This is a genomic window from Actinosynnema sp. NPDC004786, assembly GCF_053601135.1.
On record NZ_JBSGBG010000038.1, the window covers coordinates 1 to 98,483 of the forward strand.

Below are 98,483 nucleotides of genomic sequence, written 5' to 3' on the forward strand. Positions count from 1 at the left end.
TGGAGTGTAGTCCTCCGCTGCCCCCACCCCTGGGGGCGGCCGCCCCCCCGCCCCGCCGCCGCCCGGTCTTCCAACCGCAAGGGGGGTGACGCGGATGAGCTGGCAGGCCGTGCAGTGGGCGCTTGATCGTGCGCCCATGCTGCGCACCGGTGCGGGGAAGTTGGACGCGACCGCCCGGTTCGTTCTCGTCGCCCTGGCCGAGCGCGCCGACGGCGGCAGCAGGGCTTTCCCGTCGCTGGCCGCTCTCCGGTACGTGACCGGGCTGGACATGAAGACCGTGCAGCGGGCGCTGTCCCGGCTCGCCGTGGGCGGGCTCATCACGGCGGTCGGCAAGCGCGGTGACGGGGTCACGGAGTGGGTGTTGCACACCGACCGGATCCGACCGGCGAGCGACCGCGAGGAGATCGACGCGGAGGTCCAGGCGCACCGGGAGCGCGACCGGACGCGCAAGCGCAAGCCGTCAGGTTCCGGGGCGTTGCGTCCGGAGCCGGGCGCGGATTCCGGGGCGTTGCGTCCGGAGGTCCGGGGCGTTGCGTCCGGAAGCGGGGAAACTTCCGGGGCGTTGAATCCGGATTCCGGGGCGCTAAGTCCGGAATTCCGGGACGCAGAGCCCGCAAGAACCGACCAGGGAACCGACCAGGAACCGACCAACGCGCGCACGCGCGCGAGGGCCGGCGACGACGCGACGACGGGGTTGCTCCCCGGCCTGCTCGTGTCCGTGCCCGACCCCGCCAAGCCGGCCCCGGACTTCGAGGCCGAGTTCGCGCAGTGGTGGAACGTCTGGCCGGAGAAGCGTGGCCGACGTGCCGACGCCTACCGCGCGTACGTCAAGGCGCGACGCGGCCAACGGGCCCGCACGGGCGACCCGGCCCGCACACCGGTCAGCGCCGAGCTGCTGCTCGACGCCGCCCGCCGCTTCGCCGCCGAGATGCGCCGCACCCGCCGGCCCGTGGACAAGATCCCGCACGGCTCGACGTGGCTCAACGGCGACGGCTGGGAGAGCTACCAGGACATCCCCCGGCCACGCGTCGTGAACGGCCCGACCTTCGAGGGATGGTGACCATGCCGCCCGACCCGATCCACCCGAACAACCCGATCCCCGACAGCGACGGCCTGCACCGGCTGTGGATGTGGAACGGCCACGAGATCGACCTCGACCCGCGGCTCGACGACGGCCGCCACCCGCTCCCCGTCCGGGCCGCCGTGCTCGCGCACCGCGACGCCGACCCGGACGACCCCGACGACCTCGACGCCGCCGCGCTGCTGGTGTGGACGGTCGAGGAGCACCCGCCGTGGTCCGGAGGCTGCACCACCTGCGGCACGTCCACGGCGTGCGACGCCCAGCGCGCCGGCCGCGACGTCGCCCTCGAGTTCCTCCTCCGCAAGTCGACCGCCGTCCTGACGCGGTCCCAGGCCAACGCCGACCGCTTCGACCAGAAACGAGCCACCACGTGACCGACGACCACCTCCACCGCGACGCCGTGTCGGAGCGGCAGATCCTCGCGATGGCCATGACCGCCGACCGGGCGACCGCCGAGCGGTTCCTCCGACTGCCCAGCGCCGTGTTCGCGTCCGAACGCCACCGGGTCGTCGCCGGCGCGATCACCCGGGTGATGACCGAGTCGCCCGGCCCGATCGACGTGCACCGCGTCGCCCGCCTGGTCGCCGAACGCACCAGCAGCGCGGACGCCGCCGACCACGCCGTGCGGTTCGTGCACGACCTGCACCTCAACGCGCCGCCGCTGTCCTCGTGGGACTACTACCTCGACGAGGTGCTCAAGGCGATGCACATCCGCGACCTGGTCGCCGCCGGGCACCGCCTGGTCCAGCTCGGCGAGAACGCCGGCAGGGGCGCGGCGCTCGACGAGGTCGCCCTCAAGGCCCGGGAGGCGGTCGACGCCATCGCCGACCGATCCGGACTCGGCGTCTCCGGCCCCCCGATCAGCCTGCAAGAGCTGCTGGACCAGGAGGACGAGCCCCACAACTGGCTTGTCCCCGGCCTGCTCGAGCACCTCGACCGGCTCATGCTGACCGGGTTCGAGGGCACCGGGAAGTCCTACCTGCTCGCCCAGCTCGCCTTGTGCATCGCCGCCGGCGTGCACCCGTTCTCCGGCGCGCTGATCAACCCCGCCGGCCACCGCGTGCTGGTGCTGGACTGCGAGAACTCGAAGCCGCAGATCCGCCGCCGCTACCGCAAGACCGCCGCGGTGGTCAACCGCATCCGCGAGGAGCACGGCGTCCGACCCGCCGACTGGTCCACCATGATCCGGCTCGAGATCAACCCCGACGGGATCGACCTCGGCGACGCCCGCACCCGGTCCCGCATCGAGGACGCCATCGCGGCCACCGCCCCGGACCTCATCCTCGGCGGCCCGCTCTACAAGATGCACCGCGCCAACCTCAACGAGGAGACCGCGGCCCGCGACCTGGTCGGCGTGCTCGACGACTGGCGCGGCCGGTACGGCACCGCGCTCATCCTCGAGGCGCACTCCGGGTACGCGGGGGAGCAGCAGGGCGGCCGGAAGCTCCGCCCGACCGGCAGTTCGCTGTTCCTGCGCTGGCCGGAGTTCGGGTTCGGCATCAAGCCCTTCGCCGACGACACCGACGGCAGCACCCCCGAGCAGCACCCGTCCACGGTGCAGCTCTCGGCGTGGCGCGGTGCGCGCGACGTCCGCGACTGGCCCGGCCTGCTGTCCCACTCCGACCACGAACTGCCGTGGACCCCGTCCGATCCGCTGTACCGCAATCGGCACGGCATGGGCGAGTTCCGCAAGACCCTGTCCCCCGACGCCTACGAGGTGCGCTGACGTGGCCTGCATCTGCCGAGGAAAGTGGATCAACACGATGTGCGACGAGCACGGAGTCGGCAGCTCCGCCGACGACCCGGTAACCGCGTCCGAGCAGCGCGACATCGACAACGCGTGGGGAGAGCCCCGGTGACCGACATCATCGACCTGATCGACGCCGCGATCGGCTGCGGCCACTGCGGCGGCGACCTCGGCGACTCCCCGTCCTTCGACTTCTGCTCCGACGAGTGCCAGACCACCTGGCACGCGCAGCGCGCCGACGTGCCCGAGGCCATGCCCGAGCCCGACGACCTGCCCGAGCACGTCTTCAACCTCGTCGAGCTGCACAGCACGGAGACGTGCGTCGACTGCACCGAAGGCCGCTGGTGTCCGGATCGGCCCACCGAACGGAGGGCGGTCGACCTGCGCGACGCGGTGCGCGTCACCTGGCCCGACCACCGGGTGCAGCTCGCCCCGGTCGAGGTCGCCCCGTTCGCCCTCGGCGGGCTCGACGTGCCGATGCCGCTGGCGCACTTCCTGGTGGAGCAGGACGGCACGGTGCGCGCCCACGGCATCCGCGACGTCCGGATCAACCTGCCGGCGTTCCTGCGCCACGTCACGAACGGCCGCGTCGTCGGAGTGGACCCGTCCGGCGACGTGATCACCCGGTCGTGGCTCGACGAGGCCAGCGCGTTCACCCGCCGCCTGGTCGACGCGTTCCGCGCCGCTGGCGAGGCCGCTGCTGCGTTCGCCCCGCTCGCCGACGCCCTGCGCTGCGACGACCCGCCGACCGACCCGCGCGCACGCGCCCTGTGGCAGCGCCAGCGGCGTAACACCGGCCCCCGACCCTCCCACCAGCGCGCACCGCGCACGATCAACCCGAGGCGGACCCGATGACCGAGCCCATCGTCGCTGTGCGGCCCGCGCGCGGCCGGATCGTCCACCTGCACCAGGCCGACTACCAGCCCGGCGAGAAGACCCGCCCCAAGCCGGCCGACGTCGCGATGTGCGGTGCCGCGATCTGGCCCAACGGCGTCCCGCCGCGCGAGTTCGTCAAGACGCCGCTCGCCGACGCGCTCAAGTGGACCAGCCTCGAGCCCAACCCGCTCGACCCGCGTCCCACGTGGACGTGGTGCCGGCCCTGCGTCGGCCACGCGGTCACCTCGAGCGGCATGGTCCGCGCCGCGCTCCTGGCCGTCGTCCGCGCCGCAGAGGAGGCCGACCGTGGCTGACCAGACCAACGGGCCCGCGTCGCCCAGCTCCGACACCGAGGCGCTGATCGAGAACGTCTTGAACGACCTGGCCGACCGCGAGCACACCGCCCTGTGCAACTGCGACCTCTACCCGAACCGGTGCCGGATGGCCGGGAACTACACCCGCAAGCGGCTGCTCGCCACACCCGGCTACGTGCGGACCCGCGAGGCACTGGCCGCCGCGCTGGACACCCGAAGCGGCACGATCGCCGACGACACGCAGCTCCCGCCCCGCCTGTTCCGCCTGCACCGCGATCAGGACGTGTCCGGCGTGTCCGGCACCGGCTACGTCGCCGACGGCGTGCTGTGGCCCGACGGCTCGGCCACCGTCCACTGGCGCGGCGAGTGGCGCACCGACGCGTCGCACCCGGCCGGGATGCCCAGCGTGCGGGCCGTGCACGGGCACGGCGGCGCAACCCGGATCGTGTGGGCCGACGCCGCACCCACCGCGACGCCGGACCCCCACGAAGTCGATGTCACCGTGCACGACGCCGACGACGCGCAGGCGTGGTGCAACACGTGTGGCCGCCACCAGGTCGGCACGCCGACGGAGGTCAACGCGTGGGCGACCGTCCACCTCGGCCGCCGGCGGCAGGTTCCGGCCTCGGACGAGGAGGGGCGTTGATCTTCTGCATGCTCCCGGGCTGCACCAACCCGGAGCCCACCGTCGGCAACTCGGACGTGTGCGACCGCTGCCGCGAGCGGCTGCACGACCGGCTGCGCTGGATCGAGTTCTTCGTCGCCAACCTCACCCCGGTCAAGGCGGTCCGGCCGGGCATGGTCGCGACCGCGGCCGGGTTCGAGTCGGCGTCGCCCGCGTTCGACGACGCCATCGTGATGCTCGACCCCCGCTCGTCGGCCGTCGGCGTCGGCCGGTCCCTCACCGGGCCCGACGACGACGAGCACCCGCCGCTGTCCGCGCCCGCCGTGCTGGGCGGCTGGGCGCGGCAGGTGTGGGAGGCCCGCACGCCGCGCAGTCTGCGGCACCTCATCCCGCCGCCCCGCAACGTCGGCCACGCGGTCTCCACGCTGCTGGCCGCGCTGGGGTGGATCTGCGAGCAGCGCTGGGTGGGCGACTTCGCCGAGGAGATCGGCGACCTGTACCGGCAGCTCGCCGCCGCCACCGGCGAGACCCCGCCGCGGCCGGTCGCCACCTGCATCCGCCGCGAGGGCGACCCGCCCGGCGACGGCGGGCTCGACGACCGGCCGGTGTGCGGCGGCGGCATCGTGGCCCGCCAGCACACCGCCGAGGACGCCGAGGGCCCCGTCATGGTCGGTGCCCGCTGCCTGTCGTGCGGCGCGTCCTACACTGGGTTTGACCTGCTGCGACTCGGACGGAGGATGCGCGTGGCCGAAGCCGGACCGCCCGCCCCGGGCGAGCTGCTGCCCTGGTACGAGCGCGGCCCCGACGGCGTGCCCACCGGCCGGCAGTGGGCCGACGAGAAGACCGCCCGCGACCGGGTCGGCGACGGTTGCACCGTGCACCGCGACGTCTACGCCGCCGACGGCGGCAGCACCTCGTTCGGCGTCACCCGGCACACCCGACCCGCCGCGTCCGGCCCCGCCGACCCCTGGCGGCCCGCGACCCTTCGGGAGGGCCGGTGATCGTCCGCCGCGTCCGGATCACGGCCGCCGAGCGACTGCCGAGCGGCCGTGTCTCGGCCGACGAACTGCTGTTGCTGCTGCACGCCGAGGCCGACCGCACCGGTGACGAGCGGCTGCGCGTCCAACCCGGCACCCTGCGCCAGTGGAAGCGCCGGCGCGGTTGGACCGGGCCCGGCTACGACCCCGCCGTGGTGGTCGACTACGTGACCGGCCGCGGCGACCGTGGCCAGCACCGCGCCCCGGAGTTGACGCTGATCAACTGACGTGTCACGATTCGCGCGCGGAGCTATGCCCAAAAGCCCCTCGAACCCTCCCGGTTCGGGGGGCTTTGTGCTGTCCGGACCAGGGAGGCCACGTGCTGATCGAACACCCGCACTTCGTCCACCCGGACGATGTCGACGCCGCCGGCACGCTGCGCGGGCCGCTCGCCGACCCGGAGGCCGCCGCCCACCCCGACTACGTCGCCGAGGCCCGCGCGTGGCTCGAGCACTACCTCATCGGCGAGTACCACCGCCTGGTCGACGAGGACAACCGCGACCGCCGCGAGCGCTACGCCGAGCTGCGCGCCCAGGGCGTCCCCGACGCCGCCGCCCGCGCGCAGCTCCCGCCCCGCTGGCTCGACCGCGGAGAGCCCGTCGTCCGCGAGCTGGACGAGCCCTACACCACCGCCGACGGCGTCACGTGGCAGCTCCCTTACCGCCACGTCGACGGAGTCGTCTACGAGGTCGGATGGATCGGCACCCTCGAGGTGCACCCCAACCCCGCCGTCACACTGGAGTCGCCGTGAGCACCGCCCGCCTGCCCGTGTCCGTCCGCGTCGGCACCGGCACCGAGACCGTCGTCGGCAGCGTCCGCGCCGAGCCCGTCGAGGCGCTGCCCGAGTCGGGCCCGGTCCCGGTCCGCATCGCCGGCGGCGCGCTGGCGGTCGCCGAGCTGCTCGAGCAGGTGGCCACCGAGCTGCGCCGGCGGCACGCCGAGCAGACGACCGGCCACGCCGGTGCCACCGTGCTGCTCGCCGCCAACCGGAACGACGCCCGCCGCTACCGCCGCGCGCACCCCGACCGCTGGACCGACATCCACATCGTCGAGCCGAACCTCGCTTCGCGGCTGCGGGGGACGCGCGTGCACAGCGTCGCCGTCACCGAGCACGCCGCCACCGCCACCCGGCTCGCCGGGCCGCTCGAGGAGGCGCTCGAGGTGCTCACCTACTGCATGGAGTTCACGCCCGGCTCGATCGGCGGTGTGACCTACCTGCGCGACGTCGGCGACGGCGGCCGTGCGTGAGCGCGCCCAGGTCCGTCCCGACGGCGACCGCTGGACCGCGACCCTGCCGCGGTTCGGGTTCGGCCCGCCGGCGCGGCGGACGTTCGACAGCCAGCACGAGGCGTGCACGTGGGCACGGCGATGCCTCGACCGCGGCACCGGCGCGCTGGCCATGGTCGACGCCGAGCGTCTGCCCGCCCTGGCCGACGGCGTCGCCGAGGTTCCGGTGTGGACGCCGCTCCGCCGTGCGGTGTGGACGTGACCGGGCGGTGGGCGGGCAGCACCGGCCGCGACGACCTGCCGGCCGACTGGTCCGCGCGCAGGGACGCGGTGCGCCGCCGCGCCGGTGGCCGGTGCGAACGTCGAGGCCGTACCGGCACCCGGTGCCGCCGCGCCGGTAGCGAGTGCGACCACATCCGGCCCCGCTGGCTCGGCGGCAGCCACGAGCTGGACAACCTGCAATGGCTGTGCCCGCCCTGCCACGCCCGCAAGACCACCGCCGAGGCCGCGCAGGCACGCGCCGCGATCCGCGCCCGGCGGTTCCGCACACCCGAGCCCCACCCGGGCCGCATCACCAAGGAGTGACGACCATGTCGTACCAGGTCCGACTGCTGCGCCGGATGGGACAGAACCCGGCGGGCAGCGTCCGTCTCTACAGCGACAGCGAGGCCGCGTGGCTGGTCGGCAACGGCTTCGGCGAGTACTTCGGCGGCAGCCAGACCGCGCCCGCCGCCGAGCCGGAGGTCGACCAGGCCCCGCCGGCCGACCCGCACGACGAGCAGCGGCAGCCCGCCCCGAGCCTGGCCGACCTGAAGGCGGAGGCGGAGCGGCTCGGCCTGCCGACCTACGGCACCAAGGCCCAGCTCGCCGACCGCATCGACCAGCACAAGGCCACGCTCGAGCAGGGCGACGACGAGCCCGACGACAGCGAGGACGACCTCGACGACGAGGACGACGACTGATGGGCGGGCTCACGCGGCTCCTGATCGGCGACGCCAAGACGGCCGACGCCGCCCGCGAGGCGGCCGAGCGTCTGCTCGCCGGGCACGTCGCCACCTTCGAGCCGGACCCGCCCGGCTACCACGTGCTGACCGGGCCGCGGCTCGACCTCGACGAGCTGATCGACCGCATGGCCGCCGAGCGCACCGACTCGGCACGGTGTCTGTGGTTCAACCAGATCCCGCCGAAGATTTTCGACGGAGGGGCTTGACAAATCGCCGGGGTGGGGGGTGACCCCCCTTTCGGTCGGGAAGGCCACCGGACGTCATACCGGATGCACGCGCTCCCAGGTTTTGAAGCCCCGCTCTGACCTGCGAAGACGCTCCGTTTGCGCAGGTCAGAGCACTCGTCCCGTGATCTTCGGCGTCGGACGGACGCCACTCCGGTCCACTGTGGACGCTCGTCAAAACGCCGTGAACTGCGGTTTTGACCGCGTTTTGAGCCGATCCGCGAGCGGATCCGTACCCGAAGGGGGTGGACCGTGGGCGCACGAGGTCCGATCGGCAAGCGCTCGGAGGCACGAGCCGGGCACCGCACCAAGGCAGAGCAGGCCGAGACGGAGCAGGTCGTCGTAGAGAACGCCGGACCGGTCGAGATGCCCGCCCCCATGGCGGGCTGGCACCGGATCGCCAAGGACTGGTACCTGTCCCTGCACACCAGCGGCCAGGGCCGGTTCATGGAGCCGTCCGACTGGCAGGCCGCGACGTTCGTCGCCGAGTACATGACGAAGCTGCTCGCCGACGAGAAGTTCAACGCCCGCGGCTTCGCCTCGATCTGGTCGGCGATGAACGACCTGCTGACCACCGAGGGTGCGCGCCGGCGCGTGAAGCTGGAGATCAACCGCCGCACGCCGGGTGAGGCGCACCCGGACGTGCCGAACCTCGATGACTACCGCGACCTCGGCTGAGCCGTCGTCGTCGCTGGTCATCACCCCCCACCACATCGGGCCCACCTGGGAACGCGACCCGGACACGGGCCGGTTCGTGCTGCCCGAGTACACCCTCGGGTGGCAGTCGATCGCCTGGTGTCGGACGCACCTCAAGCACGGCGACGGGCGGCCGTGGACGTTCACCCGGGAACAGGCCCGGTGGTGGTTGTGGTGGTGGGCGGTCGACGAGCACGGCCGGTTCCTGTTCACGCAGGGCGTGCTGCAACGGCTCAAGGGCTGGGGCAAAGACCCGGTCGGGTCGGTGCTGGCCGCCGTCGAACTGGTCGGCCCGTCCCGGCCGGACCTGAACGGGCGGCCGTTCCGCGACCCGCACGGCCGTGAGCACCCCGCCGCGAAGCCGCACCCCGAAGCGTGGGTGCAGGTCGCGGCCGTCACCAAGCGGCAGACGAAGAACACGCTGAGGCTGTTCCCGCAGTTGTTCACCAAGGCCACGATCGCCAAGTACGGCCTCGAGATCCACCAGGGGCAGGTCACCGCGAACGGCGGTGCCCAGCTCCTCGAGGCCGTGACGTCCAATCCGGACGCGCTCGAGGGCGCGCGGTGCACGTTCCCGCTGAAGAACGAGACGCACCGCTGGCGGGAGGCCAACCGCGGGCACGACATGGCCGAGGTGATCGACAACAACTCGACCAAGAGCGCCGACGGCAGCTCGAGGCCGCTGTCGATCACCAACGCCTACGACCCCGCCGAGGACTCCGTCGCCCAGCGGGAGCGGGAGGCGTACGAGGAGATCGCCGCCGGGCAGTCGCGGGCCACCGGGTTCATGTACGACAGCCTCGAGGCACCGCCGGACGCGCCGCTGACCGCCGAGGCCGCGCCCGCGGTGCTCGAGGCGGTGCGCGGGGACGCGGTGTGGCTGCCGATTCCCCGCATGGTCAACCGGATCATGATGGGCACCGTTGCGCCGAGCAGGGCGCGGCGGTTCTGGTACAACCAGATCGAGACCGCCGAGGACGCCTGGGCGGACTGGAAGGACTGGGAACTCTGCCGCGCGCCGGCCGGCGTCGAGCTGCTGCCCGGCGACGAGATCGCGCTGTTCCTGGACTGCTCCAAGAGCAACGACGCCACCGCGCTGGTGGGCTGCCGCATCTCGGACGGCCTGGTCGTGGTGTTCGGCATGTGGAAGCGCCCGCCGGGCCGCCGGGGGTTCGGGTGGCTCGCGCCGCGGGGCGCGGTCGAGGCCCGCGTCGACTCGGTGTTCGAGGACTACACCGTGGTGGGGTTCTTCGCCGACCCGAGCCACACCCTCGACGACGAGACGCAAGACCGGTACTGGGACAACACCCTGGACCGGCTGCACCGCCGCTACCAGGCCCGGCTGAAGGTGTGGGCGAACCGCGGCGGCAGCGGTGGCGGTGGTCAGGCGCACTCGGTGATGTGGGACATGACCAGCCCGGCCCGCGTCGAGCAGTTCACCGACGCGGCGATGCTCACGGCCGAGGAGATCGAGCAGCACGAGGTGCTGCACGACGGTGACGCGCGGCTGCGCCTGCACGTGCGCAACGCCCGCCGCTACCCGAACAAGTACGGCGTCTCGATGTGGAAGGGCGCGAAGGACGGTCCGAAGAAGATCGACCTCGCCGTGGCGATGGTCGGCGCGCGGATGGTCCGGCGGCTCTACCTCAACCGCAAGCCGGGCACGAACGACACCGAGGGCGGCCGGATCTGGGGCCACCGCTGAGCCTGGGAAGGGGGTGCCGCGCCCGTGGTCATGAAGCCGGACGAAGTCACGGAGCTGGTCGTCAAGGAGCTGCACCCGTTGTGGCGCAAGGAACAAGAGCGCGTGCAGCGCATCGAGAAGTGGCACGACGGGAACAACGAGGACATCGTCATCCCGCGTGACGCCACCCGGGAGCACCGGGAGCTGCGCGAGATCGCCAAGTCGCCCTGGTTGCGCCTGGTCGTCAACAGCGTCGTGCAGGGCCTCATCGTGGACTCGTACCGGTCCCCGTTGCACCCGCCGGGCCCGGCCGGCGAGGTGCTCGAGGGGCCCTGGTACACGTGGCGCGCAAACCGCATGCCGGTCCGGCAGATCGCGCTGCACCGGGCCGCGGTCGCGTTCTCGCACGCCTACACGCTGACGCTGCCCGGCATTCTGCGTGAGCGCAACGTCGCGTCGATCAAGGCGTTGTCGCCCCGTCGGATGGTGGCCGTGTACGGCGACCCGGGCAACGACGAGTGGCCCATGTTCGCGCTCGACGTCGACAAGCAGCCCGGCGGCAAGCAGGCGTTGCAGGTGGTCGACGAAGAGGCCGTGTACTTCCTGTCCTGCAACGCCGACGGCGACAAGGTCGAGTACATCGAGCACCGCGAGCACGACATCGGCGTGTGCCCGGTGGTGCGCTACGCCGCGCAGCTCGACACCGAGGGCAACGCCACCGGCGAGGTGACGCCCTACATCGGCAACGCCCGCCGCATCGACAAGTCCACGTACGACCGTCTGCTGACGCAGCACTGGAATTCGTGGAAGGTCAGGACCGCCACCGGCATGGCCAAGCCGGAGACGGAGGCGGAGGCGAACAAGGCCGCCTTGTTGCTGCGGCAGGGTGATCTGCTGGCCAGCACCGACCCGAACACCCGGTTCGGCACGCTGGACGAGACGAACCTCGAGCCGCTCATCGCCGCCGAGCGGGCCGACGTCGAAACGCTCGCGGCGGTGTCGCAGACCCCGTCCCACGAGCTGACCGGCCAACTGGTCAACCTGTCGGCCGAGGCACTGGCCGCGGCCCGGTCCGGGCTGCGTGCCAAGACCTACGAGTACAAGGTCGCGTTCGGCGAATCGCACGTGCAGACGTTGCGCCTGGCCGCCCTGGTCGAGGGCAACCTCGAGGACGCCGACGACGTGATGGCCCGGGTGACGTGGCAGGACACCGAGGTGCGGTCGCTGGCCCAGGCCGCCGACGCGCTCGGGAAGATCGCGACGATGCTGAAGGTGCCCGTTCAGGCGCTCTGGCGGATGATCCCCGGCGTCGAGCAGAGCGACACCGACGAGTGGGCCAAGATGGTCAAGGCGACCCCGCTCGAGCAGGTCCGCGAGGAACTCGAGCGGCAGGCCGGCGCGGGCGAGGTGTAGCGGGTGCCCACCACCGACCGAGGCCGGCAACTGCTCGCCGCACAGCGCGCCGCCCAGCTCGCGTTGCGGGCCCGGCTGCTGGCCGAACTGCTCGACCTGTGGGCGCTGCTGGACCCGGTGCGGCTCGACGACACCACGCAGCCGTGGCTGCGCAGCACCACGGACACCGTGCTCCGCTACCGCAACCGCTCGGCCCGATCCGCGGTCGACTTCTACGCCGAGCTGCGCTCCGCCGAGCTTCCCGCGGCCGAGATCGGCACCGCGGTGGTGCCCGAGGTGCCTGAGATCGACCCGCCGACGGTCGCCCGGGTGCAGGCGTCGCTGGTCACGCAGGGCCCGATAGAGGTCCGCGCGCGGCTGGTCGTCGGAGAGGATCCGCAAGACGCCGCCGAGGCCGCGCTCACCGCCGTGCAGGGCGCGGCGGCAAGGCACGCGCTCAACGGCGGCCGACAGGCGCTCGTGGCCGCCGGCGAGCGCGACGAGCGGGCCAAGAAGTACGCGCGCGTCACGACGTCGGCCGACCCGTGTTGGTTCTGCCGGATGCTCGCCGCGCGCGGGTTCGTCTACCCGACCGAGGACGCCGCGGGCGCACGCAAGAACCGCCGGTTCGACGGTGACGGGCTCTACAAGTTCCACGACTGGTGCGCGTGCGGCGTCGAGCCCGTGTTCGTCGAGGACGCCCCGCCCAGCCCGGCCGCGCAGGCGAACGCGGACCTGTGGGACCGCGCCACCAAGGGGCTCGGCGGCGAGCGTGCCCGTGCCGCGTTCCGACGGGCGGTCGAGGGCCGCTCCCTGCCGGACGACCCGATCAACCTCGGGTAGGTCCGGTCCCTTGTTCTCCCCGCCCCGGAGGCGGGGTTCAGCCGGGTCTGACCCGGCACCTGCAACCCACGACGCCCCCGGAGGGCTCATGTCCAGCACCATCCTGCCCGTTCACCCGACGCTGCTCGACCCGCGCACCGGTGAGCCCTTGGAGGCCATCGGCGTGATCAACGGGCGGGTCATCTGGCCGCAGATGGGTGGCGCGCCCGACGACGACGAGGACCAGGACGACGACCAGGACGACGACGGCGACGAGGACCAGGAGCCCGACGACGCCGACGACGACCAGGACGACGACCAGGACGACAAGCCGCGGGGCAAGCGGGCACTGCGCAAGAAGAACAGCGAGAACCGCAACCTGCGCCGGCGGCTGACCCAGGCCGAAGAGGACGCGCAGAAGTGGCGCGACTACCAGGCGTCGCAGAAGACCGACCAGGAGAAGCAGGCCGACCGGCTCACGGAAGCCGAGACGCGGCTCGGGAAGGTCGAGAACGAGAACGTGCGCCTGCGCATCGCCCTGAGCAAGGGGCTGACGCTCAAGCAGGCCATGCGCCTGGTGGGCGACACCGAAGAGGAGTTGGAGGCCGACGCCGACGACTTCCTCGCCGAGCTGGGCGAGAAGCCCGGCCGGACCGACAAGACCGACAAGGTGAAGACCCGCCCGCGCACCGCGCTGAAGGGCGGCGCGCGTCCGGACGAGGAGCCGGACGAGACCGACCCCCGCAAGCTCGCCGCGAAGGTGACGCGCCGCGGCGGTCGGGGGTTCTGACCCTTCCACCGCACGGCCACGGGCCGCCCGCGGTTCCCTAGATCCACAGGAGGTAGTCCGTGGCCATCACGGTGCAGAAGGCAACCAAGATCGCGCGCACGGCGCTGGGCCTGCTCGAGCGGGAGATCATCGCCACCACGCTGGTGTGGCGCGACGCCGGCGGCGACTTCGCCGGCGCGCAGGGCGACACGATCACGCTGCGCGTCCCGGCCCGCGCCAAGGCCCGCAAGCGGCAGATGCGCATGGCGCGGCCCACCGACGGGTCCGGCATCGTCCAGATGGACTCGCTGGCCGAGACGAAGGTCGACGTCACCCTCGACACGGTCGTCTACCACGCCGCGCCGGTGACCGACGAGGAGCTGACGCTCGACGTCAGCGACTTCGGCGGGCAGGTGCTGCACCCGCAGATGCGGGGCGTGGCCGAGGGCGTCGAGGAGGAGCTGATCGCGGAGATGGTCGGCGCGACCTACGCGACCACGCTCGTGCTGGACACCACCACGCCGCGCAAGACCCTGAACGCGGCGCGCAAGGCGCTGGACAACGCCAAGGTGCCCGGCACCGACCGGTACGTGCTGATGGGCAGCGACGTCGAGGAGATTTTCCTCAACGACGAGAAGCTCGCCCAGGTGGACACCTCCGGGTGGTCGGAGACGCTGCGCGAGGCGGTCATCGGCCGCCTGAGCGGGTTCACCCTGTTCAAGTCGGTCGCGCTGCCGGCCGACGTCGCGATCGTGTTCCACCGCACCGCGTTCGTGCTCAACATGCAGGCACCGAAGGTGCCCCAGGGCGCGACCGCCGGCAGCTCGCAGACGTTCGAAGGCATGTCCCTGCGCTGGATCCTCGACTACGACTTCGAGAACGCCCAGGACCGCAGCATGGTCGACGTGTTCGTGGGCACCAACGCGGTGGTCGACGGCGACCCGACCAACGAGGTGCAGACGCTCACGCTCACCGGCGGCCCGACCGGCGGCACGTGGACGGCGACGTACGCCGGCCAGACCACCGCGGGCATCGCGCACAACGCGAGCACCGCGGCGGTGCGGTCGGCGCTCGAGGCGCTGTCGACGATCGGCACCGGCAACGTGACCGTCACCGGCACGCCCGGCGCGTGGGTCGTGGAGTTCACCGGCGCGCTCGGCGGCGCGAACCTCACCCAGATGACGGCCTCCGGTGCCGGCCTGACCGGCGGCACGTCGCCCGCGGTGACCGTCGCCACCACCCAGGCCGGTGGCGTGGTGACGTTCGTCCGCGCCGTCAAGATCACGCTCCCCTGATCGGGGGTCTGGTCGTGACGCTGCCCGCGCTGGCGACCGTGGCGGCACTGGAGAAGCGGATCGGGGTCGAGGTCGGCACCCTCGACGGTGTCGACCTCGCCCGCGCCGAGACCGACCTCGAGGACGCGTCGAACCTGGTACGCGCCGAGACGGGAAACGACTGGGTCGACGACGACGGCAACCCCGCCGCCCCGGCCCCGCTCGTCACGGTCGTGCTCCGGGCCGCGCGCCGCTGCTACCGCAATCCCGACGAGTACAGCTCCGAAACCGAGGACGGCTACACCTGGCGGCGCGACGGCGAGGCGGTCAGCCCGTACCTCACCGAGTCCGAGGTCCGGGTGTGCGAGCGGTACGCCGGTCCGGCGTCCGGCCTGCACACCATCGCCACCACCCGACGCACACCACGGCGGCACGACGTGATCCTCCTGCCCACCACCCCGGCAGGCGACCCGTTCGCCGCGTACGACCCGGACGACGTGGGGTGGTGATCGGGTGAGCCTTCTCGACCAGTCCAACGCGCGGGTCGTGCTGCACCGCCAGGTGCTCACCACCGACACCGACGGGGATCCCCGGTGGGTGCCCGAGGAGGTCGGCACGCCGCTGGACGTGATGCTCTGGCCGGTGGACACCGCCACCGCGGTGACGCTGTCCCGGGAGTCGGGCGAGGTGTACCGGGTGCGGCCGGCGCGCGGTCAGCCGGTCCCGGTCGGCCCGTGGGCCACCGTGGACTGGGACGGCCGCACGTGGGACGTCCACGGCGAGTCCACGCGCCACCAGCGCGGGCGCGCGACCAGGCGCGTGACGTTCCTCATCACGCCGCGCACCAAGCGGCCCGGCGACGGAGGGGGGTGAGCCGGTGGCACAGGTCTACCGCAACGCCGCCGACCTCATCGCCCACCTCGACGGCGTGACGGCCGCGGTCGTGGAGCTGGGCGCTGGCCCGGTGCTGCGCCGCGCCCGCGCGCTGCTGACCGAGCACACCACCACCGGTCCCGGCGAGCACCACGAGGTGCAGCTCCGGCTGGGCGAGCAAACCGACGCCTACGTCGAGCTGGTGGGACCGGCGCCGGTGGCGCTCGAGTACGGGCACGTCACCAAGAACGGCAAGACGGTCGACGGGCTGCACATCCTCAAGCGCGCCCTCGGCGAGTAGGAGGCCGTCGTGCCCGTGATCCCACGGGCGCAGCCGGTCGTGCTCGGCCTGCTGCGCGCCGCCCACCCCGGGGTGACCATCCACCAGACGCTGGACCCCGACGCGCTGAACAAGACCCCGTACGTGCACGTCCGGTTCGGGGAGCGGCAGATCGAGCACACGCGGCTGCGGCTGGTCGTCCCGATCACCGTGACCGTGATGGTGCGCGGTGACGTCGCCGCCGCCGACGACCTGTCGGCCGGCATCTACCTGACGCTGCACACCGCGGCCGGGCTCAAGACCCCGATCGGCGACCCGCCCGCCTACCTCGGCCCATTCGAGGTGCGGGCGTGGCCCGCCGACTCACCCATCCCCGGTCAGCCCTCCGGCATCACCCGCCAGGAGGCGACCTACCTCGTGGGCATCCGACCGGCGTCGGTCACGCCCTGACCATCCACAGCGGAGGGAAATCATGGCGGAAAACGACGCCGCCGTTAAGGATCTCGGCAACGCGTACATCTACCTCGGTCCGGTCGGCGCAGCCGATCCGACGGTCGCGGAGATCAACGCGTTCAGCTCGACCACGTTCGGCGCGGAGAAGCAGACCATCACCGTCACCGGCGGCCCGACCGGCGGCGACTTCACGCTCACCGCGCAGGGCGGCACCACCGGCGACATCCCGTGGAACGCGACCGCCGCGCAGATCATGACCGCGCTGGTGGCGCTGCCGAACATCGACGCCTCCGACGTCATCGTGACCGGCGGCCCGCTGCCCGGCAGCCCGGTCGTGGTGACGTGGACCGGCCGGTACCAGGGGCAGGCGCAGACGCTCATCACGGTGGACGACTCCGGCCTGACCGGCGGCACCACGCCGGAGATCACCGTCGCCAAGACGACGCTCGCCAACGGCATGCTCCCCGCCGGCCACACCAGCCTCGACAACGACTTCTCGCCGATCTACGAGGGCGGGGAGCGCACCGTCCGCGGCTCCCGGCAGAACGCGTCCCTCAAGGAGCAGGTGGCCGCGATCGTCGAGGGCGTCGAAATCTCGCTCATCCAGGTGGACGAGGACACCCTCACGATGTTCTACGGCGGCGGCAGCGTCCCGGAGGCCGGGAAGTTCAAGCTGCCGACGACCTCCACGCCGATCGAACGGTCGTTCCTCATCGTGTACCTGGCCACCGACGGCACGCCCGTCGCCAGGTACTACCCCAAGGTCAGCATCGGCCGCACGGGCAGCATCCGCGACGCCAAGGGCGGCTGGATGGAGTTCCCGATCCGGGTCACCTTCCTGGAGTTGGCCGGTCGTGAGCCCGCGTTCTACGGCGCGCAGATCGAGGACGACACCCCCTGACCGGGGAGAGCGTCCACACCAGACCCGGGAGCCGGTGCCTCGCAGGCGCACCGGCTCCCGGCCCGCGTCCCGGCCTGCGGCGAGTAGAGGAACGAGCCTGCGATGAGCAAGAACGAAGCCCTGTCGGCCGAGGTCGCCGACTCCATGCCCGACGGCGCGCCGGAGCTGCGCCCACTGGTCGCCCTGTCCCGCCAGGACCGCGCGAAGGTGCTGCGCACGATGGCGACCGTGCTGCCCAAGCTCGAGGCGCTCGGCGGCGACGCCGCGCCGGACGAGGACGATCCGGCGATGCCGGCGCGCAACGCGGGCAAGGCCGCGTGGACGGAGTACGCGCGAGACCTCGGCCTGTTGGTCCGGTCCGACGCCACGCGCCGGCAGATTCAGGAAGCCGTGGACGAGCACCGCGCCGCGCAGCGACCGCCGCTGACCACCGCGCAGCGGCTCGAGCAGCAGGCCGTGCTGGTCGAGCTGGCGGCCGACCTCGAGCCGCTGGTGACCACGCTCGCGGTCGACGAGGACGCCGCCCGCACGTGGTGCGAGTCGGCGCACGACGTCGAGGTCATCGCCGTGGTGCTGGCCTACCAGCGGGGTGCGCAGCCGGGGGAAGCCAAGCGCTCGTCGAGCTGATCGACCGGCACGGCCACGAGGTCGAGCGGGAGCTACAGGAGATGGGGCTCGACCTCCGGGACGTCTACCGGCCCGGAGGCGGCCCTACCCGGCTCACCCCGCGGCGCGTGCTGGCGCTCGTCGAGCACCCCCGAGAGGGCGGCCCGCTGTGGGCCGCCAAAGCCGCCGAGCCTCCGCCGCTCGACGCGACCCCGGCCGAGATGGGGCACCACGGCTGGACGCTCGACCGCCACTTTCTCGCGGCCATCGTGGACCTGTTGCAGGCCGCCAACTTCCAGCGCGGAGGCGGCAAGGGGTCCGCGCCCAAGCCCGTCCCGCGACCGGCCGCGCCCAAGCAGCGGGTGTCGGGTCGTGACTACTTGCGCGCCGGCCGGCCGAAGGCGAGGCGCGTGGCAGGGGGGTAGCCGTGACCGCTCCCGGTGGTGTCGAGGTCTCCCGCGCGTTCGTGAAGTTCTTGCCCGACACGAGCGAGATCCCCGCCAAGCTGAAGGCCGCGCTCGAGAAGATCGAGCAGCGGACGCACGTCGAGCTGCCGGTCACCCTCGCACAGTCCGGCCTGGTCGCCGACGCGCGCCGACTGGCGAAGCTCGCCGAGGAGTCCGCCAAGGTCCAGCTCTCCACCGTGCTGGACGGCCGGAGCCTCGCGCAGCAGGTCAAGGCCGCGACCGCGACCGCGACCGCCGGCAAGGCGGCCGAGGTCACCGCCAAGGTCACCGTCGACCCGCTTGACGGTGCGTTCCAATCCAAGGTCCGGGGCGAGCTGCGCAAGCTCGCGGCCACGCTGGAGCTGCACGTCCCGGCCGGGGTGCAGGGCGAGGTGCTGCGCCGGCAGGTGTCCGCGCAGATCAAGGCCGTCGAGCGCGGGCTCGCGCTCGAGGTGCCCACCCGGCCGGCCGACGCCGCCGAGTACCGCCGCCGGCTCACCGACCAACTCCGGCTGGTCGAGCGCACCGTGTCGGCCACCGTGCCGGCCGAGGTGGACCTCGAGGTGCCCGCCGGCGAGCAGGCCGAGGTCGTCGCGAAGGTCACCGCCACCAAGCGCCTGCTCGAGCGGTCGCCGATCCGGATCCCGCTGGACGTCGACACGTCGTCGCTGCGCACGGTCGCCGCCCAGATCACGTCTCTGGGCGGGACGCTGTCCGGGCTCGGCGTCGGCGCGGTCACCGGTCAGGCCGCCGCTGGCGGGCTGCTGGCGCTGGCGTCGGCGGTGGCGCAGTCCGCCGCCGCGCTGGCGCTGATCCCGGCCGTCGGTGCCGCCGGTGTCGCGGTGGTCGGGACGCTCACCCTCGGCCTGCACGGGCTGTCCGACGCGCTCACCGCCGACGACCCCAAGAAGTACGCCGAGGCGCTCAAGCAGATCAGCCCCGAGGCGCGCGAGCTGGTGCAGGTGCTACGCGACCTGGCACCGGAGGCACGGCGGCTGCGCGACGCGGTGCAGGACCGGCTGCTCGAGGATCTCGCCGACGACGCCGAGGATCTCGCCCAGGTCTACCTGCCGCTGGTGCGGCGCGGCCTGGTCGACATCGCCGGGCAGTTGCGCGCCGGTGCCCGCGAGCTGACGTCGTTCGCCCGCGAGGCGGAGACGCTGCGCGTGCTGCGCTCCACACTGGACGACTCCGCCCGCGCCGGCGGCCTGCTGAACGAGGCGCTGCGCCCGGCGGCGCGCGGCGTGCGCGACCTGGTCGACGTCGGCCGCACGTTCCTGCCCGGTCTGGCGGCAGAGGTGGCGGTGCTGGCCGAGCGCTGGTCGATCATGCTCGAGCGGACGGCCGACGACGGCCGGCTGCGCGAGTGGATCTCCCAGGCGCTCGACAACATCGGCGACCTGGCCGGGATCGTCGGCAACGTCGGCCGCACGTTCGGTGCCGCGTTCCGGGCCGCCGGTGCGGACGGCAGGCAGTTGCTCGACGTGGTGCGCGACATCACCGGGCAGCTCGCCGACTTCGCCGGCAGCGCCCGCGGCCAAGACGCGCTGGGTACGTTCCTCGTCTCGGCGGCCGACCTGGCGGAGGCGCTGCTTCCGCTGCTGCGGTCGGTGGTGTCGGTCGTCGGGACCGATCTCGCTCCGCTGCTGTCCCGCGTCGGCGTCACGCTCGTGCCCGCCCTGGTCACGGCGGTGGACGCGATCGGGGCCGGGCTCGACCGGGCCGCGCCCGGGATCGCGGCGTTCGCTCTCGGCGTCGCCGGGCTGATCACCGGCCTGGTCGACAGCGGCGCGATCGACGCCGTCGGCGACCTGGCCGCCGTGCTCGGTGCCGAGCTGGGCGACGCGCTCACCCTGCTGGGCCCGAAGCTCGGCGACCTGGTCGCCGCGCTCGCCGGGGAGCTGGCCGAGGCGCTGCCCGACCTGGTGCCCGCGGCGCTCGACCTGGCGCTCGCGTTGGGCGACCTGCTGATCGCGGCGACGCCGCTGATCGGCGTCGTCGCCGACCTGGTCGGCACGGTCGGCCTGCCCACCCTGCAGCGTGTCGCCGAGCGGCTCACGCCGATCGTGGGCAACCTGACCGACGAGCTGTCCGACGGTCGCATGGCCGACGCGTTCGGCGAGATCGCGGACGCGGCGGCCGAGTGGGTCGACGAGGTCGCGCCGCTCACCGCCGAGCTGGTGGAGCTGGGACAGGAGATCGTGCGCGGTCTGCTGCCGCACCTGCCGGACCTCATCCGGTCCAGCGCGGACCTGGCCGAGACGATGCAGCCGTTGGCGACGGTCGCGGCGGCGGTGGCGGGATCGGTCGCGGACATCTCCGAGGCCACCGATGACCTGGTCGACTCGGTGCCCGGTTTCCGTGCTGCGCTCGGCAGCGGTGGCCTGTTCGGGACGTTGACGTCGTTCACGACACCGATCGGGCCGCTGAAGGGGATCTACGAGTCGGTGGCGGGTCTCACCCGGATCATGCAGGGTGAGTGGCCCGACGCCGAAAGATCCTTTGTGGACGGTCTCGGCCGGATCGGTGAGGGCTCCCGACTGACGTTCGAGGAGCTGGGCACGCGCGGCACCGAAGCGCTCACCAACCTCCTCGGGATCTTCGAGGAGAAAGCCCCGCTGCTCTCCGACATCTTCCTCGACCACCTGCTGACCATGCAGGACGGTCAACGCAGCATCTTCGCCCAGATGCTCGCCGACCTGACCGACCACTGGGGCCGGATGGACGCCGCGATCGCCGAACGCACGTTCGGCATCTCGGACAAGGTCAACGCGGCGTGGCAGCGCGTCGCGGACGCCACCCGCCGGCAGTGGGAGGAGACCGAGCGCCGCGTCGCCGAGGGCATCAACGACGTCACGGCGGAGACCTCGACCCTGCCGGGCCGGGTGCGGGACAGCCTCGGCGCGATCGAGGCCACCCTCTACCCGTCCGGGGCCCGGCTCATGGCGGGGTTCATCGCGGGCATGAAGTCGCAGGAGTTCGCGGCTCGGCGCGCCGCGATCGCCGTGATGGAGATCGTGAGCGGCGCGTTCCCGTCGAGCCCCGCGAAGTGGGGCCCGTTCTCGGGTCGCGGCTGGACGCCGTACCGGGGCGCGGCCCTGGTCGAGGGGTTCGCCGCGGGCATGACGGCGTCGATCGGCAGCACCGTGCGCGCGGCCGAGCTGGTCGCCACCTCGGTGGCCGACCAGCTGCCCACCGGCTCCGGCTACACCGGCGCGGCCGTCCGTGGCGGTGCGCAGGTCGAGGTGCGGGTCGACGCCCGCGGCACCGATCCGGAGCGGGTCGCCGCGATCGTGCCGAACCGCATCCTGTCCGCGCTCGACCGGTGAGAGGTGGTGGCCGTGTGGGATGACCGCCGCTGGTACGTCGACAACCTCGTGTTCAACCTCGGTGAGGACGAGGACGGGTGTGGGTGGGCGGTTGACGACGAGTCCGGCTGGTCCGACTCGCCGCTCGACGCCGACCGGCCGCGCGTGATCGGCCTGGGCGGGTGGGTGTCCGCGCCCACCCGCCAAGCCCGGCTGCGTGCCGAGAAGAAGCTCAGCGCGTTGTGCCTGGACCCCTACAACCCCAACCGGTTGTGGGAGTTGCGGTGCACCGAGGAGACCGGCGACCTGACCGCGATGGTGCGCCGCGCCGACAAGCCGCTCGTGGTGATGGACCAGGGCGGCTACGGCCTCCGGTTCCGGCTGCTGTTCGAGGCACCCGACCCGCGGCTGTACGGCCCGCCGACCACCGGGGTGGTGTCGCCGCCGATGTCCAGCGGCGGGCTCGACTGGGTGACCGGCCTGGACTGGGCGGCCGGGCTGAACTGGGGCACGGTCGTGTCGTCCGGCTCGATCCTGCTGTCGAACCCGGGCTACGCCGACGCGCCCGTGCGGTTCATCCTCAGCGGCAGCACGGTGCCGGGGGAAGACCTCGTCAACCCCCGCATCACCGCGCCGGAGATCGACGGCCTGCTCGTGTACGCCGACACCCTCACCACCGGCCAGACGGTGGAAATCGACACCAACCCGCGCAAGCGCACCGTGCTCCTCGGCGGCACCGCCGACCGCCGCGCCCGCGCAGCCGGTAGCAGGTGGTTCACCGTGCCGGCGCAAACCGACCTGCTCGTCTCGTGGTCGGCCGACCAGATGCCGCCCACCTCGACCCTGACCGCCATCTGGTCGACCACCCAGTGGTGACCGTCCACAAAGGAGGTATTAGCTGATGGGCGTTGACCAGACCTTCGAGGACACCTGGACCCTGCCCGGCAACAACGGCATCGACGGCCGGTACCACGACGGCGCGTTCCTCGCGATGGCGTCCGGGTCGGTGAACCCGCTGGGCGCGTACCGGGACGGCGTGCTGCCCTCGGCCTACAGCGTGGACTACCTCGACCTGAAGGTCATCCCCGACTCGCCGACACCGGGCATGGCGGTGCGCTGCTACCTCGGCCAGTCGGTGATTACCCGGTCCGGCCAAGGCCCGTACGTCTCGACGCTGCGCTCCACGGGGCGCGTGGACCTCGACGCGTCCAGCACCACCAACCCCAGGCGTGACCTGATCGTCGTGCAGGTGCTCGACGCGTCCATCGGCGACGCCGACACCCGCACCCGGCTGTGGCGCATCACCGGCACCCCGTCCGGCACGCCGACCCTGCCCACCGTGCCGCTCGGCGCGATCCCGACCGCCGAGGTGGCCGTCGCAGCCAACGCGACGTCCATCACCAACGCCAACATCACCGACCTCAGGCGTGCGGCTGGCATCCGGGGCGCGGTGCGGCTCATGCTGCCCGGTGACTCCCACTCCGACGCCGGGATCTACCCCGGTGACTCCCGCTACTGCCGCACCCACCAGCAGGTCGAGGTGTGGAAGGCGGACGGCGTGTGGCACGGCACGGTGCCGCTGGTCTACACCGTGTCGCCCGCGCACGCGGCACTGCCGGTGCCCTCGACGTTCGCCACGCTGGCCATTCCGGACCCCGGTTGGCCGTACAAGCTCGTCGTCAACGGGAAAATCCAGCTCAACGACATCGGAGCGAGCGGCAACGCGGGCTACGTCAAGGTCCGCACCGGCACCGCCCTCACCGGTCCGACCGTCGGCGCGGCCTGGGCGGGCAAGGGGACAAGCAGCGTCGCCAACACGAACCCGTTCGTGGCCTTCCACGCGGCCGATCCCGCCGGCACCGCACGCACCGGCGCGACCAACGTGTACGGCTCGCTGGAGACCCCGACGTCGGGCAACGTCGGTGTGTTCGCTTCTGCGGCCAACGAATTCACGACGATGACGGCGACCGTCATACCGGTGTGAGGTGGTGACGATGACCTCCGCCCTGGCCACCGACGCCGACACCACCTCGTCATCCGACCCCGCACCACCGCTGTGGGAGCTGCTGATCGCCGACACCCGGACCGGCGCGGTGGTGCGGGAGCTGCCCGTCGCGCCCGGCACGGTGCCGGTGTGGAGCCGCGGCATCAACGCGCGCGGTCGGCTGCTCGCCGAGGTGCCCGTCTACACCGACATGATCGGCCGAGCCGAGCTGCGCGAGCTGCTGTCGGCCGGCGACCGGTACTCGCTGGCGTGGTGCGCGGGCACGTGGGTGGCGCAGGCCGGGCCCATCCGCACGATCACGCCCCACCGGGCGGAGCGGCTCATCGAGTCGACCGTGACGGTGGACTGCGGCGGCATCTGGACCCTGATCGACACGCGCCCCGTCGCACCTGCCGGCACCACCTCGTGGACCGCCGAGGCCGCCGACACGACGCTCGGCCCGTGGTCCTGGCGCACGATCGTCAAGAGGTTGCTCGAGCAGATGGAGACGTGGGCCGACGCCGGCCTGCCGCTGGTGTACGAGCCGGACGTCGCGGGCACCCACACCATCACCTACCGGGGCTACGACCTCGGCATGGTGGGGGAGCGGGTCCACGAGATCACCCAGCGCCAGGACGGGTGCGACGTGGAGATGCGCCCGCGGCTCTCGTCCGACCGCACGACGCTGGAGTGGGTCGTCGTCACCGGCGACCCCTACCTCGGCCAGTCCGGCAGCCCGCACGTGTGGGTCTCCGGAGCAGACCTCGACTCGGTCGCGCCGACAACGGACTTCGCCGCCTCGGCCACCGACTGGCTCGTGCCCGGTCAGGGTGTGGAGCGGGGCCGGATCATCGGCGCGGCCAGCACCACCGCCCTGACCGCCGCCGGCGCACCGCGCAAGTGGAGGATCGCCGCCCAGCACGGCTCGACGTCCGAGCTGGACACGCTCAACGACTACGCCACCGCCTACGCCGAGGCGTACGGCGCGCCCCTGGAGAACTGGACCGCCGTTGTGTCCACTGTGGGCGGTCCGGTGCTGTCCACGTTCGACCCCGGCGACGACGCGTTGTTCATGGTGTCCGGTGAGCCGTGGATCCCGGACGGGGACTACCGCCGCCGCATCATCGATATCGGCAACGGTCCCACCCGCGACCAAGTCGCCCTCACCCTCGCACCCGTCCCCGGCCGATTCTAGGAGTCGCCATGCCGCCCGAGGGGCGCATCTCGGACCTTGCCGACGTGCTGAACCGGAAGTTCCAAGAGGTGAAAGAGCAGATCCGGAAGACGCTGTTCGGCGCAGTGATCAGCCGTGGCGGTTTGCTGATCAAAGACGGTGGCGAGTTGATCGTCGAGACCGAGACCGGCGTCGTCCAGTTCTACTTGGGCGAGGTAGTCGCCCAGACCACCGGCGAAGTCCTACGCGGACTGGTCATGCGACGCGGCGACGGAACGGTGATCCTCAACACGCGGGTGTCGCTCGTGGAGACCGGCAAGCACGTGTTGGCGTGGCTGGACCAGGCGCAAAACGTGCTGATCTCCGACAACGTCGGGTCACCAAGCGGACTCGCCCGGCCCTACCTGGCGACGCCCGCGGCGCGCGCGAAATTCACGTCGTGGGAGTCGACGACGTCGGCAGCGTATGAGGAGCTGTGGCACATCCGGCACTTCCGGCAGCACCCGAAGGTAAGGGGCCGCATCTACACCACCACGGACGCGGCCGGCACCACCGGTGATTGGCGCATCCGGGTCGCCGACACCGGCGAAATCCTCGCCACCGGCCTGGTGTCCTTCGCGCAGGGGCCAACGAACTGGGGGCCGGTGGTGCTGATCGGGAACCACCTCAGCGACATCACGTTGATCATCGAAGCCCGGCGCACCGCCGGGACCGGCTCGGTGCGCATCGAACACACCTACACCGCCGGAGTGGAGTAATGGACGTTCCCCCGCGTGCCCCCGAACCCCCCGAGCAGCTACCTCCGCTGTCGCCAGGTGAGCCCGGCTACACCCCGGAGCGGGCCACATGGACCCAGGTGGAGCCGGACGGCACCCTGACCCCTTTGGACGACCGAGGACAGCCGATCAGCAGCCCGGACCCGACCCAGGCATGCACGTAGGCTCCCCGCGGTCCTGGTTGCCCGTCGTCGGCGGCGCGCCGGGAGGCGGCGTCGCCGTGTCGGTCGGCTGCGGCGGAACCGTGGTGGGCTCGGCGGCCGGCTGCACCGGCTGCTGCGCGGGCGGCTGCTGCGGCTGCACCGGCTGCTGCGCCTCCGTGGTCGCCGGCAGCACCACCACCGTGGTGGTCGACGTGATGACGCTCGACGGCGGCGCGCTCGTCGTGGACTCGATGACGAGCTGCTCGCCCGCATCCGCCGGTGCCGGGTCGCTCCCCGCCGCGACCGCCACCGTGACGCCGACGCCGGCCAGCAGCACCGCGACACCGCCCGCGGTCGCGAGAGCCGCCTTCCGCTGAATCACTGCAACCAACCCCCTCTTCGGCGACCGCCCTGTGCGGTCGTGACACCTACCTATCGCTGTACGACGCGCGGCGCTACCCCCGCGTTGGCCCAGCTCACCCGAGTGGCCGAGCAACTGTCCACTCCCTGTCCCGTTTCGACCCCACTGGAGGTGATGGGTGGAGCACGTGGCCGCGCTGCTCGACTCCGTCGGCGGCCTGGTGCTCGCCGTCACCGGGCTGCTCGCCGTGATCTCCGGGTGGCGACGCACCCAGCGCCGCGAGCGGCCCGCCGCCGCCCAGGCCGGCGCAGAGCGCGTCGCCAAGGCCCTGGCCGAGGCCGCCGCCGACGGCGAGCTGACGCCCGACGAGATCGCCGAAGCACTCAAGCAGATCAACGACCCGCAGGGAGGTGAGCAGGGTTGACCGCCGACGACCGTGTGACCGCCGCCCTGCACCAAGCCGCCGTCGAGGCGCGCGACGACCGAGGCCACCGCTGGATGTGGGCGGGGGTGCTGGCCGCGCTGGTCGGCGTGCTGTGGCTGGGCTGGTCCGGCCTGGACCAGGCCGCCGAGATCGGCGCACTCGACCGGCAGCAGCGCGCCGCCGCCGAGGCCGCGCAGCAGCTCGCCGACCAGGTCCGCGCGATGGGCGGCACGCCCACGGTGCAGCCGCCCACTCCGGGCGAGCGAGGCGAACCGGGCCCGCCCGGGCCACCCGGCGGGCCCGGCCGCGACGGTAAGGACGGCGTCGCCGGGACGTCACCGCCGTGTCTGGCCGAGCCCGGCCAGTGCCGCGGCGCGGACGGCACCGGCGTGCCGGGCCCACCCGGACCGCCCGGCGCGAACGGCGTGGACGGGCAGCCCGGCCGGGACGGCGCGCCCGGCCAGGACGGGGCCGACGGCCGACCGCCCGCGGGCTGGACGTGGATCGACGGCGACGGCCGCACCCAGTCCTGCACCCGCGACCCGGGCAGCCCGGACACCGCGCCCACCTACACGTGCACGGCCGCGCCGCCACCCGACGGCCCGCCGGGCACGACCACCCGCCTACTGCCTCTCGGGAGGTGACCATGCAGTACATCCGCGATCTGCCGGAGGACACCGGGCAGGACGTGATCGACCAGGTGATCGAGCACGTGCGCGCCGAGCTGTCCGCCCGCGCGGACTCCGACGACGACCCGACCACCCGGGCCGAGGACGTGGTGGTGCGCGTCGAGCGCCAGGACGGCCGCGTGCTCGTCGTCGGCGAGCTGGACGCCGCACCGGACGCGCCCTACCTGGCCGACGGCTACGACCCCTACGACGGGGTGCCCGACGCGCTGCGGGCCCTGGCGGTCGACGACGAGCCGGGAGGTGAGCCGCGGTGAACGCCGTCGAGCTGATCCTGAGGTTCGTCGCGGTCTTCAGGCGGTTCGGCGTGCCGGTGACGTTCGAGCCGGGCTGGGAGGCGCGCGGCAACGGCCAGAGCGCCGCCTACGTCGGCGGCCTGGTGCACCACACCGTCACCCCGGTCAGCGACGTGCGGCCGCAGAGCCTCGTCACCGGCCGGCCCGACCTGTCCGGACCGCTGTGCAACCTCGCCGGCCTCGGGTCCGGCGGCATCCACGTGGTCGCCGCGCACCCCGCCAACCACGCCGGCGCGTCCGGCGGGCCCAGCATGGGACCGCTGCCCGTCACCCGGGCGTTCAACCGCCTGGTCGTCGGGCTGGAGATCGTCTACCCGGGCACCTCGCCCATGACGGACGCCCAGTACCGCACCGCGCAGGTGTTCGCCTTGGCGTGCCACGAAATCTTCGGCGACGTCGAACGCTGCCGAGCCCACTTCGAGACGTCGATCGAAGGAAAGATCGACATCGCGTACGCCGCGAACCCCACCCGCTCCTACGACATGAACCAGTTCCGGCGCGGCGCGCTGGTGCTGCACCAGGAGGACGACATGGCGCTCACCCCGGACGACACGAACCTGCTGCTCTACCGCACCCCCATGTGGGCGGGCATGAACCTCGCGTCGGTGCTGCTGGCGATCGACACCAACGCGGGTCAGGCGCACGTGCTGCTGGCCGCGATGCAGAAGCAGCTGGCCGCGCTCATCGCCGCCGTCCAGGCCGCCACCAACGACCCGGACATCACCGTCGAGCAGCTCGACCGCGTGGTCGACGCTGCGGTGCAGCGGCACACGCCGACCGCCGAGCAGGTCGCGGCGGCCCAGCTCCCGCACATCCAAGCCGCCGTGCGGGACGTGCTCGGCGAGGACAACGCCGACCAGGCCGACCAGATCGTCGATCGCATCTTCGAGCAGGTGGCCCGCCGGCTGGCCGCCACCACCAACCAGGAGGGCTGACCAGATGACCAACCCCGAGACGACCCCCACCCCGGACCGGCACCCGCTGGCCCGCGTCGCCCGCGCCGTCGGCACCGTGCGGGCGGTCATCGCCGCCGTGCTCGCCGTCCCCGCCGTCGTGGCGCTGGTGGGCGCGGACCTGCCGGCCGCGCTCGACGGCGTGCTCGGCGCGCTGCTGGCGCTGCTGGCGGCGGCCGGCCCGCTGTGGACCGCGATCAGCGTCCGCCGGCGCGGCGAGCAGCTGGTGACCCCGGTCGCCGACCCGCGCGACGACCAGGGCCGTTCGCTGGTGCCGGCCGCGCCGGGACCGGACGGCACGTACGGCATCACCACCGCGCGCTGAACACGACGAAGCCCCCGCACCGCCCTTCGGGGTGGTGCGGGGGCTTCGTCGTGCGGTTACCAGGGGTGCACGTCGTGGATGGTGGTCACGGCGGCCATCAGCGGTCCACTGCAATCCCGGCCTGGACCAGCCAGGCCCGGAAGTCCCGCTCGGTCATCAACTCGGGAAGCGGGACGTGGTCGTCGTTGCTCATCAGCCCCATCTGGCGGGCTAGCTCGCCCGGTAGGGCCGCGGGCGGCACGCCGAGCTGGATGGCCCACTCGCGCGGAGACCTCTGCTCCTCGGTCACCCTGCCTCCTTCTGCCCTGACTTGCGGTGCGGAGCTTTTCCTCGTGCTGTGGTCAGCCGCCCGAGCAGTTGCCGCACCGCTGCGTGTCGCTGGCCCACCCGGACCCGTGACACACGTCGCAATCCGCCTCGGCCGGCTCAACCATCAGTCCTCCCACTTCGGAGCGGGCAGGCCCTCCGACTCGGCCGCCCGGTCGACGTTGGTCCGGTAGTCGGCGATGTGCTGCGGCGTGATGGTCTCGCCCTCCGGGGCGACGTCGTCGATTCCGGCGCGCGTCCCGACCGTCGGGTGGTTCGCGATCGACGGGTCCGCCGGGTCGTGCTTCCGCTTCGCCATGGTGGTCTCCTCTGCGGCTTGGATCTTGTAGGGGCAGATGCAGTTCGGCCAGACCGTGTGCGGGCACATCGCGCACCGGGCCGTCGAGCGCGCGAGCATGGTCGTCATCGGCGGTTCCTCAGGAACCGTCGTCGGTGGTCGCGTCCCGTTCGGTCACTGCTGGTTCTCCTGGTTCTGCTCGGTGTCGTCGTCGGTGTCGGCCGCCGGGTCAACGTGGATGTCCCCGTCGCCCGTGTCGCCCGTCACGCCTCGTCGCAGCGGCATGGTGGGTGTCCGATCTCCTGGTCGGGTAGGGGTGCCGTGCCCGCTCTCCTTGGGGGAGGCGAGAGCGGGCACGGCCGGCGCGCACGGATGGGTGGTCGTCGTGCGCGCCACCGGGCCACGTGGGCGGGCCCGGATGCTTAGCTGCGCCGCCGGGTCACCGCCTCCTGGAGCCGGCGGATGGCGCTGCTGGCGTAGTTGACGCGGTGGTGGTCGTCGTCGGCGGAGGTGACGCAGATGGCCGCGTGCTCCACGGCGGCCATCTCGCGGGCGGTCAGGTAGACGGTGACCGCGTGGACCACCTCGGCCGGCGCGGGCGGTGCAGACGGCGCGGGCCGGTCAGGCCGAGTCGGGAGCGTCATCGCGGCACCGCGTGACGCGGCCCGGTGGTGGTGCCGGCCGGGGGACGACCGGCACCACCACCGTTCGACACCGCGGCGCGGTCCGGGCGCGCGTCGCGGTGGAGCTGGTCGGCGCGCCCGGCGTAGCCCTCACGCGTGGCCAGGTGCACGAAGTAGATGACGGCGGCGGCGATCACGAGGATGCCGACGACGTACAGGCCGAACTGCTGTTCGAAGGTCATGGCGAAGTCCCTTCCTGGACTGCTGGGAAGGAGCGGCCCGGCCGACCCGGCGGGGAACAGCCGGGCCGACCGGGTTGTGGCCGATCGGGTGCGATGCGGCGTCACCCACCCGCACCGGCGCGGTCGGCGACGCTGGAGGCCGGTCGCGCCGTGGTCCTCGACCACTGCGGCCCTTCCCAGAACCGCCCGCTGAAGGTATCGCTAAGGCTTTAGCGACGGCTATAGCCTGATCGGGGGAGTGGCCTGCACCGGCAGGGGCGACAGACTGTGCGTGCCCACGATCGGGAGGAACCTGCTGTGAACGCGACGACTCCGTCCGCGCTGCGATGGCTGATCGGCGTCGAGCTGCGCCACCACCGAGAGGCCGCACGACGGCCGATGACCGCCGCCGCGGCTCTGCTCAACTGCGCCGAGAGCAAGATCAGCCACATGGAGTCGGGGCGCTACCGGCAGTCGCCCGAGGACATCGCCCGGCTGATGCGGTTCTACGAGGCCGACCAGCACGCCGCTGACCGGCTGGTGGCGCTGGCGGCGCAGGACGACGAATCGACGTGGTGGGCACCGTTCGCCGATGTCGTGCCGGACTGGTTGAGCACGTTCGTCGGGCTGGAGAGGTTGGCCGACGAGGAGTTCACCTACGAGCCGCTGGTCCTGCCCGGCCTGCTCCAGACCGAGGAGTACGCCGCGGCGATCACGGCGGCGTCGCGCCGGGTACGACCGGACCACGCGGCGCGCCTGGTGGAGTTCCGGCTGGCGCGGCAAGGCCGGCTCGACGCCGACGCCGCCCGGCCGCTCGTGCTCACCGCCGTGGTCGAGGAGACCGCGCTCCGCCGCCCGATCGGCTCGCCCGCCGTGCGGCGCGCCCAGCTCGAACACCTGCTGGCGCTCGCCGATCAGCCGAACATCCGCTTGCACGTGGTGCCGCAGACGGTCGCCGTGCACGCTGCGCTCGCTGGCCGATTCACGTTGTTGATGTTCTCCGGCGTGCGGCCGATCGGCTTCGTGGAGCTGTCCGACGGCGGCGTTTACCGGCAGAAACCCGCCGAGGTCAGCGCCTATACCATGACGGCAGAGAGCCTGGTAAGTGACGCGCTGGACCGGCGCGCCACGCGCTCGCTGATCACGTCACTGGTCGGCGAGCTGAGCTGACGCGGAGATGCCATGACGACCGAACGACGACGCTGGCGCAAGGCCAGCGCGAGCAGCGACAACGGCCAATGCGTCGAGGTGGCCCACACCGGCGACGCGGTGCGCGACTCGAAGAACGCAACCGGCCCGGTGCTGGAGGTGCCGCGGGCATCCCTCGGCGCGCTCCTGGCCGCCGTGAAGGACGGCCGGCTCGGCTGAGCTGACGACGAAGAGCCCCCGGCGCACACTTCGCGCCGGGGGCTCTTTCGTAGGTACGCGTCCCATATCCGTCCCATGCCTGTTGGCATGGTAACGGCGTTATGATGCCGATTCTATAAACACCGCAAGGTCTTTTGACTGCCGGACCCGGCTGGGCTCGTGCACGTACATCATGTGGCCCGCGGGGTAGTACGCGGCTTCGATGTTGGCGTGCAGCTCCTCCGGGATCTGGAGGTGCGCGACCACGTGCTCGGCCGCGTAGTACGGCGTCGCGCCGTCCAGGTAGCCGTACGCGATGTGCACCTTCAGGTGCGGGTTGGCGCGCATCGCCGACGCCAGCTTGTTCGCCACCGTCACGTGCGCGCCCTCGAACTCCTTGTACGACCAGGGCCGCACGTTCGTGGTCAGGATCTCGTACGGCAGGTCGTTCTCGTACCCCAGCTCGGCCCGCACGTAGTGGTTCAGCGCCGCGGTGTACGGGCCGATGATGGCCGCGTACGACGGGTCCTCGCTGAAGTGCTCGCGCCCGTGGTCGACGTCCGGGCCGGTGAACCGCGAGTCCAGCCGGCCCACCACCCTGCGCCGCGCGCGCAGCAGCTCGGTGAAGAACCGCACGTGCTCGACCCGCAGGTTCACCCGGTCCACGTAGTCCTCGCCGAGCCCGGTCAGGCCGGCCAGCCGCGTCACCGCCGCCGCCCGCTCCTCGGCGGACAGCCGGTTGCCGCGCGCCAGCGCCCACGGGTAGTCGCGGGACGCGAAGTCCTCCGCGTCGGCCAGCACGTCCTCCAGCGACCGCTCGCCGTGCAGCCCGTGGTAGTGCGCGATGGCCGCGTAGGTCGGCAGGAACAGCGTGTGCGGCAGGTCGTTGCCCTCGGTGAAGTCGATCGTGGCGAAGTCCAGCACGGACGAGATCAGCATCAGCCCGTTGAGGTACATGCCGTAGCGGGTCTGGAGGTAGTCGGCGAGGCCCGCCGCGCGCGTGGTCCCGTACGACTCGCCGGCCAGGAACTTCGGCGACATCCACCGCCCGTTGCGCGAGGTCCACAGCCGGATCACCTCGCCGACCGACTCCAGGTCGCCCTGGAACCCGTGGTACTGGCCGGGCTTCTCGCCCTTCACCGCGCGCGAGTAGCCGGTCGACACCGGGTCGATGAACACCAGGTCGCTGTGCGCGAGCAGTGTCTCGGCGTTGTCCACCAGGTCGTAGGGCGGCGGCGCGAGGTCGCCGACGTCGCCGGACACGACCCGGCGCGGTCCGAGCAGGCCCAGGTGCAGCCACACGCTGGACGAGCCGGGGCCGCCGTTGAACGCGAACGTCACCGGCCGCTTCGCCGGGTCCGCGCCGTCCAGCGTGTACGCGGTGACGAAGACCTCGGCCTTCGGCAGGTGCCCGTCGAACTTGCCCTCGGTCAGCACCTCCTGGCGCAGCACCACCCGACCGGCGGTCGTGGTGTAGTTCAGCTTGCGCCGCTTGACGGTGATGCTGTGCTGGGTGGTGACGAGGTCGTCGGACGGGAGGTCCCGCTCCTCGCCCTTGGCGGCCTGCTCGTCGCCGTTGTCCTTGTCGGTCATGGTCGAACTCTACGATCGGAGTCGCCGTCAGTGCTCCCGCTTTCCGCTCTTGACGAACGGGTCACCCGGTGCCGGGCCTGCCCGCGGCTCGTGGCGTGGCGCGAGGAGGTGGCGCGGGTCAAGCGGGCGGCGTTCCGGGACCAGGAGTACTGGGGGCGTCCGGTGCCCGGGTTCGGGCCGGCCGACGCGTCGCTCGCGATCATCGGGTTGGCGCCGGCCGCGCACGGCGCGAACCGCACCGGCCGCATGTTCACCGGCGACCGGTCGGGCGACTTCCTGTACGAGGCGATGCACGCCGTCGGCCTGGCGACCCGGCCGACCGCCACGCACGTCGGCGACGGCCTGGAGCTGATCGGCACCCGCATCACCGCGCCGGTGAAGTGCGCGCCGCCGGAGAACAAGCCGACCCCCGAGGAGCGCGACAACTGCCGGCCGTGGCTGATCCGGGAGCTGGAGCTGCTGCGGCCGACGTTGCGGGCGGTGCTCGTGCTCGGCGCGTTCGGCTGGCAGGCGGCGCTGCCGGTGCTGGCCTCGTGCTGGCAGGTGCCCCGCCCGCGGCCGGTCTTCGGCCACGGCGCGCGCGTGGAGCTGCCCGCGCAGGACGGCGGCCCGCCGCTGCACCTGTTCGGCTGCTACCACGTGAGCCAGCAGAACACGTTCACCGGCAAGCTGACGCAGCCGATGGTGCGGGAGGTGCTGACCGCGGCCGGCGTGGCGGCGGGGATCCTGTAGCCCGCCGCCGTGCAGGTCGCCGCGCGGCCGGGTCGGCGCGTTCTGCGCGAATCGCCCGCGCCGCGCGGGTGTCGCGGGCATGCTGGGGCCATGAAGCCCCGCCTCGCCCTCGCCCTCGCGGTGGGGTCGGCGCTCGTGCTGATCGCGCTCGCGGCCCGCGGGACGTCGCCGGTGCGGTACGCGGACCGGCCGCCGGGCGACGTGGAGGAGACCACGACCACGCCCGCGTCCACGCCGCCGGCGGACACCGACGTCGAGGGGTCGGCGGCGGCCGGGTCGCTGCTGGTCTTCCTGATCGTCTTCATCGCGGTCGCGGTGGTCGCGGTGATCTGGCTGCTGGTGTCGCTGGGCGCGTTCCGGTTCCGGCGGCGGCGCGGGGTGGGGGTGGCGGTCGACGCGCCGGACCTGCCCGAGGAGCACGCCCAGCCGCCGCCGATCCTGGTCCGGCGGGCGGCGGAGGCGCTGGAGGAGCTGCGCGGCAACGTCGCCGGCCCGCCGGGGGACGCGGTGATCGCGGCGTGGCTGAGCCTGGAGCGGGCGGCGGAGGACAGCGGCGTGCCGCGGCAGGGGCACCAGACCGCGACCGAGTTCACCGGTGACCTGCTGCGGCGCTACCGGGTGGACGAGACGGCGGCCGGCACGTTGCGGAGCGCCTACCAGCGGGCCCGGTTCGGCACGGCCGAGGTGACGGCGGACGACGCCCGTGCGGCCACCGAGGCGTTGGCACACATCGTGCGGGACCTGCGGTGAGCGGCGGGGTCGCGGGTCCCGGCCACGCCGGCGTCGGGGGAGGTGGGCGATGAGTTCCCTGGTCGGCGGCATGGGGCGTGCGGTGGCGTTGGCCCTCGCCGTCGCGGCGGTGACGGCGTTCGTGCTGTCCCGCGTCGGCGCGCCGTGGCTGTGGGCCGTGCTGCTCGCGCTGCCCGTCGGCGCGCTGGCCCTGCTCGTCTCACGCCTGCCGCGCGCCACCGACATCACCTGGGCGCCGCAGCCGGCGCAGCTCTCCACCGCCACGTCCGCCCAGGCGAGCACCCTCGCCGGGCGGCTGGCGGAAGCGGCCGTCGACCGGGACCGCTTCGTCAACCGGGTGCAGCCCCGGCTGCGCCGGCTCGCGGAGGCGCGGCTGCGCCAGTTGCACGGCATCCACGACATCGAGGACGACCGGGCCAGGGCCGTGCTCGGCGACGAACTGCACCGCCTGCTCACCGACCCGCGGGCGCCGCTGCCCGAGCCGCACCGGCTCGCCGACCTGTTGGAGAAGCTGTGACCCCACCGGACACCGACCGACCGGGCGTCGGGACGATCGCCGCCGAGGCCGAGGCGGTGCTGGCCGCCGTCGGCACCGTGGTCGTGGGCCGTGAGCGGTCGCTGCGGCTGGCGCTGGCGGCCATCCTCGCGGGCGGCCACGTGCTGCTGGAGGACGTGCCGGGCCTGGGCAAGACGCTGATGGCCCGGTCGCTGGCGCAGGCGCTGCGGCTGGACTTCAAGCGGCTCCAGTGCACCCCCGACCTGCTGCCCGCCGACGTCACCGGCTCGTTCCTCTACAACCCGGGCGACCGGGAGTTCACCTTCCGGGAAGGCCCCCTCTTCACCGGCCTGCTGCTGGCCGACGAGATCAACCGCACGCCGCCGAAGACGCAGTCCGCCCTGCTGGAGGCCATGCAGGAGCGGCAGGTCACGGTCGAGGGCCGCACCTTCCCGCTGCCCACCCCGTTCCACGTGCTGGCGACCGCCAACCCGGTCGAGTACGAGGGCACCTACCCGCTGCCGGAGGCGCAGCTCGACCGGTTCCTGCTGAGGCTGGACATCGGCTACCCGCCGCCCGCCGAGGAGGTCGAGGTGCTGCGCCGCAGGCTCGCCCGGCAGCGCGAGGAGACCGAGGTCGAGCCCGTGCTGGACGCGGCCCGCCTGCGGCGGTTGCAGCAGGGCGTGGAGCAGGTGGCGGTGGACGACGACGTGCTGCGCTACTGCGTGGACCTGGCGGCCGCGACGCGGGCCCACGGCGCGGTCGAGGTGGGCGCGTCACCGCGCGGCGCGCAGGCGTTGGTGCTGGTGGGGCGGGCCCTGGCGGTGCTGGACGGGCGGGACTTCGTGCTGCCGGAGGACGTGAAGGAGTGCGCCGTGCCGGCCCTGGCGCACCGGCTCACGCTGCGCCCCGAGACGTGGACCTCCGGCGTGACCGGCGTGGAGGTCGTGACCGAGCTGCTGGGCCGCGTGGCCGGCCCGGCGAGCGCGCGGTCGTGAGCCGGGCGGACCGGCTGCGCGAGGCGTTCGGCGGCGGGCGCGGCGCGCACTGGCACCCCACGGACGCGCTGGTGCGCGGCCTCGCGCTGGGCGTCGGCATGGTGGTGCTCGGCGGGCTGCTGCACGAGGTGGAGCTGGTCCTGTTCGGCGCGCCGTTGCTGCTCTCGACGCTGTGGGCGCTGGTCGGGCCGGTGGGCGGCACGCCGCGGGTGCGGGTGCGCGGGCTGCCCCGCACCGGCGAGGTGGGCGCGGCCAAGTCCGTGGTGGAGGTCGAGCCGGGGCCGGGCGCGGAGGTGATGGCGATCCGGCTGCCCGGCGTCGGCGCGGGCATCGGCCCGGTGCACCTGGTCGCCGGGACGGCGCGCGAGATCGAGGTCGTGCTGCGGCGCGACGCCTGGGGCGAGGGCGTCGACCTGCGGCCGGACCACCTGGTCGCGGGACCGGACGCCCTGTTCGTGCACGGCCCCGTCACCGCGCCCGAACGCGGCCGGGTGATCCTGCCGCCGGTGGAGGCGCTGCCCGCGGGGCTGCTGCCCGCCCGCGCCGCCGGCCTGGTCGGCGCGCACCGGTCGCGGCGGCCGGGCGACTCGGTGGAGCTGCGCGACATCCGGGCGTTCCAGCCGGGCGACCGGCTGCGGCGGGTGGACTGGCGGGTGTCGCTGCGGGCCAGTGCGATGGCGGGCGCGGCGGAGGGCACGAACCTGCACGTCCGCGAGCACCACGCGGAGGCGGACGCGGACGTCGTGCTGGCGCTGGACACCCGCCAGGACGTGGGCGCGGAGCTGGGCGACTGGTCGGTGCCGGTCCGCGCGGCGGCGGGCCGGGCGGTCGGGCGTTCGCTGGGCGAGTGGTCGCTGGCGGCGCGGGGGACGACCGTGCGGCCGGGCGGCAGCCTGGACCGGGCCGTGCGGGCGGCGGCGTCGCTGGCGGCGGGGTACCTGCGGCAGGGCGACCGGGTGAGCCTGGTGGACCTCGGGCGGCCGCAGCTGGGCGCGCGGGCGGGGGTCGGGCGGCGGCAGCTGCTGCGGCTGCGCAACCAGCTCGTGGTGTGCGCGCGGTCGGCCGGGTGGGCGCAGCGGCCCGTGCTGCGGCCCGAGCAGGTGCCGCACGGCGCGCTGGTGGTCGTGCTGTCGCCGTTCCTGGACGCCGAGGTGGTGGAGCTGGCCGTGCACGCCGCGCGGCGGGGCAACCTCGTGCTGGCGGTGGACGTGCTGCCGGAGCCGTTGCGGGCGGACCGGGACACGCCGTGGGGCGAGAGCGCGATGAAGGTGATCCGGCTGGAGCACGAGGTGCGGGTGGAGGCGATGCGGCAGCACGGCGTGGCCGTGGTGCGGTGGGGCGCGCCGATCGCGGGCGTGCTGCGGGGCGCGCGGGCCGGCCGGAGGCTCGGCCGGTGACGCGAACGCGGAGTTCACGGGTCCCCGGCGTTCGACACACGGGACGCGAACGGAGGACTCACGCGAGAGTCGTACGTCCAGGTCCCGTGTGTCGAACGTCCGGGACCCACGGGTTCGACGTCCGGGAGGGGGGACCGGGGTGACGGAGGAGCTGGGGGCCGGGTTGCCCGGGTGGGCGCTGCGGGCGGCGATCGGCGTCGTGGCGGGCGCGGTGGCGCTGGTGCTGGCGCTCAACGGGGTCGAGTGGCCCGCCCTCGCGCTGTACGGGGGGCTGGCGCTGACGGCGGCGGCGATCCCGGCGTCGGCGGCGACCGCGTTGGTCATCGCGTACCCGGCGGCGGCGATGGTGTTCGTCGGCGACGGGCCGTCGTGGCCGGGGGTGCTCGCGCTGGTCGTGCTGCTGCACCTGGTGCACGTTTTGTCCGCTTATGCCGCCCTTCTCCCGATCGGGTCACGCATTCACCTGAATGCGCTAAAGGCACCCGCGAAGAGGTTCGGCGCCGTTCAACTCTCCGTGCTCGCCTTCGCCGGCGTGGTCCTCCTGTTGCCGGGCGGCCGAACGGACGAAGCGGTCGAGGTCGTGGGCCTCGCCTGCGCCGTCGCGGTGGTCGTCGGCACGGTCCTGCTGATGCGCCGGAAAGGCTGAGGAACGGCCCTCCGACCCTCAGCCGAACCTGAGCTTCTGGATCGTTCCTCTCAGCACGTTCACCGGCACGCGCAGGTCAGCGGCAGCGTGTCCGCAATCACCCGGCGACCGTCGTCACAACGGGGCCGCTCGATGCGCCGGAAAGGCGCACGCGGTGCAACCATGTGTGTATGGCTGCTGTGAAGTCGCAACCCACACGGATCGTGATCGTCGGCGGTGGGTACGTCGGCATGTACACCGCGCTGGGATTGCAGAAGAAGCTGCGTTCCGGCGAGGCGTCCGTGACGGTGATCGACCCCCAGCCGCACATGACCTACCAGCCGTTCCTCCCCGAGGCGGCGGCCGGCTCCATCGAGCCGCGCCACGTCGTCGTGCCCCTGCGCAAGGTCCTCAAGCGCTGCCACGTCGTCACCGGCCGCGCGACCCGCATCGAGCACGCGCGCAAGACCGTCACGGTCGAGCTGGCCGACGGCCACGTCGCGGAGTACGAGTACGACGTCCTGGTCTCGGCCCTCGGCGCCATCTCGCGCACGCTGCCCATCCCGGGCCTGCCCGAGGTCGGCATCGGCATGAAGACCATCGGCGAGGCCATCTACCTGCGCAACCACGTGCTGTCGCGGCTCGACCAGGCCGCCAGCACCAACGACCCGGAGCTGCGCAAGCGCCTGCTGAGCTTCGTGGTCATCGGCGGCGGGTTCGCGGGCATCGAGACGCTGGCCGAGCTGGAGGACATGGCGCGCTACGCGCTGCGCTACTACGAGGGCCTCAAGCAGTCCGACATGCACTGGGTGCTGGTCGAGGCCACCGGGCGGATCATGCCCGAGGTGAGCGCGCGGCTCGGCGTCTACACCGTCGAGCAGCTCGAGAAGCGCGGCATCAAGTGCTACCTCGACACGCGCGTCAAGAGCATGGAGGGCGGCCACGTCGTCCTGGACGACGGCACCGAGTTCGACTCGGACACCATCATCTGGACCGCGGGCATGAAGGCCAACCCGGTGCTGCGCAACACCGACCTGCCGCTGGACGAGCGCGGCCGGGTCCGCTGCACGGCCGCGATGCAGGTCGTGGGCCTGCCGGGGGTCTGGGCCGCGGGCGACTGCTCGGCCGTGCCGGACCTGTCGCGCACCGAGGAGGACCCGACGGCGACCTGCGTGCCCAACGCGCAGCACGCCATCCGCCAGTCGAAGCTGCTGGCCAAGAACATCGTGGCCACGCTGCGCGGCAAGCAGCCGCAGGACTACTTCCACAAGTACCTCGGCTCGGTCGCGGGCCTGGGCCTGTACAAGGGCGTCGCCGACGTGTTCGGCCTGCGGTTCAAGGGCGTCGTCGCCTGGTTCATGCACCGCAGCTACCACGTGATGTTCATGCCCACGGTCAACCGCAAGTTCCGGGTGTTCGTGGACTGGACGCAGGCGCTGTTCTCGGGCCGCGAGGTCGTCGCCCTGGGGCAGATCCACGAGCCGAAGGCGGAGTTCGACCGGGCCACCAAGAGCTGAGGGCGACCGGCTCCGCGCCCGCTGCGCTGTTCAGGCGCGGTGGGCGCAGAGCCGTTCGGAGTAACGCTCACACTTGAGCCCCCGTACGGGCTAACGCGCGGCCTGTCGCCTTGACATTGCGTAACGTGAACCCGAGAATACAGCTGGTGCATCGCCCTAATGTGTGATGCATCAGTGGGGAGAGAGGTGACCGCGATGTCTCTCGAGGAGCTGGCCGCACAGCTTCGCCGCGGTGAGATCGAGGATCGTGCGCTGGCGGAGTACTCCGCGGAGTACGCCACCGCCGAAAAGCGTTTTTGCAGCAAGAAAGACGACTGAGCATGACCGTCTCCGGGTGGGGGAACGAGACCGTTCCCCCACCCGAGGCCGCCAGACCGGTCACCCCGCCCCCGTTGTTGCTCCAGGGCCAGGACTACCTGTTCCGCTCCCAACCCAAGTGCCTGGACTTCCAGGAGCAGGTGCACCGCCTCGGCATGGTGGACGAGGGCGACGGCAGCCCCGTCCCGTGCGTGCTGGTGCTCGCCCGCGCCGCCGACATGGAGATGAACGAGCTCTCCATCGCGCTCGCCGAACGCGGCATCCGCATGGCCCGCATCGACGCCGACCGCTCGGTCGACCTGCCGCTGACCGTCTACACCGACCAGCCGCTGCTGGAGCTGGACCGCTGGCTGCTGCGCCCGCTGCTGGTGTGGCGCCGGCACTTCGAGCTGTCCGCCGTGCCCCTCGAACCCGGCACGCTGGCGGGCGCGTACGCCGTCGACCAGTGGGGCGCGGTCGCCGACTGGCTGTCCAGCCGCGGCGACTGGGCGCACGTCAACCCGAGCCGCAGCACCTCCCACCTCAACCGGCTGACCCAGCTCGCCGACGCCTCCGCGTTCGGCCTGGCCGTGCCGCGCACCACGGTCACCACCCGACCCGGCCGCACCCGGCCCGGCGGTGGCCGGTGCATCGTCAAGACCTCCGGCCGCCACCTGCTCGAACCGCGCCCCGGCATGCAGCACGGCCTGTTCCCGCGCCCGCTGGAGACCAGCCGGTCCGGTGACGTGCCCGAGTCCGCGCCGGTGATCGTGCAGGAGTACGTGCCCTCCGAGACCGAGCTGCGCGTCTTCGTCGTGGGCGAGCGGTGCCTGGCGTTCCAGGTCGACAAGCTCGACCCCGCCCAGCTGTGGGTCGATCCCGAGGCCGTCCGGGTCACGCCCGTGGACGTGCCCGCCGGGCTCACCGACCGCCTGCTCGCGCTGTCGCGGCACTGGCGGCTCCAGGTGGCCGCGTTCGACCTGCTGGTCTCCGGCGGCGACTACGTCTTCCTCGAGGTCAACGTGAACTGCGACTGGCGGTGGTTCGAGCACCGGGCCGGGGACGCGCCCGTGTCGGACGCGGTGCACGAGTGGGTGGCGACGCGCTTCAAGGAGCTGCTGGGTGCGGGCAAAGGTCGCTGAGCACGCGACGCTGTTCTACCAGGACGGCGCCGTGGTCTGGGACGACTACCTCCACCACCGGCAGTTCGCGATCAGCGAGACCGCGGAGCTGCTGTGCCGCAAGTTCACCCGGTTCACCGACGTGGACGAGCTGCTCGCCCCGCTGCCCGAGGCGGACCGGGCGGCGCTGCGCAAGGTGCTGGACGAGCTCGTGGTGGCCGGCGTGCTCATCGTGGAGGGCTCGCCGCAGCACGAGGAGGAACGCCGGCTGCTCGCCGCGTGGCGCGAGTGGGGCGCGTCGGCGCGGCACTTCCACTTCGCCAGCCGCACCCTCGCGGACGCGCCGTACCAGCGCGCCGAGGAGCACGACGCGGTGCTGGACGCGAAGCTCACCGCGGCGCCGCCGCCCGCGCCGTTCCGCAGCCTGGGCCGCACCGCGGTGCTGCTGCCGCCGCTCGCGGGCGGCTCGCCGAAGTGGGCGGAGGCGGGGCTGCTGGACGTGCTGCTGTCGCGTCGCACCACCCGTGAGTTCGGCCCCGGCGCGTTGTCGTTGACGCGCGTCGGCGAACTGCTCGCGGTGCTGGCCGGACCGTCGCCCGCGCGGCCGCGGATCGGGCGGTCGGGGACGGTGTTCAAGACCAGCCCGTCCGGCGGCGGGCGGCACCCGGTCGAGCTGTACGCCCACGTGCGGCGGGTCGAGGCCCTGGAGCCCGGCTGGTACCACTACGACGGGCTCGCGCACGCGCTGGAGCCCATCGGGGTGACGTGGGGGCCGGAGGAGATGACGGCCGCGGCCGGCGACCAGGAGTGGGTCGGGCAGGCGCCGTTGGTCCTCGCGTACACCGGTGTCCTCGAACGGACCAGATGGCGTTACGACACGTCACGTGCTTACCGCGTTGTGCAAATGGACGTAGGGCATCTGTCCCAAACGGCTTATCTGGTTGCTACGGCAATGGGTTTTGGTATCGGCTTCACCGCAGCATTGCGGGATCAGCTCCTGGAACAGGCGCTCGGCTGTGACGCTTATCACGAAGTTGTACTTGGTCTGAGCGCCTTGGGCCCATTACCCGAATGAGCGCAATAGCGGATCGCATTGAGCCGTGCGGGGGACTTCTTCTGAACCGGCCCCACGAACGCTGGGTAACGGCTTAGGCTCCCCGCTGCCCCCGTAGCCCAACCGGTAGAGGCAGGCTCCTTAAAAGAGTCACAGTACGGGTTCGAATCCCGTCGGGGGCACGTTCGGCGCCACATTGACTTCACCCATCTGCCGGGTGAACTCCGGGCGGCCCGTCGTGTCGTCACCTTCGGGAGTCATCCGATCGGACCCCGCGCGCCGCGTGCGCCCGATCGGATGACTTCCGCGTCGTTTCAGCGGTCGTGCCCGCGCACCCATTCCGACACGACCTGGTCCAACACGGCCAGCGGCAGCGGACCGCCGCCGAGGACCACGTCGTGGAAAGCGCGGATGTCGAAGCGCTCGCCCAGCGCCGCCTCGGCCGCCGCCCGGATCCGCCGCAGCTCCAGCCGGCCCACCATGTACGCCAGCGCCTGGCCCGGCGCGGCGATGTACCGGTCGACCTCGTTCTCGATCTCGACCAGGGCCAGCGGCGTGTTCTCCCGCAGGTACTCCACGGCCCGCGCGCGGCTCCACCCGTGCGCGTGGATCCCGGTGTCGACCACGAGCCGCCCGGCGCGCATCGAGTCCAGCGCCAGCATCCCGAGCCGCGCGACGTCGCCGGAGTACAGGCCCATCTCGTCGGCCAGCCGCTCGGTGTAGAGGCCCCAGCCCTCCAGGTACGCGGTGACGGGCGCGACGCGGCGGAGCAGCGGCAGGTCGGAGAGCTGCTGCGCGAGCGAGATCTGGAAGTGGTGCCCCGGCACGGCCTCGTGGAACGCGATGGCCTCGGCCTGGTACCGGAACCGCTCCTGCACCCGGTGCGTGTTCGCGTAGTACGTGCCGGGCCGCAGCCCGTCCGCCGACGGCGGCGAGTAGTAGGCGATCGGCGCGCCCGGCGCGTCGGCCGCGGGCACCGGCTCGACCCGGCAGCGCTGCCCGGGCACGCGGCCGAACCACCGCGGCGCGGCGTCCTCGGCCCTGGCCACGGCCTCGCGCGCGGCGTCGATCAGCTCGTCCTCGGTGCTCCAGCGCAGGTCGGGGTCGGTGCGCATGCGGTCCAGCACCTCGGCCACGTCGGAGGTGCCGAACACCCGCCGGCCCAGCTCGGCGTACTCGCGGGCCAGCTCGGCCACCACCTCCAGCCCGGTCCGGTGCAGCTCCTCGGGCGTGCGGTCGGTCGTCGTCTGGACCCGCGCGAGCGCCGCGTACATCGCGTCGCCGCCGGGCAGCCGGCCCAGCCCCGCCTCGTCGTCGGAGCGGCCCTCGATGCCCGCGACGACGTCCCGGTACGACGCGAACGCGGGCCGCACCACGTCGGCCAGCAGGCGGTCCCGCTCGGCCGTGAACGCCTCGCCGCCCGCCGGCCGGGCCAGCGGGTCCTCGTCGGCGGCCAGGTAGCGGTCCAGGTGCGCGACGGCGGCCTCCACGAGCCGCCGCACGGGCGTGCGGCCCGCCGCCGCGCCCGCGAGGTGCCGCTCGGCGACCCGGCGCAGGAACTCCGGGATCGCGGCGAGCCGGTCCAGGTAGGCGCGCTCGGCGTCCGGGCCGGAGAGCACGGTGATCGGCATGACGGTCAGCACCTCGCCCGCCGGGGCGAAGAACGAGTCGGTGATCGTGTACTCGACGCCGAGGGCGTCGACGCGGTCCGCGAACGCCTCGGCCTGCTGGACCACCACCGCGCGGGTCACCGGGTCGTCGTCGGCCGGCACGGCCCGCGCGCGCTCGGCGATGTCCACCGCCCGCGCCCGCGCGGCCTGCTCCGCCTCCGCCCGGTGGTCGGTGAGCAGGTGGTCGTAGCCCGGCACGCCGTAGACGGTCGCGCCCAGCGGCGACTCCGTGAACATCAGGTCGAGCAGTTCGTCGGCCAACTCCGCCGTCGTGCCCATGCGCACCCCCTGGTCGTCGTGGAACCAAGATGGTACTTAGGCTAAGAAACGATTTACACCCGGTCCAAATACGCGAGCACCGCGAGCACCCGCCGGTTGTCGTCCTCGGACAACGGCAGGTCCAACTTCCCGAAGATGTTCGCGATGTGTTTGCCGACGGCTTTCTCGGTGACGAACAGCCGCGCCGCGATGGCCCCGTTGGAACGGCCCTCCGCCATCAGCGACAGCACTTCCCGCTCGCGCGGCGTCAACGTGGTCAGCGGTCGGTCCCGCGCGCCGCGCGCGAGCAGTTGGGTGATGACCTCGGGGTCCATCGCGGTGCCGCCCGCGGCGACCCGGCGAATGGCGTCCACGAACTGCCGCACGTCCGATACCCGGTCCTTGAGCAGGTATCCGACCGCGCCGCCCCGGTCGGACAGCAGTTCGCGCGCGTAGAGCTGTTCCACGTACTGCGAGAGCACCAGCACCGGCAGGCCGGGCACCCGCTTGCGGGCCTCGATCGCGGCGCGCAGCCCCTCGTCGGTGAACGTCGGCGGCAGGCGCACGTCGACCACCGCCACGTCCGGGCGGTGGTCGACCAGGGCCTTCAGCAGGGCGGGACCGGAGTCGACCGCCTCCACCACGTCGAAGTCGTACGCCTCCAGCAGTCGGATCAGGCCGTCCCGGAGGAGGACGAGGTCTTCACCGAGGACAACTCGCACGGCAGCTCCATGGTCACGATGGTCGGCCCGCCCACCGGGCTCGCGATGCCGAGTGTGCCGTCGAACGCGGCCAGCCTGCGCTCGATCCCGCGCAGCCCGCCGCCGGGGGACGCCTCCGCGCCGCCCCGGCCGTTGTCCCCGATCATCAGCGACAGCCGGCCGCCCTCGTGCCGCACCCGCACCCACGCGTCGGTCGCGCCGCTGTGCTTGGCCACGTTCGTCAACGTCTCGGCCACCGCGAAGTAGGCGGCCGACTCGACCGGGGCCTCCGGCCGCCCGGCCAGCTCCAGGTCCACCTCCACCGGCAGCGGGTGCGCGAGCGCCAACGCGCGCAGCGCGCCGTCCAGCCCCCGGTCGGCGAGCACCGGCGGGTGGATGCCGCGCACCAGGTCCCGCAGCTCGGCCAACGCCTGGTTGGACGACTGGCGGGCCTCGGCCAGCAGCTCCTGCGCCGCCTTCGGGTCGCGGGCCAGCAGCTCCTCGGCCATGCCGAGGCTCAGCCCGAGCGCGACCAGCCTGGCCTGCGCGCCGTCGTGCAGGTCCCGTTCGATCCGGCGCAGCTCGGCGGCCTGCGCGTCCACCGTGTCGGCCCGCGAGTCGGCCAGCACCCGCACCCGGTCGGTCAGGGTGGCGGTGGCGCTGGGCGCGAGCAGCCACCGGGCGACCTTGGCGTGCGCCCTCGCGGCCCTCGGCGTGGCCCACCACGCGGCGGCCAGGTACAGCCCGCCCACCAGCGGCGCGAGCACGAAGCTGCCGGGCGTGTCGTGGTGGATCAGGTTGTACTCGACCACCCTGGCGTTGGCGAGCCACAGCAGCGGCACCACGAACCCGAACGCGCCGCCCAGCCACAACGCGGCCGGCGCCACGCCGAAGACCACCCCGGAGATCGCGTTGAGCGGCAGGAACGCGAGGTCCCGCCACGTCGCCGGGTCGGTGGCGACGGTGCGGACCCTGGTCATCGGGCCGCGGTTGGCGGGCCGCCGGTAGGGCGGCGGGATCTCCTGCTCCAGCACCCGGCCTGCCCAGCGCCGGAAGAAACCGGTGTAGCGCCGGGCCAGGGCGGTGACCAGCAGCAGGATCGGCACGCCGACCGTCACCAGGATGAGCGGGTAGCCGAGGAGCTGGAGCGGGACGAGCGGCAGCCCGAGCAGGCACAGCGGCGTGCGCGCCAGCCCCAGCGCGGCCTGCGTCAGCCGAACGCGCCCTCGGCGCACCAGGTCGTGGTCCGTCATGGGCTTGATTCTTCCGGCCGGCGGGCGGCGGGTCGGTGGGTTTAACCCCCCGAAACGGACGTCAGAGGTCGATCACCGTGCCGTCCGGGACGACCTCGACGCCCGCCGCGGCCACCTCCGCGTGCTCCGGCGACGCCGGGTCGAGCACCGGGTTGGTGTTGTTGAGGTGGGTGTAGATCCGCCTCGTCGCGGTGTGCCGCCGCAGCTGCGGCAGGCTGTGCGCGATCGGCACGTGGCCCATGGCGGCCTGCCCGCTCGGCTCGCCGGTCGCCGCGCCCATCTCAGACGGCGCGTGGAACGTGCCGTCCAGCAGCGCCACGTCCGCCTCCGCGACCAGCGCGTCGAACCCGTCGGGCCACGACGCCAGGCACGGCGCGTACAGCAGCACCCCGCCGGTGGCCGGGTCGCGGAACCGGTAGGCCACCACCCAGTGGCCCCCGACCGGCGGATCGCCCGCGTACCGGGGCCGCTTGCCGCTGACGCCGAACGCGGTGACCTCCAGCCCGCCGTCGAGCACCACTGGCCGGCCGTGCGCCACCGGCTGCCACGACCACTCGCCGTACCGGGCCAGGACGGCGCGGGTGGGTGCGAGCGCGTCCAGCACGGTCGCGGGCGCGTGGACCCGCAGGCCGGGCGCGCCGCGCAGCACGGCCAGGCCCAGGGTGTGGTCCAGCTCGGCGTCGGTGAACAGCACGCCGCGGATCGGCGTCTCGCGCGGCCCGGGACCGGGCGCGAGCGCGGGCGTGGCGGCGAGCTGCGCGCCGAGGTCGGGCGAGGTGTTGACGAGCCACCACCGCGCGCCGTCCCCGCTCACCGCCAGCGCGTCCTGCGTGCGCGCGGGCAACCGGCCCGCCCGCACCGCCGAACAGGGCCCGCACGCGCAGTTCCACTGCGGCACACCACCACCGGCCGCCGTCCCGAGCACGACCACCCTCACCGCACCGTCACCTTCGCCGCCGGATCGCCGACACGCCCCGCCACCGCTTCCCCGCCCGGCCGCCGCGCGCCCGAGCACCGCGCCCGCCACCCGCCGCGCGCCGCGTTCGTCACCGCACCGCCGTCCTCACCGCGTTCGTCACCGGACCACCGTCCGGGGCTCCACCAGGTCGGGCCGCGCCTCGGCCGGCGCGCCGGCCAGGATCAGGTCCACCACGCCCCGGTGCGGCGACAGCGTGCACACCGGGTCGGTGGCCGCCGCGTCGCCGGTCAGCTGGAACGCCTGGCAGCGGCAGCCGCCGAAGTCCAGCTCGCGGCGCGCGCAGGAACGGCACGGCTCGCGCATCCAGTCGAAGCCGCGGAACGCGGTGAACGCGGGCGAGGAGTGCCAGATGTCGGCCAGCGGCCGGTCCCGCACGTTCTCCACGCCCAACCCCTCGATCACCCCCGCCGCCGGGCACGGCAGCACGTCGCCGTTCGGGGCCACGGTCAGCTGCCGCGCGCCCCACCCGTGCATGCACGGCTTCGGGTGCGCCTCGTGGTGGTCCGCGATCACGTACACGATCTCCATCGCCGACCGGGCCTGCGCGGCGGCCACCACCTCGGCCGCCCGCGCGAGCTGGGCCCGCGTCGGCAGCAGCGCGGCCCGGTTGCGCAGCGCCCAGCCGTAGTACTGGGTGTTGGCCAGCTCCAGCCGGTCCGCGCCCATCCGCTCGGCGAGCGCGACGATCCCGTCCACGTGGTCGAGGTTGAGCCGGTGCAGCACCACGTTCACGGTCAGCGGCAGGCCCGCGTCCCGCACCGCGGCGGCGGCCCTGAGCTTGTGCCCGAACGCCCTGGCCCCGGCGATCAGGTCCGCGTTGTCCTCCCGGGCGTCCTGCACGGACAGCTGGACGTGGTCCAGGCCCCGCGCGACCAGGTCCGCGAGCCGGTCGGCGGTCAGCCCGAGCCCGCTGGTCACGAGGTTCACGTAGCAGCCGAGCCCGGACGCGTGCGCCACCAGCTCGGGCAGGTCCCGGCGCGCCAACGGCTCCCCGCCGGACAGGTGCACCTGGAGCACGCCCAGCGCGCGGGCCTCGTCGAACACCGCCTGCCACCGCGCGGTGTCCAGCTCGTCGCCGCGGCCGACCAGGCCGACGGGGTTCGAGCAGTACCCGCAGCGCAGCGGGCACCGGTGGGTCAGCTCGGCGAGCAGGCCGAACGGCGCGTCAGCCATCGACGTCCACCACCCGCCGCGCCGCCAGCCGCCCGACCAGCTCGGCCACGTCCTCGGCCCGCACCCCGTCGAACTCCTCGGCGAGCCGGCGGGCGATGCCCCCGACCGACGTCCGCCCGTCGCACAGCCCGACCACGGCCGCCGCCGTCTCGTTGAGCACCAGCACGCCTTCCGGGAACAGCACCACGTGGCTGTCCCGCGTCGGGTCGTAGGAGGTCTTCACGCCCCGGCGCAGGCGGGGCACCGCGTCCAAGCCCGTCATGAGCAGGTCCGTTCACGAGTAGTAGTCCACGGCGTCGAGCACCGCGCGCAGCACGTCGCACTTGAAGTCCAGGGCGGCGACCGCCGCCTCCTGCTGCTCGCGCGTGCGGCAGTGGCGCACCACGATGTCCACAGTGGACCGGCCTTCGTCGGCGACGACCCGCAGCCGGTCGGTGAAGTAGGCGAGGCCCTCCTCGGCGATCCACGGGTAGTGCTCGCGCATGTCGGCGACCCGGCGCGCCATCAGGCCGCGCGAGAACATCTCGGTCAGCCCGGACGCGACCGCCTCCACCCACGGCCGGGTGCGGGCGAAGGTCACGTAGGCGTCCACCGCGAACCGCGTGCCGGGCACCACGTGCCGCTCGTCCAGCACCTCCTCGCGGGTCAGGCCGACGGCCTCGGCCAGGCGCAGCCAGTTCTCCGCGCCCCCCTCGCCGGGCGCGCGGCCGTCGTGCCAGACGATCCGCTCCCGCCACACCCGCCGGACCTCGACGTCCGGGCAGTTGGCGAGGATCGCGGCGTCCTTGCGGGGTATCGCCCGCTGGTAGTACCAGCGGTTGGCGGCCCAGAGCCGCAGCTCGTCCTTGCCCAGCCGGCCCTCGTGCAGCCGGAGGTGGAACGGGTGGCGGTCCCAGTAGCGGGGGGCCAGGGCGCGCAGGCGCGCGGTGAACTCGGACGGGGACAACAACGTCACGGCGCCGGTCTCGGGCACGGTGGCAGACACCTCTCGGTCCGCGGGCGGCCGCGCGCCCGCCGGCCCCGGCCGACGGGCGCGCGGCGGGACGACTAGCCGCGAGCCGCGTAGGCGGTGACTTCCATCGGGGTCTCGACGTCCCGGAAATCGGGCTTGACCCAGGGGCGCTTCTCGGGCTCGGTGGTCATGCGCTACTCCTCGGATGTCGGTGCTTTCCGTGGGGCGGCGGTAACCCACCGTAGTGCCTCCGGCGGTCACCGCGCTAGTTGCGGGCGGCGGGCATGCGCCTCAACTGTTCCAGCACCACCGGATCCTGCAACTGCATCCACCGGATCACCTCGGTGTAGGTCGCGCACACCGTCTCCGGCTTGGCGCACACCTCGCCCAGGAAGCCCTCCACCGCGTTGCCGAACGCGCCGCCGGCCCACTCGTTGAAGTGGTTGCCGATCACCATCGGGGCTCGGTTGCCGTTGAACGCCGCCTGGTACACCGAGCGGTAGGTGTCCAGCACGATCCGGGTGTAGTCGCCGGACCGGTCCGGTTCGTCCTTCGCGCCGTTGAGCGCGTACCAGAGGTTGAAGTCCATCATCACGACCTGCTTGCCCAGCGCGGGCACGCGCACCTCCGGCATGGGGAACTCCCACAGCCCCTCGTGCACGAACGGCCACACCACGCCGAGGCTCACGTGGCTGGTGTCGTAGGCCATCCCGTGCCCGCGCATGGCCGGGAACGCCTGCGGCCAGTCGCCCTCCAGGCACGGCGTCCGCCCGCCGCGCACGGCCGCCGGGTCCAGCCTGAACCCCTGCTGCCGCGCCTGCTCCACGATGGCGAAGAACTGGTCGAGTTCCCGGTTCCACTGGTCGGTGGTCCAGGTGCCCACGTTCGGCTCGTCGCCGACGCAGAAGTGGCCGTTGTAGTGGGTGCCGATCTCGTGGCCCGCGTCGATGGCGGCGTTGAGGTACTCGATGCGCAGCGCCACGTCCGCCCGGCTGCCGCCGAACCCGATGGACGACGACCCGCGCGGGTGGCCGGGGCCGGTGTAGCGGGCGGCGTCCGCGTCGGGCACCAGGTACACGCCCGACAGAAGCCCCGTGACGTGCGCGTTCACCTGTTTCGCCAGCGGCATGATCCGGTCCCAGTGCGGCTTGGACGCCGCGCCGTCGAACGAGAACAGCACGAACTGCGGCGGCTTCTCGCCGGGGTGCATGCGCCGCATCCACGCGGGCGGCGAGGCCGCGGCGGGCACGGTCGGCGGGGCGGCGGTGGTCCCCGTGGGGCCCGTCGCGCGCGGCGCCATCGGCAGCGGCGCGGCCACGTCGCCCGCGTCGTGCCCCGGTCGGGGTTCGCGGGCCCCCAGCACCGCCAGCACCACGAGGGTGAGTGCCAGCGCGACGCCCGTGCTCAGCCAGCCCCATCGCTTCACGACAACAAGACGACCGGGCGTGTCCGGAGGTTGCCCCACCGTGACCGGACCACGGAGCGTGACGCGTCAGGCGACGGGCGTCGCGGTCACCACCTGGTTCTCCTCGTAGCCCGTCTCGCCGCCGACCCAGCGGCCGCCGCAGGTCACCAGCACCAGCCGCGGCTCGCCGCGCGGCCCGAACAGCTCGACCGCCCGGGCCGGCAGCGCGTCCTTGCGCACCGCCTCGACCCGGCTGACCTGGAACGCGAACGTCCGGCCCGCCGTGTCGGCCACGGTCACCCGCTGCCCGACCGCCATCCGCCACAGCTCGTCGAACGGGCCGGTCACGCCCTTCCAGTTGACGTGTCCGGCGAGCACCGTCGCGCCCTCGGCCGCGCCGAGGTCCACGCCCCACCACGTCGCCTCGCCCACGCCCTCCGGGATCGGCAGCGCGCCGTCGGCGGTGACCTCCGCCCGCACCAGCGTCGCCAGGCCGCCGCCGGGCAGCCGCACCGTGCCCGGCTGCTGCTTCGGCGGGTCGGCCGGCGGCGGGGGAGCGGCGGGGGTCTCGGTCGGCGGCGCGGCGGGCGGGTTCGCGCCGACCGGCATGCCCGCCAGGTCCACGCCGCGCCCGGAGCGCGCGCTGTCACCCAACGGGTGCGGCACCACGGCGTCGCCGGGGGTCGGCGCGCCCGTCGACACGACCTCGGGCGCGCGGGTGGCGACGAGCGCGGCGGAGGCGAGCAGGGCCGCCACCGCCGCGCCGGTCAACAATGCCTTCACGAGCGCGCGGTCGCCCGCCGCCGGACCACCAGGCCGAGCAGCGTCGCGCCGATCAGCACGATGCCGCCGAACCCGACGAGCGCGCCGGTCGACACCTCGGTCGTGTACGCCGCCCTGGCGACCACGCCGGAGCCCTCGGAGCCGGCGTGGATGGTGATCGGCACCACCGGCTTGTCCGGTTTGTTCTCCAGCGTCGGTTCCAGCACCTTGCCGGGCTCGACCGTCCCGCACGCCTTGGGCGGCGCGTTCGGGTCGAAGAACTCCTCGTAGCCCTTGATCGGCGCGACCTCGATCACGCAGATCTCCTGCGGCGTGCGCAGGTCGGGCACCTCCGCGGTGCCGTCCGCGCCGGTCTGGAGCACGAGCGGGGCGCCCTCGGGCCCGGTCAGGTCGGTGTCGTCCTGCCGCTTCGCGGGCGTCGAGCCGTCCGGGCCGGTGATCTTCAGCGTCACGCCGGCCAGCGGCTTGCGGGTCTCGGAGTCGACCTTGACCACCTTCACCACGCCCGGCGGGGTCTTCGCCGTGGTGGTCGCGTTGGCGGTCAGCTTCTTCTCGCCGCCGGTGGTGACGATCCGCTGCATGTCCCGGTCGGCCGGCACGTGGACCCGCGGCCGGTCGGCCGGGCTGTCCAGCCGCACGGTGACCGACGGGTTCGGCCCGGTCGGCACGACCTTCACCGACAGCGCCTTGCCGTCGGTCGGCGTGGCCAGCTCGCCGGACGCCCCGCCGCTCTCCAGGGTCGCGTCGGCCAGCTCCACCGTCACCGGCGCGCCGGCCACCTGGCCGCCGTCGGTCTTGGTGATGTCCACCACCCACTCGCCGGGCGTGCCGATGACCTGCGGCTCCTTCGGCGCGGTCACCTTGGCCGCCCACGGGCCGCGGTTGGCCTCGGCCTCGGCCCGCAGCCGGTCCACCGCCTGCTGCGCCTGGCCGAAGCGGGCCAGCTGCCGGTAGTGGAAGCCCTCGTCGTAGGCGATGTGCCGGAAGTCGCTGGCGGGGTCCAGCGAGATGCCGGCCGCCGGGTCCTCGTACGCCGTCCACGAGTGGAGCAGGTGGGCCAGCGCGGCCGACTCGTCAGGCGACTGGGTGTTCGCGTACCTCAACAGGAGGTACGAGATGTTGCCCGCGACGTCGTCGGGCAGCTTCGCGCCGCCCTTGGACAGCAGCTCGTCGCCCTCCTGGTACTCCACCTTGCTGTCCGGCGCGAGCAGCGAGTACTGCACGCACCACACCTGCCGGCCCCGCCAGATGTAGGAGCCGAGCCAGTCACCGCCCGCCGGTTTGCCGGCGTACCCCTGGGGGTCGGTCTCGTGCCCGAAACCCTGCTTGACCTCGGGCTGCGCGCCGGCCGCACCGGGCACGGCGAGCAGGGCCAGACCGGTCGCGAGCACCGCGCCCGCGAGTCGTCTCCACCTCATGATGTCCTGAACCCCTCGGGCGAGCCGGTGGGCTTCGCCGGTCGGTCGGAAACTGCCGGGCTGAGCGTTACGGGTTCGTGAGGAGTTCGACAAGCCACCAGCGGAGTGGATCGCGACTACGCTCCGCAGCGCGGGGTGTGGATCCGAGATCGACAGCCCGAGTAAAGTCGCTTTTACCCGACGGGAACCGATCGACTCGTGTGGTCGTTGAACCCCGTGACGGCGTCAGCACGCCACAGGAGGACGAGGTGCGTACCACCAGCAACCCCGCGTTCCGCAACCTGCCGACCGGCGGCGGTAGCGGTAACTACGCAGGATTCGGCCAGCCCTACGGCCAGCAGTACCCGCCGCAGCAGTACGGCGGCTACCAGGGCGCGCCGCCCACCACCGGCGAGCGCCCGATCACCATCGACGACGTGGTGACCAAGACCGCCACGACCCTCGGCGTCGCCCTGGTCACCGGGTTCGTCTCGGCGTGGCTCGTGCTGTCCGGGCAGATCGCGCCGTTCGCGCTCGTGGTCCCCGGCATGCTCGTCGGCCTGGTCCTCGCGCTGGTCATCATGTTCAAGCGCACGCCCAGCGGCCCGATGGTGCTCGCCTACTCGGCGGCGGAGGGTGTGTTCCTCGGCGCCTTCACCGGCGTCTTCGAGGCGATCTTCCCCGGCATCGCGTGGCAGGCGATCCTCGGCACGTTCGGCGTGTTCGGCGCGATGCTCGTGGTCTACAAGACCGGTGCGATCCGCGTCACCCCGCGCCTGACCAAGTGGATCATCGGCGCGACCGTCGGCGTGGTCGTGCTCATGCTCGCCAACCTGCTGCTCGGCCTGTTCGGCGTGAACATGGGCCTGCGCGACGGCGGCACGCTGGCGATCGTCTTCAGCCTCGTCGTGATCGGGATCGCGGCGTTCAGCTTCCTGCTGGACTTCGAGGCGGCCAACGAGATGATCCGCAGCGCGCTCCCGGCCAAGTACGCCTGGCTCGCCGCGTTCGGCCTGATGACCACCCTGGTCTGGCTGTACCTGGAGATCCTGCGCCTGCTGTCGTACTTCCAGAACGACTGACCCACCGCACACCGAAGGGCGTCCCGGCTCCCGGGGCGCCCTTCGCGCGTGTCCTACCTCCAGAACGCGCGTGTCCTACGCTCAGAACGCGCGTGTCCTACGTTCAGAACGCGTGAGTCCTACGTTCGGGACCCGAGAGTCCTACGTTCAGGACCCCTGAGTTCAACGCTCAGGACGTCGACGCGGCCGCGTCAGTCCCGCCACCGGTCGACCTCGCCCAGTTCCGACCCCACCTCGACCAGGCACGGCACGCACAGCGCCCCGTCCGGCGACCGCGTCACCAGCTCCGGCGGCACGGAGTGGGCGCACGCCGCCTCCAAGTACGCCTCCGACACCTGCTCCACGGCGAACGCGTGGCACAGCAGGTCGTACCCGCTGTGCCACCACACGTACGTCATCACGACCCCCGACCTCCTACTGAAGGGTAGGACGTCGGGTAACGGTATTCGTGACGTGGTTCAGCTCAACCGTTCGATGACCATCGCCATGCCCTGGCCGCCGCCGACGCACATGGTCTCCAGGCCGAACTGCTTGTCGTGGAACTGCAGCGAGTTGATCAACGTGGTGGTGATCCGCGCGCCGGTCATCCCGAACGGGTGACCCACGGCGATCGCGCCGCCGTTGACGTTGAGCCGGTCCAGGTCGATCCCCAGATCGCGGTACGACGGGATGACCTGCGCCGCGAACGCCTCGTTGATCTCCACCAGGTCGATGTCGGAGATCGACATCCCGGCCCGCGCGAGCGCCCGCCGCGACGCCTCGACCGGCCCGAGGCCCATGATCTCCGGCGACAGCCCGGACACGCCGGTCGACACGATCCGCGCCAGCGGCGTGATGCCCAGCTCCTTCGCCTTCACGTCGCTCATGACCACCAAGGCCGCCGCGCCGTCGTTCAGCGGGCAGCAGTTGCCCGCCGTGACCCGCCCGTCCGGCCGGAACACCGGCTTGAGCCCCGACACGCCCTCCATCGTCACGCCCGGCCGCGGCCCGTCGTCGGCGGACACGACGGTGCCGTCCGGCAGCGTCACGGGCGTGATCTCGCGCGCCCAGAAGCCGTTCGCGATGGCCTTCTCGGCGAGGTTCTGCGACCGCACGCCGAACTCGTCCATCTCCTGCCGCGTCACGCCCTTGGCCAGCGCCAGGTTCTCCGCGGTCTGGCCCATGGCGATGTAGATGTCGGGCAGCTGCCCGTTCTCCCGCGGGTCGACCCACTCCGACGTGCCGGACTCGGCCACGGCCGCCGTGCGGGCCTCGGCGTCGGCGAACACCGGGTTGTGGGTGCCCGGCCACGAGTCGGACGACCCGCGCGCGAAGCTCGACACCGTCTCCACGCCGGCGCTGATGAACACGTCGCCCTCGCCCGCCTTGATGGCGTGCAGCGCCATCCGGGTCGTCTGCACGCTCGACGCGCAGTACCGGGTCACCGTGGTGCCCGGCACGTTGTCGTACCCCGCGAGCACGGCCACCACGCGACCCATGTTGAAGCCCTGCTCGCCGCCGGGCAGGCCGCAGCCGAGCATGAGGTCGTCGATGTCGTTCGGGTCGAGCTGCGGTACCTTGGCCAGCGCGGCCCTGAGGACCTGCACGGTCAGGTCGTCGGCGCGGATGTCCTTCAGCGAGCCCTTGCCGGCGCGCCCGATGGGCGACCGGGCGGCGGAGACGATCACGGCCTCAGGCATTACGGAACTCCTTTGTTTCGCCGCAACGTGTGACGTGCAGCCTAGTTAACGCCCGTTCAGCGCGGCCACCACTCGTGACGAAGGACGCCGCACAGCGGGGCGAGCAGGATCGACGTCGCCGCCTCGTACCCGGTCGCGCTCGGGTGGAACCGGTCCCCGCTGAAGTAGTCGGCGTGCCGCGCCCGGAACTCGGCGGCCAGCAGGTCGCCCAGCGCGACCGCCACGCCGCCCGCCCGCTCCACCTCCACCCGCTGCGCCCGCGCCAGCCGCCGCGACCAGTCCCGCGCCACCGACCGCAGCGGCTCGGCGATCGGCCGCACCGTGCCCAGGTCCGGGCACGTGCCCACGACGACACCCACCCCGGCGTCCCGCAACCGCCGCACCTGCGCGCCCAGCAGCGCCGCCGACCCCGGGACCGACATCCGCGTGGTCACGTCGTTCGCCCCGACCACCACCAGCGCCACGTCCGGCGGGTCGGCCAGCACCCGGTCCACCTGCGCGACCAGGTCGCGCGTCGTCGACCCGGAGATCGCGTGCGTCTCCAGCCGCACCGGCACGCCGACCTCGTCCGACAGCCCGTTCGCCAGCACCACGCCCGGCAGCTGGGCCGGGTCGTCCACGCCCAGCCCGGCCGCCATCGAGTCGCCGAGCACCGCGAACCGCACCGGCGGCCCCTCGCCGGACCCGTGCACCCCGTCCGCCCGCAACGGCGGCGCGTCGGGCACCCCGATCACCGCCCGAGCCCGCCGCGACTGCTCGGTGAACAGCCCGTACGCCACCCCGGTCAACCCGCCCAACACCCCCGCGACCACCGCGAGGAGCCGGAACCCCCGCATCGCCGACCTCCCTCGTCCCACCCCATCGTCCACCGGGCCGGACGCCGCGCCACCGATATACGCTCAGCGCGTCCTCTCAAGAAGTGGAAGGTCCGTCGTGGAGTACGTCGAGAGCGTCGTAGACCTGGTCGGCAACACGCCGCTGGTGAAGCTCAACGCGGTGGCCGAGGGACTCCGGCCGCTGATCCTCGCCAAGGTCGAGTACCTCAACCCCGGCGGCAGCGTGAAGGACCGCATCGCGCTGCGCATGGTCGAGGCGGCCGAGCGCAGCGGCGAGCTGAAGCCCGGTGGCACCATCGTCGAGCCCACCTCGGGCAACACCGGCGTCGGCCTGGCGCTCGTGGCCCAGCGCAAGGGCTACAAGTGCGTCTTCGTCTGCCCGGACAAGGTCAGCGTGGACAAGCGCAACGTGCTCAAGGCGTACGGCGCGGAGGTCGTGGTGTGCCCGACCGCGGTCGCGCCCGAGCACCCGGACTCCTACTACAACGTCTCCGACCGCCTGGTGGCCGAGATCCCCGGCGCGTGGAAGCCGAACCAGTACGCCAACCCGGAGAACCCGGCCAGCCACTACCACGGCACGGGTCCGGAGGTGTGGCGGCAGACCGAGGGCCGGGTCACGCACTTCGTCGCGGGCGTCGGCACCGGCGGCACGATCTCCGGCACCGGCCGGTACCTCAAGGAGGTCTCCGAGGGCCGCGTGAAGATCATCGGCGCGGACCCGGAGGGCTCGGTCTACTCCGGCGGCACCGGCCGGCCGTACCTGGTCGAGGGCGTCGGCGAGGACTTCTGGCCGGACGCCTACGACCGCACGGTGTGCGACGAGATCGTCGCGGTGAGCGACGCGGACTCGTTCGAGATCACCCGCCGGCTCGCGCGCGAGGAGGGGCTGCTCGTCGGCGGCTCGTGCGGCATGGCCGTGGCGGCGGCGCTGCGCGTGGCCGAGACCGCGGGCCCCGACGACGTGATCGTGGTGCTGCTGCCCGACGGTGGCCGCGGCTACCTGTCGAGCGTGTTCAACGACAAGTGGATGGCGCAGTACGGCTTCCTGTCGCCCGACACGTCCGGCGCGACCGTCGGCGACGTGTTGCGGCGCAAGGACGGCACCGTGCCCGACCTGGTGCACGGCCATCCCAACGAGACGGTCGCCGAGGCCGTGGCGATCATGCGCGAGTACGGCGTCTCCCAGATGCCCGTCGTCAACGCCGAGCCGCCGGTCATGGCGGCCGAGGTCGCGGGCGCGGTCAACGAGCGGGACCTGCTCGACGCGCTGTTCACCGGCAAGGCCCAGCTGACCGACCGGCTCGACCGGCACATGTCGTTGAAGCTGCCCACGATCGGCGCGGGCGAGTCGATCAGCTCGGCCATGCAGGCACTGTCCTCAGCGGACGGTGCGCTCGTGCTGGAGGACGGCAAGCCCGCCGGGGTGGTCACCCGGCAGGACATCCTGGGTTTCCTCGCAGGTCGCTGACCGGTTGTTCGACCGACGTCGACGTGTCCCGATCGTCATCGGGGATCGGGACGCGTTGACCGGTTGCGCGTGGCCAGGGCGGTCGCATCCGCTAGCGTTGGCCACCGACTCACGTACCTACGGCCCGTGCCAAGGGGGTTGGAAACTCCGATGAACGCTCCGCAGCCGCCAGGGAACCAGCAGTTCGGCGGTCAAAACCAGCAGGAGCAGGGGCAGGGTGCCCAGCCCCCGAACGCCGACGCGACGCAGGTCGTGCCGAGCGGTGGCCAGCCGCCTGCCTTCCCGCCGCCGGAGGCGACCCAGGTCGTGCCGTCCGGCCAGCAGCCCCCGTCGAACCCGGACGCGACGCAGGTCGTGGCGCCGGGCACGGGGCAGCAGCCGCCGTCGAACCCCTACGGCCAGCCGGCGCAGCAGCCGGGCTCCGGCGGGTTCCCGGCCCAGCAGCCGCCGCCCTACGGGCAGCAGCCGCCCGCGCAGTACGGCCAGCAGCCGTACGGGCAGCAGCCGCCGTCCAACCCGTACGGCCAGCCGCAGGCGAACCCGTACGCGCAGCAGCAGCCGTCCAACCCCTACGGCCAGCCCGCGGTGGCCAACCCGTACGGCCAGCCGCAGCAGGCGTGGGGCGCGCAGCCGGGCTACGGCGCGCAGCCCGCTTACGGCGCGCCCGCCGGCGGTTACGCGGAGTGGGGCAGCCGCGCGGTCGGCGCGTTGATCGACTACGCCGCGCCCGGCCTGGTCGTGGGCATCCTGGCGTTCATCGGCGGGGTCAGCGGCGACCCGACGATCGCGCTGATCCTGAGCGGCATCGCGTACCTGGGCCTGATCGGCTTCATCATCTACAACTCGTGGTACCTGGCGGGGACCACGGGGCAGTCGATGGGCAAGAAGATCGCCAAGGTGAAGCTGATCAAGGAGGAGACGGGGCAGCCGATCGGCTTCGGCAACGCCTTCGTCCGGCACCTGTGCCACTTCGTCGACTCGCTGCCCTGCTACGCGGGCTGGTTCGCGCCCCTGTGGGAGGTCAAGAAGCAGACGTGGGCCGACAAGATCATGGGCACGGTCGTGGTCAACGCGCCCCAGGCCGCGGGCCCCGGCGGCTACCCCGGCACGGGCGGGTACGGCCAGCAGCCGAACCCCTACGGCCAGCCGCCCGCGTCCAACCCGTACGGCCAGCCGCAGCAGCAGAACCCGTACGGCCAGCAGCCGCCCCAGCAGTGGTGAGGTAGCCCGCCTGTTCACCCGACCGCCCGTCGGCCATCCGGTCGACGGGCGGTTGATTTTTCGGCCGCCGTACCCTAGACGCATGACGGACACCGGCCACTACGGTTTCGCGACCAGGGCTATCCACGCCGGGCAGGACCCCGACCCGACCACGGGCTCGGTCATCGTGCCGATCCACGCCACCTCTACCTACGCGCAGGACGGCGTCGGCGGGCTGCGGAGCGGGTTCGAGTACTCCCGCACCGGCAACCCGACCCGTGCCGCGCTGGAGGAGTGCCTGGCGGCGCTCGAAGGCGGGCGGCACGCCAGGGCGTTCGGCTCCGGCATGGGCGCGACCGACGCGGCCCTGCGCGCCATGCTCCGTCCCGGCGACCACGTCGTGATCCCGAACGACGCCTACGGCGGCACGTTCCGGCTGATCGACAAGGTGCTGTCGCACTGGGGCGTCGAGCACACCCCGGCCGCGCTGTCCGACGTCGACGCGGTGCGTGCGGCGATCCGGCCGAACACCAAGGTGGTCTGGATCGAGACGCCGACCAACCCGCTGCTCAACATCGCCGACATCGCCCTGCTCGCGCAGGTGGCGCACTCGGCGGGGGCGCGGCTGGTGGTGGACAACACGTTCGCCTCGCCGTACCTGCAGACGCCGCTGGAGCTGGGCGCGGACGTGGTGCTGCACTCGACCACCAAGTACGTGGGCGGTCACTCGGACGTCGTCGGCGGGGCGCTGGTCACGTCGGACGACGAGCTGGACGCGCAGTTCGGGTTCCTGCAGAACGGCGCGGGCGCGGTGCCGGGGCCGTTCGACGCGTGGCTGACGCTGCGGGGCATCAAGACGCTCGAACTGCGCATGGAGAAGCACTCGGACAACGCCGAGAAGGTCGTCGAGGCGCTGCTGCGGCACCCCAGGGTCACCCGCGTGTACTACCCGGGCCTGCCCGACCACCCCGGCCACGAGGTCGCGGCGAAGCAGATGCGCCGGTTCGGCGGGATGATCTCGTTCACCGTGGAGGGGGGCGAGGAGGCGGCGCTGGCCGTCTGCGCCCGCACCCGCCTGTTCACGCTGGCCGAGTCGCTGGGCGGCGTGGAGTCGCTGATCGAGCACCCGGGCCGCATGACCCACGCCAGCACCGCCGGCTCGCTGCTGGAGGTCCCGTCCGACCTGATCCGCCTGTCCGTGGGCATCGAGTCCGCCGACGACCTGGTCACCGACCTGCTGACCGCCCTCTCCTGACCCGCGAGCCCAACGCCCAGCCCGCGCGTGTCCTACGTCGGGAACGCGTGAGTCCTACGTTCAGGACACCCGAATTCAACGTTCGGAACACCCGGCCCCCGCGCCCGACCACCTCGGGCGCGGGGGCCGTGGCGTTCTGAACGTTCAACTCGGGTGTTCCGAGCGTTGGACTCGGGTGTTCCGAGCGTTGGACTCACGCGTTCTGGACGTAGGACACGCGCGTTCTGGACGTAGGACACGCGCGACGCGAAGGGTGGACTCACGCGGTTCGGAGGTAGGGCACGCGGGGTCAGGTGCGGTTGTAGCGGAGGGCGGCGCGTTGTTTGGCCTTGGCGGCCTCGACCTCGCGGTCGCGGGGCGGGGCGTGGGTGACCAGGGATTCGAGTAGCACGCGGGTGGCCTCGGCCACCGCCTCGACGGCCGCGTCGAACGCCTCCTGGTTCGCCGCCGACGGACGCGTCGACCCGCTCACCTTGCGCACGTACTGCACCGCCGCCGCACGGACCTCGTCCTCGGTGGCGGGCGGTTCGAAGTTGTGGAGCACCCTGATGTTGCGACACATGGCTCCACTATCACCCCGGAACCGCCGGGGCCCAAGTCACGGCTGCACGTCGTACCGCGAATTCTCCACCCGCGTCACGGCGGGCAGGTCCTGCCCGTCCACGCACCCGCCGACGAACTGCACCGCGCCGTCGCGGTCCACGAACCGACCCGGGTCCGAGCACCCCGCGTGGGCCACGGTGAAGAAGGCCGCGCCGGTCAGCGCCACGGCCGTGGCGACCGCCCCGACGAGCGGGAGCACCGCGGTGACCCGTGCCGCGAGCGCCATGCCACCCTCCAGGTGAATGTGGTGTGAGACAACCCCGCACCGAGCGTACCGGTCCCGGCGCGCCTGGTACGGGCATCATCACCGTTCCGAACGCGAAAGGCCGGCCCGGGGGTTCCCGGACCGGCCCGCTGCCCGACCGCCCGCGGCGGTCGGGGACGCGTCAGAGGTTGCCCCGGCGCTCCTGCTCGCGCTCGATCGCCTCGAACAGGGCCTTGAAGTTGCCCTTGCCGAAGCCCAGCGACCCGTGCCGCTCGATCAGCTCGTAGAACACGGTCGGCCGGTCGCCGATCGGCTTGGTGAAGATCTGGAGCAGGTAGCCGTCCTCGTCCCGGTCGACCAGGATGCGGTGCTCCTTGAGCACCTCGATCGGCACGCGCACCTCGCCGATGCGCGCCCGCAGCTCCGGGTCGTCGTAGTACGAGTCCGGCGTCTCCAGGAACTCCACGCCGGCCGCCCGCATCGCGGTCAGGGTGGCCACGATGTCGTTGGTCGCCAGCGCGATGTGCTGCACGCCGGCGCCCTCGTAGAACTCCAGGTACTCGTCGATCTGCGACTTCCGCTTCGCCACCGCCGGCTCGTTGAGCGGGAACTTCACCCGGTGGTTGCCGTTGGAGACGACCTTGCTCATCAGCGCCGAGTAGTCGGTGGCGATGTCGTCGCCGATGAACTCCGCCATGTTCACGAAGCCCATCACCCGGTTGTAGAACTCGACCCAGTAGTCCATCCTGCCGAGCTCGACGTTGCCCACGCAGTGGTCGACCGCCTGGAACAACCGCTTGGGCGCGCCCTCGGGCCGCACGACCGTGCTCTCCCGCGCCTCGTAGCCGGGCAGGTACGGCCCGCGGTAGCGGGACCGGTCGACCAGGGTGTGGCGGGTCTCGCCGTAGGTCGCGATGGCCGCGACCCGGACGGTGCCGTGCTCGTCGGTCAGGTCGTGCGGCTCCTCCAGCACGGTCGCCCCCTGGGCGCGTGCGTGCTCGATGCACCGGTCGACGTCGGCGACCTCCAGCGCGAGGTCCACCACGCCGTCGCCGTGCCTGCGGTGGTGGTCGAGCAGCGGGCTGTCCGGGCTCACCCCGCCGTTGATCACGAACCGCGCCGAGCCGGACTTGAGCACGAACGACTTGTGGTCCCGCTGCCCGGTCTCCGGTCCGGCGTACGCGACGAGCTGCATCCCGAAGGCGACCTGGTAGAACCAGGCGGTCTGGGTCGCGTTGCCGACCACGAAGACCACGGCGTCCATCGAGCGGACGGGGAACGGGTCGCGCGTCCCGTCGTAGTCGACCAGGCCCACGAGTTGGCGGAGCTGGTCGTAGCTCACGTCGTCAAGCTGCTGCGTCATACCTCACAGCATGTGCAAGCCTGGGCAGGCTGAGCAACAGTCGCTCGATTCACTGGTCATTTTGTACAGTGGTTCATGGCTTCCGACGCGCAAGCTGAACACTCTGACCACGTCGTCGACGCCCTGGACGCCCGGCTGTTGCTGCTGCTCACCGACGAGCCCCGGCTGGGGGTGCTGGAGTGCTCGCGCCGGCTCGGCGTGGCCCGCGGCACGGTCCAGGCGCGGCTCGACCGGCTGGTGGCGCGCGGCGTGCTCACGGGCTTCCCGCCCGCGCTCGACCTGGCCGCGATGGGCTACGGGCTGACCGCGTTCGCCGTGCTGGAGATCGCGCAGGGCCGGCGGCACGAGGTGACCGAGGGCCTGGCCGCGATCAACGAGGTGTGCGAGGTGCACGCCACGACCGGGCAGGGCGACCTGTTCGTGCGGGTCGTGGCCCGGTCGAACGCCGACCTCCAGCGGGTGATCGACTCGATCGTGGACGTGCCGGGCGTGCAGCGGCTGTCCTCGTCGATCGCGCTGTCCACCCCCGTCCCGCCCCGCGTGCGGCCCCTGCTGGAACGCATCACGTGACGCGACAGCAGAAGGGCGGCCACCCCGCGTGGTGGCCGCCCTCCCGGTGTCTGGGGGTCAGCCGGAGTACGGCACGGCCTTGATCAGCGTGACCTTCATCGTGCTGCCGTTGGGCAGTTCGTACTCCCGGGCCTCGCCCTCCTTCGCGCCGAGCAACGCCTTGCCCAGCGGCGAGGAGGGGGAGTAGACCTCGAGCGCGCCGTGCGCGCCCTCCTCACGGGTGGCGAGCAGGAACTCCTCCGTCTCGTCGTCCCCGTCGTAACGCACGGTGAGCACCATGCCGGGCGCCGCGACGCCCGTCACCGTCGGCGCCTCGCCGACCTTGGCGACCCGCAGCAGCTCCTGCAGCTGGCGGATCCGGGCCTCCTGCTTGCCCTGCTCCTCGCGGGCCGCGTGGTACCCGCCGTTCTCCCGGAGGTCACCCTCCTCGCGACGCGCGTTGATCTCCGCAGCAATGACCGGGCGATTCTCGATCATCTCGTCCAGCTCAGCCTTGAGCCGGTCGTAGGCCTCCTGGGTCAGCCAGGTCACCTCAGTGTCGCTCACGGTCACCAACTCCTCGTCTTGCTCCGGCCCACGGCGTGGGCTGGCAGTTCCCGGGCGCACCAGCCCGGAACGGAAAAACACGGCCCGCGTCGGGGCCGTGCTGAAAGGCCAGAGTAACACGCGGAGAACGTTCGCCCCCGGCGTTTTGTTCCCGGATCGGCCGGTAAAGCCGCAGATCACCCGCTTGGCCGCTACCTCGTGGACAGGTACGCCGGAACCTGGTAGGAGCAGCCGAACACCTCGCCCGTGACCGGCGGTTTGGACGTCCTCAGCACGGTCGTGGCCCGCACCGTGCCCGCTCCGGGCTCCACCAGCACCTCGCGCCGGCCCGCCTCGTCGCCGTCCTCGGACCGGGCGCGCACGATGCACACGACCGGCTGCTCCGGGGTCTGCCTGACCACCTCGAACGTGATCTCGACCGAGTCGTCGCCCTGGACGGTGAACGCGGTCTGCTTGGCCTCGACGGGCATGGTGCCGAGGTTGCGGTAGCCCACCCAGGCGACGACCCCGCCCACCAGCACCGCGATCACGGGCAGTGACCAGCGCGCCCACCGGGGCAGGGGCCTGCGGGGCTTGCCGTACCGACCCTCCGGCAGTGCCACTGTGCCAAGCCCTCCCGCCCGTGGGGAACAATGTCCCTCGACCACCGCGTTGAGTGTCGCAGGGACCGGACCGGACCGGTTCGGCAGGGGCGAGGAGGAGCACCACCGTCATGGTTGAGAAGCTGCGCATGATGGCGGTGCACGCGCACCCCGACGACGAGTCGAGCAAGGGCGCCGCGACGATGGCCCGCTACGTCGCGGAGGGTCACGAGGTGATGGTCGTGACCTGCACCGGCGGCGAGGCCGGCAGCGTGCTCAACCCCGCCCTCGACCGCCCCGAGGTGCTGGCGAACATCACCGAGCTGCGGCGCGCCGAGATGGCCCGCGCGGTCGAGATCCTGGGCGTGCAGCACCGCTGGCTCGGGTTCGTGGACTCCGGCCTGCCCGAGGGCGACCCGCTGCCGCCGCTGCCCGAGGGCTGCTTCGCGCTGGTCCCGCTGGAGGAGTCGACGCCGAAGCTGGTCGAGGTGATCCGCGAGTTCCGGCCGCACGTGATCGTCACCTACGACGAGAACGGCGGCTACCCGCACCCCGACCACATCCGCTGCCACGAGGTGTCGGTGGCCGCGTTCGACGCGGCGGGCGACCCGGAGCGCTACCCCGAGCTGGGCGAGCCGTGGCAGCCGCTGAAGCTGTACTACTCGCACGGCTTCTCGCGGGCCAAGCTGCTGGCCTTCCACGAGGCCATGCTGGCGGAGGGCCTGGAGTCCCCGTACGCCGAGTGGCTGGCGAGCTGGCCCACCGACAAGCCGGACGTGATCGAGCGGGTCACCACGCGCGTCGAGTGCGCCGACTACTTCCCGGTGCGCGACGAGGCCCTCAAGGCCCACGCCACCCAGATCGACCCGGAGAGCCGCTGGTTCGCCGTGCCGCGCGAGTTGCAGCGCAGGGTGTGGCCGACGGAGGAGTACGAGCTGGCGCGGTCGCTGGTGGACAGCACCGTGCCCGAGGACGACCTGTTCGCGGGCGTCCGTGAGAGGGTGACCGCGTGACCTCGTTCGACCCGATCCCGTGGGAGCAGACCACGGCGGTCGTCCTGGCCCAGCAGCCGTCCACCGACAAGGACCCGGGCGGCCAGCAGGAGGACTTCGGCAAGTCCTCCCCGCTGGGCCTGCTCATGCTGGTGCTGTTCTTCATCGCCGTGTTCTTCCTGGTCAAGTCGATGAACAAGCACCTGAGGAAGCTGCCCGCGTCCTTCGACGAGCCGGCCGACCGGTCCGACGCCGAGCCGGAGGCGAAGGCCGGCAACGGCAAGGGCAAGGGCGAGCAGGACTAGCCGAAGGCCAGCTCCACCACCCCGGAGCGGCACCACGCCACCAGGCGGCCGTCGGGCCGCCAGGCCAGGTTGACGACCCCCGAGTCCAGGTCGGTCCCGAGCAGGCGGCGGGCCCGGCCGCCGCGCGGGCACGACCACACCGCCAGGCGGCCGTTGCCGTCGCCGACCGCCACGAACGCCTGCCCACCGCGCACGGCCAGCGCCACCTCGGCGGCCGCCGTGGTCGTGACCGGCCAGGGCGTCGCCCACGGCGTGAACGCGTCACCGGTCAGCGCGTGCACCGCCACCCGCGCGGTGCGGCCGACGGAGAGCGTGGCCACCACCGGCTCGTCGCCGTGGTCGAGCGCGAACCGCTGCACCGGCTCCGGTGACGTGGCGAGCAGCGGCAGCCCACCCCGCGCGGGCACGGCGAACAGCAGCAGCCCCCGCCGGTGGGTGGCGAGCAGCCTCGGCCCGCCGGCGGCGCGGTGGAAGGCCCCCTGGGTCGGCCCGGGGTACTCGTCCACGAGGGTGTCGGCGCTGCGCGCGAACTCGCGCAACCGCCCCCACCTCGGCCGGAAGCACCGGATCCGTCCCGCGCCGTCCAGGTGCGCCACCACCCGGCCGTCGTGCACGGCGATCGCGGACCACATGCCGGACGCGCCGAGGAAGCCGGTGGCCACGCGTCGCCGCCGCGCCCCGCGCCGGACCCACGCCTCCAGCACCCCGGAGGCGGTCTGCGCGGCGACGGTGTCGCCGTGGACGGCGACGTCGGTGATCCGGTCCTCGTGCGTGCGCCGGCCGAGCCCGGCCGCCAGCGGCGGCAGCCCCGGTTCGACCAGCACGGCGGCCGTGGAGCCGTCCCGGGACGAGCCGATCGCGGCGAGGCGTCCGTCACCGGTCGGGAACAGCCGCGTGGCCGGGAGGTGCCGCGACGCGTCCCACGGCGGCGGGGCCTCCGGTTCGGGCGCGTCCCGGTCGAACTCCCACAGGCGGACCCGGCCGTCCGTCCCCGCCGACAGCACGACCGGTCGTCCCTCCGGGCCGGTACCGACGGCGAGCGCGCGCACGCCCGCCTCCCGGCTGCGCCCGGTCGGCCCGGCGGGGGTGAGGGTGTCGCGCAGCCACCACGCCGACACGCCGACCACGTCCGCCGTCGCCACGACCACCTCGCCGCCGGGCAGCCGCCCCTCCGCGACCGCCGTGGGCGCGACGCCCGCGAGCCCGGGTTCCCGGATCAGCCCCCGGTCGGTCACGCCGAAGCAGGCGAGGTCGGTGTCCTCGCGGCACAGGAGCAGCAGGCGGCCGTCCGGACGGGTGACGAACCAGGTGCCCTCCTGCCGCCAGGCGACCCGGACCCGCGGGCCGACCCGCACCAGCCGGTCGTCCGTCACCCGGTAGAGCGACAGCCCCGTGGTGCTCCGGGTGACCGCGAACACCACGCCGTCCTGGACGCCCAGCGCCGGCGGGCGGAACAGGATCTCGTCGGAGGTGTCCACCCGGTCGAGCACGACCGGCGCGTCACCGGTCCAGTCGACCAGGCGCAGCGTGCCCTGGCGGGTGAGGGCGGCGAACAGCCTCCCGGCCGCCGCCACGCCCCCCGAGACGGCGGCGGGGCCGATCTCCAGCGCCCCGGTCTCCCGCGGCCCGTCGGCGAGCGACCACTTGCGCAGCGCGCCGTCCGCGACGGTCAGCGCGACCTCCCCGTCGTCGGTCACCGCGCGGGAGAGCCACTGGTGGTGCTCGACCGCCTCGCCGGCGACCTCCGCCACCGGGTCGAGCCGGTAGTCCCGGAACCGGTGCAGCACCACCCGGTCGTGGTTGACCTCGAACGCGCCGGGCTCGCCGGCCGCGTCCAGCCACAACCCCACGTCGGCCGACGCGAGCAGCTGCGCGAGCACCTGGTGCGGCTCCTCGCCGCGCCAGGCGAGCACGTCCGCGCGCCACGGCAGGGTGAACCGCCCGGCGAGCCGGTCGGCCAGGCCCGGGAACCCGAGCTGCCGCGCGGTCAGGGCGAGCCGCGCCGCGCGGTCGGGCACGTCGAGGTCGGCGAGGTGGTGGCCCGCCTTGCGGTAGACGTGGGCGTGCGCCCTGGCCCGCGCGGACGCCACGTGGGGCAGGTGCGGCAGGAGCCGCCCGGTCGGCGCGACGACGAGGAAGCCGACGTCCTCCACCAGCTCGTCCAGCCGGCCGGCCGCGGCGGCGTGGTGCGCCAGGTGCTCGCGGACGTACTCCGGCGCGTCCTCCCACCGGTCGACCCGGCGGCGCAGGGTCTCGTAGACCACCGGCTCCGCGCCGGGCCGCCCCGCCCGGAACGCGTCGTCCAACGCCTGGTGGAACAGCCGGAACGTGCCGCCCGCCTGCTCGACCAGGTAGCCCGCCGCGGACGTGAGCACCTCGCGCAGGTCGTGCGGGGTGTAGGAGCCGGCGCTCAGCGCGTTCGCCAGGTCGAGCCACAGCGGCCCCTCCGGCAGGCCCGCGCCCTGGGCGAACGCCAGCGGCGCCAGCAGGTCCCGCGCCACCCTCGGCCGGTCGAACCGCACGGTCAGGTAGTCGTCGACGGCCGCCGCGACGCTGGTCGGCAGGCGCCGCGCGCCGGTCAGGCACGCCAGCTGCGCGATCAGGAAGTTCCCGCCCGCGTGCCGGGCGATCGCCGCCGCCCGCGCCGGGTCGCCGACCCGGCGTTCCGCGTACCGCACCACGTCCCGGTGGTCGAGGTAGGACCCGGAGTCGAGGTCGAGCACCACGGGGTTGCCGAGCCGGGCGGGCAGCGCGCCCCGCACGCCGACGCGCGTGCCGACCACGACGTGCCGGTCGCCGTGCGCGGCGAGGCGGCTCAGCATGGTCGCGATGGCCTCCGGCGCGTCGCCCGCCGCCTCGTCCAGCGCGTCCACCACGACCGACACCGGGCCGCACCGCCGCAGCAGCTCGGTCGGGTCGGCCGCGTCGACCTCGGCGGCGTCGGCGATCGCGCGCACCACGTCCGCGAGCGTCCGGCCCCGGGCGTGCACGGCGACCGTGACGCCGCCGACCGGGGGCAGGGCGACGTCGGGCGGCAGGGTGTCCGCGGGCACCAGCGACCGGGCCGCCCGGTCGGCCAGCACGACCGTCCGCGCGAGCACGGCGCTCTTGCCGCTGCCCGGCCCGCCGACCACGGCCCGCACCCGCCCGTCGGCCGGTCCGCCCAGGTAGAGCGCGAGTTCGGTCAACGCCCGGTGGCGGCCGACGAAGTGCCACACGTCCGTCGGCTCGTGCGGTTCGACGCCGCGCGCCCGGGGCAGCCAGTGGGTGTCGAAGGCGTCGTCCAGGTCGACGCGCCAGCCGGTGTGGTCGGCGGCCGGCGGCCACCGCCGGACGATCTCCTCGACCGGGACGAGGTTCCCGCCGCCCACCGCCGGGTGCGCCGTGACGACGATGCCCACCACGGCGTGCAGCACGTCGTCCCACACGGGCGCGCCGGAGAACCCGCGGTCGATGCGGTGGCCGGAGGTGTGCTCCAGCTGCACCCAGTTCGGGCCGACCCGGCCGCCGAGCCGCCCGCGCGACTCGGTGTGGTGCCCGCCCGCGAACCCCTGCACCACGTACGGGTGATCGCCGAGCGCGGCGGGCGCGCGCAGGGGCGCGCGGACCGCCCCCGGCACCGGCGCGGCCAGCCGCAGCACGGCCAGGTCGCCCTCCTCGACCGGGTCCCGGAACTCGACCGTGGCGGCCACCTCGACCCCGAGGTGCACCAGCGCCACGTGCACGTGGTCGTCCGGCACGACGTGCGCGCACGTCAGGACGAGGTCGGGCGCGACGAGCACGCCGGCGCCGGCGTCACCCACCCGGGCCAACCAGGGCGGGCGTTCCCGGTAGCTGGCGCGCACGACCACCGACCCTACTGCGCGTACCAGACCCGGCGGGCGGGGACGGACACGATCTCGCGCTCCGGGTAGCGCAGCGCGGTGAGCCGGCCGCCGAACACGCAGCCCGTGTCCAGGCACAGGGTGCCGTTCACCCATTCCGGTTCCTCGACCGGCGTGTGTCCATACAGGACCGTCGCCGCGCCCCGGTAGTCCCGCGCCCACGGGTAGCGGACCGGGAAGCCGCGCGCGTCGATCTCCCCCGTGGTCACGCCCCACAGGGCGAGGGCCCGCGCCCGCGCCGACCCGCGGCCGTGGTGCCGCTCCGGCAGCCCGGCGTGGGCGACGACGAGCCTCCCGCCGTCGAGCACGTAGTGCGGGACCAGGGCGTCGCAGAACGCGAGCACCTCGGCGCGGAACGCGGGCGTCTCGCGCTCCAGCCGGCTCAACGAGTGCTCCAGCCCGTGGTTGACCTGGACGTCGTGGCCCTTCAGCGCCCGGACCAGCTTCTCCTCGTGGTTGCCCCGCACCGAGAGGGCGTGGCCCGCCGCCACCATGGCCATCACCAGCCGCAGCACGCCGGGCGTGTCCGGCCCGCGGTCGACCAGGTCGCCCACGAACACCGCCTTGCGGCCGTCCGGGTGCCCGCCCTCGGCGGAATGGCCCAGCTCGCGCAGCAGGTGGACGAGTTCGACGCGACACCCGTGCACGTCGCCGACCACGTCGAACGGCCCGGTCTCGTGCCGCAGGTCGTGGGGTGACGGGTCGGCGGGCCCCGACGGGCCGGCGGAAGGCTCCATGCGACCAGTCTGGTCGACCGGTCCGGGGGTTGGCCGGGAATTACTGTGGAGCCATGACGAACCGGCTCGCGTCCTCGACCAGCCCGTACCTGCTCCAGCACGCCGACAACCCGGTGCACTGGTGGCCGTGGTCGCCGGAGGCGTTCGCGGAGGCGCGGGAACGGAACGTGCCCGTGCTGCTGTCGGTCGGGTACGCGGCGTGCCACTGGTGCCACGTGATGGCGCACGAGTCGTTCGAGGACGAGGCCACCGCCGCGTTCATGAACGAGCACTTCGTGAACGTGAAGGTGGACCGCGAGGAGCGGCCGGACGTGGACGCGGTCTACATGGCGGTCACGCAGGCGCTCAGCGGGCACGGCGGCTGGCCCATGACGTGCTTCCTGACCCCGGACGGCGAGCCGTTCTACGCGGGCACCTACTACCCGCCGTCGCCCCGGCCGGGCATGCCGTCGTTCCGGCAGGTGCTGGAGGCCATCGACCACGCGTGGCGCGAGCAGGGCGACGAGGTGCGCGAGTCGGCGGCGGGCATCGTGGCGCAGCTCGCGTTCAAGCCGCTGCCGCAGTCCACTGTGGACGACGAGGTGCTGGCGGGCGCGGTGGTGTCGCTGCTCGGGCACTTCGACCGGGTCAACGCCGGGTTCGGCGGCGCGCCGAAGTTCCCGCCGTCGATGGTGCTGGAGTTCCTGCTGCGCCACCACGAGCGGACCGGGTCGGTGGAGGCGCTGTCGATGGCGCGCGCGACGGGCGACGCGATGGCCAACGGCGGGCTGTACGACCAGCTGGCGGGCGGGTTCGCGCGGTACAGCGTGGACGCGGCGTGGGTCGTGCCGCACTTCGAGAAGATGTTGTACGACAACGCTTTGCTGCTGCGCTTCTACACGCACCTGAGCCGCCGGGACGACAACCCCCGGTACCGCGGGGTCGCGCGGGAGACGGCCGAGTTCCTGCTCCGCGACCTCGGCACCCCGGAGGGCGGGTTCGCCGCCTCGCTGGACGCGGACACCGAGGGCGTCGAAGGGGCGACCTACGTGTGGACGCCCGCGCAGTTGGTCGAGGTGCTGGGGTTGTCGACCGGAGCGCGCGCCGCGGCGCTGTACGGCGTGACGGACGAGGGCACGTTCGAGCACGGCGCCTCGACGTTGCGGATGCTCGGCACGCCGGACCCGGAGATCGCCGCCCGGCTGCTGGAGGCCCGGGACCGGCGGCCGCAGCCGGGGCGCGACGACAAGGTCGTCACGGCCTGGAACGGGATGGCGATCCAGGCGCTGGCCGAGGCCGGCGCGGTGTTCGGCGAGCCCCGCTGGGTCGAGGCGGCGGCGCGGGCGGCCCGGCTCGTCCTGGACGTGCACCTGGTCGACGGGCGGCTCCTGCGCACCTCCCGGCACGGCGTGGCCGGCACGGCGGCGGGCGTGCTGGAGGACTACGGCTGCTTCGCCGACGGCCTGCTGGCGCTGCACCAGGCCACCGGCGACACCGAGTGGTTCACCGTCGCGTGCGGGCTGCTCGACACGGCGCTGGCGCGGTTCGCGGGGGAGGAGCCCGGCGTCTACCACGACACGGCCGACGACGCGGAGGCGTTGGTGCAGCGGCCGTCGGACCCGTCCGACAACGCGAGCCCGTCCGGCGCGTCGGCGCTGGCCTCGGCGCTGGTGGCGGCGTCCGTGCTGGGCGGGCCGTCGCACTACCGCGACGCCGCCGAGGCGGCCGTGGCGCGGGCCGGGCTGCTGGCCGCCCGCGAACCCCGGTTCGCCGGCCACTGGCTGAGCGTCGCCGAGGCGCTGGCGCTGGGTCCCGTGCAGGTGGCCGTGGTCGGCGACGCGCCGGACCTGGTGCGGACCGCGTGGCACGGCGTGCACGGCGGTGGCGTGGTCGTGGCGGGCGCGCCGGGCTCGGCGCCGCTGCTGGCCGACCGGCCCCTGGTCGACGGCGGTGCGGCGGCCTACGTGTGCCGCGGCTACGTGTGCGACCGGCCCGTCACGTCGGTGGCCGACCTCACCGCGGCCCTCGCCGTCCACCGTTAGCGAACCACCCTGGCGGTCCGGTGACCGCGGCGTAGCGTCGGCATCGACGTAATCATGTAATCGAGGTGCGAGATGCGACGTGGATGGGGTGGCCGGGGCGGTTGGCAGCAGGCCGACCAGCCCCCGGCGGACGACGCGGCGGCCTGGTTCGCGGGCCGGCTGCCCGACGGCTGGTTCACCGAACCGCCGGTCGTGACGGTGGACCGCGAGGAGATCGTGGTCGTGGGCACGCTGCCCGCGCTGCCGGACGGGTTCGCCGACGACGCCGAGCGGGCGGCGGCCGAGGCGGGCCGGATCAGCCGGTTCCGGGAGGAGACGCGGGACGAGCGGATCGCGATCGCCCGCCAGGCCGAGCACCGCTACCGGCGCAAGGTCGCCTGGGGCGCGCGGCTCGGCGGCACGGAGGAGCTGTTCACCACGCTGTCGGCGCCCGTGATGACCCGGTTGCGGCAGCCCGAGCGCCGGGTGCTGGACACGCTGGTCGCGGCCGGGGTGGCGCGGTCCCGGTCGGAGGCGCTGGCGTGGGCCGTGCGGCTGGTCGGCGAGCACGCCGACGCGTGGCTGACCGAGCTGCGGGAGGCGATGACCCGGGTGGACGACCTGCGCGCGCAGGGACCGGACCTGGCGTGACCGACCGGGCGGGGACGAGGGCTTCGACCGCGGGCACCTACGACCTGGCGTGGCGGCTCGACCCGGCGTCGCCGCAGGTCAGGGGCCGCACCACCATCCGCTTCGCCGGGGCGCGGGAGCGGGTCGACCTCGCGGCCGACCGGGTGCTCGCCGCGTCCCTCAACGGCCGACCGGTGCGCCCGGACTCGTCGCCGACCGGGGGCGACGGCGACAACGTGCTGCGGGTGGAGGCGCTGTTCCCGTTCCGCGACCGGGGCTTCCGGCGGGTGGTCGACCCGGCCGACGGCCAGGTCTACCTGTACGCGACGAACTTCCCCGACGCCGTGTCGCGCACCATGGGCGGGTTCGGCGATCCCGGCGACCGGGCGGACGTGGCGCTGACCGTGACCGTGCCGCCGTCGTGGAGGTGCCTGGCGAACGGCCGGGCCGTGGTCGACGCGGGCGCGGTCCGCACGTTCACCCCGGTGGCGTCGATCGCGCGGTCCACCGTCGCGGCGGCGGCCGGCCCGTTCGCCCGGGTGGACGAGTCCGTGCACGTGCCGAGGTCGCGGGCGGCCGTGGACGGGGCCGCCGTCGCGGACGTGGTGACCAGCGCGATCGCGTTCTACGAGAATCTGCTGGGCCCGTACCCGTACGCCAAGTGCGATGTCGTGTTCGTGCCGGGGCTGTCCTCGCTGGCCCTGTCCACACCGGGCCTGATCCTGGTCGACCTGCCCGTCCTGGACCGCCTCGACGACCCCCGCTACGCGACGGTCGTCCTCGGCCACGAGGTGGCGCACGCCTGGGTCGGCAACCTGGTCGACTTCCCGGCCCCGCTGACGGAGGGCCTGGCCACCTACCTGAGCAGGCTCTTCGCCGAGCACACCGGCCCGTGGGACGACCTGCCGGACCACTCCCTCCCGGACCGCCCGTACCGCCCCCACCTGGACCGCGTCCGCGCGGTGGAGGCCGCCGTCGGCCGCCCGGCCCTGCTGCGCGGCCTGCGCGCCGCGCTGACCGACCTCGCCCACGGCCGTGGGACGGAAGCCGACCTCACCACCCGCTGGGTCGCGGCTCAGGAGTAGATGGCGAACCAGGTGACGCCGCGAGTCGCCCGCTTGTCGATGCCTTATGTCGACCTCGGCCGCAGTGATCGCGACATCCAAACCGCACGGGCGTTGTTACAGCAGCCCTCTGGTCGACGATATAGGTGTGTGGGCAGCGACGCAACTAATGGAAAAGTTCACGCCGACTCTGTTCCTCCGCCCCTGAGTCGCAAAGCGATCGCCATAAGTGCGGTGCTCGCATTCGGGGGAGGAGTTCTTGCGGTCGTGCTTCTCCTGTTGTTTCTCGGCGGTGGCTCGGAAAGCGACCGGAACAAACTTGATGTTGTCCGAACGGCGGCCAGCATAGTCGTGGGCACAGGAGGTGCTGCGGCACTTCTCTTGGCTGCGCGTCGGCAGCGCTACACCGAGTTGGCGTTAGTTCACCAATATCAGTTGCTCGATCATCAGCGCGAAGTGGCGAACCGGGCGGATTCGGATGCCGCAGAGCGGCGGATCCTTGAATCCTACACCAAGGCTGCCGAGCAGTTGGGTAGTGACAAGGCGGCGGTCCGCCTGGCTGGCGTATATGCGCTCGAGCGCTTGGCCGGCGCTTCTGCCCCCATGCGGGTGACAGTGTTGGGCCTGCTGTGCGCGTATCTTCGGATGCCGTTCGTCCCGCCCTCCAAGATTCCGGACCTGGGTCCTCCGACGCTGTCTTCTCGCAGGTCCTTAGGCGAGGTGGCGGCCGATAGGGCGGCGCACTCAAGCGATTCGGACCAGGCGCGCTCAGAAGAATTGGAGGTTCGACTGGCTGTGCAGGACGTGATCGCAAGGCACCTCAGGCCCCGGGCCGGAGTAAGTCGAAGTCGGGATTTCTTCTGGACTCCGGAAGACTCCCATGTCTACGTGAACCTCGCCGGTGCGACGTTGATCCAGTTTTCGATCAGGGAGTCCACACTCGGCTCGGTCAACTTCAGTGCCGCAACGTTCTACGGTAACACACTACTCGACTACAACGACTTCAGCGGCTTTGCCGACTTTCGTGACTGCACGTTCCGCGGACTTGCGTGGTTCAACGACTCGACGTTTCGCGATCGCGTGGTGTTCGCCGATGTCGCGATGATGTGGCCAGCGATCTTCCGGAAGGCCCGTTTCGAGCACATGGCGTTCTTCGAGGATAGCTCTTTCAGTGCTCCGGCGGACTTCAAAGGTGCCTACTTCGAGCGAGTGGTAGATTTCTCCAGGGTCAAGTTCGCGGACGACCTGGACTTCTCGGAGGTGGTGTTCGAAGTTCCTCCGGATCTCTCCGGTGTGAAGGTCGCCGGCACTGCTCGGAAGATCATTCCGGCTTCATGGGGAAGTCGTGTTGTCGATCCGGTCGACAGCGGTGAAGAAGACGTCTGGTGGACCCTGGACGCAACGCCCGACCGGTCTGACGGCGAGGGGGCCGCGGCTCACGAGTAGATCGCGAACCAGATCGCGATGTAGTGGCACAGCGCCGCCAGCACGGTCGCCGCGTGGAAGAACTCGTGGTAGCCGAACACCTGCGGCCAGGGGTTGGGCCAGCGCGAGGCGTAGAACACCGCGCCCGCGGTGTAGAGCAGGCCGCCCACGAGCAGCAGCACGAGCGCCGCCACGCCCACGTGGTGCAGCAGGTCCGGCAGCACGAACACCGCCACCCAGCCCAGCGCGATGTAGATCGGCACCCCGAGCCACCTCGGCGCGTGCGGCCAGGCGAGCTTCAGGGTCACGCCGCCCAGCGCGCCCAGCCACACCACCAGCAGCACCACGTTGCCCGTGTCCGGGGGCATGGCCAGCAGCGCGAACGGCGTGTACGTGCCCGCGATGAACACGAAGATCATCGAGTGGTCGAGCCGCTTCATCCACGTCCGCGCCCGCACGCTCACCCAGTTCACCCGGTGGTACAGCGCGCTGACGCCGAACAGGCCGAGCACCGTCGCCCCGTACACGGACGTGGCGAGCGCGGCCTTCGCCGACACGGTCGCCGCGGCGAGGGCGATCAGGGTCGCACCCGTCGCCACGGAGACGACGAACGACCAGAGGTGCAGCCAGCCCCGCAGACGAGGCCGCAGGGCGGGCTCGGGTGGCTGAGGGCGAGTCGACGTGGTCACGGTCCGAGGTTACGGGAGCGTAGGTGGCCGGGCAGCACACGGCGGCGTGACCGCGGCCACCCGGCGTACGCTCTTCCAGCGTGGGTCTTCGCGAGCGCATCAAGGACAAGCTCCTCCTGCCGGTCTACGAGTACCGGCTGAACCGGTGGCTCGACGGCAAGCAACGACCACGTCACGTCGGCGTGGTGCTCGACGGCAACCGCCGCTGGGCCAAGGAGGCGGGCTTCACCGACGTCGCGCACGGCCACCGCGCCGGCGCGCGGAAGATCCTGGAACTGCTGAACTGGTGCCGTGACGCCGAGGTCGAGGTCGTCACGCTGTGGATGCTGTCCACCGACAACCTGAACCGGCCCGCCGAGGAGCTGGAACCGCTGCTCGACATCATCGCCGACATCGTGGACGAGCTGGCCGAGCCGGGGAACCCGTGGCGCATCCGGCACGTCGGCGCGCTGGACCTGCTGCCCACGGAGACCGCCGCCCGCCTGTCCGCCGCCGCGCTGCGCACCAAGGGCCGCACCGGCCTGGAGGTCAACGTCGCGGTCGGCTACGGCGGCCGGCAGGAGATCGCCGACGCGGTCCGCAAGCTGCTGCAGAAGCACGCCGAGTCCGGCGGCACGATCGAGGAGCTGGCCGAGGTCCTCGACGTCGACCACATCGCCGAGCACCTCTACACGTCCGGTCAGCCCGACCCGGACCTGCTCATCCGCACGTCGGGGGAGCAGCGGCTGTCCGGGTTCATGCTGTGGCAGTCCGCGCACTCCGAGTTCTGGTTCACCGAGGCGTACTGGCCCGAGTTCCGCCGCACGGACTTCCTGCGGGCCCTGCGCGACTACGCCGTCCGCCACCGCCGCTTCGGCTCCTAGCCCCCGGCCGTCCCGGCGTCCCCACCTCCGGCCCGCACTCCCGGACAACGCCCCCGGACAACGCCCGAGGGCGGCACCCCCCGACCGGGAAGTGCCGCCCTCGAGAACTCCAGCGTTGGGGCTCAGTCCTCCGAGCTGTTGTCCCCGGCCGCGTCCGAGTCGTTGTCGTCGTTGTCGGTCGCGATGCAGTAGCTCTCGTCGTTGTTCGAGAGGATCGGGATCGCGATGACGTTGACCTCGAGCTCGCAGAGGTTGACCTGGCTCAGCAGGTCGGAGTCGTTGCCGAAGTTGATGAGGCCGAACTGGTCGGCGACCGTCTCCTCGTCCGCGTCGTCGTCGAAGTACTGCTGGTTGTGCAGTTCACCGATGGCGGTGTAGTGGCCGTCGTCGTAGTCCCCGTGCGGAGTCGCGAACGCGGGGGAGCCCAACAACATGAGACCGGCCGCGGCGATGGCGACGGCACCTGCCTTCTTGAACATGTAAACACACTCCTCTAGTGGGGAATTGATGTGACGCCCATAACCTTGCTCGCTCGATCCGAGCATTCGGGGAGTCTGCGGCTCAGGCGGTTTGCCCTTGCTCAGGTAACCTACTGGTCGGCGTTGTGGATCGCACCCGGATGAACACCATCGTGTGAAAGCGTTCTTTTCCGGTTTTAGTTATCGGGGGCGGGAATCCGGACACCGTGTCCTGAATTCCCGCCGTCCATTCCGCGGGGTGCGCCCGGTGCGCCGTCACCGGTCCGCACGCCCACCCTCCGCCACCGGGCACGTCCGGGGCCCGGCGGCGGGATCCGGCGGATCAGCCCTCGGAGCTGTTGTCCCCGGCGTCGTCCGAGTCGTTGTCGTCGTTGTCCGACGTCAGGCAGAGGTTCTCGTCGTTGTTCGAGAGCACCGGGATGCCGAGGACCGCGTTGACCTCGACCTCGCAGATGCTCAACTGGCTCGCGACGTCGGAGTCGTTGCCGAGGTTCAGCAGGCCGAACTGGTCGGCGATCGTGGTGTCGCCCGAACCGTCCTCGAAGTACTGCTGGTTGTGGAGCTGCCCGATGGCGGTGTAGTGGCCGTCGTCGAAACTCGGCCCGCGCCCGTCTTCGTGGGGTTCGCCGGTGACGGCGAACGCGGGAGCGCCCACCAGCATCAGTCCGGCCACGACCGCGGCGAGCGTACCTGCCTTCTTCAGCACTTCACACTCCTCAATGCGGGTTTCCCCGGTCGATCCAGCGTTGTTCCGAAGCCGGATGTGGTTGCCTGTCCGGCAAACTACCGAATCCCCGGCCCCGCGTGGATCTCGATAACACCATTGTGTGATCCATCGATGGTGGTTGTCCCTCGTTACGGTGTCGTTCGCCGCCACAATTCGTCGCCACCGTTCCACTGTGGTAAACCGGGCGGTCATCTCGTAGGGTCTGCAGTCCGTGGACGCCGACCGGATCGTGCGTGAGTACCTGTTGCTCGGGCTGCGCCTGGACCGGCTGTCGCCGGGCCTGGTCGACTCGTTCACCGGCGACCGCGCCCTGCGCCGCGCCGTGGACGTGGAGCCGAGGCCGCACCCGGCCGCGCTGAGCCGGCAGGCCGCGCTGCTGCGCCGCGAACTGGCGGGCGCCGACCTGGCGCCGGACCGCAAGCGGTTCCTGGACGCCCACCTGGTGGCCGTCGAGACGATCGCGCGCAAGCTCGCCGGCGTGCGCGTCGGGTTCGTGGAGGAGGTGCGGGCGTACTTCCAGGTCGACATCCGCCCCGGCCACCCCGACACCTACCGCCGCGCGCACGCCGCCCTGGCCGAGGTGCTGCCCGGCCGCGGCACCCCGGCCCGGCGGCTGGCCGAGCACCGCGCCCGCGACGAGGTGCCGCGGGGCCGGCTCGCGCACGCCGTGCACGCCCTGTCCGGCGCGCTGCGCGACCGCGTGCGGCAGCGGTTCGAGCTGCCCCCGGACGAGGTGGTGGAGTACGAGATCGTCACCGACAAGCCGTGGAGCGGGTTCAACCACTACCTCGGCGGCTTCCGGTCGCGCGTGGCGATCAACGCCGACCTGGGCCACCGGATGTCGAGCCTGCCGCAGCTCGTCGCGCACGAGTCCTACCCCGGCCACCACACCGAGCACTGCCGCAAGGAGGTGGGCCTGGTCGGCAAGCGCGGGCACGCCGAGCAGGCGTTGTTCCTGATCAACACGCCGCAGTGCCTGATGGCCGAGGGCATGGCCGAGCTGGGCCTGCACGCCGTGGTCGGGGCGGGCTGGGGCCGCTGGGCCGAGGAGGTCCTGGCCGACCTGGGCCTGCGGATGGACGGCGAGCTGAGCGAACGGGTCGAGAACGCGCTGGCCGGGCTGCTCACCGTCCGCCAGGACGCGGCCCTGATGCTGCACGACCGGCGCGCCCACCCCGACGACGTGGTCGACTTCCTGTGCCGCTGGCTGCTGGTGCCCGAACGCCGCGCCCGCCAGATGCTGCGCTTCCTCGGCGACCCGCTGTGGCGGGCGTACACCACGACGTACGTGGAGGGCGTGCGCCTCGTCCGCGCGTGGCTGGACCTCGGCGCGGAGACCCTGGGCGACCGCTATCTGAGACTGCTGGACCAACCACTGGTGCCGGCGGCGTTGGCGGAGGAGGTCGCCGCCGCGGTGCCCTGGCTGCCCCGTGACCGCGGGTGACCGACCGGCCGTCACCGGCCGTACCGGCTCTGAGCTGGGCGGACGACGCGCGTTGGGCCGATGTGGCGGTCCCGTGCCGCCCTTCGGCACCCGCGGTGGTCCTGTTTCACAGGTTTGCGGCCGGGTGACGAGTTGACGAATCACCTGTGTGGCTGCCTGCATAAGAGGGACCGGCGGAGGTAACTTCCGGTTGGCGGGACGCGTCCACTGCGGACCGCGCAGGGAGGCCCTGATCGTGGCGGTATGCGCGAGGGGGCCGGCACCCGGCCCTCGTGGCCGGCACGTCCCCGGCTAGGGGGCGGTCCGGTCGATCGGGGTGGTGCCTGGCCCAGCGAGGAGCGGACGCGGGTGCCGCGTTCGTGAGGGAGTTGCCGTGAACGCACGACGACCCGCGAGCCGTTCCTCAGGCTCATCGCGCAGCACGTCCCGGCGCCGTGGCGCGCCGACGACCAACACGTACGTGGTGGACACGTCCGTGCTCCTCTCAGACCCCCTGGCCACCACGCGGTTCGCCGAGCACGAGGTCGTGCTGCCGCTCGTGGTGATCAGCGAGCTGGAGGGCAAGCGGCACCACCCGGAACTCGGGTGGTTCGCCCGGGAGGCGCTGCGCCTGCTCGACGACCTGCGCCTGCGGCACGGCCGGTTGGACCACCCGGTCCCGATCGGCGAGGCCGGCGGCACGCTGCGCGTCGAGCTCAACCACTCCGACCCGGAGGTGCTGCCCGCGGGTTTCCGCACGGACTCCAACGACGCCCGCATCCTGGCCTGCGCGCTCAACCTCGCGGCCGACGGCAACGCGGTCACGCTGGTCACCAAGGACATGCCGCTGCGGGTCAAGGCCGGCGCGGTCGGGCTCGCCGCGGAGGAGTACCGGGCCCACGACGTGACGCTGTCGGGGTACTCCGGGATGTCCGACGTGGACGTCGACCAGTCCGTGGTGGACGCGCTGTACCGCGACACCGTGATCGACCCGGCGCTGTTCGACCTGGCGCACGTCGCCGAGCTGCCCTGCCACAGCGGGTTGCGGCTGCTGGCGGGCACGTCCAGCGCGTTGGGCCGGGTCACGCCGGACAAGCAGGTGCGGCTCGTGCGCGGCGACCGCGAGGCGTTCGGGCTGCACGGCCGGTCCGCCGAGCAGCGCGTGGCGCTGGACCTGCTGCTCGACACCGAGGTCGGCATCGTCTCGCTGGGCGGACGGGCCGGCACCGGGAAGTCGGCGCTCGCGCTGTGCGCGGGGCTGGAGGCGGTCATGGAGCGCCGCCAGCACCGCAAGGTCGTGGTGTTCCGCCCCCTGTACGCGGTGGGCGGCCAGGAGCTGGGCTACCTGCCCGGCTCCGAGAGCGAGAAGATGCAGCCGTGGGCGCAGGCGGTGTTCGACACCCTCGGCGCGCTGGTCAGCCAGGACGTCGTCGAGGAGGTCATGGACCGCGGCATGCTGGAGGTCATGCCGCTGACCCACATCCGCGGCCGGTCGCTGCACGACTCGTTCGTGATCGTGGACGAGGCGCAGTCGCTGGAGCGCAACGTGCTGCTCACCGTGCTGTCGCGGTTGGGCGCCAACTCGCGGGTGGTGCTCACGCACGACGTGGCGCAGCGCGACAACCTGCGCGTCGGGCGGCACGACGGCGTGGCGGCCGTGATCGAGAAGCTGAAGGGCCACCCGCTGTTCGCGCACGTCACGCTGACCCGCTCGGAGCGCTCGCCGATCGCCGCGCTGGTCACCGAGATGCTGGAGGACTACGCCTCCTGACGGCCGGTCCGGGAGGGGCCCCGCCGGCGGACGTCGGCGGGGCCCCTCCATGCTCGTGGTGCAGCACCGCCACCACCCGGGCCAGGACGGCGGCGACCAGCACCGGCAGGGCGTTGCGCACCCCGTGCCACACCCGAGAACCGGTGCGCCGAGCGGTGGGACGGCGTGCCGCGCCCGGACCCATCGCCCGACCACCGGCCCGACCCCGGATCCGGCTAGTCGAGCGCCCGCCGCAGGAAACCCCGCATGCCCAGCGCCCCGAACCCCGCGATCGACGCCAGCAGCACCACGAAGCACACCCACAGCGGGATGTGCTCGACCCCCGGCACCAGCACCGCCCGCATGCCCTCGCTCACGTAGGTGAGCGGGTTGAGCGCGCACAGCACCTGGAACCAGCGCAGGTTGTCCAGCGCGGGCCACGGGAACTGCGCCGAACCGGTGAACAGCAGCGGCGTCAGGATCACCGCGAACATCACGTTGATGTGCCGCGGCGACACCGACGTGCCGATCACCATGCCCACCGCCGCGCCCGCCAACGACCCCAGGACGATCACCAGGAACGCCGCCGGCAGCCCGGACGCGGGCCAGCTGATGTCCAGCATGACGAACCCGATCGGGATCATCAGCACCGCCGCCAGCAGGCCCCGCACCGCGCCGAACACCATCTTCTCCACCGCGACCAGCGGGATCGGGATCGGCGCGAGCAGCCGGTCCTCGATCTCCCGCGTCCACGAGAAGTCCAGCACCAGCGGCAGCGTGGTGTTCTGCAACGCGCCCAGGAACCCGTTCATCGCCACGATCCCGGGCAGCAGCACGGCGGCGAAGTCGCCCTGCACGAACCCGATGTCGCCCAGCACCTTGGCGAAGATGAACAGGATGAAGAACGGCTGGATGATCACCTGCGCGAGGAAGCTCGGCAGCTCCCGGCCGGTGACGAACACGTCCCGCCACAGGATCGCGTTGAACGTGCGCAGCGACGTCATCGCAGCTCCCGGCCGGTCAGGTGGATGAAGACGTCCTCGAGGCTCGGCGTGCCGATCGACAGGTCGGCGACCGGCGCGCCGTGCCGCTCCAGGGTGCGCAGCACGTCCGGCAGCGCCACGGCCGGCGCGACGTCGGTGTAGAGGCGGAACATGTCCTGCACGTGCTCGACCCGCTGCACCCCGTCCACCGCGGCCAGCGCCTCGCTCACCGCGTCCGGGTCGGCGGCCGACGCGACGGTCACGCTGAGCGTCGTGCTGCCCGGCAGGGTCTTGGTCAGCTCGGCCGGGGTGTCGAGCGCGAGCAGCCGGCCGTGGTCGACGATGCCGACCCGGTCGCACAGCTTCTGCGCCTCGTCCATGTCGTGCGTGGTGAGCACGACCGTGACGCCGTCCGCGTGCAGCGCGGCCACCCGGTCGTGCACGAACAGCCGCGCCTGCGGGTCCAGCCCGGTCGACGGCTCGTCCAGGAACAGCACCTTCGGCCGGTGCATCAGGGCGCGGGCGATCATCAGCCGTTGCGCCTGACCGCCGGACAGCTTGTCCACCAGGCTCGTGGCGTGACCCTCCAGGCCCATCCGCTGGAGGATCTCGTCGGCCAACCGACGCCGCTCGACGCGGCCCACGCCGTGGTAGGCGGCGTGGAACAGCAGGTTCTGCCGGACGTTCAGCGCGCGGTCCAGGTTGTTGCGCTGGGGCACCACGGCCAGCATCCGACGGGCCCGCCGCGGGTCGGCGACCACGTCCACGCCCTCCACCAGGGCCGTGCCGGAGGTCGGCCGGACCCTGGTGGTCAGCACGCCCACGGTGGTCGTCTTGCCCGCCCCGTTCGGACCGAGCAAGCCGAACACCTCGCCTCGGCGGACCGCGAAACCGAGCCCCGCCACGGCCGGTTTCGGGTTGCCCTTGTAGACCTTCACCAGGTCCGCCACCGTCACGGCTTCGTCCACCGGGACAGCCTAGACAGCAGGAGCGGTCACCAGCCCGACGGAAGCGGACGACCTTCGGCGAACCCCGCGGCGCTCTGGACGCCGAGCGTCGCCTTGGCGTGGAACTCCTCCAACGTCTGCGCCCCCGCGTACGTGCAGGCGCTGCGGACGCCCGCGGTGATCGAGTCGAGCAGGTCCTCGACGCCGGGGCTGTTCGGGTCCAGGCGCATGCGGGAGGTCGAGATCCCCTCCTCGAACAGGCCCTTCTTGGCGCGGTCGAACGCGTTGTCGGCGCGGGTGCGCGCGCTCACGGCCCGCTTCGACGCCATGCCGAACGACTCCTTGTAGAGGCGGCCCTGCTCGTCGCGCTGCAGGTCGCCGGGCGACTCGTAGGTGCCGGCGAACCAGGAGCCGATCATCACGCTGGACGCGCCGGCGGCGAGGGCGAGGGCGACGTCGCGCGGGTGGCGGACCCCGCCGTCGGCCCAGACGTGGCGGCCCAGCCGACGGGCCTCGGCGGCGCACTCGGCGACCGCGGAGAACTGCGGGCGGCCGACGCCGGTCATCATGCGGGTGGTGCACATCGCGCCCGGGCCGACCCCGACCTTGACGATGTCCGCGCCCGCTTCGACCAGGTCGCGGACGCCTTCGGCGGTGACCACGTTGCCGGCCACGACGGGCACGGTCGGGCCGGCCTCGCGGACGGCCTTGAGGGCGGCGAGCATCTTCTCCTGGTGGCCGTGGGCGGTGTCGACGACGAGGGTGTCGACGCCGGCGTGGAGGAGCTGCTCGGCCTTGGCCGTGACGTCGCCGTTCACGCCGATGGCCGCGGCCACGCGCAGGCGGTTCGCGTGGTCGAGGGCGGGTTGGTAGATGTCCGAGCGCAGCGCGCCCAGGCTGGTCATCACGCCGCGCAGGCGGCCGTCCGCGTCGACCCCGAGCGCGACCCGCTGCGTGCCGCCGTGCAGCCGGGTGAAGACGTCACGCGGAGGGGTGTCCATCGGAAGGGTGACGATGCGGTCGTCGGCGACATCGTGCAACCGGGTGAACCGGTCGACGCCCGCGCACGCCGCCTCGTCCACGACACCGGTCGGGCGACCTTCGTCGTCGACCACCACCACCGCCCCGTGGGCGCGCTTGTGCAGCAGGTTGACCGCGTCGGCGACCGAGTCGCCGGGGTGCAGGGTCAGCGGCGTGTCCCACACGACGTGCCGCGCCTTCACCCACTGCACGATCTCCGCCACCGCTTCGGGCGCGACGTCCTGCGGCAGCACCACGAGCCCGCCGCGCCGCGCCACGGTCTCCGCCATCCGCCGTCCCGCCACCGCGGTCATGTTCGCGACCACGATCGGGATCGTCGCCCCCGTTCCGTCGGAGGTCGACAAGTCGACACCGAACCTCGAGTCGACGGCCGATCGGCCGGGCACGAGGAAGACGTCGTCGTAGGTCAGGTCGTAGCTGGGCCGATGCCCTTCGATGAACCGCACGAGAACTTGACGATACTCGCGCCGAGCCGAATCCGCCCTGGTTGCGGCCACCATTGCGCCGGTCGGCACAGGGTTCGCTCTTGTGGCTTCCTCCAAAGCCGCACCACTGCGGTTCCCGCGACTCGATCGCCCCCGCTGCCGCCTCGCACACCCGCCTCCCGCCGCCCCCGCGCTCCCGTCGCCGTGCTCCCGTCGCCGTGCCCCCGCTCCGCCGCCGTCCTGGCCGCGCTCTGCCTCGCACCCGCCTCCACGCCCGCGCCGCTCCCACCGCGCCCCCGCCGTGCGCCGCTCGCACCGCGCCCCCACCCCCGCCGTGCCCCCGCTCCCACCGCGCCGCCTCGCTCCGCTCCCACCGCCGTGGTGCTTCCAGCTGGGCCGCTCGTGCTGGCATCCGACGCCGGCGACGCCGCCGGACCGGGTCGGCGGGATCCCTGGCTGCTCAGGTCACGCGCCGGCCGGGCGGGCGCGTGGGTGCGGTTCGTGGCGTGGCGGTTCCGGCTGCCGGCACGGTGATCCGGTCGTGGGCGGTGGTTGGGCTGAGGGTCGAGGTCCGGGGCGAGTGGTGGTCAGGTCGTGGTTGCGGCGCGTGCCGGGGGTTGGTTGGCCTCCTCTTCGTTTCAACCGAGGTGCGGTAACAGTGTTTCCGTACATCTTCGGCCCATGTTCACCCGATCGTGTCGCTCGGGCTGCCGGTGGGGGACTTCGGCAGGAGGGCGCGGACGGCGTCGATCGTGTCCGCCTCGGCGGCGTCCTTGTCCGGCCGGTACCGCAGCACGCGGGCGAAGCGGAGGGCCACGCCGCCCGGGTAGCGGGGGCTCACCTGCACCCCGTCCAGCTCGATCTCGATCACCAGCTCCGGCCGGACCACCACCGCCCAGTCCGTCCGCTCCGTGGCGATCGCCATCAGCTCACGCGTCTGCCACGCCAGCAACTCGTCGGTCAGCCCCTTGAACGTCTTCCCGACCATGATCGGCGGCCCGCCGTCGGGATCGCGCGCGCCCAGGTGCAGGTTCGACAGCAACCCCTTCCGCCGACCGCTGCCCCACTCCACCCCGAGCACCACCAGGTCGAGCGTGTGCACCGGCTTCACCTTCTGCCACGCCCGCCCCCGCCGCCCGGCCGCGTACGCCGACCCCAGCGACTTCACCATCACGCCCTCGTGCCCGGCCGCCAACGCCTCCTCCAGCACCCGCGCCGCCGCCTCCTCCGACGCGGGCTCCACCACCCCCGGGATCACGTGCGCCCCGGCCACCCGCCGCACCGCGTCCAGCCGCACCCGCAACGGCTCGTCCAGCAGGTCCACCCCGTCCAGGTGCAGGCAGTCGAAGAAGAACGGGCTCAACAGCAGCTCCCGCACGTCCTGCGCCCCGAACCGGCTCATCGTCTCCTGGAACGGCCTCGGCTTGCCGTCGTCGGCCAGCGCCAGCGTCTCCCCGTCGAGCACCACGGACGTGCACGGCAACCCGCGCACCAACGCCACCAGCTCCGGCACCGTCCCGGTGATCTCGCGCAACGTCCGGGTGAACACCCGCACCTCGTCCCCGGCCCGGTGCACCTGGATCCGCGCGCCGTCCAGCTTGTGCTCCACCACGCACGACCCCAGCTCGACCAACGCCGCCGCCAGCGACTCGGCCGGCGACGCGAGCATCGGCCGCACCGGCCGGCCCACCTCCAACCGGAACGCCGCCAGCGCCTCCACGCCGCGCAGCGCCGCCTCCGCCGTCCCCGGCAGCGACCCCGACAGCATGAACGCCCGCCGCACCACCTCGCCGGGCACGTCGGCCGCCCGTGCGATCGCGTCCAGCATCACCCCTTCGAGTGCACCTTGACGCAGTTCACCCGTCAGGAGCCGCCGCAGGAAGTCCTGCTCCGCCGCCGTGGCCCGGCCGAACAGCGACGCCAGCAACGCCGCCCGCCGCGCCGCCGACCCCTTCCCGCCGACGGACGCGAACTCCCCCAGCGCGGCGTCCACATCGGACACCGTGAGCGACGGCGACGCCGCGGGCGGCACGTCCAGGTCCACCACGGTGCGCCACCCCGCGCCGATGCGGCCCTGGCTGGGCACGCCGACCAGGAACGACACCACCGCGGGCGTGCTCATCCGGCGCACCAGCCCGGCCAGGGCGTCGACCTTGGCCAGGCGGGAGCGCGTCGCCGCCACCGCGGCGGACGTCTCGACGACCTCGGAGAACAACACGGGGACCATGGTGCACCCGACCACCGACAAAAACCGGTCAGACGGCCGCGCGCAGCTCCCGCACGGCCTCCCGCAGCCGGTCCGGCGTCAACGCCGCGTACCCGATCACCAGCCCGGGGAACAGCGGCCCGCGGGCGTACCGGGCCAACGCCGGCACGTTCACCCCGCGCCGCGCCAGCCGCTCCTCCAGCGCCACGTCGTCCGTCCCGGCGGGCAGCCGCACGACCACGTGCAACCCGGCCGCGACCCCGATCGGCTCCCACTCGGGCAGCACGAGCCGCAGCTCGTCCAGCAGCGCGTCCCGCCGCGCCCGGTACAGCTGCCGCGTGCGGCGCAGGTGGCGGTCGTACCCGCCGGCGCCCAGCAGCCGCGCGAACGCCGCCTGGTGCAACGTCCCCGTGCCCAGGTCGTCCAACCGCTTGCGCTCCACGACGGCGTCCCGCAGCCGGGGCGGCGGCACGAGCCACCCCAGCCGCAACGCGGGCGCGAGCACCTTGCTCGCGCTCCCCTGGTACACCACCCGCGTCGGGTCGAGCGCCTGCATCGCGCCCATCGCCGGCCGGTCGTAACGGTGCTCCGCGTCGTAGTCGTCCTCCACCACCACGCCGTCGCACGCACGCGCCCACTCCAGCAGCGCGCGCCGACGTTCCGGGTGCAGCACGACACCCAACGGGAACTGGTGCGCCGCCGTGACGACGACCGCCCGGCAGTCCGTTGTGGACAGCACGTCGACGCGCAACCCGCCGGAGTCGACGGGCACCGGTCGGACCGCCAGACCGTGTGACGCCAACATCTCCGCGCCGCCGAAGTGGCTCGGCTCCTCCACCGCCACGCTGCGGTGCCCGGCCGCGCGCAACACCCGGCCCAGCAGCGAGATGCCCTCCGCCGCGCCGTTGGTGACGACCACATCGGACGGTCGCGCGGCCACCGCCCGCACCCGGCCGAGGTAGTCCGCCAGCTCCCGGCGCAACGGCCCGAACCCGGCGGGGTCGGGGTAGCCGAGGTCGTCGGTCGACAGGTCGGTCATCGCCGACTTCTGCGCCCGCAGCCACTCGTCGCGCGGGAAGGCGCTCAGCGCGGGCAGGCCCGGCTTGAGGTCGTACCGGAACCGCGGCGCGGGCCCGGGGTCGTCGGCGGCCCCGCCCGGCCACGCGGGGGCGGCCGCGACGGTGGTGCCCGAGCCGCGCCGGGCGGTCAGGTAGCCCTCGCCGACGAGCTGGGCGTACGCGGACGTGACGGTGCCGCGGGCGACGCCGAGCTGGGCGGCGAGGTCGCGGCTGGACGGCAGGCGCGTGCCCGGCGCGAGCCGCCCGTCCCGCACGGCGCGGCGCAGCTCGGACTCCACCGCGCGCGGGCCGTGCGCGGCGGGGAGGAGGAGCTCGCGGAAAGTGGTCCAGTCGGCGGGCATCTGAGTGGAGCTTACGCCTGGACCACCGATGGCGGAGGGTTGCCGACCATGGGACACGGGAGGGCCGCGATCGCGGCGGGTGCGATGTCGTCGGTGATCGTGGGCGCGTCCGTGCCGGTGACGGGGATGCTCCAGGCGTACCCGCTGCTCACGGGGCAGGCGATGCGGTACGCGCTGGGCGCGCTGGCGTTGCTGGCGTGGACGTGGCTGAGGGGCGGGCGGCTGCCGGTGCCGGGGCGGCGGGACTGGCCGGCGCTGCTCGGGCTGGTCACGACCGGGATGCTCGGGTTCACCGCGTGCGTGCTGTACGCGCAGCGGTACGCCGAGCCGGGGTTCGTCGCGGCCGTGCTGGGGGCGAGCCCGCTGGTGCTGGCGCTGGTCGCGCCGCTGGTCGCGGGGCGGAGGCCGGCCGTGGCGGCGGTGGTGGGGGCGGTCGTCGTGGTGGCCGGGGTGGTGGTGCTGTCGGGCGGTGGGTCGTGGCACGGGCCGGGGTTGGCGCTGGCGTTGCTGACGGTGGCGGGCGAGGCGTCGTTCACGCTGTTCGCGGTGGGTGTGGTGCGGCGGCTGGGCGGGGTGGCGGTGGCGACGTGGTGCTGCCTGATCGCGGCCGTGGCCGGTGCGGCCCTGGGCACGGTGGTCGGCGGGTGGCGGGTGCCGACGGTGCGGGAGGGCGTGGCGCTGGCCGTGCTGGGGGTCGTGCTGACGGCGGTGGCGTTCGGGCTGTGGTACTTCGCGGTGGCGCGGCTGGGCGCGGACCGGGCCGGGGTGCTGATCGGGCTGATGCCGGTGGCGGGGCTGGCGGCGTCGGTGGCGTTGGGTGCGCAGGCGTTGACCGGGGTGGCGGTGGTGGGCGCGGTCGCCGTGGCGGCGGGGTGCGTGATCGGGCTGCGGGGGCGGGCGGCCGACGCCGACCACCCGCCCCGGCCCCGGTCACGACCGCGGCTCGCGCGTTCCGAACGTTGAACTCACGCGTTCCGAACGTAGGACTCACGCGACGCGAACGTAGGACACGCGCGTTCCGAACGTAGGACACGCGCGTTCTGGACGTAGGACACGCGGGACGTGAGGGGTCAGCGGTTGCCGTTGGCCATGCGGAGGACGTCCAGGGCCTGGTCCAGTTCGGCCTCGGAGAGCTTGGCCGGGACGTGGCCGCGTTCCAGGACCACCTCGCGGATGGTCTTGCGCTCCTTCAACGACTGCTTGGCGATCGAGGCCGCTTCCTCGTAGCCTAGGTAGCGGTTGAGGGGCGTCACGATCGACGGGGACGACTCGGCGTACTCGCGCATCCGCTCGATCTGCGGTTCCGCGCCGGTGAGCACCTTGTCGGCCAGCAGCCGGGCCACCGCGGCGAGCAGGCGGGCGGACTCCAGGACGTTGCGGGCGATCACCGGCAGCATCACGTTGAGCTGGAAGTTGCCCTGCGACCCGGCGAACGCCACCGCCGCGTCGTTGCCGATCACCTGCGCCACCACCATCATCGTGGCCTCGGGGATCACCGGGTTCACCTTGCCCGGCATGATCGACGAGCCGGGCTGGAGGTCGGGCAGCGCCAGCTCGCCGAGCCCGGCGCGCGGGCCGGACCCCAGCCACCGCAGGTCGTTCGCGATCTTGTAGAGGCCCACCGCGGTGGCCCGCAGCTGGCCGGAGACCTCGACCACGCCGTCCTGGGTGGCCTGGGCCTCGAAGTGGTCGCGGGCCTCGGTCACCGGCAGGCCCGTCACGGCGGCCAGCTCCGCGGACACCGCCGCGCCGAAGCCCGCCGGCGCGTTCAGCCCGCTGCCCACCGCCGTGCCGCCGATCGGCAGCTCCGCCAGGCGCGGCAGCGACGACGTCAGGCGCTCGACGCCGTACCGGACCTGGGTGGCCCACGCGCCGGCCTCCTGGCCGAGCGTGATCGGCACGGCGTCCATCAGGTGCGTGCGGCCCGACTTCACCAGGGACGTCCAGTCGGCCGCCCGGGCGTCCAGCACCGAGACCAGGTGCTCCAGGGCCGGGACGACGTCGCGCGCGACCGCCTCCGTCGCCGCGAGCCGCAGCGTGGTCGGGAACGTGTCGTTGGACGACTGCGAGGCGTTGACGTGGTCGTTCGGGTGCACGTCGCGGCCCAGGGCGCGGGTGGCCAGGGTCGCGATGACCTCGTTGGCGTTCATGTTCGACGACGTGCCGGACCCGGTCTGGAACACGTCCACCGGGAAGTGCGCGTCGTGCTCGCCCGCGGCCACCGCGTCGGCGGCGGCGGCGATGGCCTCGGCGACTTCGGGTTCCAGTACCCCCAACCGGGCGTTCACCCGCGCCGCGGCGGCCTTGAGCAGGCCGAGCGCGCGGATCTGGGCGCGTTCCAGGCCACGCCCGGAGACGGGGAAGTTCTCCACCGCGCGCTGCGTCTGCGCACGCCACAGCGCGTCCGCCGGCACCCTGACCTCGCCCATGGTGTCGTGCTCGACGCGGTACTCCTGTTCAGCCATGCCACCGAGTCTGGACCGGCCACCCGGACCGGGCACAAGAGGAGCGGGACAGAGTGGCGTGGAACACCTATGGTCGAGTCATGGAGCTTGAGGTCGACCTGCTGATCGTCGGTGCGGGCCCCACGGGGCTGTTCGCGGCGTACTACGCGGGGTTCCGGGACCTGTCGGTCGCGCTGGTCGACGCGCTGCCCGAGGCGGGCGGCCAGATCACCGCGATGTACCCGGAGAAGATGATCTTCGACGTGGCCGGGTTCCCGGCGGTGCGCGGGCGCGAGCTGGTGGACGCGCTCGTGCGGCAGGCGGACCAGTGGCGCCCGACCTACCTGCTCGGCCGCCAGGCCCGCACGCTGTCCGATGTGGACGGACGGCTGGAGGTGGGGCTGGCCGACGGCGGCGTGGTCCGCGCCGGCGCGGTGCTGATCACGGCGGGCATCGGCGAGTTCCGGCCCCGCCCGCTGCCCGCGGGCGACGGCTGGCTGGGCCGCGGCGTGGTGCACTTCGTGCCGCAGCTGAACGTGCACACCGGGCAGGACGTGGTGGTCGTCGGCGGCGGCGACTCGGCGTTCGACTGGGCCCTCGCGCTGCACCCGATCGCGTCCAGCGTCACGCTGGTGCACCGCCGGGCGACGTTCCGGGCCCACCCGCCGACCGTGCGGCAGGTCCGCGACCTGGGCGTGGAGATCATCACCGACGCCGAGGTGCTGGAGCTGCGCGGCGACCCCGACCTGGCCGAGGTGGAGCTGGGCCTGAAGGGCGGCGACCGCAAGGTGCTGCCCGCGCAGGCCGTGGTCGCGGCGCTCGGGTTCACCGCCGACCTGGGGCCGATCGAGTCGTGGGGCCTGGAGCTGGACCACCGGGCGGTGCTGGTGGACACCACCATGCGCACCGCCCGGGACCGCGTCTACGCGGCGGGCGACGTCGCCCAGTACCCCGGCAAGGTGAAGCTCATCGCCACCGGGTTCGGCGAGGCCGCCACCGCGGTCAACAACATCGCCGTGCTGCTCGACCCCGGGGCGCACCTGTTCCCGGGCCACTCGAGCAACGCGGGTTAGGGCACCACCTGCACCTGCTCGCCCGGGAACAGGTTGTCGTAGAACACGAGCGACTCCTGCGGGCCCAGGCGCACGCAGCCGTGCGACTGCGTGTTGGTGTCGCCCTGGTGGAACGCGACGCCGTCGGTGGTGAAGTACACCGCGTTCGGCATCGGCCCGTTGTAGGGCACGCTCCAGTCGTCCTTCACCTTGCGCAGCACCGGGAAGGTGCCGACCGGGGTCTCGTGGCCGGGCATCCCGTGGGACACGCGGACGGGGCCGTAGCTGGCGTTCCCGTTGTAGATCAACCACGCCTGGTTGGTGGACAACTGCACGCACGCGCCGTTCTGCACGGAGCACGGCGTGCCGGTCGAAGCGGAGGCGGTGGCGGGGGTCGCGAGGCCGAAGGTCAGGGCCGTCGCGGCGATCGCCGTCGTGCCGAGCATCTTCCTCATCGCTATCACTCCTCGACCCTCGGTTACCCCTTCCGAGTCGTTTGAACACTCCGCGTCATGCCGCGACCTGAACCTGGTCACCCACCCGAAGGGTTTCGAAGTAGTGCGCCGCCGCTTCGCGTGACAGGTGGATGCAGCCGTGCGACTCCTCGGTGAGGCTGCCCTCGTGGAACGCGATGCCGTTGCCGACGAAGTAGGTGGAGAACGGCATGGGGCCGTTGTAGGGGATGCTCCAGTCGTCCCGAACCTGCCACAGCACCGAGAAGTAGCCGACGGGCGTCTCGTAGCCCGGCCGGCCGGAGGTGGTCGGCACCGGGCCGTAGCTCACCCTGCCGCCGCTGATCAGCCAGCTCTGGTTGGTGGACAGGCTGACGCACGCGCCGTCGGTGATGTCGCACGGCGTGCCGGCCACGGTCACCGGCGGGGGCGGCGGCGCGGGCTGTGGTGCGGGCGGCGGCGCGGGTTGCGGGTCCGGCGTCCGCGTGGTCTCCGGCGGCGCGGGAGCTTCGGGCGGTGCGGCCGGCGTGGAGGACGCCGGCGGCCCGTCGGGGGACGGCGCGGGAGAGGGGGAAGACGAAGACGCCGGCCCCGACGTCGGCGCGGCGGCCGGGCCGGACGCGTCCGGCGTCCCGCAGGCCGTGGCCAGCAAGGCGATGACGACCAGTGCTGCTCTGCGCATCCGCGCACCCCCAGGAGATCGTGCGGTGTCCTGATCCTGGAGACGCCACCCGGAACGCCCCGGTTGTCGGCGGGTCGATAACGAAACGGGAAGGGCCGCCCCACCCGGAGGGGGACGGCCCTTCGAACACCGCGGCGGGCGTTACACCGTGCCCGCGTACTGGCTGATCCACGAGCGGAACGCCGGCACGTCCATGTAGATCGACGGGGCGGTGGCGCAGGTGGAGCTGTTGTTGCCCGCGCGGCTGGTGGCGCCGATGAGCTGCCACACGCCGTTCACGGACTTGACCTGCGGGCCGCCCGAGTCGCCGTAGCAGGCGCCCGAGTTGCCGTTCGGGTTGTTCGTGCAGATCTCCACCGAGCCGTAGATGCCCAGGCAGCTGCTGTCGGCCACGATCGACGTGTTCAGCTCCTGCAGGATCGTCGGCGCGCCGCAGGCGCCGCGCGGGGCGCAGGTCTGGCCCCAGCCGATGATGCGGGTGGCCGTGCCGACCGCCCCGGACGTCGACGCCACCGCGATCGGCGTCTGGCTCACCGAGGTGGACAGGCGCACCAGCGCGATGTCGTACGACGCGTGCGTGACCACCTGCGCGCCGGTCGCGACCGTGCCGCCGCTGGTGCGGTTGGTCGTGCCGATGCGGGCCCGGATGGACGACGCCGACCGGCCCTGCACGCAGTGCTTGGCCGTGACGACCCAGTTGGCCTTGATCAGCGAGCCGCCGCAGAAGTGGCTGCCGGTGGTGCTCTGCAGGGACACCATCCACGAGTAGGTCTGCGTGGCGTTGCCACCGCCCACGATGAACGGGGTGACGCCGCCGTCGGTCGCCGGGGCCGCCGCCGCCCCGGCCGCCGAGGCGAGTGCCGCGCCGACCGCCACCGCGAAGGCGGTGAACAGGGTACGAACCTTCATCGCTTCCTCTCCGTCCCCGGCGCAGGGTGCTCGGGGACGGAACGGAAACTAGGGATGAACTCGACCTGATCACCACAGCCGATCGGCCGGTATGTGGCGGTGACCGAGAGTTCACAGTTGACGGCGCGGCGTGCCGATCGGCGTCACGGCAGCGGCGGCAGCGCGTCCTCGGCGGCGGGGATGTCGAAGTCGACCGACGAGTACTCGCGCAGCTTGGTCAGCCGGTGGAACCCGTCGATCATCCGCACGGTGCCCGACTTCGACCGCATCACGATCGACTGGGTGGTGCAGCCGCCCGCCCGGTAGTGCACGCCGCGCACCAGGTCCCCGTCGGTGACGCCGGTCGCGCAGAAGAACACGTTGTCGCCGCGCACCAGGTCGTCGGTCAGCAGCACCCGGTCCAGGTCGTGGCCCGCGTCCAGCGCCTTCCGCCGCTCCTCGTCGTCCTTGGGCCACAACCGGCCCTGGATCGCGCCGCCCATGCACTTCAACGCCGCCGCCGCGATGATGCCCTCCGGCGTGCCGCCGATGCCGACCAGCAGGTCGATGCCGGTGTTCGGCCGGGCCGCGGAGATCGCGCCCGCCACGTCGCCGTCGGAGATGAAGTGGATCCGCGCGCCCGCCGACCGCACCTCGCGCACCAGCGACTCGTGCCGCGGCCGGTCCAGGATGCACACCGTCACGTCGGAGACGTCGCTGTGCTTGGCCTTCGCGATCCGGCGGATGTTCTCCGCGATCGGCGCGGTGATGTCGATGACGTCCGCCGCCTCCGGCCCGGTCGCGAGCTTCTCCATGTAGAACACGGCCGACGGGTCGAACATCGCGCCGCGCTCCGCCACCGCGAGCACCGCCAACGCGTTCGGCATGCCCTTGGCCATCAACGTGGTGCCGTCGATCGGGTCGACCGCCACGTCGCACTCCGGCCCGTTGCCGTCGCCGACCTCCTCGCCGTTGAACAGCATGGGCGCCTCGTCCTTCTCGCCCTCGCCGATCACCACCACGCCGCGCATGGACACCGTGCCGATCAGCTTGCGCATGGCGTCCACCGCCGCGCCGTCGCCGCCGTTCTTGTCACCGCGGCCCACCCAGCGACCGGCGGCCATCGCGGCCGCCTCGGTCACCCGGACGAGTTCCAGCGCGAGGTTCCGGTCGGGTGCCTCTCGCCGACGCTCGGACGGGCTGCTGCCTGTGACCATGGGGGTTCCTCCTGCGGTGCGACTACCGGCCGGTAGGCCAATCCTCGCACGTCGTCACCCCTCGGCCACGTCCTCCTCGGTCACACTGAGTGCTTGATCGATCCGCTCCCGGGCGCCCGCGAGCTGCCGCTCGCAGGTCTTCGCGAGGGCCTCGCCGCGCTCCCACAGCGCCAGCGACTCCTCCAGCGACAACCCGCCCGCCTCCAGCCTGCGGACCACCTCCACCAACTCGTCCCTGGCCTGCTCGTAGCCAAGCTCGCTCACGTGGACAACTTCCCCAATCGGTTCTGGACGTGCACCACGACGGTCGCCACCGCCTGGTCGTAGCCGATGAACGCCTCGGCGAACTCCGCGCCGTCACCCTCCCGCACCGCGTCGTCGATGCGGTGCTCGGCGTCGGCGACCCGCCGGCGGTGCACCGAGCCGTGCCCGAGCCACCACCGCATCCCGGCGTAGTCGGACGTCGCCGCGGACAGGTCGTGCAGCCGGTTGATCAACGCCTGCCGGCCGGACGTGCAGCCGGCCACCAGCGACAGCCAGCAGTCGGCGGCGGCCCGGTCGGCCGACTCGGCGCGACCGCGCACGGCGACCGCGCCCTCGTCGTCGGCCGCGCCCGCGGCCGCCACCGTCAAGGGCAGGAACGTGGGCTCACGTGCCGGATTCGGCACCACCGCCTCCTTCTTGGGCTTCGTCGCCGGGTCCGCCGGACGTCACGACCGCGTGCACGGCGCCGTCGGCCACGCGCACCCTCAGCCGGGCGCCCTCGGGAGCCTGGGAGGTCGACCGCAGCACCCCGTCGACCCCGTCCGGGGTGACGAGCTGGACCACCGCGTACCCCCGCGCCAGCGTGGCGGCAGGCCCGAGGGTCGTCAAGCGCGCCGTCGTCGCGGTCAGCGCCGCGGTCTCCGAGTCGAGCCGGTTGCGCACCGCGCGCCGCGCCCGCTCCCGCAACCGGTCCACATCCTCCGCGCGCCGGTCCAGCGGGCCGTACGGGTCGGACAGCGCGGGCCGCGTCCGCAGCGCCGCGAGCAGCTTCCGCTCCCGGTCCACCCAGCCGTGCAGGGCGCGCCGGCTGCGGTCCCGCAGCTGCCGGATCCGCTCGGCCTCCTCCGCCACGTCCGGCACCACCCGCTTGCCCGCGTCCGTGGGCGTGGAGCAGCGCACGTCCGCGACGTGGTCCACCAGCGGCGTGTCCGGCTCGTGCCCGATCGCCGACAGCACCGGCGTGCGGCACTGCGACACCGCCCGGCACAGCGCCTCGTCGGAGAACGGCAGCAAATCCTCCACGCTGCCGCCGCCGCGCGCCAGCACGATCACGTCCACTTCGGAGTCGCGGTCCAGGGTCGCCAGGGCGGTGAGGATCTGCGGCACCGCCAACGCCCCCTGCACCGCCACGTTGATCACCCGGAACCGCGCGCCCGGCCAGCGCGCGTGCGCGTTCGTCAGCACGTCCCGCTCCGCCGCCGACGCCCGACCCGTGATCAGACCGATCTTGTTCGGCAGGAACGGCGGCCTGCGCTTGCGCCGCGGGTCGAACAGGCCCTCGGCGTTCAGCAGCTTGCGCAGCCGTTCGATCCGGGCCAGCAGCTCCCCGATGCCCACCTGGCGGATCTCGTCCACGCGCAGGCTCAGCGTGCCCCGGTTGGGGAAGAAGTTGGGTTTGCCGTGCACCACCACCCGGCTGCCCTCGGACAGCTGCAGCTCCCGCACCATGCCCACCGGCGCGGTCAGCTGCATCGACATGTCCACCGAGGGGTCGCGCAGGGTGAGGAACGCGGTCGCGGTGCCCGGACGGGCGCTCAACTGGGTGACCTGGCCCTCCACCCACACGTCACCGAGGCGGTTGATCCAGTCGAAGATCTTGCGCGCGACCGTCCGCACCGGCCACGGGTTCTCGGGGCTGGACCTCTCCGGGCCGGGCGGCTGGGACCTCTCGACGTTCGGGCTCCCGGCGTTCACTGGCTCTTCAGGTTCGCGATGCGGCGGGTGAGCATGCCGGTGAACTCTGGTCGGGCCGCGTGCGTGCGCTCGTGCGCCAGCAGCTCCTCCAGGTCCTCCTCGCTCAACGTCCGCAAACGCGCCCTGAGCTGCGCCAACGTCAGCTCGTCGTAGTTCGGCAGCACCGCGGGCGGCTCGGCCGCGATCGCCTGCTCCTCCTCCGCCCACGGGTCGTCGCCCCGCGGCTCGGCGGTCGCCTCCGGCTCGTCCTCGTCGAACGTCGCCCACTCGGGTTCCTGCTCCACCGGCCGCAGCACGGACAGCACGTCGTCACCCTTGATTGCGAGTTCCGTCACCCGCTGCTGGACCCGCATGGACAGCTGCAGGGCCTCACTGACCACGGTGACCGGCAGACCCGCGAGCTGCCGGGGGAGCTTCCGGGCCTGCTCGACGGCGGTGACCGCCAGCCCCGCGGCGAGGCGTACGGTCAGGGGCAGTGGCTTCATGCCCTACAGCCTGCCGCAGTCGGCCGTCGGATGCCTACATCCGGCACGCCGTACCCTGGTGGCCATGGACAAGCGAGTGCTCCTGGCCAAGCCGCGTGGCTACTGCGCCGGCGTGGACCGTGCCGTCGTGACCGTGGAGAAGGCGCTGGAGCAGTACGGCGCGCCGGTCTACGTGCGCAAGGAGATCGTCCACAACAAGCACGTCGTGGAGACGCTGTCCCGGCGCGGCGCGATCTTCGTGGACGAGACCGACCAGGTGCCCGAGGGCGCGCTGGTGGTGTTCTCGGCGCACGGCGTGTCGCCGGCCGTGCACGCGGAGGCCGCGGAGCGCGGGTTGCGCACGATCGACGCCACGTGCCCGTTGGTGACCAAGGTCCACAACGAGGCCAAGCGGTTCGCGCGCGAGGACTACGACATCCTGCTGATCGGCCACGAAGGACACGAGGAGGTCGAGGGCACGTACGGCGAGGCGCCCTCGCACATCCAGCTCGTGGACACCGCCGAGGACGTCGACAAGGTCGTGGTGCGGGATCCGTCCAAGGTGGTCTGGCTGTCCCAGACCACCCTGTCGGTCGACGAGACGATGGTCCGCGTGCGGCAGCTGCAGGAGCGGTTCCCGGACCTCCAGGAGCCGCCGTCGGACGACATCTGCTACGCCACGTCCAACCGGCAGACCGCCGTGAAGACCATGGCCCCGGAGTGCGACCTCGTGCTGGTGGTCGGGTCGAAGAACTCGTCCAACTCCGTGCGGCTGGTCGAGGTGGCGCTGCAGGCGGGCGCGCGGGCGGCGTACCTGATCGACTACGCGCGCGAGGTCGACCTGGCGTGGCTGGAGGGCGTGACGACGGTCGGCGTGACGTCGGGCGCGTCCGTGCCGGACATCCTGGTGATGGAGTTGTTGGAGTTCCTGGCGACGCACGGGTACGGCGAGGTCGAGGAGATCACCACGGCGAACGAGAAGATCGCGTTCGCGCTGCCCCGGGAGTTGCGCAAGGACATGGTCCGGTAGGGCGTCGGTCCGGGGTTCGGTCGGGGTCCGGTCGGGATTCGGTCCGGGGTTCGGTCCGGTTGGGTCCGTGGTTCGCGGGTGACGTTGCCGGGACGTCCGGCGCTAAAAGCTTTTAAAAGCGTCCTCGCCGGACGGGCAGATCAGCAGGATGGACAACCCCGCCTGGATCTTTCGTTGGGTTGTGGGTCCGGTGTCCGTGTCATCCCGCCG

General features: G+C 72.9%; 109 protein-coding genes, 1 tRNA gene and 1 pseudogene. 67 read left to right on the plus strand and 44 right to left on the minus strand.

The genetic code is table 11. The annotated features are described in order from the left end of the window. Positions 1-94: 94 nt before the first annotated feature. The 32 genes from ACWEFJ_RS28320 (at position 95) to ACWEFJ_RS28475 (ending at position 25,555) form a co-directional block, all read left to right on the plus strand. Complete coding sequence (locus ACWEFJ_RS28320; RefSeq protein ID WP_449715572.1) at positions 95-1,060, plus strand: helix-turn-helix domain-containing protein; 966 nt, start codon at positions 95-97, stop codon at positions 1,058-1,060. Continuing rightward, a complete protein-coding gene (locus ACWEFJ_RS28325) occupies positions 1,054-1,455 on the plus strand; it encodes a hypothetical protein (RefSeq protein WP_449715573.1) in 402 nt (133 codons plus the stop codon). Before ACWEFJ_RS28320 ends, ACWEFJ_RS28325 begins: the two co-directional genes overlap by 7 nt. After that, complete coding sequence (locus ACWEFJ_RS28330; RefSeq protein ID WP_449715574.1) at positions 1,452-2,807, plus strand: AAA family ATPase; 1,356 nt, start codon at positions 1,452-1,454, stop codon at positions 2,805-2,807. The genes ACWEFJ_RS28325 and ACWEFJ_RS28330 overlap by 4 nt, the downstream gene beginning before the upstream one ends. A 129-nt stretch (positions 2,808-2,936) precedes the next feature. Beyond that, positions 2,937-3,683, plus strand: coding sequence for a hypothetical protein (locus tag ACWEFJ_RS28335; protein WP_449715575.1), 747 nt, complete (start codon positions 2,937-2,939; stop codon positions 3,681-3,683). Further along, positions 3,680-4,018: a hypothetical protein gene (locus ACWEFJ_RS28340; protein WP_449715576.1), complete on the plus strand. Its 339-nt coding sequence runs from the start codon at positions 3,680-3,682 to the stop codon at positions 4,016-4,018. Before ACWEFJ_RS28335 ends, ACWEFJ_RS28340 begins: the two co-directional genes overlap by 4 nt. Beyond that, a complete protein-coding gene (locus ACWEFJ_RS28345) occupies positions 4,011-4,664 on the plus strand; it encodes a hypothetical protein (protein WP_449715577.1) in 654 nt (217 codons plus the stop codon). The genes ACWEFJ_RS28340 and ACWEFJ_RS28345 overlap by 8 nt, the downstream gene beginning before the upstream one ends. Then, a complete protein-coding gene (locus ACWEFJ_RS28350) occupies positions 4,661-5,644 on the plus strand; it encodes a hypothetical protein (RefSeq protein ID WP_449715578.1) in 984 nt (327 codons plus the stop codon). Before ACWEFJ_RS28345 ends, ACWEFJ_RS28350 begins: the two co-directional genes overlap by 4 nt. Further along, positions 5,641-5,907, plus strand: coding sequence for a hypothetical protein (locus tag ACWEFJ_RS28355; RefSeq protein ID WP_449715579.1), 267 nt, complete (start codon positions 5,641-5,643; stop codon positions 5,905-5,907). Before ACWEFJ_RS28350 ends, ACWEFJ_RS28355 begins: the two co-directional genes overlap by 4 nt. Positions 5,908-5,999: 92 nt before the next feature. Beyond that, positions 6,000-6,431: a hypothetical protein gene (locus ACWEFJ_RS28360; protein WP_449715580.1), complete on the plus strand. Its 432-nt coding sequence runs from the start codon at positions 6,000-6,002 to the stop codon at positions 6,429-6,431. After that, positions 6,428-6,928, plus strand: coding sequence for a hypothetical protein (locus tag ACWEFJ_RS28365; RefSeq protein ID WP_449715581.1), 501 nt, complete (start codon positions 6,428-6,430; stop codon positions 6,926-6,928). Before ACWEFJ_RS28360 ends, ACWEFJ_RS28365 begins: the two co-directional genes overlap by 4 nt. Beyond that, positions 6,921-7,169 (plus strand): hypothetical protein, encoded by a 249-nt coding sequence (locus tag ACWEFJ_RS28370; RefSeq protein ID WP_449715582.1) that lies wholly within the window; start codon positions 6,921-6,923, stop codon positions 7,167-7,169. Before ACWEFJ_RS28365 ends, ACWEFJ_RS28370 begins: the two co-directional genes overlap by 8 nt. After that, a complete protein-coding gene (locus ACWEFJ_RS28375; protein ID WP_449715583.1) occupies positions 7,136-7,492 on the plus strand; it encodes an HNH endonuclease in 357 nt (118 codons plus the stop codon). Before ACWEFJ_RS28370 ends, ACWEFJ_RS28375 begins: the two co-directional genes overlap by 34 nt. Before the next feature lie 5 nt (positions 7,493-7,497). After that, positions 7,498-7,869, plus strand: coding sequence for an SAP domain-containing protein (locus ACWEFJ_RS28380; RefSeq protein WP_449715584.1), 372 nt, complete (start codon positions 7,498-7,500; stop codon positions 7,867-7,869). Then, positions 7,869-8,117 (plus strand): hypothetical protein, encoded by a 249-nt coding sequence (locus tag ACWEFJ_RS28385; RefSeq protein ID WP_449715585.1) that lies wholly within the window; start codon positions 7,869-7,871, stop codon positions 8,115-8,117. The genes ACWEFJ_RS28380 and ACWEFJ_RS28385 overlap by 1 nt, the downstream gene beginning before the upstream one ends. Before the next feature lie 270 nt (positions 8,118-8,387). Then, positions 8,388-8,813, plus strand: coding sequence for a phage terminase small subunit (locus tag ACWEFJ_RS28390; RefSeq protein ID WP_449715586.1), 426 nt, complete (start codon positions 8,388-8,390; stop codon positions 8,811-8,813). Continuing rightward, on the plus strand, positions 8,791-10,536 hold the full coding sequence (locus ACWEFJ_RS28395; protein WP_449715587.1) for a hypothetical protein: 1,746 nt from the start codon (positions 8,791-8,793) through the stop codon (positions 10,534-10,536). The genes ACWEFJ_RS28390 and ACWEFJ_RS28395 overlap by 23 nt, the downstream gene beginning before the upstream one ends. Positions 10,537-10,566: 30 nt before the next feature. Then, positions 10,567-11,928: a phage portal protein gene (locus ACWEFJ_RS28400; RefSeq protein ID WP_449715588.1), complete on the plus strand. Its 1,362-nt coding sequence runs from the start codon at positions 10,567-10,569 to the stop codon at positions 11,926-11,928. Positions 11,929-11,931: 3 nt separating this feature from the next. Further along, a complete protein-coding gene (locus ACWEFJ_RS28405; RefSeq protein WP_449715589.1) occupies positions 11,932-12,750 on the plus strand; it encodes a VG15 protein in 819 nt (272 codons plus the stop codon). An 88-nt stretch (positions 12,751-12,838) separates the two neighbouring features. After that, positions 12,839-13,519, plus strand: a complete 681-nt coding sequence (locus tag ACWEFJ_RS28410) for a hypothetical protein (RefSeq protein ID WP_449715590.1) — start codon at positions 12,839-12,841, stop codon at positions 13,517-13,519. 59 nt (positions 13,520-13,578) lie between these two features. Further along, positions 13,579-14,793, plus strand: a complete 1,215-nt coding sequence (locus tag ACWEFJ_RS28415) for a hypothetical protein (protein WP_449715591.1) — start codon at positions 13,579-13,581, stop codon at positions 14,791-14,793. A gap of 14 nt (positions 14,794-14,807) precedes the next feature. Continuing rightward, positions 14,808-15,281 (plus strand): hypothetical protein, encoded by a 474-nt coding sequence (locus ACWEFJ_RS28420; RefSeq protein ID WP_449715592.1) that lies wholly within the window; start codon positions 14,808-14,810, stop codon positions 15,279-15,281. 4 nt (positions 15,282-15,285) lie between these two features. Next, positions 15,286-15,645 (plus strand): hypothetical protein, encoded by a 360-nt coding sequence (locus ACWEFJ_RS28425; protein WP_449715593.1) that lies wholly within the window; start codon positions 15,286-15,288, stop codon positions 15,643-15,645. A gap of 4 nt (positions 15,646-15,649) precedes the next feature. Then, positions 15,650-15,946: a DUF5403 family protein gene (locus tag ACWEFJ_RS28430; RefSeq protein WP_449715594.1), complete on the plus strand. Its 297-nt coding sequence runs from the start codon at positions 15,650-15,652 to the stop codon at positions 15,944-15,946. Positions 15,947-15,955: 9 nt separating this feature from the next. After that, a complete protein-coding gene (locus ACWEFJ_RS28435) occupies positions 15,956-16,375 on the plus strand; it encodes a hypothetical protein (protein ID WP_449715595.1) in 420 nt (139 codons plus the stop codon). A gap of 22 nt (positions 16,376-16,397) precedes the next feature. Beyond that, the gene (locus ACWEFJ_RS28440; protein WP_449715596.1) at positions 16,398-17,279 is read left to right on the plus strand and encodes a phage tail tube protein; all 882 of its coding nucleotides are present in this window, start codon (positions 16,398-16,400) and stop codon (positions 17,277-17,279) included. 102 nt (positions 17,280-17,381) lie between these two features. Next, the gene (locus ACWEFJ_RS28445) at positions 17,382-17,906 is read left to right on the plus strand and encodes a hypothetical protein (RefSeq protein WP_449715597.1); all 525 of its coding nucleotides are present in this window, start codon (positions 17,382-17,384) and stop codon (positions 17,904-17,906) included. 41 nt (positions 17,907-17,947) lie between these two features. Next, positions 17,948-18,310 carry a hypothetical protein gene (locus tag ACWEFJ_RS28450; RefSeq protein WP_449715598.1) on the plus strand — a complete coding sequence of 121 codons (363 nt, stop codon included), beginning with the start codon at positions 17,948-17,950 and terminating at the stop codon, positions 18,308-18,310. A gap of 2 nt (positions 18,311-18,312) precedes the next feature. Next, entirely contained in the window at positions 18,313-21,660 is a 3,348-nt protein-coding gene (locus tag ACWEFJ_RS28455; protein ID WP_449715599.1) for a hypothetical protein, read from the plus strand. Positions 21,661-21,672: 12 nt separating this feature from the next. After that, entirely contained in the window at positions 21,673-22,515 is an 843-nt protein-coding gene (locus tag ACWEFJ_RS28460; RefSeq protein ID WP_449715600.1) for a hypothetical protein, read from the plus strand. Between the two features lie 25 nt (positions 22,516-22,540). Beyond that, positions 22,541-23,623, plus strand: a complete 1,083-nt coding sequence (locus ACWEFJ_RS28465) for a hypothetical protein (RefSeq protein WP_449715601.1) — start codon at positions 22,541-22,543, stop codon at positions 23,621-23,623. Between the two features lie 10 nt (positions 23,624-23,633). Beyond that, positions 23,634-24,818, plus strand: a complete 1,185-nt coding sequence (locus ACWEFJ_RS28470; protein ID WP_449715602.1) for a hypothetical protein — start codon at positions 23,634-23,636, stop codon at positions 24,816-24,818. 8 nt (positions 24,819-24,826) lie between these two features. After that, complete coding sequence (locus tag ACWEFJ_RS28475) at positions 24,827-25,555, plus strand: hypothetical protein (protein WP_449715603.1); 729 nt, start codon at positions 24,827-24,829, stop codon at positions 25,553-25,555. Between the two features lie 147 nt (positions 25,556-25,702). Here ACWEFJ_RS28475 and ACWEFJ_RS28480 read toward each other — a convergent pair whose 3' ends face one another. Then, positions 25,703-26,098: a hypothetical protein gene (locus ACWEFJ_RS28480; protein WP_449715604.1), complete on the minus strand. Its 396-nt coding sequence runs from the start codon at positions 26,096-26,098 to the stop codon at positions 25,703-25,705. A 157-nt stretch (positions 26,099-26,255) separates the two neighbouring features. Here ACWEFJ_RS28480 and ACWEFJ_RS28485 point away from each other — a divergent pair, with 157 nt between their 5' ends. From ACWEFJ_RS28485 to ACWEFJ_RS28505, 5 genes are read left to right on the plus strand one after another with little or no spacing between them, the layout of a single operon-like run. Next, on the plus strand, positions 26,256-26,501 hold the full coding sequence (locus ACWEFJ_RS28485) for a hypothetical protein (RefSeq protein WP_449715605.1): 246 nt from the start codon (positions 26,256-26,258) through the stop codon (positions 26,499-26,501). Further along, positions 26,498-27,145 carry a hypothetical protein gene (locus tag ACWEFJ_RS28490; RefSeq protein ID WP_449715606.1) on the plus strand — a complete coding sequence of 216 codons (648 nt, stop codon included), beginning with the start codon at positions 26,498-26,500 and terminating at the stop codon, positions 27,143-27,145. The genes ACWEFJ_RS28485 and ACWEFJ_RS28490 overlap by 4 nt, the downstream gene beginning before the upstream one ends. A gap of 2 nt (positions 27,146-27,147) precedes the next feature. Further along, positions 27,148-27,444 (plus strand): hypothetical protein, encoded by a 297-nt coding sequence (locus ACWEFJ_RS28495; protein ID WP_449715607.1) that lies wholly within the window; start codon positions 27,148-27,150, stop codon positions 27,442-27,444. Then, positions 27,441-28,418: a hypothetical protein gene (locus tag ACWEFJ_RS28500; protein ID WP_449715608.1), complete on the plus strand. Its 978-nt coding sequence runs from the start codon at positions 27,441-27,443 to the stop codon at positions 28,416-28,418. Before ACWEFJ_RS28495 ends, ACWEFJ_RS28500 begins: the two co-directional genes overlap by 4 nt. A 4-nt stretch (positions 28,419-28,422) precedes the next feature. Further along, positions 28,423-28,761, plus strand: a complete 339-nt coding sequence (locus tag ACWEFJ_RS28505) for a hypothetical protein (protein WP_449715609.1) — start codon at positions 28,423-28,425, stop codon at positions 28,759-28,761. Between the two features lie 97 nt (positions 28,762-28,858). Here ACWEFJ_RS28505 and ACWEFJ_RS28510 read toward each other — a convergent pair whose 3' ends face one another. The 4 genes from ACWEFJ_RS28510 to ACWEFJ_RS28525 form a co-directional block, all read right to left on the minus strand. Further along, the gene (locus ACWEFJ_RS28510; protein WP_449715610.1) at positions 28,859-29,050 is read right to left on the minus strand and encodes a hypothetical protein; all 192 of its coding nucleotides are present in this window, start codon (positions 29,048-29,050) and stop codon (positions 28,859-28,861) included. A 144-nt stretch (positions 29,051-29,194) separates the two neighbouring features. Continuing rightward, positions 29,195-29,494, minus strand: coding sequence for a hypothetical protein (locus tag ACWEFJ_RS28515; RefSeq protein WP_449715611.1), 300 nt, complete (start codon positions 29,492-29,494; stop codon positions 29,195-29,197). A gap of 293 nt (positions 29,495-29,787) precedes the next feature. Continuing rightward, positions 29,788-30,009, minus strand: coding sequence for a hypothetical protein (locus ACWEFJ_RS28520; RefSeq protein ID WP_449715612.1), 222 nt, complete (start codon positions 30,007-30,009; stop codon positions 29,788-29,790). Then, positions 30,006-30,230, minus strand: coding sequence for a hypothetical protein (locus ACWEFJ_RS28525; RefSeq protein ID WP_449715613.1), 225 nt, complete (start codon positions 30,228-30,230; stop codon positions 30,006-30,008). The genes ACWEFJ_RS28520 and ACWEFJ_RS28525 overlap by 4 nt, the downstream gene beginning before the upstream one ends. 297 nt (positions 30,231-30,527) lie before the next feature. Between ACWEFJ_RS28525 and ACWEFJ_RS28530 the strand changes: the two genes are divergently transcribed. After that, positions 30,528-31,379 carry a helix-turn-helix domain-containing protein gene (locus ACWEFJ_RS28530; protein WP_449715614.1) on the plus strand — a complete coding sequence of 284 codons (852 nt, stop codon included), beginning with the start codon at positions 30,528-30,530 and terminating at the stop codon, positions 31,377-31,379. A 12-nt stretch (positions 31,380-31,391) separates the two neighbouring features. Then, a complete protein-coding gene (locus ACWEFJ_RS28535) occupies positions 31,392-31,577 on the plus strand; it encodes a DUF397 domain-containing protein (RefSeq protein ID WP_449715615.1) in 186 nt (61 codons plus the stop codon). A 99-nt stretch (positions 31,578-31,676) separates the two neighbouring features. Here the strand turns inward: ACWEFJ_RS28535 and ACWEFJ_RS28540 are convergent, their stop codons facing one another. Continuing rightward, a complete protein-coding gene (locus ACWEFJ_RS28540) occupies positions 31,677-33,149 on the minus strand; it encodes a S10 family peptidase (RefSeq protein ID WP_449715616.1) in 1,473 nt (490 codons plus the stop codon). A gap of 30 nt (positions 33,150-33,179) precedes the next feature. Between ACWEFJ_RS28540 and ACWEFJ_RS28545 the strand changes: the two genes are divergently transcribed. The 11 genes from ACWEFJ_RS28545 to ACWEFJ_RS28595 all read left to right on the plus strand — a co-directional run bounded on the left by ACWEFJ_RS28545 (position 33,180) and on the right by ACWEFJ_RS28595 (position 42,318). After that, positions 33,180-33,881 carry a uracil-DNA glycosylase gene (locus ACWEFJ_RS28545; protein WP_378094038.1) on the plus strand — a complete coding sequence of 234 codons (702 nt, stop codon included), beginning with the start codon at positions 33,180-33,182 and terminating at the stop codon, positions 33,879-33,881. A 90-nt stretch (positions 33,882-33,971) separates the two neighbouring features. Beyond that, positions 33,972-34,631, plus strand: coding sequence for a DUF4129 domain-containing protein (locus ACWEFJ_RS28550; RefSeq protein WP_449715617.1), 660 nt, complete (start codon positions 33,972-33,974; stop codon positions 34,629-34,631). A gap of 49 nt (positions 34,632-34,680) precedes the next feature. Beyond that, positions 34,681-35,148, plus strand: a complete 468-nt coding sequence (locus ACWEFJ_RS28555; protein ID WP_378094034.1) for a hypothetical protein — start codon at positions 34,681-34,683, stop codon at positions 35,146-35,148. Then, complete coding sequence (locus tag ACWEFJ_RS28560) at positions 35,145-36,125, plus strand: AAA family ATPase (RefSeq protein WP_378094032.1); 981 nt, start codon at positions 35,145-35,147, stop codon at positions 36,123-36,125. Before ACWEFJ_RS28555 ends, ACWEFJ_RS28560 begins: the two co-directional genes overlap by 4 nt. Continuing rightward, positions 36,122-37,522 (plus strand): DUF58 domain-containing protein, encoded by a 1,401-nt coding sequence (locus ACWEFJ_RS28565; RefSeq protein ID WP_449715618.1) that lies wholly within the window; start codon positions 36,122-36,124, stop codon positions 37,520-37,522. Before ACWEFJ_RS28560 ends, ACWEFJ_RS28565 begins: the two co-directional genes overlap by 4 nt. A 139-nt stretch (positions 37,523-37,661) precedes the next feature. Continuing rightward, positions 37,662-38,168 carry a hypothetical protein gene (locus ACWEFJ_RS28570; RefSeq protein WP_449715619.1) on the plus strand — a complete coding sequence of 169 codons (507 nt, stop codon included), beginning with the start codon at positions 37,662-37,664 and terminating at the stop codon, positions 38,166-38,168. A 170-nt stretch (positions 38,169-38,338) separates the two neighbouring features. Then, a complete protein-coding gene (locus ACWEFJ_RS28575; protein ID WP_378094026.1) occupies positions 38,339-39,664 on the plus strand; it encodes an NAD(P)/FAD-dependent oxidoreductase in 1,326 nt (441 codons plus the stop codon). A 195-nt stretch (positions 39,665-39,859) separates the two neighbouring features. Further along, entirely contained in the window at positions 39,860-39,982 is a 123-nt protein-coding gene (locus ACWEFJ_RS28580) for a hypothetical protein (RefSeq protein ID WP_267935188.1), read from the plus strand. A 2-nt stretch (positions 39,983-39,984) separates the two neighbouring features. Then, positions 39,985-41,103, plus strand: a complete 1,119-nt coding sequence (locus ACWEFJ_RS28585) for an ATP-grasp domain-containing protein (protein ID WP_378094024.1) — start codon at positions 39,985-39,987, stop codon at positions 41,101-41,103. Then, the gene (locus tag ACWEFJ_RS28590) at positions 41,084-42,157 is read left to right on the plus strand and encodes a SagB family peptide dehydrogenase (RefSeq protein ID WP_449715620.1); all 1,074 of its coding nucleotides are present in this window, start codon (positions 41,084-41,086) and stop codon (positions 42,155-42,157) included. Before ACWEFJ_RS28585 ends, ACWEFJ_RS28590 begins: the two co-directional genes overlap by 20 nt. A gap of 87 nt (positions 42,158-42,244) precedes the next feature. Beyond that, a tRNA-Leu gene (locus tag ACWEFJ_RS28595) sits at positions 42,245-42,318 on the plus strand. A 132-nt stretch (positions 42,319-42,450) separates the two neighbouring features. Here ACWEFJ_RS28595 and ACWEFJ_RS28600 read toward each other — a convergent pair. The 11 genes from ACWEFJ_RS28600 to ACWEFJ_RS28650 all read right to left on the minus strand — a co-directional run bounded on the left by ACWEFJ_RS28600 (position 42,451) and on the right by ACWEFJ_RS28650 (position 52,728). Further along, positions 42,451-44,085 carry a DUF885 domain-containing protein gene (locus ACWEFJ_RS28600; protein WP_378094020.1) on the minus strand — a complete coding sequence of 545 codons (1,635 nt, stop codon included), beginning with the start codon at positions 44,083-44,085 and terminating at the stop codon, positions 42,451-42,453. A gap of 53 nt (positions 44,086-44,138) precedes the next feature. Beyond that, complete coding sequence (locus tag ACWEFJ_RS28605) at positions 44,139-44,786, minus strand: LuxR C-terminal-related transcriptional regulator (RefSeq protein ID WP_449715621.1); 648 nt, start codon at positions 44,784-44,786, stop codon at positions 44,139-44,141. Beyond that, entirely contained in the window at positions 44,738-46,018 is a 1,281-nt protein-coding gene (locus tag ACWEFJ_RS28610) for a sensor histidine kinase (protein WP_449715622.1), read from the minus strand. Before ACWEFJ_RS28610 ends, ACWEFJ_RS28605 begins: the two co-directional genes overlap by 49 nt. Positions 46,019-46,079: 61 nt before the next feature. Further along, positions 46,080-46,955, minus strand: a complete 876-nt coding sequence (gene pqqB / locus ACWEFJ_RS28615; RefSeq protein ID WP_449715623.1) for a pyrroloquinoline quinone biosynthesis protein PqqB — start codon at positions 46,953-46,955, stop codon at positions 46,080-46,082. 138 nt (positions 46,956-47,093) lie between these two features. Further along, entirely contained in the window at positions 47,094-48,170 is a 1,077-nt protein-coding gene (gene pqqE / locus ACWEFJ_RS28620; RefSeq protein WP_449715624.1) for a pyrroloquinoline quinone biosynthesis protein PqqE, read from the minus strand. Continuing rightward, positions 48,163-48,432, minus strand: coding sequence for a pyrroloquinoline quinone biosynthesis peptide chaperone PqqD (gene pqqD, locus ACWEFJ_RS28625; protein WP_378094011.1), 270 nt, complete (start codon positions 48,430-48,432; stop codon positions 48,163-48,165). The genes pqqE and pqqD overlap by 8 nt, the downstream gene beginning before the upstream one ends. Before the next feature lie 12 nt (positions 48,433-48,444). Continuing rightward, positions 48,445-49,143, minus strand: a complete 699-nt coding sequence (pqqC, locus tag ACWEFJ_RS28630) for a pyrroloquinoline-quinone synthase PqqC (protein WP_378094009.1) — start codon at positions 49,141-49,143, stop codon at positions 48,445-48,447. Between the two features lie 74 nt (positions 49,144-49,217). Continuing rightward, positions 49,218-49,313 carry a pyrroloquinoline quinone precursor peptide PqqA gene (gene pqqA / locus ACWEFJ_RS28635; protein ID WP_378096974.1) on the minus strand — a complete coding sequence of 32 codons (96 nt, stop codon included), beginning with the start codon at positions 49,311-49,313 and terminating at the stop codon, positions 49,218-49,220. A gap of 74 nt (positions 49,314-49,387) precedes the next feature. Beyond that, entirely contained in the window at positions 49,388-50,548 is a 1,161-nt protein-coding gene (locus ACWEFJ_RS28640; protein WP_378096977.1) for a polysaccharide deacetylase family protein, read from the minus strand. Between the two features lie 66 nt (positions 50,549-50,614). Beyond that, complete coding sequence (locus tag ACWEFJ_RS28645) at positions 50,615-51,310, minus strand: class F sortase (RefSeq protein WP_378096980.1); 696 nt, start codon at positions 51,308-51,310, stop codon at positions 50,615-50,617. Further along, positions 51,307-52,728 (minus strand): SpaA isopeptide-forming pilin-related protein, encoded by a 1,422-nt coding sequence (locus ACWEFJ_RS28650; protein WP_378096983.1) that lies wholly within the window; start codon positions 52,726-52,728, stop codon positions 51,307-51,309. The genes ACWEFJ_RS28645 and ACWEFJ_RS28650 overlap by 4 nt, the downstream gene beginning before the upstream one ends. Positions 52,729-52,976: 248 nt before the next feature. Between ACWEFJ_RS28650 and ACWEFJ_RS28655 the strand changes: the two genes are divergently transcribed. Continuing rightward, positions 52,977-53,789 carry a Bax inhibitor-1/YccA family protein gene (locus ACWEFJ_RS28655; protein ID WP_449715625.1) on the plus strand — a complete coding sequence of 271 codons (813 nt, stop codon included), beginning with the start codon at positions 52,977-52,979 and terminating at the stop codon, positions 53,787-53,789. 191 nt (positions 53,790-53,980) lie between these two features. Here the strand turns inward: ACWEFJ_RS28655 and ACWEFJ_RS28660 are convergent, their stop codons facing one another. The 3 genes from ACWEFJ_RS28660 to ACWEFJ_RS28670 are packed head-to-tail and all read right to left on the minus strand — an operon-like array spanning position 53,981 to position 56,304. Further along, complete coding sequence (locus ACWEFJ_RS28660; RefSeq protein ID WP_449715626.1) at positions 53,981-54,187, minus strand: hypothetical protein; 207 nt, start codon at positions 54,185-54,187, stop codon at positions 53,981-53,983. 60 nt (positions 54,188-54,247) lie between these two features. Continuing rightward, entirely contained in the window at positions 54,248-55,468 is a 1,221-nt protein-coding gene (locus ACWEFJ_RS28665; RefSeq protein ID WP_449715627.1) for an acetyl-CoA C-acetyltransferase, read from the minus strand. A gap of 56 nt (positions 55,469-55,524) precedes the next feature. Continuing rightward, positions 55,525-56,304, minus strand: a complete 780-nt coding sequence (locus tag ACWEFJ_RS28670) for an SGNH/GDSL hydrolase family protein (protein WP_449715628.1) — start codon at positions 56,302-56,304, stop codon at positions 55,525-55,527. A gap of 97 nt (positions 56,305-56,401) precedes the next feature. Here ACWEFJ_RS28670 and ACWEFJ_RS28675 point away from each other — a divergent pair, with 97 nt between their 5' ends. The 3 genes from ACWEFJ_RS28675 (at position 56,402) to ACWEFJ_RS28685 (ending at position 60,227) form a co-directional block, all read left to right on the plus strand. Then, positions 56,402-57,772 (plus strand): cystathionine beta-synthase, encoded by a 1,371-nt coding sequence (locus ACWEFJ_RS28675; RefSeq protein WP_378096997.1) that lies wholly within the window; start codon positions 56,402-56,404, stop codon positions 57,770-57,772. A 150-nt stretch (positions 57,773-57,922) separates the two neighbouring features. Continuing rightward, entirely contained in the window at positions 57,923-58,993 is a 1,071-nt protein-coding gene (locus tag ACWEFJ_RS28680) for an RDD family protein (protein WP_449715629.1), read from the plus strand. 82 nt (positions 58,994-59,075) lie between these two features. Then, the gene (locus ACWEFJ_RS28685; RefSeq protein WP_378097003.1) at positions 59,076-60,227 is read left to right on the plus strand and encodes a cystathionine gamma-synthase; all 1,152 of its coding nucleotides are present in this window, start codon (positions 59,076-59,078) and stop codon (positions 60,225-60,227) included. 289 nt (positions 60,228-60,516) lie between these two features. Here the strand turns inward: ACWEFJ_RS28685 and ACWEFJ_RS28690 are convergent, their stop codons facing one another. The 3 genes from ACWEFJ_RS28690 to hppD form a co-directional block, all read right to left on the minus strand. Next, positions 60,517-60,789 carry a DUF2277 domain-containing protein gene (locus ACWEFJ_RS28690; protein ID WP_378091420.1) on the minus strand — a complete coding sequence of 91 codons (273 nt, stop codon included), beginning with the start codon at positions 60,787-60,789 and terminating at the stop codon, positions 60,517-60,519. A 36-nt stretch (positions 60,790-60,825) separates the two neighbouring features. Next, on the minus strand, positions 60,826-61,056 hold the full coding sequence (locus tag ACWEFJ_RS28695) for a hypothetical protein (protein ID WP_378091422.1): 231 nt from the start codon (positions 61,054-61,056) through the stop codon (positions 60,826-60,828). 160 nt (positions 61,057-61,216) lie between these two features. Beyond that, positions 61,217-62,398 (minus strand): 4-hydroxyphenylpyruvate dioxygenase, encoded by a 1,182-nt coding sequence (gene hppD / locus ACWEFJ_RS28700; protein ID WP_449715630.1) that lies wholly within the window; start codon positions 62,396-62,398, stop codon positions 61,217-61,219. A gap of 75 nt (positions 62,399-62,473) precedes the next feature. Here hppD and ACWEFJ_RS28705 point away from each other — a divergent pair, with 75 nt between their 5' ends. Further along, positions 62,474-62,968 (plus strand): Lrp/AsnC family transcriptional regulator, encoded by a 495-nt coding sequence (locus ACWEFJ_RS28705; protein ID WP_449715631.1) that lies wholly within the window; start codon positions 62,474-62,476, stop codon positions 62,966-62,968. A 57-nt stretch (positions 62,969-63,025) separates the two neighbouring features. Here the strand turns inward: ACWEFJ_RS28705 and greA are convergent, their stop codons facing one another. Then, complete coding sequence (greA, locus tag ACWEFJ_RS28710) at positions 63,026-63,520, minus strand: transcription elongation factor GreA (protein WP_233814179.1); 495 nt, start codon at positions 63,518-63,520, stop codon at positions 63,026-63,028. 185 nt (positions 63,521-63,705) lie between these two features. Continuing rightward, entirely contained in the window at positions 63,706-64,116 is a 411-nt protein-coding gene (locus ACWEFJ_RS28715) for a DUF4307 domain-containing protein (protein ID WP_378091428.1), read from the minus strand. A 110-nt stretch (positions 64,117-64,226) separates the two neighbouring features. Between ACWEFJ_RS28715 and mca the strand changes: the two genes are divergently transcribed. Both mca and ACWEFJ_RS28725 read left to right on the plus strand, forming a co-directional pair. Further along, a complete protein-coding gene (gene mca, locus ACWEFJ_RS28720) occupies positions 64,227-65,108 on the plus strand; it encodes a mycothiol conjugate amidase Mca (protein ID WP_378091430.1) in 882 nt (293 codons plus the stop codon). After that, positions 65,105-65,392, plus strand: a complete 288-nt coding sequence (locus ACWEFJ_RS28725; protein WP_378091432.1) for a hypothetical protein — start codon at positions 65,105-65,107, stop codon at positions 65,390-65,392. The genes mca and ACWEFJ_RS28725 overlap by 4 nt, the downstream gene beginning before the upstream one ends. Here ACWEFJ_RS28725 and ACWEFJ_RS28730 read toward each other — a convergent pair. Beyond that, positions 65,389-69,237: a trypsin-like peptidase domain-containing protein gene (locus ACWEFJ_RS28730; protein WP_449715632.1), complete on the minus strand. Its 3,849-nt coding sequence runs from the start codon at positions 69,235-69,237 to the stop codon at positions 65,389-65,391. The genes ACWEFJ_RS28725 and ACWEFJ_RS28730 overlap by 4 nt on opposite strands. A gap of 20 nt (positions 69,238-69,257) precedes the next feature. Then, positions 69,258-69,959: pseudogene (locus ACWEFJ_RS28735) on the minus strand (metallophosphoesterase); the annotation flags it as partial. Positions 69,960-70,066: 107 nt separating this feature from the next. On the opposite strand from ACWEFJ_RS28735, the gene ACWEFJ_RS28740 reads away from it, so the two are divergent. The 4 genes from ACWEFJ_RS28740 (at position 70,067) to ACWEFJ_RS28755 (ending at position 75,153) form a co-directional block, all read left to right on the plus strand. Further along, positions 70,067-72,034: a thioredoxin domain-containing protein gene (locus tag ACWEFJ_RS28740; protein WP_449715633.1), complete on the plus strand. Its 1,968-nt coding sequence runs from the start codon at positions 70,067-70,069 to the stop codon at positions 72,032-72,034. Between the two features lie 72 nt (positions 72,035-72,106). Continuing rightward, positions 72,107-72,664 (plus strand): hypothetical protein, encoded by a 558-nt coding sequence (locus tag ACWEFJ_RS28745; RefSeq protein WP_449715634.1) that lies wholly within the window; start codon positions 72,107-72,109, stop codon positions 72,662-72,664. Then, on the plus strand, positions 72,661-73,728 hold the full coding sequence (locus ACWEFJ_RS28750) for a M1 family aminopeptidase (protein ID WP_449715635.1): 1,068 nt from the start codon (positions 72,661-72,663) through the stop codon (positions 73,726-73,728). The genes ACWEFJ_RS28745 and ACWEFJ_RS28750 overlap by 4 nt, the downstream gene beginning before the upstream one ends. Further along, positions 73,729-75,153 carry a pentapeptide repeat-containing protein gene (locus ACWEFJ_RS28755; RefSeq protein ID WP_449715636.1) on the plus strand — a complete coding sequence of 475 codons (1,425 nt, stop codon included), beginning with the start codon at positions 73,729-73,731 and terminating at the stop codon, positions 75,151-75,153. It abuts the gene before it with no gap. Here ACWEFJ_RS28755 and trhA read toward each other — a convergent pair. Beyond that, positions 75,144-75,821 (minus strand): PAQR family membrane homeostasis protein TrhA, encoded by a 678-nt coding sequence (gene trhA, locus ACWEFJ_RS28760; protein ID WP_378091442.1) that lies wholly within the window; start codon positions 75,819-75,821, stop codon positions 75,144-75,146. The genes ACWEFJ_RS28755 and trhA overlap by 10 nt on opposite strands. 116 nt (positions 75,822-75,937) lie before the next feature. On the opposite strand from trhA, the gene ACWEFJ_RS28765 reads away from it, so the two are divergent. Beyond that, a complete protein-coding gene (locus tag ACWEFJ_RS28765; RefSeq protein WP_378091483.1) occupies positions 75,938-76,684 on the plus strand; it encodes an isoprenyl transferase in 747 nt (248 codons plus the stop codon). A gap of 122 nt (positions 76,685-76,806) precedes the next feature. Here the strand turns inward: ACWEFJ_RS28765 and ACWEFJ_RS28770 are convergent, their stop codons facing one another. Next, positions 76,807-77,163 (minus strand): hypothetical protein, encoded by a 357-nt coding sequence (locus tag ACWEFJ_RS28770; RefSeq protein ID WP_378091444.1) that lies wholly within the window; start codon positions 77,161-77,163, stop codon positions 76,807-76,809. Between the two features lie 322 nt (positions 77,164-77,485). Further along, entirely contained in the window at positions 77,486-77,869 is a 384-nt protein-coding gene (locus ACWEFJ_RS28775) for a hypothetical protein (RefSeq protein ID WP_378091446.1), read from the minus strand. Positions 77,870-78,101: 232 nt separating this feature from the next. Here ACWEFJ_RS28775 and ACWEFJ_RS28780 point away from each other — a divergent pair, with 232 nt between their 5' ends. After that, positions 78,102-79,334: a DUF885 domain-containing protein gene (locus ACWEFJ_RS28780; protein ID WP_449715637.1), complete on the plus strand. Its 1,233-nt coding sequence runs from the start codon at positions 78,102-78,104 to the stop codon at positions 79,332-79,334. A gap of 460 nt (positions 79,335-79,794) precedes the next feature. Beyond that, on the plus strand, positions 79,795-81,084 hold the full coding sequence (locus ACWEFJ_RS28785; RefSeq protein WP_378091485.1) for a PhoH family protein: 1,290 nt from the start codon (positions 79,795-79,797) through the stop codon (positions 81,082-81,084). Positions 81,085-81,299: 215 nt separating this feature from the next. Here ACWEFJ_RS28785 and ACWEFJ_RS28790 read toward each other — a convergent pair whose 3' ends face one another. From ACWEFJ_RS28790 to pdxR, 5 genes are all read right to left on the minus strand, one after another. Continuing rightward, a complete protein-coding gene (locus tag ACWEFJ_RS28790) occupies positions 81,300-82,067 on the minus strand; it encodes an ABC transporter permease (protein WP_378091449.1) in 768 nt (255 codons plus the stop codon). Further along, a complete protein-coding gene (locus ACWEFJ_RS28795) occupies positions 82,064-83,014 on the minus strand; it encodes an ABC transporter ATP-binding protein (RefSeq protein ID WP_378091451.1) in 951 nt (316 codons plus the stop codon). Before ACWEFJ_RS28795 ends, ACWEFJ_RS28790 begins: the two co-directional genes overlap by 4 nt. Positions 83,015-83,040: 26 nt before the next feature. Beyond that, positions 83,041-84,480 (minus strand): GuaB1 family IMP dehydrogenase-related protein, encoded by a 1,440-nt coding sequence (locus ACWEFJ_RS28800; protein WP_449715638.1) that lies wholly within the window; start codon positions 84,478-84,480, stop codon positions 83,041-83,043. A gap of 664 nt (positions 84,481-85,144) precedes the next feature. Beyond that, positions 85,145-86,677: an ATP-dependent DNA ligase gene (locus ACWEFJ_RS28805; RefSeq protein WP_449715639.1), complete on the minus strand. Its 1,533-nt coding sequence runs from the start codon at positions 86,675-86,677 to the stop codon at positions 85,145-85,147. A 37-nt stretch (positions 86,678-86,714) separates the two neighbouring features. Beyond that, positions 86,715-88,085, minus strand: a complete 1,371-nt coding sequence (pdxR, locus tag ACWEFJ_RS28810) for a MocR-like pyridoxine biosynthesis transcription factor PdxR (protein WP_449715640.1) — start codon at positions 88,083-88,085, stop codon at positions 86,715-86,717. Between the two features lie 48 nt (positions 88,086-88,133). On the opposite strand from pdxR, the gene ACWEFJ_RS28815 reads away from it, so the two are divergent. Then, a complete protein-coding gene (locus ACWEFJ_RS28815) occupies positions 88,134-89,048 on the plus strand; it encodes a DMT family transporter (RefSeq protein ID WP_449715641.1) in 915 nt (304 codons plus the stop codon). A gap of 107 nt (positions 89,049-89,155) precedes the next feature. Here the strand turns inward: ACWEFJ_RS28815 and ACWEFJ_RS28820 are convergent, their stop codons facing one another. After that, positions 89,156-90,550, minus strand: a complete 1,395-nt coding sequence (locus ACWEFJ_RS28820; RefSeq protein ID WP_449715642.1) for a class II fumarate hydratase — start codon at positions 90,548-90,550, stop codon at positions 89,156-89,158. 80 nt (positions 90,551-90,630) lie between these two features. On the opposite strand from ACWEFJ_RS28820, the gene ACWEFJ_RS28825 reads away from it, so the two are divergent. Next, positions 90,631-91,602, plus strand: coding sequence for an NAD(P)/FAD-dependent oxidoreductase (locus ACWEFJ_RS28825; RefSeq protein ID WP_378091463.1), 972 nt, complete (start codon positions 90,631-90,633; stop codon positions 91,600-91,602). Here ACWEFJ_RS28825 and ACWEFJ_RS28830 read toward each other — a convergent pair. The 8 genes from ACWEFJ_RS28830 to ACWEFJ_RS28865 all read right to left on the minus strand — a co-directional run bounded on the left by ACWEFJ_RS28830 (position 91,599) and on the right by ACWEFJ_RS28865 (position 97,264). After that, positions 91,599-92,036, minus strand: a complete 438-nt coding sequence (locus tag ACWEFJ_RS28830) for a L,D-transpeptidase (protein WP_378091465.1) — start codon at positions 92,034-92,036, stop codon at positions 91,599-91,601. The two genes, ACWEFJ_RS28825 and ACWEFJ_RS28830, sit on opposite strands and share 4 nt — an antisense overlap. A 55-nt stretch (positions 92,037-92,091) precedes the next feature. Further along, positions 92,092-92,715: a L,D-transpeptidase gene (locus tag ACWEFJ_RS28835; protein ID WP_449715643.1), complete on the minus strand. Its 624-nt coding sequence runs from the start codon at positions 92,713-92,715 to the stop codon at positions 92,092-92,094. Positions 92,716-92,856: 141 nt separating this feature from the next. Further along, entirely contained in the window at positions 92,857-93,624 is a 768-nt protein-coding gene (locus tag ACWEFJ_RS28840; RefSeq protein WP_449715644.1) for a S1 family peptidase, read from the minus strand. Between the two features lie 143 nt (positions 93,625-93,767). Further along, the gene (gene glpX, locus ACWEFJ_RS28845; protein WP_378091471.1) at positions 93,768-94,820 is read right to left on the minus strand and encodes a class II fructose-bisphosphatase; all 1,053 of its coding nucleotides are present in this window, start codon (positions 94,818-94,820) and stop codon (positions 93,768-93,770) included. A gap of 54 nt (positions 94,821-94,874) precedes the next feature. Further along, positions 94,875-95,084, minus strand: coding sequence for an exodeoxyribonuclease VII small subunit (locus ACWEFJ_RS28850; protein ID WP_378091473.1), 210 nt, complete (start codon positions 95,082-95,084; stop codon positions 94,875-94,877). After that, positions 95,081-95,488 carry a sugar ABC transporter substrate-binding protein gene (locus tag ACWEFJ_RS28855; protein ID WP_378091475.1) on the minus strand — a complete coding sequence of 136 codons (408 nt, stop codon included), beginning with the start codon at positions 95,486-95,488 and terminating at the stop codon, positions 95,081-95,083. Before ACWEFJ_RS28855 ends, ACWEFJ_RS28850 begins: the two co-directional genes overlap by 4 nt. Continuing rightward, a complete protein-coding gene (gene xseA / locus ACWEFJ_RS28860; protein WP_378091477.1) occupies positions 95,469-96,779 on the minus strand; it encodes an exodeoxyribonuclease VII large subunit in 1,311 nt (436 codons plus the stop codon). The genes ACWEFJ_RS28855 and xseA overlap by 20 nt, the downstream gene beginning before the upstream one ends. Further along, the gene (locus ACWEFJ_RS28865; RefSeq protein WP_378091479.1) at positions 96,776-97,264 is read right to left on the minus strand and encodes a lipid droplet-associated protein; all 489 of its coding nucleotides are present in this window, start codon (positions 97,262-97,264) and stop codon (positions 96,776-96,778) included. The genes xseA and ACWEFJ_RS28865 overlap by 4 nt, the downstream gene beginning before the upstream one ends. Positions 97,265-97,328: 64 nt before the next feature. Between ACWEFJ_RS28865 and ACWEFJ_RS28870 the strand changes: the two genes are divergently transcribed. Continuing rightward, entirely contained in the window at positions 97,329-98,273 is a 945-nt protein-coding gene (locus tag ACWEFJ_RS28870; protein ID WP_378091481.1) for a 4-hydroxy-3-methylbut-2-enyl diphosphate reductase, read from the plus strand. The last annotated feature ends 210 nt before the right edge of the window (positions 98,274-98,483 follow it).

Bases quoted from the DNA above. Each gene is read 5' to 3' on its own strand.
- ACWEFJ_RS28320 (WP_449715572.1), top strand. From the start codon at position 95: ATGAGCTGGCAGGCCGTGCAGTGGGCGCTTGATCGTGCGCCCATGCTG.
- ACWEFJ_RS28325 (WP_449715573.1), top strand. From the start codon at position 1,054: ATGGTGACCATGCCGCCCGACCCGATCCACCCGAACAACCCGATCCCC.
- ACWEFJ_RS28340 (WP_449715576.1), top strand. From the start codon at position 3,680: ATGACCGAGCCCATCGTCGCTGTGCGGCCCGCGCGCGGCCGGATCGTC.
- ACWEFJ_RS28380 (WP_449715584.1), top strand. From the start codon at position 7,498: ATGTCGTACCAGGTCCGACTGCTGCGCCGGATGGGACAGAACCCGGCG.
- ACWEFJ_RS28385 (WP_449715585.1), top strand. From the start codon at position 7,869: ATGGGCGGGCTCACGCGGCTCCTGATCGGCGACGCCAAGACGGCCGAC.
- ACWEFJ_RS28395 (WP_449715587.1), top strand. From the start codon at position 8,791: ATGACTACCGCGACCTCGGCTGAGCCGTCGTCGTCGCTGGTCATCACC.
- ACWEFJ_RS28400 (WP_449715588.1), top strand. From the start codon at position 10,567: ATGAAGCCGGACGAAGTCACGGAGCTGGTCGTCAAGGAGCTGCACCCG.
- ACWEFJ_RS28410 (WP_449715590.1), top strand. From the start codon at position 12,839: ATGTCCAGCACCATCCTGCCCGTTCACCCGACGCTGCTCGACCCGCGC.
- ACWEFJ_RS28440 (WP_449715596.1), top strand. From the start codon at position 16,398: ATGGCGGAAAACGACGCCGCCGTTAAGGATCTCGGCAACGCGTACATC.
- ACWEFJ_RS28445 (WP_449715597.1), top strand. From the start codon at position 17,382: ATGAGCAAGAACGAAGCCCTGTCGGCCGAGGTCGCCGACTCCATGCCC.
- ACWEFJ_RS28450 (WP_449715598.1), top strand. From the start codon at position 17,948: ATGGGGCTCGACCTCCGGGACGTCTACCGGCCCGGAGGCGGCCCTACC.
- ACWEFJ_RS28465 (WP_449715601.1), top strand. From the start codon at position 22,541: ATGGGCGTTGACCAGACCTTCGAGGACACCTGGACCCTGCCCGGCAAC.
- ACWEFJ_RS28470 (WP_449715602.1), top strand. From the start codon at position 23,634: ATGACCTCCGCCCTGGCCACCGACGCCGACACCACCTCGTCATCCGAC.
- ACWEFJ_RS28475 (WP_449715603.1), top strand. From the start codon at position 24,827: ATGCCGCCCGAGGGGCGCATCTCGGACCTTGCCGACGTGCTGAACCGG.
- ACWEFJ_RS28495 (WP_449715607.1), top strand. From the start codon at position 27,148: ATGCAGTACATCCGCGATCTGCCGGAGGACACCGGGCAGGACGTGATC.
- ACWEFJ_RS28505 (WP_449715609.1), top strand. From the start codon at position 28,423: ATGACCAACCCCGAGACGACCCCCACCCCGGACCGGCACCCGCTGGCC.
- ACWEFJ_RS28515 (WP_449715611.1), bottom strand. From the start codon at position 29,494: ATGACGACCATGCTCGCGCGCTCGACGGCCCGGTGCGCGATGTGCCCG.
- ACWEFJ_RS28520 (WP_449715612.1), bottom strand. From the start codon at position 30,009: ATGACGCTCCCGACTCGGCCTGACCGGCCCGCGCCGTCTGCACCGCCC.
- ACWEFJ_RS28525 (WP_449715613.1), bottom strand. From the start codon at position 30,230: ATGACCTTCGAACAGCAGTTCGGCCTGTACGTCGTCGGCATCCTCGTG.
- ACWEFJ_RS28535 (WP_449715615.1), top strand. From the start codon at position 31,392: ATGACGACCGAACGACGACGCTGGCGCAAGGCCAGCGCGAGCAGCGAC.
- ACWEFJ_RS28540 (WP_449715616.1), bottom strand. From the start codon at position 33,149: ATGACCGACAAGGACAACGGCGACGAGCAGGCCGCCAAGGGCGAGGAG.
- ACWEFJ_RS28550 (WP_449715617.1), top strand. From the start codon at position 33,972: ATGAAGCCCCGCCTCGCCCTCGCCCTCGCGGTGGGGTCGGCGCTCGTG.
- ACWEFJ_RS28555 (WP_378094034.1), top strand. From the start codon at position 34,681: ATGAGTTCCCTGGTCGGCGGCATGGGGCGTGCGGTGGCGTTGGCCCTC.
- ACWEFJ_RS28575 (WP_378094026.1), top strand. From the start codon at position 38,339: ATGGCTGCTGTGAAGTCGCAACCCACACGGATCGTGATCGTCGGCGGT.
- ACWEFJ_RS28580 (WP_267935188.1), top strand. From the start codon at position 39,860: ATGTCTCTCGAGGAGCTGGCCGCACAGCTTCGCCGCGGTGAGATCGAG.
- ACWEFJ_RS28585 (WP_378094024.1), top strand. From the start codon at position 39,985: ATGACCGTCTCCGGGTGGGGGAACGAGACCGTTCCCCCACCCGAGGCC.
- ACWEFJ_RS28600 (WP_378094020.1), bottom strand. From the start codon at position 44,085: ATGGGCACGACGGCGGAGTTGGCCGACGAACTGCTCGACCTGATGTTC.
- ACWEFJ_RS28610 (WP_449715622.1), bottom strand. From the start codon at position 46,018: ATGACGGACCACGACCTGGTGCGCCGAGGGCGCGTTCGGCTGACGCAG.
- pqqE (WP_449715624.1), bottom strand. From the start codon at position 48,170: ATGGCTGACGCGCCGTTCGGCCTGCTCGCCGAGCTGACCCACCGGTGC.
- pqqD (WP_378094011.1), bottom strand. From the start codon at position 48,432: ATGACGGGCTTGGACGCGGTGCCCCGCCTGCGCCGGGGCGTGAAGACC.
- pqqA (WP_378096974.1), bottom strand. From the start codon at position 49,313: ATGACCACCGAGCCCGAGAAGCGCCCCTGGGTCAAGCCCGATTTCCGG.
- ACWEFJ_RS28650 (WP_378096983.1), bottom strand. From the start codon at position 52,728: ATGAGGTGGAGACGACTCGCGGGCGCGGTGCTCGCGACCGGTCTGGCC.
- ACWEFJ_RS28660 (WP_449715626.1), bottom strand. From the start codon at position 54,187: ATGACGTACGTGTGGTGGCACAGCGGGTACGACCTGCTGTGCCACGCG.
- ACWEFJ_RS28665 (WP_449715627.1), bottom strand. From the start codon at position 55,468: ATGCCTGAGGCCGTGATCGTCTCCGCCGCCCGGTCGCCCATCGGGCGC.
- ACWEFJ_RS28670 (WP_449715628.1), bottom strand. From the start codon at position 56,304: ATGCGGGGGTTCCGGCTCCTCGCGGTGGTCGCGGGGGTGTTGGGCGGG.
- ACWEFJ_RS28680 (WP_449715629.1), top strand. From the start codon at position 57,923: ATGAACGCTCCGCAGCCGCCAGGGAACCAGCAGTTCGGCGGTCAAAAC.
- ACWEFJ_RS28685 (WP_378097003.1), top strand. From the start codon at position 59,076: ATGACGGACACCGGCCACTACGGTTTCGCGACCAGGGCTATCCACGCC.
- ACWEFJ_RS28690 (WP_378091420.1), bottom strand. From the start codon at position 60,789: ATGTGTCGCAACATCAGGGTGCTCCACAACTTCGAACCGCCCGCCACC.
- ACWEFJ_RS28695 (WP_378091422.1), bottom strand. From the start codon at position 61,056: ATGGCGCTCGCGGCACGGGTCACCGCGGTGCTCCCGCTCGTCGGGGCG.
- hppD (WP_449715630.1), bottom strand. From the start codon at position 62,398: ATGACGCAGCAGCTTGACGACGTGAGCTACGACCAGCTCCGCCAACTC.
- ACWEFJ_RS28705 (WP_449715631.1), top strand. From the start codon at position 62,474: ATGGCTTCCGACGCGCAAGCTGAACACTCTGACCACGTCGTCGACGCC.
- mca (WP_378091430.1), top strand. From the start codon at position 64,227: ATGGTTGAGAAGCTGCGCATGATGGCGGTGCACGCGCACCCCGACGAC.
- ACWEFJ_RS28740 (WP_449715633.1), top strand. From the start codon at position 70,067: ATGACGAACCGGCTCGCGTCCTCGACCAGCCCGTACCTGCTCCAGCAC.
- ACWEFJ_RS28745 (WP_449715634.1), top strand. From the start codon at position 72,107: ATGCGACGTGGATGGGGTGGCCGGGGCGGTTGGCAGCAGGCCGACCAG.
- ACWEFJ_RS28755 (WP_449715636.1), top strand. From the start codon at position 73,729: ATGGCGAACCAGGTGACGCCGCGAGTCGCCCGCTTGTCGATGCCTTAT.
- ACWEFJ_RS28770 (WP_378091444.1), bottom strand. From the start codon at position 77,163: ATGTTCAAGAAGGCAGGTGCCGTCGCCATCGCCGCGGCCGGTCTCATG.
- ACWEFJ_RS28790 (WP_378091449.1), bottom strand. From the start codon at position 82,067: ATGACGTCGCTGCGCACGTTCAACGCGATCCTGTGGCGGGACGTGTTC.
- pdxR (WP_449715640.1), bottom strand. From the start codon at position 88,085: ATGCCCGCCGACTGGACCACTTTCCGCGAGCTCCTCCTCCCCGCCGCG.
- ACWEFJ_RS28815 (WP_449715641.1), top strand. From the start codon at position 88,134: ATGGGACACGGGAGGGCCGCGATCGCGGCGGGTGCGATGTCGTCGGTG.
- ACWEFJ_RS28820 (WP_449715642.1), bottom strand. From the start codon at position 90,550: ATGGCTGAACAGGAGTACCGCGTCGAGCACGACACCATGGGCGAGGTC.
- ACWEFJ_RS28825 (WP_378091463.1), top strand. From the start codon at position 90,631: ATGGAGCTTGAGGTCGACCTGCTGATCGTCGGTGCGGGCCCCACGGGG.
- ACWEFJ_RS28830 (WP_378091465.1), bottom strand. From the start codon at position 92,036: ATGAGGAAGATGCTCGGCACGACGGCGATCGCCGCGACGGCCCTGACC.
- ACWEFJ_RS28835 (WP_449715643.1), bottom strand. From the start codon at position 92,715: ATGCGCAGAGCAGCACTGGTCGTCATCGCCTTGCTGGCCACGGCCTGC.
- ACWEFJ_RS28840 (WP_449715644.1), bottom strand. From the start codon at position 93,624: ATGAAGGTTCGTACCCTGTTCACCGCCTTCGCGGTGGCGGTCGGCGCG.
- glpX (WP_378091471.1), bottom strand. From the start codon at position 94,820: ATGGTCACAGGCAGCAGCCCGTCCGAGCGTCGGCGAGAGGCACCCGAC.
- ACWEFJ_RS28865 (WP_378091479.1), bottom strand. From the start codon at position 97,264: ATGAAGCCACTGCCCCTGACCGTACGCCTCGCCGCGGGGCTGGCGGTC.
- ACWEFJ_RS28870 (WP_378091481.1), top strand. From the start codon at position 97,329: ATGGACAAGCGAGTGCTCCTGGCCAAGCCGCGTGGCTACTGCGCCGGC.